Here is a 112,209-nt window from a genome sequence, read left to right as displayed (position 1 = left end):
TGCGCTCCTTCATCTCGACCTCGGTCGCCGCACCCGCCCGGATCACGGCGACGCCGCCGGAGAGCTTGGCCAGCCGCTCGGCGAGCTTCTCCCGGTCCCACTCGGAGTCCGATGCCTCGATCTCCTTGCGGATCTGGGCGACCCGGTCCGCGGCGTCGGCGGCCTTGCCGCCGCCGTCAACGACGGTGGTGTTCTCCTTGTCGACCACCACCCGCCGAGCGGTGCCGAGCACCTCCAGCCCGACCTGGTCAAGCTTGTAGCCCAGCTCGGGGGCGACCAGCTCGGCGCCGGTCAGGATCGCCATGTCCTGCAGCATCGCCTTGCGGCGGTCGCCGAAGCCGGGAGCCTTCACCGCGCAGACCTTCATGGTCTTGCGGAGCGCGTTGACCACCAACGTGGACAACGCCTGGCCCTCGACGTCCTCGGCGATGATGAGCAGCGGCTTGCTCTCCTGGAGAACCTTCTCCAGCAGCGGCAGCAGCTCCTCGATCGCCGAGATCTTCTGCGTGGTGATGAGGATGTACGGGTCCTCGAGGACCGACTCCTGCCCCTCCGCGTCAGTGACGAAGTTGGGCGAGATGAAGCCCTTGTCGAACTGGAGACCCTCGGTCACGTCCAGCTCGGTGGCGAGGGTGGAGCCCTCCTCGACGGTGATGACACCGTCGCGGCCGACCCGCTCCATCGCCTCGGCGATGAGCTCACCGATCGTGGAGTCCTGCGCGGAGACGGTCGCGACGTGCGCGATCGCCGCCTTGTCCGACACCTCGACGGCCTTGCCGAGCAGCGCCTCGGAGACCTTGGTGGCCGCCGCGTCGATGCCCCGCTTGAGGCCGGTCGGGTTGGCGCCGGCCGCCACGTTGCGCAGGCCCTCCCGGACCAGCGCCTGGGCCAGCACGGTGGCGGTGGTGGTCCCGTCGCCGGCGACGTCGTTGGTCTTGGTCGCCACCTCCTTGACCAACTGCGCGCCGAGGTTTTCGTGCGGGTCGGTGAGCTCGATCTCCTTGGCGATCGTCACGCCGTCGTTGGTGATCGTGGGTGCACCAAACTTCTTGTCCAGGACGACGTTGCGCCCGCGGGGGCCGAGGGTGACCTTGACCGCATCCGCGAGGGCGTTGACACCGTGCTCCAGCTGGTGCCGAGCGTCGTCCGAGAAGCTCAGGATCTTCGCCATGAATGTCCCTTCGAAGCGTCGTCGCCCCGGCCCGGCGAGCCGGACCGGGGCGACGACACTGCTCTCGGTTACCTACTTCTCGATGACCGCGAGGACGTCGCGGGCGGAGAGCACCAGGTACTCCTCGCCGGCGTACTTGACCTCGGTGCCGCCGTACTTCGAGTAGAGGACGGTGTCGCCGACCTTGACGTCGATCGGCACACGGTTGCCCTTGTCGTCGATCCGGCCCGGGCCGACAGCGAGGACAGTGCCCTCCTGCGGCTTCTCCTTGGCGGTGTCGGGAATCACGATGCCCGACGCCGTGGTGGTCTCAGCCTCATTCGCCTGGACCACGATGCGGTCCTCGAGCGGCTTGATCGCAACCTTGGTCGCGGTAGTCACGGGCATACCCTCCTGGGGTACTTGGTTTCGTTGCCAACCGGTAAATCGGCCAGCTCAATCTGCCACATGCCACCGGGCGGGGCCGTCGTCGCGGGTGCCGGTCCGCCTGGCGTTAACCTGCCGGGCACCAGGGCCCGGAGGTTGGCACCCTCAGGTTGAGAGTGCTAATCGCAGGTTATTCCTCGGCTAGCACTCCGTCAAGGAGAGTGCCAACGAACCGCCCAACGCGTCGCGCGGACGAGTGAGGTGGGCCGGCACACGCCCGGCGGCACCCCGACTCCGCTCCCCGCGTACCAGCCGGAAGAATGGCGGGGTGGACCTGGGACAGCTGGCGCGGCTGCGTACCCCCGCGGGGTCGGCAGCGCTCGCGGCGGCGACCGAGGTGGCCGGCGGCGACCCGCTGGCCGCGGCGGCGGCGCTTCGCTCTGCCGGGCTTCCGGCCGACCTGGCCGCGGCGGCGCTGACCCAGGCCGAGCTGCGCCGTCGTGCGGTGGGCAAGTTCGGTCCGGGAGCGGCCGACCTGTTCTTCACCCGGGCCGGCCTGGAGCAGGCAACCCGTCAGGTGGTGGCACGGCGACGCGCCGAACGGGTGCACGCCAGCGGCGTCCGCGCCCTGGCCGACCTCGGCTGCGGAATCGGCGCCGACGCACTCGCCGCCGCCCGGGCCGGGATCCGGGTGTACGGAGTGGAGGCTGACCCGCTCACCGCCGCGACCGCCACCGCGAACGCCGAGGCCGCCGGCCTCGCCGAACGCTTCACCGTCACCCAGGGGGACGCGACCACCTTCGATCTCAGCCAGGTGGACGGGGTCTTCTGTGACCCCGCCCGCCGGGCCTCCGGTCGACGGATCTTCAACCCGAACGCCTACTCCCCACCCTGGGACTTCGTGCTCTCCCTGACCGAGCGGGTGCCGCGGACGGTGGTCAAGGTGGCACCCGGCCTGGATCACGCACTGATCCCACCCGGCGCGGAGGCGGAGTGGGTCAGCGTCAACGGCGACCTGGTCGAGGCCGCCCTGTGGTGCGGCGAGTTCGCGACGGTGGCCCGCCGCGCGACCGTGCTGCGAGAGGAGCCGCCAACCGCCACCACCGGCCCGGTCGGACCCGCCACGCGGGTACACGAGCTGACCGGCTCCCGCGTCGCCGAAGCCCCGGTCGGGCCGGTTCGCCGCTACGTCTACGACCCGGACCCGGCGGTGGTCCGCGCGCACCTCGTCGCCGAGCTGGCCGGCGCCCTCGACGCCACCCTCGCCGACCCGACGATCGCCTACCTGTACGCCGACACTCCCACGCCAACCCCCTTCGCCCGCTGCCTGGAGATCACCGACGTGCTGCCGTTCTCGCTGAAGCGGCTTCGCGCCCTGCTGCGCGAGCGGCGGGTCGGCCGGGTGGAGATCCGCAAGCGGGGCTCAGCCCTCGAGCCGGAGAAGCTCCGCCGCGATCTGCGGTTGACCGGCGACCAGCCGGCGAGCCTCGTGCTGACCCGGGTGGACGGCGCTCCCACGGTGCTGATCTGCCGTCCGGCCACCAACTAGGCTGAGGGTGTGGCGCGACGACAGGTGACACCGGCGACCACGCTGCTGAACCAGCGGAAAGTCAGGTACCGCACCCATCCGTACGACGTCCCGGCGGACGCCCCGAACTACGGAGCACTTGTTGCGGCGACGCTCGGCCTGCCGGCGGACCGCGTGTTCAAGTCACTGGTAGCCGTGGCCGATGGCGCGCTCACCATCGTGGTCGTCCCGGTGACCAGCGAACTCGGCCTCAAAGCCCTGGCCGCCGCGCTAGGCGCCAAACGGGCCGGGCTGGCCGACCGGGCCACGGCCGAACGTGCCACCGGATATGTGCGCGGCGGCATCAGTCCGCTCGGACAGCGACGCAACCTGCCGACCGTGCTCGACGAAAGCGCCCTTCACCACGAGACCATCTACGTCTCGGCTGGCCGCCGGGGGCTCCAGCTGGAACTGGCCCCGCAGGACCTGGTCACCCTCACCAACGCCCGCACGGCACGGGTCGCCTCCCCCTAGACCGGGACCCGCCAACGCCTACTGGGGCCCGCGGCGGTGCCGGCCGAGGTCTACACCGCCGGCACCGAGGCGATTCTGGGGCGCGCGCCCCCGAAGTGACCCCAGGCCGGTGACCGCACCGGGCAAGGACACGGCAGACCAGGCGCCGTCACAGCCCAAGACCACGACGTTGCCGAATTGTTACTGCCGACAACAAACTCATGACCTCGCCACTCTTGTGTCGTCCAGGGATCGCGGAATAGGTTGCCGGGCACAACAAACCATCCCCCAATCCCCCACCTGGAAAGGACCCTGCAGATGCGCAAGGGTTTCCTCGCCGCTGCGACCGTCGGCCTCCTGGCCACCGGCAGCATGGCGGCCTGTGGCGACAACTCCGACGAGGAGTCGGCCGGCAAGACCCCCAAGGTCGGCGTGATTCTCCCGGACAGCAAGTCCTCCGCCCGCTGGGAGGGCGCGGACCGCACGTTTCTGGAGGACGCCTTCAAGGAGGCTGGCGTCGAGGCCGACATCCAGAACGCGCAGGGTGACAAGACCCAGTTCCAGACCATCGCCGACCAGATGATCACCCAGGGAGTCACCGCCCTGATGATCGTCAACCTGGACTCCGGCACCGGCAAGGCCGTCCTCGACAAGGCCAAGTCGCAGGGGGTCGCCACCATCGACTACGACCGCCTGACCCTCGGCGGCTCGGCGGAGTACTACGTCAGCTTCGACAACGAGGCCGTCGGCAAGCTCCAGGGCGAGGGACTGGTCAAGTGCCTCTCCGACGGCGGCGTGCAGAACCCGTCGATCGTGTACCTGAACGGCGCGCCGACCGACAACAACGCCACCCTGTTCAAGAACGGGTACGACTCGGTCCTGAAGCCGAAGTTCGACGCCGGCGAGTACCAGCAGGTCGCGGACGACTCCGTGCCGGACTGGGACAACGCGCAGGCCGCCACGATCTTCGAGCAGCAGCTCACCAAGTCCGGCGGCAAGATCGACGGGGTGCTCGCGGCGAACGACGGACTCGGGAACGCCGCCATTTCAGTGCTGAAGAAGAACAAGCTCAACGGCAAGGTCCCGGTCACCGGCCAGGACGCCACCCCGCAGGGCCTACAGAACATCCTCGCCGGAGACCAGTGCATGACCGTCTACAAGGCGATCAAGCAAGAGGCTGCTGCCGCCGCCGAACTGGCCATCTCGCTGGCCAAGGGGGAGCGGAAGGAGACCGGCCAGACCATCAAGGACCCGGAGAGCGGCCGGGATGTGCCCGCCGTGCTGCTCACCCCCCAGGCGATCTACCAGGAGAACGTCAAGGACGTCATCGCCGACGGCTTCGTGACCAAGGACGAGGTCTGCACCGAGGCGTACGCCGAGCTCTGCGCGAGCGCCGGCATCAGCTGACCGCCGGCCGGCACCGTCGCCCGGCACGGGCCACCCCCGTGCCGGGGCGACGTGTCACCACATCCGGTGGTACGACGACCTCCCCTCATGTGCGTTAAGGAGTCCCCGTGTCCGCGACCCCCCTGCTGGAACTGCGCGGGATCGACAAGAGCTTCGGTCCCGTACAGGTCCTGCGTGATGTCGCTTTCTCTGCCTTCCCCGGGCAGGTGACCGCGCTGGTCGGCGACAACGGCGCCGGCAAGTCCACCCTGGTCAAGTGCATCAGCGGCATCTTCCCGACCGACGCCGGCGAGTTCCTCTTCAACGGACGCCCGGTGAGCATCCACAACCCCCGCGACGCCGCCGCACTCGGCATCGAGATCGTCTACCAGGACCTCGCGCTCTGCGACAACCTCGACATCGTGCAGAACATGTTCCTCGGCCGGGAGAAACGGCACGGCCTCGTGCTCGACGAGCCGACCATGGAGCAGATGGCCGCGGACACGCTCGCCGGGCTCTCCGTCCGCACCGTCAAGTCGCTCCGCCAGCAGGTTTCCAGCCTCTCCGGAGGCCAGCGGCAGACCGTGGCGATCGCCAAGGCGGTGCTCTGGAACAGCAAGGTCGTCATCCTGGACGAGCCGACCGCCGCGCTCGGGGTCGCGCAGACCGCACAGGTACTCGAGTTGGTTCGCCGGCTGGCCGACAACGGCCTCGCGGTCGTGCTCATCTCCCACAACATGAACGACGTCTTCGCCGTCTCCGACCGGATCGCCGCGCTCTACCTGGGCCAGATGGTCGCCCAGGTGAAGACCACCGACATCACCCATGCCCAGATCGTTGAGCTGATCACCGCCGGCCGCTCCGGTGCGCTCGGACTCGACGCGGGCAACGGATCGAACGACACCGGCGGGGAGCCCGCCGCCGCCCCGGGAGCCGCCCGATGACCAGCACCGCCCTCCCCGACCAGGAATCCGCGGCCGCCCCCGCCGCCGCGCCCACCCTCACCAGCCACGTGCGCGGCTACCTCAGCCGGGTGCGGGGCGGGGACATCGGTGCCCTACCCGCCGTCCTCGGCCTGATCGTGCTCTGCACCGTCTTCGCGGTCATGCGGCCGTCGTTCCTCACCGCCGCCAACTTCGCCAACCTGTTCACGCAGGGGGCAGCAGTCACGCTGATCGCGATGGGGCTGGTCTTCGTCCTGCTGCTCGGTGAGATCGACCTCTCCGCCGGCTTCGCCAGCGGCGTCTGTGCCGCGGTGCTGGCCAACGTGGTCACCGTCCTCGGCTACCCGTGGTACGTCGCGGTGCTCGCCGCGGTGCTCACCGGAGTGTTGATCGGCAGCGTGCTGGGAATGCTGGTCGCGAAGATCGGCATTCCGTCCTTCGTGGTCACCCTCGCCGGCTTCCTCGCCTTCCAGGGCATCGTGCTGCTGCTGATGGAGGAGGGCAGGAACATCGCGGTCCGCGACCCGGTGTTGGTGGCGATCGCGAACCGCAACCTGCCACCGGCTCTCGGCTGGGCCCTGGCCGGGCTCGCCGTCGCCGGCTACGCCGCGATCCAGGCGATGCGGTACCGCACCCGCGCGGCCCGGGGCCTGGTCACCGACCCGCTCGCCGTGGTCCTCGCCCGGGTCGCCGGGCTGGCCACCGTGCTCGGCGCGACGGTCTACCTCCTCAACGAGGAACGCAGCTTCAACGTCTTGATCAACTCGCTCAAGGGCGTACCGATCGTGGTGCCGCTGATCGCGGTACTGCTGATCACCGGGACCTTCGTACTGCAGCGCACCAGCTACGGCCGGCACATCTACGCGGTCGGCGGCAACAAGGAGGCAGCCCGCCGCGCCGGCATCAACGTTGACCGGATCCGCATCTCCGTCTTCGTGATCTGCTCCGCGATGGCCGCGATCGGCGGCATTGTCGCCGCCAGCCGGGCCAACTCGGTCGACCCGAACACCGGTGGCAGTAACGTACTGCTCTATGCCGTCGGCGCGGCGGTGATCGGTGGCACCAGCCTCTTCGGTGGCAAGGGTCGGGTCCTCGACGCGGTGCTCGGCGGTGCGGTCGTCGCCGTGATCGACAATGGGATGGGTCTGATGGGCTACAGCTCAGGGGTCAAGTACGTGGTAACCGGGGTGGTCCTCCTCCTCGCCGCCAGTGTGGACGCGCTGTCCCGGCGTCGGGCCGCCGCCAGCGGCGGCCGCTGACCGGGACGGCCCGACCAGACCACCGACGCCGCCCCGCCACCGCACTGAGGAGCAGTACGCCGCGATGCGCGCAGGACCGAGCCAGGACGAGATCCGTCGGCAGAACCTCGGAGCGCTGCTGCGGTACGTCCACATGCACGGGGCGACGTCCCGGGCCGAGCTGACCACCACGCTGGGGCTGAACCGCAGCACCATCGGCGCACTCACCACCGACCTCGCCGCGGCCGGCCTGGTGAGCGAGGGGGCGCCGAAGGAGACCGGCCGGGCCGGACGACCGTCGCTGGTCGTCCGGCCCGAGTCGGCCCGGGTACACGCGTACGCGTACAGCATCGAGGTGGACCGGCTGCGGGCCGCGCGGATCGGGCTCGGCGGCGGGGTGCTCGACCGGCGGGAACTGGCGCGTCCGCGGGGCATCACCGCCGCCGAGGCCGCGCCGTTGCTGGCCCGGGCGGCACGGGAGATGCAACAGTCCCTGCCGGCCGACGCGATCTGCATCGGCGCGGGCGTCGCCGTCTGCGGCCTGGTCCGCCGGGACGACGGACTGGTCCGGCTCGGCCCCACGATGGGCTGGGTGGACGAGCCGATCGGTGCGGCGATCGGCGCCGAGCTGGGGCCGGACGTTCCGGTCGTCGTCGGCAACGTCGCCGACGTGGCGGCCTTCGCCGAACACACCCGCGGCGCCGCCACCGGCTGCGACAACCTGATCTACCTGTACGGCGATGTCGGCGTCGGCGCCGGCATCATCGCCGGTGGGCGTCGGCTGACCGGCCACGGCGGCTACGGCGGCGAGGTCGGACACATGGTGGTCCGGCGGGACGGCACCCGCTGCGAGTGCGGGTCGCGGGGTTGCTGGGAGACCGAGATCGGCGAACACGGTCTGCTGCGGGCCGCCGGCCGCTCCGACACCCAGGGCCGAGACGCGCTGCTGGCTGTCTTCGAGGCCGCCGACCGGGGCGACGCCCGAGCCCAGACCGCGGTCCGCACCGCCGGCGACTGGCTCGGCTTCGGCGTGGCCAACCTCGTCAACATCTTCAACCCGGAGTTGGTCATCTTCGGCGGTGCGCTGCGGGACCTCTACCTGGCCGCCGCCGCCCAGGTGCGCAGCCGACTCAACGCCAGCGCCCTGCCCGCCTGTGTGGAGCACGTCCGGCTGCGCACCCCCGAACTCGGCGACGACGCCGCCCTGATCGGCGCGGCCGAACTCGCCTTCGAACGGCTCCTCGCCGACCCGCTCGACGTCAGCTGAGCCCCGTCCTCGGGTGGACTGATCGGCGCGGGGGTCAGCGATCGACCGGCGTGAAGTCCCAGGAGTACGGGGGACGCGCGACCAGGGTCACCGGCGCGTCGGGCAGCGGACGGGGGTTGCCCCGCCACTTCGAGATCACCACGACCCGGTGATCGGTGGAGGAGAAGACCTCGCTGGAGACGTGCAACGGGTCGTGTTCGAACTCGGGCAGGGCGGTCTCGCACACCCAGGTGATCAGGTCGGCCATCCCGTACGGCTCGGCCCGCACCTCCCACATCCGCACGATCATGTCTACTCCTCCCCGGTAACGCTGACTGTCGTCAGTGGCATCGCCGAATCGGCGGGCAGGTCCAGGCGGCTCGGCGCGACACCGGCGGCGACCAGGTGTGAGCCGAGCGCGGCGACCATCGCGCCGTTGTCCGTACACAACTTCGGGCGGGGCGTTCGCACCCGGATGTCGTACTTCGCCGCGCGCTGCTCGGCCATCGCCCGCAGCCGCGAGTTGGCCGCCACTCCGCCCCCGACCACCAGGGTCTGCACCCCGCTGGACCGGCAGGCATCCAGCGCCTTCCCGATCAGCACGTCGCAAACCGCCTCCTGGAAGGAGGCGGCGACATCGGCGACCGGGATCGGCTCGCCGGCACGCTGCCGACGCTCCACCCAACGCGCCACCGCGGTTTTCAACCCGGAGAAGGAGAAGTCGTAACGGTGCGCTGCCAGGTCCTTGGCCGCGGTCAACCCGCGGGGGAACGCGATGGCCGCCGGGTCGCCGGCATCGGCCGCTCGATCGATGTAGGGGCCACCGGGGAAGGGCAGCCCGAGGAGGCGGGCGACCTTGTCGAAGGCCTCGCCGGCCGCATCGTCGATCGTGGCGCCGAGCGGGGTGACACCGTGGGCCAGGTCGTCAACGAGCAGCAGCGACGAGTGCCCGCCCGAGACCAGCAGGGCGATCGCCGGCTCGGGTAGCGGCCCGTGTTCCAGGGTGTCCACGGCGACGTGCGCCGCCAGGTGGTTCACGCCGTACACCGGCTTGTCGGCGGCGACCGCGTACCCCTTGGCCGCAGCGACCCCGACCAGCAGCGCCCCGGCCAGACCGGGACCGGAGGTTACCGCGATGGCGTCGACGTCAGCGAGCGTCACTCCCGCCTCCGTCAACGCCCGGTCCATCGTCGGGACGATCGCCTCCAGGTGGGCCCGGCTGGCCACCTCCGGCACCACCCCGCCGAACCGGGCGTGCTCCTCGACGCTGCTGGCCAACGCGTCGGCGAGCAGGGTGTGGCCCCGGACAATACCGACCCCGGTCTCGTCGCAGGACGTCTCGATCCCCAGGACCAGGGGTTCGTCAGCCATCGGTCAACTCCTCGTCCCGGCGCATGACCAACGCGTCGGTGTTGCTCGGCTGGTAGTACCCGCGCCGCACCCCGATCGCCTCGAAGCCATGCGCCGCGTAAAGCTTCTGCGCCGGGGCGTTGTCCGCGGCCACCTCCAGGAGAATGCCGCGGACCCGCAGTCGCGCCGCCTCGGCCAACAAGGCGCGCAACAGCAGCCGCCCGACCCCCTGCCGCTGCGCGGACCGGCGGACGGCGATGTTCTGCACCCACGCCTCCTCGCCGGCGACCGCGGTGAGCCCCGCGTAGCCGAGCAGGGCTGCCCCCTCGGTCGCCACCAGGTAGTGGTGCCCGTTGGCGAGTTCGTTCCAGAACATCGCGGCCGACCACTGCTCGACACCGAAGAGGTCCGCCTCGATCGGCAGCACCTCGGCGATGTGCCACCAGCGGAACCGCTCCAGCTGAACGCCGTTCCCGCCGCCAGCCGGTTCGCCACCCCGGTCCGCTCCCCCACTCACGGCAGGACCGACTTGCGGCCCGCCGCGGCGACCGCATCCGGGCGCCGCAGGTAGAGCGGGGTGAGCGACTCACCGGGGGCACCGGCGGCGATCCGCTCCGCCGCGAGCCGCGCCAGGGCCACCGGCAGCGGGTAGCGGGGCTCGTCGGCGACCGGCAGCTCCAGCGTCGCCGCGTACCGGTGCGCGCCGTCGCCGATCGCGGCGACAACCGCCAGGTCACGGGCGCGCGCGGCCGCGACCGCCGGAGCGGAGACCTCGGGGCCGACGATCCGTTGGCCGGCCCCGTCGTACACCGCCCAGTAGATCTCCCGGCGGCGCGCGTCGGTCGCCGCCAGGACCGGCTCGCCGGCGGCGGCCGGGAAGCCGACAGCATCCAGCGAACAGACCCCGTAGGTCGGCACGCCGAGCGCCTGCCCCATCGTGGCAGCGGTGACCAGCCCCACCCGCAGCCCGGTGAACGGGCCCGGCCCGAGGCCGGCGACGATCGCACCGAGAGCGGAGGGGCGCGCACCGAGGTCGGCCAGGACCGCGTCAACCTGTGGGGCGAGCAACTCGCCATGGGCTCGGGCGTCAACGGCGCACCGCTGCGCCCGCACCTCGACGCCGGCCGCCGTGACCTCCACCAACGCGGCGATCACCGCGGGGGTCGAGCTGTCCACCACCAGTACGAGCACGGTGAACCAGCCTAGCCGCCCGGCTGCCCGACCCGGCCCCGCCCCGGCCGAGTGGTCAGGCGGCGGCGCGTTCCCAGTCGATCGTCGGCAGACCGGCGTCGGCGAGCGCCTTGTTGGCCGCGCTGAACGGGCGGCTGCCCAGGAAACCGCGCGGGTTCATCGGGCTGGGGTGCCCCGCCTCCAGCACCACGTGGCTCGGGTTTGTCACCAACGCCGCCTTCTTCCGCGCATACCCGCCCCAGAGCAGGAAGACCACCCGATGCTCCACCGCGTTCAGCGCCCGAATCGTCGCGTTGGTGAAGTCCTCCCAGCCACGGTTGGCGTGCGAGCCGGGGCTGGCCTCGCGGACCGTCAGCACCGAGTTGAGCAGCAGCACACCCTGCTCGGCCCAGCCACCCAGGTTTCCACCGGCCGGCCTCGGCACGCCCAGGTCGGCACCGAGCTCCTTGAAGACGTTGCGCAGCGAGGGCGGCGTCGGCACCCCGGGGCGGACGCTGAAGCTCAAGCCGTGCGCCTGCCCGGCCCGGTGATAGGGGTCCTGGCCGAGGATCACCACCCGGGTCTCCGTCGGCGGGCAGAGCTGGTAGGCCGAGAAGAGGTCCACCACGGGCGGAAAGACGGTCTGGGTGGCGTACTCCTGCGCGACGAAACCGGCAAGCTCCGCGGTGCGGGCCGGGTCGAGCTGCGGGGCGAGCGCGGACCGCCACTCCGGTGGCAGCAGGGCCAGCAGATCCAGGGTGGGTACGTCGTCGGGCATCAGCGGCCTTTCCGGTCGGGGCGTCCCGCGCACTCTAGTCGCCGGCTCCGACAGCAGCGGCCGCCTCCCCGCGCCACCGGACGAGGCTGTCCCGGCTGGCTTGTCGCTGCTGTCAGCTGTCGATGAATCCGGGGGCGCCGGTCAACCGCGCACTCCAGTCACCACCGACCGGTTCCAGGTCCACCAGCCGGGTGTCGTCGTCCCGCCGGTCGATCCGAATCCACAGGTGCTCCGCGACGAGCTGCTCGGCGAGCCCTTCGCCCCACTCGACCACGGTCACCGCCTCGTCCACCGACGCGTCCAGGTCCAGGTCGTCAAGCTCGGCACGGGGGTCGCTCGCATCGCCCAGGCGGTACGCGTCGGCGTGCACGAGGGCCAGCGAGCCGCCCCGAACCGGATCGGGCTGGTGTACCCGCGCGATCACGAAGGTGGGGGAGGTGACCGCCCCGGCCACTCCCAGACCGGCGCCGATGCCCTGGGTGAGGGCCGTCTTGCCGGCACCGAGGGGTCCCGTCAGCAGCAGCAGGTCCCCCGCCCGGAGAAGGCCGGCCAGCCGACGGCCGAAGGCGTGCGTGTCCGCGACGGTCGGCAGGGTGAATCGGATCGGCCTGCCGGGGTTCACAGCTCCTCCAGAAACCGGGTCAACGCCGCGTTCACCTCGTCGGCGTGCTCCAACATCACCACATGCCCACTGTCGGGGATCTTGACGAACTCAGCGTGCGGCAGCCGGCGGACGATCTCTTCCGAGTGCGCCACCGGCGTGATCATGTCTTTCTCCCCGACCAGCACCAGCACCGGCGCGCTGGCGAGCGCCGCCAACGCCGGGAACCGGGAGTGGGTGGCGAGCGTTCGCAGATAGCGGGTGACGGTGTCGGCGGAGGTCCGGGAATTCATCTCCTCGACGTAGGAGACCAGAGCCGGGCTGGGGTGCCCGGCACCGAAGCCATACCGGCGGGTGAGCAGCCAGGCCATGTTGGAGGTGGACCGACGCGCTCGGTCGATCACCGGGCTCCCGTAGCGGGCGGCGTTGCTCATCAGGTGCAGCACCGGCGAACCGACCCGCCCCAGCAGCGCCGGAGCGACCAGCTTGGTCTCGGCGAGCAGCCCGCCCGAGGTGGCCAACAGCACGGTGCCCACCACCCGGTCCCCGAACAGCTCCGGGAAGAGTTCCGCGAACGCCATGATGGTCATGCCACCCATCGAGTGGCCGACCAGCACCAGCGGGCCCTCCGGCGCGGCCCGGTCGATCACCGCGCGCAGCGTCCGGCCGAGCGCGGTCAGGTCGTACTCGCCGGTTTCCAGCTGGCCGGAGCGCCCGTGCCCCGGCTGGTCGTACGCCACGATGCGGTGCTCGCCCCGGGCGGCGAGCAGCTTGCGCTGGAAGTGGAAGGTCCCCTGGTCCAGGCAGAACCCGTGCACCAGCACGATGGTGGGGTTCCCGCTGATCGGCCGCGCCGGCTCGACCACCTCCACGTGGATGTCGGTGCCGTCCGGCATCTCCACCCGCAGCGCCTCGTCGAACCGCTGCGCGCCGAAGTCCTCGCCGGCGTACCGGTCGGTGGGGTCGGCCTTCAGCCGACGGACCAGCGCGCGTTCGGTCGCGACGCCGGCGACGAGACCGGCGGCAGCGACACCGACGGCGGCCAACGCGCCGATCGCGGCCCGGGGGTGGCTGGCTCGGGGCAGCGGAACCCGGAACCGGGACGACGTCACGGCCGCTCGCCGTCGTAGCAGCGGGGCACCCGGGTGCTGCCGAACCGGGTGACGATCTCATAGTTGATCGTGCCGACCGCCTCGGCCCAGTCGTCGGCGGTGGGCTCCCCGTTCCGGCCGGCGCCGAAGAGGGTGGCCACGTCTCCCGGCGCGACCGCATCGTCGCCGCAGTCGAGCACGAACTGGTCCATGCAGACCCGGCCGGAGATGGTCCGCCGGACACCGCCGAGCTGTACCGGGCCGCTGTTGGACGCGTCCCGGGGAACCCCGTCGGCGTACCCGAGTGGAATCACGGCGAGGTTGCTCACCCGTTCGGTGGTGTACGTGTGGCCGTAGGAGACCCCGGTCCCCGCCGAGACCTGCTTGGTGAGCATCACCCGGGCCCGGGCGGTCATGGCCGGTTGCAGGCCGAAGCGCTCCCCGGCCACCGGTGAGAGCCCGTAGACGGCCAGCCCGGGACGGACCAGGTCGAAGTGGGCGTCCGGCCGGGTCAGCGTGGCCGCCGAGTTGGCCAGGTGGCGGTAGCGCGGGCGCAGCCCCGCCCGCTCCACCATGCTCAGCCCTTCGTGGAAAACAGCGAGCTGCCGGTCGGTGGTCGGGTGTCCGGGCGCGTCGGCGTACACGAAGTGGCTCCACACCCCCACCACCTCGACCGCGCCGTCAGCCTGCGCCTTCGCCGCGGCATCGAGCAGCTCCGGCCACTGCGAGACGGTCGCGCCACCCCGGGACAGCCCAGTGTCGATCTTGAGATGCAGTCGGGCTGGACGCCCGGCCACCCGGCCCGCCTCGACCATCTCGTCGAGCTGCGCCACGCTGGCCGCACCGAGGTCAACGCCGGCCAGTACCCCTTCGTGTAACGGCAGGCCCGGCGCGAGCAGCCAGGCCAGGATCGGCACGGTGATCCCGGCCCGGCGCAGGGTGAGGGCCTCGTCGAGGGTGCAGACACCGAGCCAGTCGGCACCGCCATCCAGCGCGGCGTGGGCGGCCGGGACCATGCCGTGGCCGTACCCGTCCCCCTTGACCACCGCCATCAACTCGGCGGCGCTGCCGGAGCGTAACCAACTCACGTTCTCACGGATCGCGTCAAGGTCGACGCGTACCTCGGCCTGCCACATGCCCACAGCCTACTGAGTTGATCAGGAGTTGGGCCCGGCCCAGGTCGATCCACCGATCCACCCGAGCCCGGCCAGCACCGGGCGCAGGGCGGCGGCGACATCGGGCGAGGCCACCGGGCCGCCCCGCGCCGCCTCCCGGCCGGCGAGCCCGTGCAGGTACGCCGCCGCGGCGGCGGCCCGCTCCGGCGCCAGACCCGCGGCGAGCAACGAACCGAGCAAGCCGGCCAGCACGTCGCCCGTACCTCCGGTGGCCAGGGCCGCGGTCCCGGTCTGGTTGACATGGACCCGGCCGTCGGGCGTGCCGATCACCGTCCGGTCGCCCTTGAGTAACACCACGACGTTCATCCGGGCGGCCAGGCGCAACGCGGCAGCGACCCGGTCGTCGCCGGGACTCTCACCGCAGAGCCGGGCGAACTCCCGATCATGTGGGGTGACCACGACCGGGGCGTCCCGCCGCCGGAGCTGGTCGGCGAGGGAGCTCTCGACGAGCAGGGTCAACGCGTCCGCGTCGAGCACCACCGGCACCGGTGCCGCGAGTACCGCCCGCAGTTCACCGGCCGCCTCGTCACCGGTGCCCAGCCCGGAACCGCACACCCACGCCTGCACCCGACCGGCCTCGGTGACCCGGTCGGTGGCGATCACTGACGGGTGTTGGCGCAGCACCTCCGCCCGGGCGCTGCCGGCGTAGCGGACCAGGCCGGTCGGGCCCGCCAACGCACCGGCGACCGAGAGCACCGCGGCACCGGGGTAGACGGCCGAGCCGGTGGCGACACCGACCACCCCCCGGCTGTACTTCTCCGCCGCCGGCCCGGGCCGGGGCCACCAGTCGGTCACATCCGCCCGCTCGGTTACCTGCAGCGCCGCCGTGCCACGCAGCCAGGGCGTCAGCCCGATGTCGACCAACTCAACCTGACCGGCCAACGGCGCCGCCGCTCCCACCACCAGCGCCGGCTTCAAGGCACCGAAGGTCACCGTGACATCGGCGCGGATCGCGGCCGGCTGACCAGCCGCGGTCAGTGGAACCTGCCCGGTGTCGACCGACACCCCACTCGGCACGTCCACCGCGACCACGGTCGCCCGCGCACCGGCTCGCCCGTGACACTGCGCCAGGCCCGCCGCGAGCTGCGCTGCCGGTGCGCGGAGCCCACCGCTGCCACCGATCCCGACGATGCCGTCGAGCACCAGGTCCACCGGGGCCGGTGGGCGGTCAACCAGCCGGCCGCCGGCGGCCCGAAACGCCGCCAACGCCTCGGCGTGCGCCCGGTCCGGAGCCAGCAACAGCGCCGACACCGCCGCCCCGCGTCGGGCCAGCCGGGCGCCGGCGAAGAGCGTGTCGCCGCCGTTGTCGCCCGAGCCGACCAGCAGCAACACCGGGGCGCCGTAGACACCGCCCCGGTCGGTGAGGAGCAGCGCACAGCGGCGGGCGAGCCCGGCGGCGGCCCGCTGCATCAGCGTCCCGGGGGGGAGCGTCGCCAGCAAGCCCGCCTCGGCGGCGCGTACGTCCGCCACCCGCCACACCGGTCTCATCCCACTCCGTCCCCGTGCCCGACCCGGGGCACGCCACCGATCAGCGTTCCGCGACCACCATGGCCGACGCGATCCCGCCGTCGTGCGACAGCGACAGGTGCCACCGGTTGGCCCCCCGCTCGACCGCTGCCGCCGCGACCGTGCCGGAGACGGTCAACCACGGCCGGCCATCCGGATCCGGCACGATCTCGCAGTCGTGCCAGCTCAGCCCGCTCGGTGCACCGAGCGCCTTGGCCACTGCCTCCTTCGCCGCGAAGCGGGCGGCGAGCGACTCGGGCGAACGGGGGTTACCAGAACGGGTGTACCGCTCGGCTTCGGTGAAGAGCCGGTCGGCGAGCAGCGGCGTCCGGGTCAGCGCACGGGCGAACCGCTCCACCAGGACCACGTCGATGCCGACCCCGACGATCATGCACTCAGCCTACCGGCGCGGCGGCCCGTTCGTGCTGCCGCCGCCTCCACTCGGGACACCCCGCCGTGCCGGCACGCGTGGGCACGTCGGCCAGCGTGCCCGCAGCATTCCCGGCAACTCTCGGTGCTCACTCGACCGTAACGGACTTCGCCAGGTTGCGGGGCTGGTCAACGTCGTGGCCCCGAGCGGCGGCGATCTCCGCAGCGAAGACCTGCAACGACACGGTGGTCACCAGCGGCGCGAGCAGGGTCGGCGTACGCGGTACGAAGATCAGGTGGTCGGCGTACCGGACGACGGACTCATCCCCCTCCTCCGCGATCACGATGGTCCGGGCACCCCGGGCCCGCACCTCCTGGATGTTGGAGACGATCTTGTCGTGCAGCATGCCGCGGCCGATCGGCGACGGCACGATGCAGATCACCGGGGTGCCCTCGTCGATGAGGGAGATCGGGCCGTGCTTCAACTCGCCCGCGGCGAAGCCCTCGGCGTGCATGTACGCCAGTTCCTTGAGCTTCAGCGCGCCTTCCAGGGCGACCGGGTAGCCGACGTGCCGACCGATGAAGAGCACGGTCGACTCGGATTTCAGGTCGCGGGCCAACTCGCGTACCGGCTCGGTCCGCCCCAGCAGCTCGCGCAGCTTGCCCGGCACCTCCTGAAGCTGGGACACCACCGCGGCGACCTCGTCGGCGAACTTGATCCCACGCACCTGGGCCAGGTGCAGGCCGATCAGGTAGCAGGCGACGAGCTGGGTCAGGAACGCCTTGGTGGAGGCGACCGCGATCTCGGGCCCACCGTGGGTGTAGAGGACCGCGTCGGACTCGCGGGGAATGGTGGAGCCGTTGGTGTTACAGATCGCCAGGACGCGTGCCTTCTGCTCCTTGGCGTGCCGCAGCGCCATCAGGGTGTCCATCGTCTCCCCGGACTGCGAGATCACCACGATCAGAGTGGACCGGTCGAGAACCGGGTCGCGGTAGCGGAACTCGCTGGCCAGCTCCACCTCGCAGGGGATCCGGGTCCAGTGCTCGATCGCGTACTTCGCCACCATCCCGGCGTGGTACGAGGTACCGCAGGCGACGATGAAGATTTTGTCCACATCGCGCAGGTCCTGATCGCTGAGGCGAACCTCGTCGAGCATGATCTCGCCGGTCTCGGTGAGCCGGCCCAGCAGTGTGTCGGCGACGGCCTGCGGCTGCTCCGCGATCTCCTTGAGCATGAACCAGTCGTAGCCGCCCTTCTCCGCGGCGGAGGAGTCCCAGTCGATGTGGAAGTCCTTGCCGGTGGCGGGCTGGCCGGCGAAGTCGGTGATCTCGATGCTGTCTGCCGTGATCAGGACGATCTGATCCTGGCCCAGCTCGATTGCTTCGCGGGTGTGCTCGATGAACGCCGCGACATCGCTCGCCAGGTAGTTCTCGCCGTCTCCCCGGCCGACGACCAGGGGCGAGTTACGTCGCGCACCGACCACCGCGCCCGGGACGCCGGCATCCGCGGCGAGCAGGGTGAAGGCGCCCTCCAGGCGCTGACAGACGACCCGCATGCCGGCGGCGAGCAGCTGCGGCCCCTCCGGATGCCCAGCGGAGCGCAGGTCGGCGAGGGCCGTGGCGAGCAGGTGGGCGGTGCACTCGGTGTCGGTGTCACTGACGAACTGAACCCCGTCCGCCTCCAGCTCGGCGCGCAGCTTCGCGAAGTTCTCGATGATGCCGTTGTGGATCACCGCAACCCGTCCGTCCGGGGAGAGGTGCGGGTGGGCGTTGCGGTCGGTGGGACCGCCGTGGGTGGCCCAACGGGTGTGGCCGATCCCGGTGACCCCGTCCCCGATCCCGATCGGGGATGCGGCGCAGGCCTCCGGATCCCGCGCGGACCGCTCGGCGAGGACCTTCTCCAGGTTCGCCAACTTGCCGGCCTTCTTCTCCGCCAGCAGCTCGTCCGCGCAGATGATGGCGACCCCGGCCGAGTCGTAGCCGCGGTACTCCAGCCGTCGCAGCCCATCGAGCACAATGCCGAGCGCCGGACGCGCACCGGCGTAACCCACGATTCCACACATGGGTCGCAGCCTAACCCAGTTTCACTCATCAGTGGTGCTCGGAAGGCGGGTAAACAAGCAAGCACTTTGAGCGAATAACGCGAGCCGTTACCTAGCGTCACGAACCACGATCGACGACCGCGGCGGATTGAACCGACACGGACAGTCCGTAGGCTGGCAGACGTGACGACCACCCATGTCGATCCTCTGGTAACCCGAATGCGCCCCTTCGGGACGACAATCTTCGCCGAAATGTCCGCCCTGGCCAGCCGCACCGGGGCAGTCAATCTCGGGCAGGGCTTCCCGGACACCGACGGCCCGCCGGAGATGCTGGCTGCGGCGGCTGAGGCGCTGCGCGACGGGCAGAACCAATACCCGCCCGGGCCCGGCATCCCCCAGCTCCGCGCCGCCCTGGCCGCACACCAGCAGCGGTTCTGGGGCCTCGAGTACGACCCCGACGGCGAGATCGTGGTGACAGCGGGCGCCACCGAGGCAATCGCCGCGGCGATCCTGGGCCTCTGCGAGCCCGGCGACGAGGTGGTCTGCTTCGAGCCCTACTACGACTCGTACGCCGCCTCGATCGCGCTGGCCGGCGCCCGCCGACGCCCAGTGACACTGCGGCCCGGGGCCGCCGGCCGGTACGCGGTGGACCCGGACGAGCTGCGCGCCGCGTTCGGGCCCCGCACCCGGCTGGTGCTGCTCAACTCCCCGCACAACCCCACCGGCAAGGTCTTCACCCCCGCCGAACTGGCCCTGGTGGCCGAGCTGTGCCGCGAGTACGACGCGTACGCGGTCACCGACGAGGTCTACGAACACCTCGCCTTCACCGACGCCGCCGCTGGCCGCCACGTACCCCTCGCCACCCTGCCCGGGATGCGGGCGCGGACGCTGCGGATCTCCTCGGCCGGCAAGACCTTCTCCTGCACCGGCTGGAAGGTCGGCTGGGCGAGTGGCCCGGCGTCGCTGGTGTCGGCGGTGCTGCGGGTCAAGCAGTTCCTCACCTTCGTCAACGCCGCACCGTTGCAACCCGCGGTCGCGGTGGCCCTGGGCCTGGACGAGCGCTACTTCACCGAGTTCCGGGCCGGGTTGCAGGCCCGCCGGGACCAGCTCGTCGCCGGCCTCGCCGACGCCGGGTTCGGCGTCGGGCCACCGGAGGGCACATACTTCGTCACCGCCGACGTGACCCCGCTCGGCGCCCGGGACGGGGTGGAGTTCTGCCGCGCGCTGCCGGAGCGCTGTGGTGTGGTGGCGGTCCCGACCCAGGTCTTCTACGACGACTCGGAGGCGGGCCGGCGGCTGATCCGGTTCGCGTTCTGCAAGCGCCCGGAGGTGTTGGCCGAGGCCGTCACCCGGCTACGAACGCTGGCACGGTGAGCGCGCGTCCGGTCCGGCCGCTCCCATGAGGCCGTTGACGACCTGCGCCGGGGCCGTCACCAGCCAGCAGACCTCCCCCGCCGGCACCCGTCGCCGGCGGGGGAGGCATCGGTCAGCTGACCGGGCTGGCGGTACGGACCTGCTCGGCGATCCGCTCGGCCACCGCACGCGCCATCGTCTCGGTACCGGCCTCCACCATCACCCGGACCAGTGGCTCGGTACCCGAGGGACGCAGCAGGACCCGCCCGGCATCACCCAGTTCGGCCTCGGCCTGCGCGACCTCGGCCCGTACGGTCGGAGCCGCCGCGCCGACCGTACGGTCGGCGACCGGCACGTTGATCAGAACCTGAGGCAGCGGAGTAACCACGGCTGCCAGCTCGGCCAGGGGCTTGCCGGTCCCCGCCATCCGGGACATCAGGTGCAGGCCGGTCAGCACGCCGTCGCCGGTGGTCGCGTGGGCGGGCATCACGATGTGCCCGCTCTGCTCGCCACCGAGCGCCAGGTCGGAGGCGCGCAGCTCCTCCAACACGTAGCGATCACCGACCTTCGTCTCGACCAGCCGAATCCCCTCCCGGGACATGGCTATCCGCAGGCCGAGGTTGCTCATCACGGTCGCCACCAGGGTGTCGGCGGTGAGCGTGCCGGCCTCCCGCATCGCCAGTGCGAGGATCGCCATCACCTGGTCGCCGTCAACCTCGTCACCGTCGGCGGTGACCGCCACGCAGCGGTCGGCGTCACCATCATGGGCGATGCCCAGCTGCGCGCCGTGCTCGACGACGGCCTGCCGGAGCGCCGCCACGTGGTTGGAGCCACACTCGTCGTTGATGTTGAGGCCGTCGGGCTCCGCGTGAATCGCGACCACCTCGGCGCCGGCCTCCCGGTACGCCGCCGGGGCCACCTCGGCGGCGGCGCCGTTGGCGCAGTCCACCACCACCTTGATCCCGTCCAGCCGGTGCGGCACGGTGCCCACCAGGTGCTGCACGTAGTGGTCGGCGCCGTCGAGTAGGTCGTGGACCCGGCCGACACCCGCACCGACCGGACGCTCCCAGGCAGTCGTCGCGTTCGCCTCGACCGCCGCCTCGATCCTCATCTCGATCTCGTCCGGTAGCTTGTGCCCGCCCGCGGCGAAGAGCTTGATGCCGTTGTCCGGCATGGGGTTGTGCGAGGCGGAGAGCATCACCCCGATGTCGGCCTTGGCCTCCGCGGTGAGGAACGCCACCGCCGGGGTCGGCAGGACGCCGACCCGTACGACGTTGGCACCGGCACTGGTCAGCCCGGCCACCACCGCGGCCTCCAGCATCTCGCCGCTGGCCCGGGTGTCCCGGCCGACAACGGCCAACGGGGGGTGGCTCCGATCCGCCTCAGCGAGGGTGTGCGCGGCGGCGACCGCTACCGCGAGCCCCAACTCGGGCGTGAGATCCGCGTTCGCCCGTCCCCGTACCCCGTCCGTGCCGAACAACCGACCCATTCCCGCCAAACCTCCGATGCAACTACCAATGGTAAAAAACGGAACGGCCGGGCCGCCTCCGTTCGCAGGAGGCGGCCCGGCCGTCCGTCAGAAGTACAACGAGCAGCTGATGGTCAGCGCTTCGAGTACTGGGGAGCCTTACGGGCCTTCTTGAGGCCGTACTTCTTGCTTTCCTTGACCCGCGCGTCCCGGGTCAGGAAGCCGGCCTTCTTGAGCGCCGGGCGGTCGTCCGGCTCGCTGGCGATCAGCGCGCGGGCGATGGCCAGCCGGAGTGCACCGGCCTGACCGGTGGTGCCGCCGCCCCGCAGGTTCGCGATGACGTCGAACTCCTCCGCCTTCTCGGTGGTGACCAGCGGGTCCTTGATCAGCTGCTGGTGCACCTTGCTCGGGAAGTACGCCTCAAGGTCCCGGCCGTTGCAGGTGATCTTGCCGGTGCCCGGGACGATGCGGACCCGGACGATGGCCTCCTTGCGGCGACCCACGGTCTGGATCGGCCGGTCACCAAGGGGCGCGCGGACGACGGGCGCCAGCGCCTCGGCGGCCTCGGGGGCGACCTCGGTGGCGATGATGTCGGTCATGCTGCTTCCTTCGCCCGCGCTCACTGCGCGATCTGCTTGATCTCGAACGGCACTGGCTGCTGCGCGCCGTGCGGGTGCTCGGCACCGGCGTAGACCTTCAGCTTCTTGATGAGCTTCCGGCCCAGCTTGTTGTGCGGGAGCATGCCCTTCACGGCCAGCTCAACGGCCCGCTCGGGGCGCTTGGTCAGCAGCTCGTCGTAGCCGACCTGCTTGAGGCCGCCGGGGTAACCGGAGTGCCGGTAGGCGATCTTCTGCTGCCGCTTGTTACCGGTCAGCGCGACCTTGCCGGCGTTCACGATGACGACAAAGTCGCCCGTGTCGACGTGCGGCGCGAAAGTCGGCTTGTGCTTGCCGCGCAGCAGCGTGGCGGCATGGGTGGCCAAGCGGCCCAGCACGACATCAGAGGCGTCGATAACGTGCCACTGACGCTCGATCTCACCCGGCTTCGGGCTGTACGTACGCACAGGTTTACCTTGTCTCGTCGTCGGTCTGGGGCCTGCGCGCCGGGGTGACCATGACTTTCAGGCCGAGCCAACGCGCACGAACGACCAAGCGCACCTCAGACGGCACGCCCCTAGATGTCGCACAACAGCAGGTAACGATACCCAACGCCGGGCCAGCCGGCAAAACGGGGTCCGATCGGCCCGCCGGGCTGAGCCGAAACAGGCTGGTTCCCCACCCACGGCGCAGGTCGCCGATGGCCGAAGTCACACCCGCGCCGAGGCCAGTCGCGCCCCGGGACGCAAATAGACAGCCCACGTCAGCACGGTCAGCACCAGGAAGAAGCCGACATAGAACCCCAGCGCGGGCTGGATACTGCCGTACGCCGACTTCGCCCACGCGTAGCAGATCGGAACCAGGAAGCCGCCGAAGGCGCCGATCGCGGAGATGATCCCGAGCGCCCCGGCCGCCTGGCGCCGCATCGCGCGCATGATCTCCGGCGAACCGCCGAGCTCCTCCCCCCGCACCTGGAAGATCCGAGAGATCATCCGGTACGTCGATCCGTTGCCGACCCCGGTGGCCACGAACAACAGCATGAACGCCAGGAAGAAGAGCTCCAGCCAGCGCTCCCGCACCGACCACAGCGCCAGGTACGCACCGCCGGTCATCAACACGAAGCTGGCCACAGTGACCCGGGCGCCACCGATGGTGTCGGCGAGACGACCACCGAAGGGTCGGCAGAGCGAACCCACCGCCGCACCGAGAAACGCCCAGGACAGCGCGATGTCGGGCCGGCCGAAGACCCCGTTGAGCAGCGTCGGGAAGGCCGCCGAGTAGCCGATGAACGAGCCGAACGTGCCGACGTACAGCAACGACATGATCCAGGTGTTCCGGTCCCGCAGCGAGGACCACACCGGCCCCACGTCCGCCTTGGCCTCGACCAGGTTGTCCATGAACAGGTAGGCACAGACCGCAGCGATCACCGCGAGTGGGAGGTACATCAGGCCGGCTCGGGCCAGCGCGAGGCCCCCGCCGAGCACGATCACCTGCGGCACCAGGAACTGCACGACGGCGACGCCGATGTTGCCGCCCGCCGCATTCAGCCCCAGCGCCCACCCCTTCTCCCGCTCCGGATAGAAGAACGAGATGTTCGCCATGCTGGAGGCGAAGTTCCCGCCGCCGAACCCGGCCGTGGCAGCGATCAGCAGCAGCGGCACGAAGCCGATCTCCGGGTGCTGCACCGCCCAGGCCAACCCGGCAGCCGGGATGATCAGCAGCAGGGCGGAGACCACGGTCCAGTTCCGCCCGCCGAAGACCGGCACCGCGAAGGTGTAGGGCAGTCGCAGCAGCGCACCGACGCCGCTGGGCACGGCGGTCAGCCAGAGCGCCTGGCTGGTGGTCAGCGTCCAACCGACATCGTCCAACCGGACCACCACGATGCTCCAGAGCAACCAGACGGAGAACCCGATGTGCTCGGCGAAGATCGAAAAGATGAGATTGCGCCGGGCGACGGGCCGGCCGACGGTCCGCCAGAAGTGATCGTCCTCCGGCGCCCAGTGGCCAACCCAGCGGCCCCGGCCGCGTTGCAGGTCGATCTCCTCCGCGGTGGTCGTCGCGGGCACGCTCGTCGTCATCAGGCGCTCCTTCCGGCCAGGCGTCCTGGCCCGCCGACCGCACCGGTTGGTCGGTGTCGAGCGGGCCCGGCTGGAACCTAGGAAGCCGGCGTTACCGCAGCGTTCGTCGCCGGATTCGGGGAGGCAACGGTGCGCGCACCGAGCCGCACACCGACCCGTGAGGAGCGCTGTTGGTCAGCGGGGCGATCGGCGGGTGGCCTAGTAGTGCTTTGTTAGGTCGTTGTGGCGTGTCGCTCGTACGGCGATCGTGGCGGTGTTTGGCTGCGGTGCGTGGATGAGCGGGATCTGGTTCGGGTGCGGGCGCGGTTAGAGGACTTCGCGGCCGGGATCTTCGCGGGGTTGCGGCGCTCGGATCAGCGGGCGACGGGTCTGCGGTATCTGCGAGGGTTGATGCTGGACGGTCGACGGAAGTCGATGCAGCCGATGGCGCAGCGGCTCGGGGTCGATCATCAGCAGTTGCAGCAGTTCCTGACCTCGTCCACCTGGGACGTCGGCGGTGTGCGACGGCGGATGGCCACCGCTGCGGTCGACCTGGTGACGCCTGAGGTGTGGGTGGTCGATGACACCGGGTTTCCCAAGGACGGCAAGGCTTCTGCATGCGTGGCCCGGCAGTATTCCGGCACCCTCGGTAAGGTCGCCAACTGCCAGATCGCCGTCAGTGTTCACGCGGCGACCGACACGGCGTCGGCGGTGCTGAACTGGCGGCTATTCGTGCCGGAGTCCTGGGACGACACCTGCGTCCCGGGCCCGGACGGCAAGCCCGCGAACCCACACGCCCGCAGGCTGCGCCAGCAGCCGGTCACCCTCGATGCGGCCGGGGCGAAGAAGCCGCACACCCGGGTGCAGGTGCCGCCTGCCGAGCAGATCGCGCAGATCCGCCGGCGCCGCACCGCGTCGAAGGTCCCGGACGCCGAGCGGTACCGGCCGAAGTGGCTGATGGCCCTGGAGATGCTCGACGAGTTGGCCGAGTGGGGGCTGCGTCCGCCGCTGCTGACCGCCGACGCCGGATACGGCCAGGTCGCCGAGTTCCGTCAGGGACTGACCGAACGCGGTATCGGCTACATCGTGGCGGCCACGTCGTCCACCACCGCGCAACCCGGCCACGCCCAACCGGTCGAGGTCCCCTACGCCGGAGTCGGCAAGCACCCCACACCGCGCTACCCCTACCCGGCCCGCAGCCTGAAGGACCTCGCCCTCGCCCACGGTGCTGACGCGGCACGCCTGGTGCGCTGGCGCGCCCGGCTCCCCACAGCCAACCGCGACCCCGACCGGCCCGTCGGTGAGCTGTCCGGGCACTTCTTCGCACTGCGGGTGCGTCCCGCCGGCCGAGCCGTCCGACGCGGTCCACACCGCGGCGATGACGGTGTCCTGCCCGAACGCTGGCTGCTCGTGCAATGGCCCCCCGGCCAAGACGAACCCAGCGACTACTGGCTGTCCGACCTACCCGCCGACACACCACTTGCCGAACTGGTCCGCCTGGCCAAAAGCCGCTGGCGCGTCGAGCACGACTACCACGAACTCAAGACCGCCCTCGGCCTTGACCACTTCGAAGGACGATCCTGGATCGGCTGGCACCGCCACGTCACCCTCACCGCAGCCGCCCAACTGTTCCTCACCCAACTCGCGACCTGGCTCGGGTTCTACCCCTCTGCCACCAACCCACCCCAACCTAACAAAGCACTACTAGTAGTGCTTTGTTAGGTTCGGTAGCGTTTGTTGCGGTGTAGCGGTTTCACGGGTTGGTGGCAGGTGATGCAGGCGCCGGTCCAGGTCGCGAGGAGTCGTTGCAGCTCGCGGCTGATCGTGTAGAGGGTCAGGCCGGCGCATCCGCTTTTGGGTCCAGGCGTAGTTCGGTGATGAACAGGTGCGCGGCGGTGACCAGGGTGACGTGGCGGTGCCAGCCGGTCCAGGAGCGGCCTTCGAAGTGGTCCAGGCCGAGGCCGGTCTTCAGTTCGCGGTAGTCGTGTTCGATGCGCCAGCGGATCTTGCTGTGGCGGACCAGGTCGGTGTGGCTGGTGGTGGCGGGCAGGCTGGACAGCCAGTACTTGACCGGCTCGGCCTCGTCGTGCGGCCACTGAGCGATCAGCCACCGCTCGGGCAGGAGACCGTCCGGGTCGCGGGCGACGCGGTGCCCCGCCGGCCGGACCCGGAGGAAGACGAACTGGGATCTCATCGTGCCTTTCGAGCCGTCCCGCCAGGTGATCGTCTCCGCAGCCCGGCGGCCGGCGGCGCGGATGTGTTCGGTCAGGCTGACCGCGGTCTTGGGGTAGCGCGGGTCGGTGCGGGTGGGTGGGCGACCACGCCCGGACCACACCCGCTCGACTGGCCGCACGTCTGGCTTGTGGGCGAGGGCGTCGCCTTTGACCTGCATGATGTAGCCGATCCCGCGTTCGTCCAAGGCGCTGCGGAACTGGCTGTTGTCCCCGTAGCCAGCGTCCGCGGCCAGCAGCGGCGGCCGCAGCCCGTGGTCGGCCAGTTCGTCGAGCATCTCCACGACCAGCGCCCACTTCGGCCGGTGACGCTCGCCCTCGGGGATGCCGCAGCGGGCCCGACGAGCGGCCACCTCAGCACACTTAGCCTCGTCAATGGCATGGTGATCCCACGACATCGGCAGGAACAGCCGCCAGCCCAGAGGACACGAGGCGGTGTCGGTGACAGCGTGGACGCTCACCCCGATCTGGCAGTTCGCGACCTTGCCCAACGTGCCGGAGTACTGCCTGGCCACGCCCGGCGATCCCTTGCCGTCCTTCGGGAAGCCGGTGTCGTCGACCACCCACGCCACCGGCTCGACCACATCAAGGGCCCGGCGGGCCAGACGCATCCGCACCACCGTGGTGTCCCACGTCGAGGTCGTCACGAACTGCTGCAACCCCTGGTGATCCACCCCGAGCCGATCCGCCATCGGCTGCATCGATTTACGCCGCCCGTCAAGAAGCAGACCCCGCAGATACGTCTCACCCTTCGTCCGCTGATCCGAGCGCACCAGCGGGGTGAACACATCCGCGGCGTACGCCTCAAGCCGTTGCCGCACAATGGAAAGCTCGTCAGGAGTCACCCCAACATCGAACTACCCTGAACCACTCAGACGACTCAACGACACGCCAACCTAACAAAGCACTACTAGAGCTGTTGCAGGATGCGCAAGGCCCGACCGACCGAGCGCATGACCTCGTGGTCGGCCACGTCCACACACTCGGAGAACCACTGCTTCATCGGCGAGGAGAGCCGGTCCGGCATCACCACCCGCCCACCCATCGACACCGCGAGGGGAGAGTCCCGCAGTAGCGCCGTCTCCACCACCTCCGCCACGATCACAATCGGCACTGCGGTGGAGTTGTAGACGTCGGAGCTGACCACCAACCCCAGCCGTTCCCGGGCCCCCGAGATCCGCCAGACCTCGCCCCTACGCAGCACGCGGACGGCCGCTGCGGAGCAGGTCGTCAACGAGCCCCACCTCGTGGGCGTCCGCGAGCGCGGCGGCCTCCCAGTCGAGACCGGCCCGACTGACCGCGTCAGCGTGGGCAGAGAAGAGCGCCCGCAGCGCCTTCTCCCGGGCGGCCTGGTCCATCCAGGCAGACAGGGAGAGCCCCTCGCGTCGGGCGAACCACCGGGCCTGCTCGATCGTCTCGTCAGCGAACGACAGGGTCACCTTGGCAGTCATGCCGGCAGCCTACCCAGGGGTGGGACCATCAGTCAGCCCGCCGAGGCGGTGCGCCCGACTTGACCGGACCGAAACACGCGGGAACCGGGCCGGAAACCCCCTACCGGCACGCTTCACCGGCATGACAGACGGTACGCGCCCCGCTACCGCGGCCGGACAACCCCACATCGAGGCGGCGACGCACTGCCCGTACTGCGCTCTCCAGTGCGGCATGACCCTGCGCGAGGCGGACGGCGAGGTGGCCGTCCTCCCCCGCTGGTTCCCCACCAACCAGGGCGGGCTCTGCCAGAAGGGCTGGACCGCCGCCGAGCTACTCGACCACCCGGATCGCCTCACCACCGCACTGCTCCGCGACCCCGCCAGCGGCGAGCTGCGCCCGGCGAGCTGGGACGCGGCACTGGACCGAATCGTCACGGGCATCCGTACCGTCCAGGCCAACCACGGGCGGGACGCGGTCGCCGTCTTCGGCGGCGGTGGCCTCACCAACGAGAAGGCGTACGCGCTGGGCAAGTTCGCCCGGGTGGTGCTCCGGACCCGACACATCGACTACAACGGGCGGTTCTGCATGTCGTCGGCGGCTGCCGCCGGGATGCGCGCCTTCGGTGTCGACCGGGGTCTCCCCTTCCCCCTGGCCGACCTGGGCACCGCCGACACCCTGCTGCTGGTCGGCGCGAACCCGGCCGAGACGATGCCCCCACTGGTGCGCTGGCTGACCGAGCAACGTCGCCGAGGAGGGCGGCTGATCGTGATAGATCCGCGCGTCACCGCCACCGCCCGCCAGGCCGACCTACACCTACAGCCGCTGCCCGGCACCGACCTGGCGGTGGCCAACGCGCTGCTGCACATCGCGCTCGTCGAGGGGTTCGTGGACCACAGCTACGTCGCCGGACGCACCACCGGCTTCGACGACGTCCGCCGGGCGGTGGCGGAGTGGTGGCCCGCCCGCGCCGAGGCGCTGTCCGGGGTGTCGGTGGCCGATCTCGAGACGACCGCGCGGGCCCTGGGCGGCGCCCGCCGGGCGATCATCCTCACCGCCCGCGGCGCCGAGCAACACGCCAAGGGCGTCGACACCGTCACCGGGTACGTGAACCTGGCCCTCGCCCTCGGCCTGCCCGGCCGCCCCGGCTCCGGTTACGGCTGCCTGACCGGACAGGGCAACGGCCAGGGCGGCCGGGAACACGGTCAGAAGGCCGACCAGCTTCCCGGCTACCGCCGCATCGACAACCCCGCCGACCGCGAGCACGTCGCCGCGGTCTGGGGGGTACCGGCGGAGGACATACCGGGGCCCGGGGTGCCCGCGTACCGGCTACTGGACTCGCTCGGCACCCCGGACGGGCCGAAGGCGCTGCTGGTGTTCGGCTCCAACCCGGTGGTCTCCGCGCCACGGGCGGCCCGGATCGAGGGCCGCCTGCACGACCTCGACCTGCTGGTGGTCGTCGACTTCCTGCGCTCCGAGACGGCGGCCCTCGCCGACGTGGTGCTGCCGACCGCGCAGTGGGCCGAGGAGGACGGCACCATGACCAACCTGGAGGGACGGGTCCTGCGCCGGCGGGCGCTCCGCACACCACCGCCCGGTGTCCGCACCGACCTGGAACTCCTCGCCGCCCTCGCCACGGCGCTGGAGCAGGACCCCGGGCGCCCGGCCGGCCAGGACCGAGGGCCCGCGCTCTCGCCCGAGCCAGAGGTGGTGTTCGAGGAGCTCCGAGCGGCTTCGGCCGGCGGGCTCGCCGACTACGCCGGGATCAGCTGGGAGCGGATCGACGCGCAGGAGGGCGTGTTCTGGCCCTGCCCGGAGCTCGACCGGCCGGACACTCCTCGACTCTTCGCCGACCGGTTTCCCACCCCCGACGGGCGCGCCCGATTCCACGCCGTGCAGCACCGACCCGCCGCGGAGCAGGTGTGCGCGACCTATCCGCTGCACTTCACCACCGGACGGGTGCTCGCCCAGTACCAGTCCGGAACTCAGACCCGCCGGGTGCCCGCACTGCGCCGGGCCGCACCAGCGGCCTTCATCGAACTGCATCCGGACGTGGCCGACCGGCTGGGCGTGGCCGACGGCGAACCGGTCCGGGTGCGCTCCCGCCGAGGCGAACTGATCGCACCGGCCCGGCTCAGCCCGGCGATTCGACCGGACACCGTCTTCGCCCCGTTCCACTGGGGCGGCATCGCCCGCGCCAACACGGTCACCAACGACGCCGTCGACCCGATCTCCGGGATGCCGGAATTCAAGATCTGTGCGGTCCGAGTGGAGAAGGTGGCGGCGACGTGACCGACCGAATCGTCATCATCGGCAACGGAATGGCCGGCACCCGTCTCGCCAGTGAGCTCTCCGCACGCGGCGGGGACCGCAAGATAACCGTATTCGGGACAGAACCGCACAGGGCATACAATCGGATCATGCTCTCCACCCTGCTGGCTGGAGCGATCGGGGAGCCGGACGTACAGCTGGCCGAGGCCGCCGGACACGGAGTCGACCTGCACACCGGGGTCTGCGTTACCGCGATCGACCGCGAGGACCGTGCGGTCCGCACCGACCGGGGCGACCGGATCCACTACGACCACCTGGTCCTGGCCACCGGTAGCCGCGCCGTCGTCCCCCCACTGACCGGGCTGACCGGCAGGGAACTGCCAGAGCGGGTGGTGCCGTTTCGCACCCTGGATGACTGCCGCCGCATCCTCGCGGTTGCTGACCGGGCCCGCCGCGTGCTGGTGCTCGGCGGCGGGCTACTCGGTCTGGAGGCGGCCCGCGGGCTCGCCGGCCGCGGGCTCGAGGTGACGGTGGTGCACCCGGTGCCGTACCTGATGGAGCGGCAACTCGACCCGGCCGCGGCGGCCGTGCTCGCCCGTACCCTCGCCGACCTCGGGGTAGCCACCCAGCTAGCCGTACCGGCCACCGCCGTGCTCGCTGACTCCCACGGCGTCCGCCTCGAGCTGGCCGACGGTCGGTCGTTCGCCGCCGACCTGCTGGTGCTCGCCTGCGGCGTACGCCCGGACACCGCGCTCGCCACGGCCGCCAACCTGGCCGTAGGGCGGGGGGTCCTCGTCGACGACCAGCTACGCACCAGCGACCGGCGCATCTCGGCCATCGGCGACTGCGCCCAGCACGGCGACACCCTGACCGGCCTGGTGGCCCCGGCCTGGGCGCAGGCACGGGTGCTGGCACAGGTGCTCAGCGGCGCGGACCCGTCGGCCCGATACCGGCCGAGGCCGGTGGTGACCCGGCTCAAGACCGCCGGCATCGACCTGGCGGCGATGGGTGACCCCGGCGACGGCCCCGGTGAGGAGCTGACCTTCACCGACCCGGCCAGTGGCACGTACGCCCGGCTACGAATCAACCAACAACGGCTGACCGCCGCGATCCTGGTGGGCGACAACCCCTCCGTCGGTACGGTCATCCAGCTCTTCGACCGGGGACAGCCGGTGCCCAGCGACCGGCGGTCGCTGCTGCTCGGCCGGGCACTCGGCACGGGACCGGCGGAACCAGCCACGACACCGGCGCTGATGCCGGCTACGGCGACGGTCTGCCACTGCAACAACGTCGACAAAGGAACGTTGGTGGAGAGTTGGCGCCGCGGGGCGCGGACGGTCGACGAGGTGGTGGCGGCCACCCGTGCCGGTACGGGCTGCGGCTCCTGCCGGGACGCGGTCGCCGGCATCACCGACTGGCTTTCCACCGTGGAATCTGTGGAGGTGCAACGATGAGGAAAGGCCGACTGGTCGTCGTCGGCAACGGTATGGTCGGGCAGCGGTTCGTGGACGCGTTACGCGCCCGCGACAGCGACGGTCGATGGCGGGTGACCGTGCTCGGCGAGGAGCCCCGGCCCGCGTACGACCGGGTGCGCCTCTCCGCCCTCTTCGACGGGGTGGCCGCGGATGAGCTGAACCTGCACACCCCGGATCCGCAGGTACAGCTCCGGCTCGGTACGTCGGTCACCGCGATCGACCGGGCCCGACGCGTCGTCGCGACGACCGCCGGTGAGTACCCGTACGACGCACTGGTGTTGGCCACCGGCTCGTACCCCTTCGTGCCGCCGATCGACGGCGTCGACCTGCCGGGCGTCTTCACCTATCGCACCCTGGACGACCTGGCCGCGATCCGCGCGCACGCCCGGGGCCGCCGGCGGGGCGCGGTGATCGGCGGTGGGCTGCTCGGCCTGGAGGCGGCGAACGCGCTGCGGCTGCTCGGGCTCGCCACCAGCGTCGTGGAGTTCGCACCGCGGCTGATGCCGGTGCAGGTGGACACCGCCGGCGGGGCGCTGCTGCGTCGCTATGTCGAGGAGCTGGACGTCGCCTGCCACCTCGGGGTCGCCACCAGCGCGCTGCACCCCGGTCCGGACGGCTCGGTGGCCCAGCTGGAGCTGGCCGACGGCGGTCGCGTGGACGCCGACCTGGTCGTCGTGGCGGCCGGTATCCGCCCCCGGGACGAGCTGGCCCGCGCCGCCGGCCTGCCCCTCGGCCGCCACGGCGGGGTGCTGGTCGACCACACCTGCCGCAGTGCCGACGAGCGGATCTGGGCGGTCGGCGAGTGCGCGGCCGTGGACGGCACCTGCCACGGTCTGGTCGGCCCCGGCTACGCGATGGCGGAGACGGTGGCCGACCGACTCGTCGGTGGGGCGGCCACCGTCCCCGACGCGGACACCGCCACCAAGCTGAAGCTACTCGGCGTGGACGTCGCCTCCTTCGGCGACGCCCACGGCACCACCCCGGGTTGTCTCGACGTGACCTTCACCGATCCGGCCACCCGGGTCTACGCGAAGCTGGTCCTCTCCGACGACGCGCAGACGCTGCTCGGGGGCGTACTGGTCGGCGACGCCGACGCGTACCCGACGTTGCGGGCCAGCGTCGGTCAGGCGCTGCCCGCCGCGCCGCTCGCGCTGCTGGCCCCGGCCGGTGCGGGCGCCGGGGCAGCGGCGCTCCCCGGTTCCGCACAGGTTTGCTCCTGCAACGCGGTGACCCGCGCCGACCTGGACGCGGCGATCGCCGGCGGTGCGACCGACGTGCCGACGCTCAAGGCGTGCACCCGGGCCGGCACCAGCTGTGGCTCCTGCGTACCGATGCTCCGGCAGCTACTCGACGCCGCCGGAGTTGGGCAGCCCCGCGGGCTCTGCGAACACTTCGAGGTGAGCCGCCAGGAGCTCTTCGACCTCATCCGGGTCCGGGAGATCCGCACCTTCTCCAGCCTGATCGCCGAGCACGGCCGAGGCGATGGCTGTGACATCTGCAAGCCGGTGGTGGCGTCGATCCTGGCCTCCCTCGGCACCGGGCACCTCCTCGACGGCGAGCGGGCGTCGCTACAGGACACCAATGACCACTTCCTGGCCAACCTGCAGCGGGACGGCAGCTACTCGGTCGTGCCCCGCATCCCCGGCGGCGAGATCACCCCGGAGAAGCTGATTGTGCTCGGCGAGGTGGCCCGGGACTTCGCGCTCTACACGAAGATTACCGGCGGGCAGCGCATCGACCTGCTCGGCGCCCGGGTGGAGCAGTTACCGCAGATCTGGCGCCGGCTGGTCAACGCGGGCTTCGAGTCCGGCCACGCGTACGGCAAGGCACTGCGGACGGTGAAGTCGTGCGTCGGGTCCACCTGGTGCCGGTACGGGGTGCAGGACTCGGTCGGGTTGGCCATCGCGCTGGAGCTGCGCTACCGCGGGCTCCGCGCCCCCCACAAGATCAAAGCAGCGGTCTCCGGCTGCGCCCGGGAGTGCGCCGAGGCGCGCGGCAAGGACTTCGGCATCATCGCCACCGACGCCGGCTGGAACCTCTACGTCGGGGGCAACGGCGGCTTCCGGCCCCGACACGCCGACCTCTTCGCCACCGACCTGACGACCGAGGCGCTGATACGGCTGGTCGACCGGTTCCTGATGTACTACATCCGCACCGCGGACCGACTGCAACGTACCGCCGCCTGGATCGAGGCGATGGACGGCGGCCTGGCGCACCTCAACGCGGTCATCGTGGGCGACTCGCTCGGGCTCTGCGCCGAGCTGGACACGGCGATGGCGCGGCACGTGGGGTCGTACTCCGACGAGTGGCGCGACGTCCTCGAGGATCCGGCCCGGCTGGACCGGTTCACCTCGTTCGTCAACGCTCCCCAGGTGCCCGACCCCTCCATCCGGTTCACCGAGGAACGTGGACAACGGATACCGGTGCAGGCCGGGGAGACCGGAAACCGACAGCCGGTCGGGCTGGGCACGCCGCAGGTGCGGCGATGACCGGCCAGCCGCGGGGGTGGACGGCGGTCTGTCCACTGACCCGCCTGGACCCGGGTCGCGGGGTGGCAGCGCTCGTCGACGGCGTCCAGGTGGCGCTGTTCCGTACCGCCGCCGACCTCTTCGCCATCGACAACCGGGACCCGGTCACCGATGTGTACGTGCTCTCGCGCGGAATCGTGGGCAGCCGAGACGGGGTGCCGACAGTCGCCTCCCCACTACACAAACAGGCATACGACCTGCGGACCGGAGCCTGCCTGGACCTACCGGGCGTCGCGGTCCGGTGGCACGAGGTGCGGTGCCGGGCCGGACTGGTCGAGGTACGGCTGCGAGAGGAGGCGTAGATGCGCGACGAACTGGCCGGCTTCACCGTCGGGGTGACCGCCGACCGGCGTCGGGACGAATTGGCGGCGCTACTCCAGCGGTACGGGGCGCGGGTGGTCTTCGCGCCTGCCCTGCGGATCGTGCCACTCGCCGACGACACCGAGCTGCGGGCGGCGACGCGGGCCTGCCTCGATCGACCACCGGATGTCCTGATGGCCGACACGGGGATCGGGATGCGCGGCTGGCTGGAGGCGGCCGAGGGCTGGGGGCTGGCTGAGCCGCTGCGCGTGGCGCTGCGCGGAGCATACGTGGTGGCCCGCGGGCCGAAGGCCCGCGGCGCGATCCGGGCCGCCGGCCTGCACGATCAGTGGTCGCCCGCCTCGGAGAGCTGCACCGAGGTGGTGGAGCACCTGCGTGACCGGGGTGTGGCCGGCCAGGTGGTCGCCATGCAGCTGCACGGCGGAGCGCAACCCGAGTGCACGAGGGCGCTGGCGGCAGCCGGCGCGACCGTGATCACGATCCCGGTCTATCGCTGGGCACCGCCGACCGACCCGACACCACTGCATCGGCTGATCGACCTGGTCGCCGACCGGATGGTGGACGCGGTGACGTTCACCTCGGCACCGGCCGCCGAGGCGTTGCTCCACGCCGCCGGAGACCGGATCGACCGGGTACTCGACGCGTTTCGGGGTGCGGTGCTGGCGAGTTGCGTGGGGACGGTGACCGCGGAGCCGCTGCGGCGACGGGGGGTACCGGTCAGCGCTCCCGAGCGGGCCCGGCTGGGCGCACTGGTCCGAACGATCGTTGCGGAGTTGCCGCGGCGCGCGGTCACCTTGAACGCCGCCGGCCACCTCCTCACCCTGCGCGGGCACGCCGCCGTGGTCGATGGTGAGCTGCGACCGCTGGCCCCGGCCCCGATGGCGGTGCTGCGGACGCTGGCGGCGTCCCCGGGGCGGGTCCTGTCCCGGGCGGCGCTGCTCCGGACGTTGCCGCGTGGGGCCGACGAACACGCGGTGGAGATGGCGGTGGCGCGGTTGCGCGCCGGGCTGAAGGCTCCCCGGGCGGTGCAGACGGTGGTGAAGCGCGGCTACCGCCTCCGGGTCGACTGATGCGTAGCCGCCGTAGCCGCGGCCCGTCAGTTAGTTGGCGGGCCGCGGCCACGGGCCGATGCCGGGGGTGCCGGTCACCGGCGTCGGCTCACCCGACCGGAGTCGGGAAACCGCGATCATGCTCGGCCTGCAGGCGGCTCATGGCGTGCTCGACGACGGTCACCAGCACCTGCTTGACCGACTCCCGGCTACGCGCATCGGTCAGCACGAGCGGCACGTCCGCCGGGATGGCGAGCGCCTCGCGCACCTCGGCCAACTCGTAGTGGGGGGCCCCGTCGAACCGGTTGAGCGCGACCACGTACGGCAGTTTACGGTTCTCGAAGTAGTCCAGCGGGGCGAAGGCATCGGTGATCCGGCGGGTGTCCACCAGGACGGCCGCGCCGACCGCACCACGAATGATCTCGTCCCACATGAACCAGAAGCGGGTCTGGCCGGGCGTGCCGAACAGGTACAGGATCAGATCCTGCGCCATGGTGATCCGGCCGAAGTCCATGGCGACGGTCGTCGTCTCTTTGCCCGGCACTTTGGACGGATCGTCGATGCCGACACCGGCTGCGGTCATGATCGCCTCGGTGGTCAGCGGTGTGATCTCCGAGATCGCCCCCACCAACGTCGTCTTTCCGACGCCGAAGCCCCCCGCGACGACGATCTTCGCGGAGATGATCTCCCGGCTCGCCCTGGCGGGGTCATAGTTCGCGAAGTCCACTTAGCACCCTTCCAAGCAGGTTCATCCGCTCCACAAACCCCATCGTGGGAGCGGCAGTGTGTAGCGTCAGCAAGCCCTCGGCCACCATGTCGGCCACCAGTACCCGGGTAACGCCGAGGGGCATCCGGGTGTAGGCGGCGATCTCCGCCAACGACTGCGCCCGGCCCTCACAGATCGTCGCGATGCGGTGCTTGTCGTGCCCCGCGAAACGTGACTCGGCGGCCGCCGTGGCGCTCGCGGACAGCACCGCCTCCAGGGTGATGTCCTGCTGCGGCTCGGTCCGGCCCCGAGTGACCGCATACGGGCGCACCAGTTCCCCACGCGGTTCGGTCCGCCGGCCTTCCATCCGCTGTCACCTCCCCTCTCGCCCGATCGGTGCCCCTTCGGCGCCGGATCTACTCTCCTCGGGCGGCGCTGTCCGGAGCCTAATGATCATGAAGACACCGCGTCCCGGGGCAACGGCACCAGTGCGGCACCGACCCGTTCCACCAGGAGCGCCATCTCATAGCCGACCTGCCCGACGTCGCAGCTGCGGGCAGCGAGTACCGCCATAGACGAACCGTCACTGATCGACATCAGGAAGAGGTATCCGCTGTCCATCTCGATGACCGTCTGAAGCACCCCGCCGGCGCTGAACATGCGGGACGCACCGTCGGTCAGGCTCACCACTCCGGAGGTGATCGCCGCGAGCTGATCTGCGCGGTCCGCGGGCAGATCCCGGGACGAGGCGAGCAGTAGCCCGTCGGCGGACACCGCGACCACGTGAGCGATGCCCGCCACGCTGTCGGCGAAGTTACTGAGCAGCCAACCCATGTCCTGCATGGTCGCTGGCCTGTTCATCAGCTCGTCTCCTTGCTCGAGGTGCTGTTGGGGTCCGACCCGGCCGAACGGCCGCGCTGCACGCCACGGTGATACGCCGACAGCAGGCCGCGGACAGTGTCCGGCGTCCGGCGGGTCCGTTCCCGGGTCCGGGGCTCGATACCACCGGGAACGAGTTGGGCCTTTGGCACCCGCTTCGGCAGCCCGGAACGGGTGATACCACCGTTGGTCGGCTCGGCAGCCTGGGTGGCCCGGCTCCAACCCTCATCCGCGATCGTGCGCCACGCATTGCCACCGCCGGCCGGAGTTCCGGAGGCACTCGGCGACCCTGGCGGGTCGCTGGCCGTCGGCTCGTTGATCGGCGGCTCGTTGATCGGCGGCACGGCGGGCGGCGGCACGCTGATCGGCGACACGGCGGGCGGCGGTCCGGCGGGGGCCGAAGCAGCAGCGGGAGCAGGAGCGGCGGAATACGACGGCGCGGGGGTGGCGGCCGGCGGGGTCATCATCGTTCCGGGCACCCGGGTGGGTAGCTGCGGCTCGACTGGGGAGCTCGCCGTCGCGGACGGGTCCGGGGCTGCTTTGTCGAAGTCCGGCCGGGTGAAGATGGCGGTCGCATCGTTGCCGTGCGTCCGGAACCAGACCGCCTCCATCTCCCGGAAGATCGGCGCCTCCGCCGGCGGAGGCGCCGGCGGCACGGACGAAGGTGCGGCATCGATCGATGCGGTGGCGGCCAAATCCGCGCCGAGCCCGCCGGTCAGCGTGCTGTCAGTGCCAAGCGTGCTGGCTGGCGGCTCGACTGGTGATGGCGGGGTAGCGGCCACGGTGGGGAAGGCCGCAGTCGCCACGGACGACTCACCCGTGGGGGTCCGTTGGGGCAGTGGGTACGACGTGGTGGGCGCTGCACCCAGACCGCCGGCGGCGCTGAGGCTGGGTTCGGTCCCGGTGGCCCCGACGGTCTGGTACGGCACCACGCTGGTAACCGCCGGCGCCGGCCACGGGGTCGGCTCGGGCTGCCGCTGCTCCGGCAGGGTAGCGGCGCTCGTGGCTACGGCCACCGGGTCACCAAAGCCGACCGAGGCTGACGGGCCCGGCTCCACCGCGAGCGGCTGGCGAGGTCGGGTGAGCGGGGCTGGCCCCCGCCCGACGGGCAGCACAACCGCAGCCGTCGGCAGGGTCACCTGGGCGACGATGCCCCCCTCAACGTTGCGGCGCAGCTCGACCCGAATGCTGTGCCGCTCAGCGAGCCGGCTCACCACGGCGAGGCCCATCAGCCGGAACGTCGCGACATCGACGCTCTGCGGCTCCGTCAGCCGCCGGTTGAGCGATTCCAGCTGCTCGTCGGAGAGGCCGAGACCACGATCCTCGACCTGGATGAGCACGTAGTCGCGAATCCGCCGCCCGTCAGCGACCACGGTGGTATTCGGCGGCGAGAAGCGGGTGGCGTTGTCGAGCAGTTCGGCGACGAGCCGGACCGCGTCGTTGACCACGTGGGCGGCCACCGACACGTCGGTGTCAACGGTGCCGAACTCAATCCGGTTGTAGAGCTCGACCTCGGACTGCGCGGCCCGCAGCACGTCCACCAGGAGAGCGTCCTCCTGCCGGGGTGCGGTCGAGTCGGCTCCAGCGAGGACCAGCAGGTTCTCGTCGTTGCGGCGCATTCGGGTGGCCAGGTGGTCCAGTTCGAAGAGTCGGGCCAGCCGCTTCGGGTCCTCCTCACCACGCTCGATCGCGTCCAGTTCCCCGATCATGCGGTCAACCAGCGTCTGGCTCCGCCGGGCCAGGTTGAGGAACATCGCCGAGACACTGGTCCGCAGCGCGGCCTGCTCCGCCGCCACCCGGACCGCCTCCCGGTGCACCACGTTGAACGCGACGGCGACCTGACCGACCTCGTCCTGGTTGGCCAGCCGGATCGGATCCCGAATCTCCCGGACGATCTCGTCAACCCCGCCCTCGTCAACCGCCTCCATGCTCTGCAGGCGACGTACCGCTTCCGGCAGATCGTGGTTGGCCACGGCGAGAGCACCCTCCCGCAGCCGGTGCAGCGAGTGGTTCAGCGAACGGGCCAGCACCACGGCGAGGGTGACCGCGATGATCAGGGTCAGGAGCACCAGTAGTGACTCGATGACAGCCTGCCGGAGAACGTCCGAACGGTCCTGCTCGGTATCGGCGAGCAGGTCCGCCTGGAGCCGGGCCTCAGTCCACCGCATCAGGTCGTGGACGGCACCGACGGCGGCGCTGGCCTCCTCCGCGCTCACCAGGGACTGCTGTCCGACCGAGCGGCCGATGTCCACGGCGACGGTGTCCGACAGCGTGACCGCGTCGCCCGAGATGGTGTTCTCCACGAACGAGCGTTGCCCCGGCTCCGCCGCGAGGGCGAAGGCGAGTAGCGCCTCCTGCTGGCTGGTCAACGTCGCCACGAAGGAGGAGTACTGCTCCTCGTCGAAGCCGCCGGCGCTCAACGCGGTGTAGGCGACGGATTCTTGCTCGGCGACTGCTGTCTTGGCCCGGGCGAAGGCCGCGACCGCCCGCCGGGCCTCTGCCAACCGCTCGTCGCCAGGGAGTTGGGCGAGGCCGTCGCCGTAGGCCACCAGGTCGGCCAGGATGACGCCGTAGCGCAACGCCGACTCGGCGACCGCCATCTGGTTACGGTCCAGCACCTGCTGTCGAATCGCGTCCAGCGTCTCGAGGTGCCCGTCGATAGCCGCCACCCGGTCGCTGACAGCGGTGGGCAACTCGTCGAAGAGCTCGCGCTCCTCCCGGTAGGCCTGCACCCGCTCGTCGGTGCTGCGCACCCGCAGGTTGTAGGCGTCAGCGGCTGCTTCCGCCTCTCCCGCCGACGAGATATAGACCGCAGCCGCCATTCGTTCGGTATGCAAGTCCTGGGTAAGGGCCGAGATGTCGACGGAGAGTTCGGTGAGCGCTTTGGCCCGGGTGGCATCGTACGCACCCTCGCCGACCGTGATCAGACGAACAGTCGCCAGCGCGATGACCGCGGCGACCGGCACGACCAAGATCAGCGCCAGCTTCGAGCGGATTCGCGCATTGCGGAGCTGAGGCAGCCAGCGCCGCTTCGGCTGCTGAGTGCCGCTGCTTGCGGGCAGGGTCGTCGGTCCGGTGCTCACGACATCGCCTCCGTCATTTCATCCACGCCTGAACCGCCGACCCAGGTCTGGTCCAGCAGAAGTGAAACCATGCGCGGCACGGCCGCGATTTCATCAGACGAGACGGGATTTGGGAAGTCGAGCTGGAGCCGAAAAGGACTGGATGCGGGCCCGCCGATGCCACAGTCCACAAATGCCACCAATTCAACACCCCTCTGAACAGGCAATGTAGACACGCATTGCTCCACCAATGCGCTATGGTAGTCAGGCGCAAACTTTACGTCACCCCAGCATGTGAGATTTTCGTCCCGAAACGCCTCCACCCCGCCCGCTTGACCACGGGGGCCCGACATTGGCAAGGTCTTCCAGGCTGCGCGCACACCGTACGGGAAAAGTGATCGACCTCCCAGCGAAAAACGGACGATCTGCCGGCTCCCGTGCCGTACCTGGAGGACAACGTTGAGCCCCATCCGCTCCGCAACCGCGGCACTCACCTCGGCCGTCCTGGCCGCCACGCTCACCGCCTGCCAGCTCGGCGCGGAGGAGCAAGACACCAGCCCGATCATCATCGCCGCCGACCTAGAACTGTCCGGGCCCGGCGCGCCACTAGGCCAGACCTACCAACGGGCGCTCGAGCTCAAAGCCGAACAGCTCAACTCATCCGGCGCGCTGAACGGACGGCAGATCGAGCTCCGGGTCAAGGACAACCGCTCCGACGCGAGCGAGTCCCTCCGCAACGTCACCGACTTCAGCACCGACCCCCAGGTAAGCGCGATCGTCATGGGCGGTTGCAACGAATGCGCGATGGGCGCGGTGGAGACCGTCAACGGGCAGCAGATGCCGATGGTGGCGCTGGCCGCCGCCGAGGCCATCGCCAGCCCGGCAACGGAGCGCCGGTACGTGTTCAAGCTGGCTCCGAGCGCACCTGACAGCGCCGAAGCCCTCGCCGTCGAGCTTCACCGCAACAAGATCGGCGAGGTGGGGGTACTGCGCAGCGACGACGCCTACGGCGAAGAAGGGCTCACCGTCCTCGAGGCCGCGCTGGACAAGGCCGACATCGAGGTCCGGGGTTTGCAGACCGTCCGTGCCACCGACACCGACGTCTCCAGCCAGATCACCGCGCTGACTGAGGACGAGCCCGAAGCACTGGTGCTCTGGGCCCGCGCCGAGCAGGCTGATCTCGCCGCGGTCGCCGCCCGAAAGGCTGGCTTCCAGGGCGCGCTCTACTTCGATGCCTCGGCCGCGGGCGAGCTCTTCCTCGGTACGACGGCCCAGGCCGCGGAGAACGCCACGATGGTCTTCACCCAGACCATGGTGATCGACGACGTGATCGCCACCACCCCGGCGAAGGCGGCCCGGCGCCAGTGGTTCCAGGACTACACCGCCCGTTTCGGCGGATACCACGGCTCGTCCTCGTTCGCCGCCGACGCCCTCCAGCTCATCGCCGATGCCGCCGTGCGGTCCGGCAGCAGCGGTGACAAGCCCGACCGGAAGGGTATCCGGGACGTCCTGGAGACCACCCAGCTGGACGGTCTCTCGGGTCCGATCCGCCTGACTCCGGACAACCATTCCGGCCTCATGCCGCAGGCACTGACCACTCTGGTCGTGCGCAACGGCCGCTGGCATCTGGCCGGGTGACACCTCGGCCCGGCCCGGTGACACCGGGCCGGGCGGGCCCGGTCATGCCGGCTGGGTCACCGAGCCGACGTGGTCGCGCGAACCCAGGGCAGGGCGAGGCGTTCGACGAGGTAGAGCACGGAGTAGAGCCCGATGCTCATCGCGGCGATCAACACGATCGCCGCCCACGCCGTCGCGGTCTCCCCAATCCCGTTGTACTGCAGGATCTGGTAGCCCAGGCCCGGCTGGTCCGAGTAGAACTCCCCGATCACCGCCCCGATGGCGGCCAGCGGCATAGCCACCTTGAGGCCGACGAAGACCTGCGGTAGCGCGCCCGGGAAGCGCACCTTCCGGAACGACTGCCACCAGGAGGCGTGCAGCGACCGCGCCAGTTCGGCGAGGTCTGCCGGGGTGGTCGTCAGACCAGTCGCGGTGGAGAGCACGATCGGAAAGAAGCAGAGCAGGAACACCATCGTCAGGACCGGCTTCGCACCCCAGCCGAACGACACCACGAGGAGCGGGCCAAGCGCGATCTTCGGCACCGCGTTGACGGCGACGAGCAGCGGCGCGAACATCCGCTCGAGGTGTCGAGACGCGGCCAGCGCAATCCCGATCAGCACCCCGGCGGCCGCCGAGAGCAGAAAGCCCACCACCGTCATCAAGGTGGTGATCCCGAGTGCGGGCAGGAGCACACCGCTCTGCGCGACCATCGAGGCCCCGACGGCCTGCGGCGACGGCAGGGCGGCCGGGTGCACAAGGCCGAACCCGGTGGTGACCAGCCACCAACAGGCCAGTGCGATCAGCAGTCCGAGGAACGGAAGCCCGGCAGCCCCGACCGGGATCGCCCGCCGTCGGCGGGCGGCCGACGCGGGCGGACTCACCACCCCTGCCGACGGTCCTTCGAGGCGGGTCCGGGTCTCGGTCACAGCCTTCCCTCCTTCCTGCCGGTTGCGAGCCGGCACACGGCGGGGGTGTGGACCGGACCCCCGGTCCACACTCCCGGGCGGTGGTCGATCAGGCCTTCGGGGTGAGACTGAAGTCGATGACCTGGTCGGGCTCGAGCTCCTGCTTGAGCTGTCCCGCACCTCGCAGGATGGCGATGCTCTTCGCCACTCGGGCACTGTCCAGCGTGCCCAGCGTCGCACCACTGTTGCTGGAACGGACGTAGCCGGCCATCAACTCCAGCTCCGCCTGGGCGGACTCGACGTTCGTCGAGTCAACGTTCTTCTTCAGCAGCTCGGCCGCCTCCTGCGGGTTGTCCAACGCGTAGTCCAAGCCCTTCAACAGGGCCTCGCTGAACCGCGTGACCATCTCCGGCTTCTCTTCGGCGATCTTCGTGGAAGTGATCAGCACGTTGCCGTAGAGGTCCTGCATGTACTCGCTGTACGGCAGCATGAACGCCTTCTTCTTGGCAATCGCCTCAATGGTCGGCTGGCCCACGACGAACTGCCCAATGCCGTCGACCGTGCCGGCGGCGAGAGTGCCCATCAGGTCCTGCGGCTGACCGTTGACCCAGGTCACCTTGCTCGCGTCAACGCCGGCCAACTCCGCGTACGTGGGGAAGAGGTTTCGGACCACCGAGGTCGGGGAGTCCGCGATCTTCTTGCCCTCGAGGTCCTTCGGCGTGGCGATGTTCGTACCCTCGACGGTGGCGATGCCGGCCATGGTGCGCTGCTGGATCGCGGCGACGACGACGAAGTCCTTGGCCTCGCCGTTACCGAACTGGAGCAGGCTACCGGTGAGGTCGACCGGCCCGAAGTCCGCCTTGCCACCGGAGACCATCTGAATAGTGCTACCGGTGCCCTGCCCCGGCTTGATCTCGACATCGAAACCCGCGTCGCGGAAGAAGCCCTTCTCCTTCGCCACCCAGGCGTAGGAGTCCCGGCCGAAGTTTCCGAAGGAAGTGAGGTAGGTTACCTTCTCCATCGCGCCGTCACCCCCCTCGGGGGAGTCCGCGTCGCTGCTACACGCCCCAACCATCGCCAATGCAGCGGCCGTCGTAGCCGCGGCGACCGTACGGGTCAGCCTTCTCATCAGTGCACCTTGTCCTTTCCGACCGGGGCCGAGCGCCGCCGGAGGAGTAGTCGGGTGGCGGCGACCCGAAGGGTGAAGCCGGTGCCGCCATCGTGAGGGGACTCTTCGGTGGCACAGCGTACGAGAAATCCGCCGCCGCGCCACCAGGCATATCGGGGTTGCGGAACGGACACAACTAATCCCACCCCAGCCAGCATCATTGCCTTGCCCGACCGGTACTCTGTCCGTTGATCACTGACTGTCAACTCAGGAAGGTCCGCGGATGATCCGGCTGTCCGGGGTATCCCGGAGCTTCGATGGCCGCTCCGGCCAGGTTGAGGCCCTGCGTGGTATCGACCTCGACATCGGCGACGGCGAGTTTGTTGCCGTACTCGGCCGCTCCGGCTGCGGCAAGTCCACTCTGCTCCGACTCGTCGCGGGGCTACTCCCGGTTACGCTCGGGGACGTCACCGTCGCTGGCGCACCGGTCACCCATCCCCGACCGGACGTCGCGATGCTGTTCCAGCGACCGGCCCTACTGCCCTGGCGCACGGTGCTCGACAACGTCCTCCTCCCGGTGGAGATCTTCGGCTGGAAACGGGCCCAACACCGTGATCGGGCCCGGCAGCTGCTGGAGTTGACCGGCCTCGCCGGGTTCGAGAAGCGGCTGCCACACGAGCTCTCCGGCGGCATGCAACAGCGGGTCTCGCTCTGCCGCTCACTGATCGGCGAACCCCGGGTGATGCTGATGGACGAGCCCTTCTCCGCACTGGATGCGCTCACCCGCGAGGAACTCTCCGGCGAACTACAACGGGTGCACATGGAGACCTCGGCGACGGTCGTCTTCGTCACCCACTCCATCGAGGAAGCGGTCCTACTGGCCGACCGCGTGGTCGTGCTCAGCCCTCGCCCCGGCCGCATCCGCGACATCGTCGACGTCTCCATCCCCCGTCCGCGCACGCTTGGCCGCAACGCACATCTGGCCGATGTCGCCCGGGTCAGCGCCGACCTGCACGAACTGCTCGCGGAGAAGGAACCGGAACCCGCATCGATGGAGGCGCCCTGATGCTCGTCTCGGTATTCACCGAACCACACCGTGGCGCCAGCTACGAAGACCAGCTCCGGTTCACCCGCCAGGCGGAGCACTGCGGCTACGACGCTTTTTTCCGTGCCGACCACTACCGGGCAATGGGCGACGACCCGGCGCTGCCCGGTCCCACGGACGCCTGGCTGACGCTGGCCGCGCTGGCCCGCGAGACCAGCCGGATCCGGCTCGGCACGCTGGTCACGTCGGCTACCTTCCGGCTACCCGGCCCACTGGCCGTCATGGTGGCGCAGGTCGACCAGATGAGCGGTGGCCGGGTCGAGCTGGGGATCGGCGCCGGCTGGTACGAACGGGAGCACACCGCGTACGGGATTCCCTTCCCCAGCGTCAGCGAGCGGTTCGACCGGCTGGCCGAACAACTGGAGATCGTCACCGGCCTGTGGCGTACCCCGTCGGGGGTCGGGTTCAGCTACACGGGAGAGCATTACCAGCTCGTTGACGCGCCAGCATTGCCGAAGCCGGTCCAGCGCCCCGGACCACCGGTGATAGTGGGCGGTCGGGGCGCGAAGCGTACCCCGGACCTGGCTGCCCGCCATGCCGACGAGTTCAACATGCCGTTCACCTCCGTCGCGCAGACGGCGGCGGCGTATGAGCGGGTCCGGGAGGCGTGCGATGCCGCTGGCCGGGCCGAGTCCGGTCGGCAACCGCTGACGCTCTCGGCGGGGATTGTGGTGGCCGTCGGCCGCACCGACGCGGAGGCCCGCCACCGCGCCGCTGCGCTGCACCGACCCAGCGCCCTGCCCCCGGAGGACGCGGTCGTGGGCTCGCCCGCGCAGCTCGTCGAACGCATCGGCGAGTTCGCCGCAATTGGCGCGAGCCGCGTCCACCTGCGCCTGCTCGACCTCGCCGACCTCGACCACCTGGAGCTCATCGCCGCCGAGGTGCTCCCCCAACTGGATGGACCGCAATGACCACAACCGATCCTGAGCTGGGCCCGGTGGGCCAGGAGATCGTTTTCGAGAACGACCGGGTACGGGTCTGGCACATCAGGCTGGCACCCGGTGAGCGGCAGCCGCTGCATCGGCACGACCACCCGTATCTGGTGGTGGCGATCCAGGGCGCCAAGAACGTCGTGCAGACAATCGACGGCGACCGGATCGACGCCGATGAGCCCACCGGCGGCGTCGTCTATCGGGATCCGGGAGCGGTGCACATGCTCACCAACACGGGCGACACGACCTACCTGGCCCGGCTGGTCGAGCTCAAGTAACCCAACGCCGGTGCGGCTACTGCACCCGCCCCGGCGTGCCAGTGGCGCCCGCCCGCACCGGGACCGTAACGTGCCCGGCATGGCGTTTCGGACCTTGGGCAAGCTACTGCTCACGGCGCTTGCGGTAAGCCTGCTGACCGGGGCTGGACAGCTCGGCGTCGCATTCGGCTTCGGCATCGTGCGCTTCTCCGGCGCCTTCACCGGTGCGGGCGTCAACCAGTGGCCAGCACAGCTCGCCTGGGTCGCCTGGTTGGCGGCGAACGCCGCGGTCATCGGTGCCATCTGCGCCGAACGGCTGGCGCGCCGGGAAGCCCCACTGATCAGCGTTGGTCGGCGGGCCGCTGTGGCAGGCGCCGCCGCGCTCGGCGCCACGGTCGTCGCGCCGCTGGGAATGCAGTCCGCCCGAGCCGCCGACGTGGGTGCCGTGGAACCGGTCTGGTCCGTCGCCGCTGGTGCACTCCTCGGCGCGGTGCTCGGCGGGGGCGCGGCGCTGGCCGTCCTCATCCGACCCCCGCTGCTCGGGAACATGACGTTCGTCGCCGGCCTGCTCTGGTTCCTTGCTCTGGCCTCGGTTGCCCCGTCGCTGAACGACACCGGCCCACTTCGGGCAGTACGACTCGGGGTGTGGGAACCCTCCTGGCTCGATCCCGCCGCGGCGGACCGCCTCTGCCTGCTGGGCCTTCCGGTGGCGGCGCTGCTGGCCGGAGCCGGCGCCGGCGGCCTCGCCCGTCGGCGCGGGCAGGCCACATCCGTCGGCGTGCTGACCGGGCTCCCCGGGCCGATGCTGGTAGCCGGCGCGTATCTGGTATCGGGCCCCGGGGCGGATGCGGACCGTTACCAGGCCACGCCGTACTACGCCGCACTGCTCACGGTGGCCGCTGGCGGACTCGGCTCGGCCGCCGCCGCGATGCTGCGCTGGCCACTGATCGCACGTCCAGTCGAACGAGCCACCGCGATACTGCGCTGGCCACCGAAGACGCGCCTACCGGAATCGAAGCCCGACCCGACGGCAGTCCCCCCGATACCTCCGGCTCCGCCCGAGGTCGACTCGGTCGCGCCGACGACCGGCGCCCCCGTACCGGCGGCCCGACCGCGTCCGGTAGCGGACGAGGCCGAGGCCGACCCGGGCACCGCGGACGACCCGGTGGTGGCCGGCGCACCGCCTCCCGCCCCGCGCCGCCGAGGCCGGTTCCGGCGCAGTCGCTCCCGGGCCGACGAGGCGGCCGAGCCGACAGCGGAGGTCCGGCTACCAGCGCAGGACGAGGAGTTCGTTGACTGGGTCACCGGTCTGAGCGAGCCGGTATCGAACAACGAACCCGATCGGGAAGGCGCGCGCCGCTCGTTGCGCTCTGTCGGCCGGCATCACGCCGACTGACCGGGAACCGTTACCCGAGCCCGGCACATCCCCCGACCCGCCCCGGTCTCGGCGGGCCCGGCCTACGTGGGTGTCCCGAAAAGCACCGTGGCACCCCGCCTGCTGGTCGGGGTGCCACGGTGGAGAAGAGATCAGGCAATCGGAAGGTAGACCCGACCGCCGGACTCGACGAACTCCTCCGACTTCTCCTTCATGCCGCGTGCGGCGTACTCCTTGAGGTCCTGGGTGATTTTCATGGAGCAGAACTTCGGACCACACATCGAGCAGAAGTGGGCCGTCTTCGCTGGCTCAGCCGGCAGGGTGGCATCGTGGTAGGCCCGCGCGGTCTCCGGGTCCAACGCCAGGTTGAACTGGTCCTCCCAGCGGAACTCGAACCGTGCCTTGGAGAGCGCGTCGTCCCATTCCTGGGCGCCCGGGTGCCCCTTGGCCAGGTCTGCGGCGTGCGCGGCGATCTTGTAGGCGATCACACCGGCCTTCACATCGTCCCGGTCCGGCAACCCGAGGTGCTCCTTCGGGGTGACATAGCAGAGCATCGCGGTACCGAACCAGGAACTCATCGCCGCGCCGATAGCGGAGGTGATGTGGTCGTACGCGGGCGCGATGTCCGTGGCCAGTGGGCCCAGCGTGTAGAACGGCGCCTCGTGACACCACTCCTGCTGCAGTTCCACATTCTCCTTGATCTTGTGCATCGGCACGTGCCCGGGGCCTTCGATCATCACCTGGACGTCGTACTCCCAGGCGATTTTCGTCAGCTCACCGAGGGTACGCAGCTCGGCGAACTGCGCCTCGTCGTTGGCGTCCGCGATGGAACCGGGGCGCAGCCCGTCGCCGAGCGAGAAGGTCACGTCGTAGCGGGCCAGGATCTCGCAGAGCTCCCGGTAGTTGGTGTAGAGGAAGTTCTCCTCGTGGTGGGCCAGGCACCACGCCGCCATGATCGAACCACCACGGGAGACGATCCCGGTCACCCGCTCCACGGCGAGCGGCACGTATGCCAGCAGCACCCCGGCGTGCACGGTCATGTAGTCGACGCCCTGTTCGGCCTGCTCGATGACGGTCTCCCGGAACACCTCCCAGTTCAACTTCGCGGGATCGCCACCGACCTTCTCCAGGGCCTGGTAGACCGGTACGGTGCCGATCGGCACCGGGGAGTTCCGCACGACCGCCTCGCGGGTTTCGTGGATCCGCTTACCGGTCGACAGATCCATCACCGCGTCCGCGCCCCACCGGGTCGCCCAGGTCAGCTTCTCCACCTCGTCGGCGATCGAGGAGCTGACCGCCGAGGTGCCGATATTCGCATTGATCTTCACCAGGAAGGCCTTGCCGATGATCGCCGGCTCGCACTCCGGGTGGTTGACGTTCAGCGGCAGCACGGCTCGGCCGGTCGCGATCTCCTCCCGCACCAGCTCCGGCGCCACCCCCTCACGGATCGCCACGAACTCCATCTCCGGCGTCACCACACCGGCCCGGGCGTACGCGAGCTGGGTCGGCCGTTGGCCGTCCACCCCCGCCAACGGCGTACCCGCGCCGCGAACCGGGGCGACGTCCCCCCGCGACGCGATCCACTTGCCGCGCATCGGCGGTAGCCCCACCTCCGGGTCGGAGCCCGGTCCCGAGGTGTCGTAGAGCCGCGCCGGCGGGTTGTCTCCGGCGAGGTCAACCTCGGCGAAGGGCACCTGGATGTCCGGCCGCGACCCTTCGACGTAGACCTTGCGACGTTTCTGCATGACAGCCTCCCTTTAGGTCAAGCGGACCAGCTGAAGTGATCGAGTGGTCCGCGTCCCGCACCCAACTCCCAGCCCCGAGCGCCGATCAGCGCCCGGGTCACGTATTCCTTGGCCGCCGCGACGGCGACCGGCACCGCATCACCGAGTGCGAGCCGGACGGCGATGGCCGCCGAGAACGAGCACCCGGTCCCGTGGTTGTGCCGGGTCGACACCCGGGCAGCGCGGAACTGGGTGGTGTCGTCCTCGCCGTGGAGCACGTCCACCGCCGCTTCATCACCGCCGGTATCCCCGCCGGTGACCACGACATACTCCGGTCCGCCGGCGGCCAGTGCCTTCGCGGCGACGACCATCTCCTCGACCGTCTCGACCCGGGCGCCGGTGAGGGCCGCGGCCTCCGCCCGATTCGGCGTCGCCACCCGGGCGAACGGCAGCACCCGCTCCACCGCCGCGACCGTCCCCAGCAGACGCCCACTGGTCGCCACCAGCACCGGGTCGACGACGAGGTGCGGCAGTCGGCCCTCCCCCGCCGCGGCAGCGACCGCAGCGGCGATCGCCGGGCTGCCGAGCGTGCCGGTCTTCACCGCCCGCACCGTGAAGTCGGTGAGCACGCTCTCCAGTTGGTCGGTGACGGTCTGCGGGGGCAACGACAGCACCGCGTCAACACCGCAGGTGTTCTGGGCGGTCACGGAGGTGACGACGCTGGTGCCGTACGCTCCCAGCGCCGCGAAGACCTTCAGGTCGGCCTGGATGCCGGCACCCCCGCCGGAGTCCGAGCCGGCGATGGTGAGGACGGTACGGGGCGTCATCGCGTGCCCACACTGGAGACGGCGTCGAAGGCTCCCTGAAGGGCCGCGGCTACGGCGCCCGGATCCTCGGCCCGCATAATCGCACCCAGGACCGCTACCCCGGCGGCTCCCGCCGTCACACAGTCGCGCACCTGCCCGGACGTCTCGATCCCGCCCAACGCCACCACCGGGACCGGACTGGCCTTGATCAGCGTTGCCAGCCCCGACGGAAGCAGCGGTGGGCCGTAGCCGGGCTTCGTCGGCGTTGGATAGACGGGGGAGAGAACGGCGTAGTCCTCAACCGTGAGCCGGCCCAGCTCCGCCTCGTCGTGGCAGGAACGGCCGATCAGCCCGAGCCGCGGTGGCGGGTACGGACCCGCCGCCGGCAGGTGCACCGCGTCGCCGCCGAGCGGATCCGGGCCGGCGACGACCAACGTACCGCCGACCGGGGTGAGGACCTGACGCAGCTCATCGGCGAGGGCGGCCCGCTCGGCCCGGGGAAGGTCCCGCTCCCGCAGCACCACCCAGCGCGTACCGCCGGCCGCGGCCGCGGCGACCACCTCAACGAGCGGTCGCCGCGCAGCCCGACGCTCGGTGAGCACCACCAAGCCGGTCGGCCCGTTCACAGCTCTGGCCGCCCATCGTCTGGAGTCGAGGCGAGGGCGTGGAACCGGCGCGGTATCCGACCCGCCTGGTAGGCGAGCCGGCCGGATTCGACCGCGTACCGCATCGCTGTCGCCATCGCCACCGGATCGGCGGCCCGGGTCACCGCGCTGGCGAGCAGCACCGCGTCACAGCCCAGTTCCATGGCGAGCGCCGCATCGGAGGCGGTGCCGATCCCCGCGTCCAAGATCACCGGCACCGTCACGCTCTGCCGGATGAGCCGGATGTGGTGCGGGTTCGACACCCCGAGCCCCGACCCGATCGGGGAACCCGCCGGCATCACCGCCGCGCAGCCGACATCGGCGAGCCGACGCGCCAGAATCGGGTCGTCCGAGGTGTACGGCAGCACGGTGAACCCGTCGGCGACCAACTCCTCCGCGGCCCGCAGGAGTTCCACCCCGTCGGGCAGCAGGGTGCGCTCATCGCCGATCACCTCAAGCTTCACCCAGTCGGTCTCGAACGCGTCCCGGGCCAGCTGAGCCACCTTCACCGCCTCACCCGCCGTGTAGCAGCCGGCGGTATTCGGCAGCAACCGCACGCCGCAGCGGTCGACCAGGTCCAGGAGGCCGCCCGAGGTGCCCTGGGTGGTGTCGACCCGGCGCAGCGCCACGGTGACCAGGCCGGTGCCGGAAGCCCGGATCGCCTGTTCCAGGACGGTCAGGTTGGCCGCCCCGCCGGTACCGAGGACCAGGCGCGACGGGATCGGTACCCCACCCAGTTCGAAGGTCATCCCGCTCACCCGCCCTGCGCGGCGCTAAGCACCTCGACCCGGTCGCCGTCACACAGCAGGGTTACCGACCAGCCGCCCCGCGGCACGACCTCGCCGTTGACTGCGACCGCCAGGCCACGCTTCTGTGCGGTCACCGTCCGGACCAGGTCCGCGAGAGTGGAGCCGGTGGGCAGGCTGCGCCCAAGGCCATTCACCGTCAGTTCCACGACTCCTCCTGGGGGGTCAGCCGGGGCCCGGCAGCTCCGCACGCCGGGTCGGCGGTGGCGGGTGGATGGGGCAGCCCCGGGCCGAGGCGCTCCGGGGTGAAGGCAGTGAGTAGCGGATCCGGCGTACCGGTGGTGATCAGGTCAGCGATCAGGTCGGCGGTGACCGGGGTGAGCACCACCCCGTGCCGGTGGTGCCCGGTCGCGGCGAGCACTGCCGGCCGGCCCGGGAGCGGGCCCAGGATCGGCGCGTTGTCGGGGCTGCCCGGGCGAAGCCCGGCGACCGCCTCGATCAGCTCGTACTCAGCCACCTCGGGTACCAGGTCGGTGGCGGCCCGGAGTAACCGCAGCACCGCACCGCTGGTCACCACCGTGTCGGTGCGCTCCTCCGCGGTGGCCCCGACCACCACCTCCCCGTCCTGCCGAGGAACCAGGTAGACCGGCTCCCCGTCGGCGAAGCCCCGGATCACGTGCTGGAAGCCCGGCGCACCGGGAGCACGGAGCCGAAGCACCTGCCCCTTGACCGGGCGAACCGGCAGCCCGGTCAAGGCAGCGGTGCCGCAGCCGGCCGCGACCACCGTGATCTCCGCGGTCACCTCGGTCAACTGCTGGACCGGCGTCGGCACCAGCACTCCCCCGGCCCGCTCGGTGGCGGTGCGCAACGCCGACACCAGCCGCCGCGGGTCCACCTGGTGATCGGTGCCGGCGTAGGCGCCACCGCGCATCCGGGGGGACAGCGCCGGCTCGCGGTCTCGAAGCTCGGAGGGACGCAGTGGGGTGACCGGCAGTCCAAGACCCTGCTGGTAGGCCCAGAGCCGGCGGGCCACCGCGAGATCGTCGGCGGTGAGCCCAACCATCAGGGTGCCCTCGCTGCGATAGCCGAGATCCATGCCGGAGGCGGCGGCCAGCTCGGTGGCGAACGCCGGCCAGCGCGCCGCCGACTCGGTGAGCAGGCCAGTCAGCTCGTGCTCCCCGAAGTACGCCTCGGCGACCGGCGCGAGCATTCCCGCTGCGGCGTGCACCGCACCCGAGCCGGGGTCTGGGTCGTGTACGACGACCCGGAGCCCGCGGGCCGCGCATCGCCACGCGATGGCCAAGCCGATCGGCCCGGCCCCGACCACCGCGACGTCGGGCCTGGACGGGAGGTTCCGGTCGCCGCCCGCGGCGACGAGATCACTCACCACGTCAGTGCCGCCATCAGCTCGGTGGCGGCACGGGCGGGATCGGCGGCGTGCGAGAGCGCACCGATCACCGCCACTCCGTACGCGCCAGCTGCCCGCAGCGCGGGCACGTCCGCTGCCGTGACCGCCCCGATGGCGATCGCCGGCACGGCAACCGCGGCGGCGACCGCTCGCACCCCCGCCACACCGATCGCGGGCGGCAGACCATCCTTCGTGGTCGTGGGGTGAACCGGCCCGACCCCGATGTAACTGGCCCCGGCGGCGACCGCTTCGACGGCGGTGTCCGCGTCCCGGGCGGTGGCGCCGAGGACGGCGGCGGAGCCGAGCACCGTGCGGGCCGCCCCGACCGGCAGGTCCTCGGCGCCCACGTGGCCACCGGCAGCACCAACCGCCAGGGCCACGTGTAGCCGATCGTTCACCAGGCAGGTCGCACCGTAGGGGGCGCAGAGCGCGCTCACCTGACGGGCCAGGTCGTACGCCTGCCGGTCGGTCGCGTCATCGGTCACGCGGACCTGGACGACCAGTTCGGTTCGGGCCACCGGCAGGGCGGCCCGCACCACGGTGAGCGGGTTGTGCCCAGGTCGAGTGTCAGTAATCAGATGTAGACGCCCAAGGGACGACACGGCAACTCTCCTCCCTGCGCCGGCACTATCCGGATCAGGTTCAACGGTCGGGGGCTCTCAGCCCCCCTCTCAGCCCGGTTTACCGGGCTCCCGTGGGTTACTTACCCACCACCGTACGGCAACCCCGTGAGGGTGCCAAGATGGGCGTCCTCGGCGCAGGGTGCGGACCGGCCGCCGCCGGAGCCGGCCCGGACACGAAATCGGCCTCCCACCGTCGAGACGATGGGAGGCCCGGATTCTCCACTTTCTAGCTGTCGAGTACCGCCCGCAGGGCCGCGAGATCGTCGGCGTCGGGCTGCCAGGCGCCCGCCGCCGCGTTGGCCCGAACCTGGTCGGGCGTCGTGGCACCGGCGATCACCGAGGTCACCGCGGGCTGGGCGGCGAGCCCGCCGATGGCGACCTGAAGCAGGCTGAGCCCGCGCTCGGCCGCGTAGGCCTCGAGCGCCTCGATGGTGTCCCAGTTGGCCGCCGCCAGCCGGGCCGCGTACCGACCGCCACCGGCGAGCCGGCTGCCCGACGGCGCTGCCTCACCGCGCTTGTACTTGCCGGTGAGCAGGCCGTGGGCGAGGGGGAAGAAGGGCAGCAGGCCCAGCCCGAACCGCTCACACGCCGGGACGACCTCGGCCTCGACACCCCGTTCGAGCAACGAGTAGTGGTTCTGTGCGGAGATGAACCGGGTCGACCCGCGCGAGCTGGCGGTCCAGTCGGCGTCGGCGATCTGCCAACCGTCGAAGTTGGAGTTGCCCAGGTAACGCACCTTGCCGGCGGTGACCAGGTCGTCCAGTGCGGCGAGCGTCTCGTCGATCGGGGTGCCGGGGTCCGGTTCATGCAGCTGATACAGGTCAATGTGGTCGGTCTGCAGCCGACGCAGCGAAGCCTCCACCGCCCGCATGACGTAGCGCCGGGCACCGCGGGCACCGTAGTCCGGCCCGTTATGGCCGTCCATGTCCATCCCGAACTTGGTGGCGATCACCACATCGTCCCGGCGCCCCTTGAGCACCTGGCCGAGGAGTTCCTCGGAGCCACCCGGTGGCGCACCATAGATATCGGCGGTGTCGAAGAAGTTGATCCCGGAATCGAGGGCGGCCGCCACCACGGCCCGGGTCCCGTCCAGGTCGACCCGACGGCCAAAGTTGTTGCAGCCCACGCCGACTGCGGACACCACGAGCCCGGAATCGCCCAACCGGCGGTACGTCATCTCAGTCACGAAATCCACCCTAAGCCGCCCGTGCTCACCCCATCTCCCAGACCGGCTCGGCGGCCTCCACCACCTCGCCGTCCCCTTGGAACAGGAGGAATCGATCAAACGAGCGGGTGAACCATCGATCATGGGTCACCGCCACCACCGTCCCCGCGAACGCGGCCAGCCCCAACTCGAGCGCCTCCGCCGAGGCCAGGTCCAGGTTGTCCGTCGGCTCGTCAAGCAGCAGCAGGGTCGCCCCGGACAGTTCCAGCAGCAGCACCAGGAACCGAGCCTGCTGGCCGCCGGAGAGGGTGCCGAACCGCTGGTCCCCCTGCCCGGCCAGCTCATACCGGGAGAGCGCGGCCATCGCCGTGTGCCGATCCATGCCGGCGCGGTGCTCGTCGCCCCGCCAGAGGATGTCGGCCAGCGTCCGCTCCATCAGCTCTGGCCGGTCGTGGGTCTGGGAGAAGTGACCGGGTCGGACCCGGGCACCGAGGCGGGCCACCCCGTCATGCCCGACGGGGGCGAGCCCCGCTCCGCCGTCGACCGGCTGGTTCACCGGATCGGGATCGGTTCCGCCCCGGGCGATCAGACGGAGGAAGTGCGACTTCCCGGTCCCGTTGGCACCGAGCACGGCGACCCGGTCGCCGTACCAGAGCTCCAGGTCGAAGGGGTAGGTCAGGCCGTCGAGCTCCAACTGCTCGCAGATCAGGGCACGCTTACCGGTGCGGCCACCGGCCAGCCGCATCCGGATGTCCTGCTCCTTCGGGGGTACGGGCGGCGGTCCGGCCTCCTCGAACTTCCGCAACCGGGTCTGGGCCGCCTGGTAGCGGGAGGCCATCCCGGAGTTGTACGCGGCCTTCTGCTTGTACATCAGCACCAGTTCCCGCAGCTTCTGGTGCTCCTCGTCCCACCGCCGACGCTGCTCGTCGAGACGGTCGTGCCGGGCGACCCGGGCCTCGTGCCAGCTGGCGAAGCCACCGGGGTGCACCCACGCGCCACCGCCCTCAACAGCCACCACCCGGTCCGCGGTACGGGCCAGCAGCTCCCGGTCGTGCGAGACATACAGCACCGACTTACCAGACTCCTGTAGCCGCGCCTCCAACCAGCGCTTGCCGGGCACGTCGAGGAAGTTGTCCGGCTCGTCGAGCAGGAGCACCTCCTCGGGACCACGCAGAAGCAGTTCCAGGGCGAAGCGCTTCTGCTGACCGCCCGAGAGCGTCCGGACCGGACGGTGCCGCGCGGTGTCCCACGGCAGGTCGAGCACGATCGTGGTGACGGTGTCGAAGAGCACCTCCGCGTCGTACCCACCGGCCTCCCCCCAGACGGCGAGCGCGTCCGCGTACGCGAGCTGGGCCCTGCCGGCGGCGGTACTGTACTTGCCGCGCACCTCGGCCGCCCGCATCGCCGTCTCGGTCCCGGCGACCCGCTGACCGGCCTCACGCAGCCGGGGCGTGGCGAGGGAGAGAGCCAGGTCGACGAGGGTTGACTCGTCGCCGATCATCCCGATGAACTGACGCATCACACCCAGGCCGCCGGCGCGGGCGATCGCACCGCGCTGCACCGGCAGGTCGCCGGCGACCATGCGCAACAGGGTCGTCTTGCCCGCGCCGTTCGGCCCGACGAGGGCAATCTTGGCTCCATCAGCGACCCGGAACGACACATCGCCGAAGAGCTGTCGCCCGTCGGGCAGCCAGTGCCCGACGGCTGCCACGTCCACGTAACCCACGTTGGCATCCTGCCGGGCCAGCCCGGCCGGGCCAACCCGTTTTACCGGGTCACCCGCAGCACCCGGTAGCCCTTCTGGCTCGCCGGTCGCGCGACCTCCCAGCCCCGCTCGGAGAGCCAGCGGTGCAACGAGTCACCGCCGAGGTGCCGGGCGACGACCAGCCAGGCCACCCCGTCCGGTGCCAGCCGGGGCAGCCAGCTCAGCAGGAGCTGATGCAGCTCGTTCTTGCCGATCCGGATCGGCGGGTTCGACCAGATCTGGTCGAAGGTCACCGCCGCTGGAACCGCGTCCGGCGGGACGACCCGAACCCGGGCCGCCGCCCCGACCCGCGCGGCGTTGGCCGTGGTCAGCTCCCGAGCCCGCTCGTTGACATCGACGGCCCAGACGGCGGCCGACGGCACCGAGGTGGCGAGCACACACGTGATCGGCCCGAATCCGCAGCCGAGGTCGAGCAGGTGACCGGTGCTCTCCGGCGCCGGTAGCTCGGCCTTGCGCAGCAGCACCGCCGTCCCCGGGTCGAGCCGCCCGGCGGAGAAGACACCACCGGCCGAGGCCAGGGTGTAGTCGCGGCCGGCCGCGGAGAAGACCACCTCCCGGGGTTGGGCGGCAGCCGACGGTTCAGCAGTGAAGTAGTGGTCGCCGGTCACAGCATGGATTCTCGCACCGGCCCCGCCGGCGCCGCGCCTCAGGCCGGCGGTGGCACCCGCAACCGGCGGGTCAGGGTAGCCCGGCGGGCATACTCAGCCGGGTCGTCCGGGTAGCCCACCGACACCAGGGTCAAGCCGTGTGCCGGGGCGACGTTCACCTCGCTGGCGCGCTCCCGACGGGTCAGCAGACCGGCCGGCCAGTCGGCAGGGCGGCGGCCGTCCCCGACGGCCAGCATCGCACCGACCAGACTGCGCACCATCGCCTGACAGAAGGCGTCCGCCTGCACGGTCGCCACGAGAATTCCGTCCGGGGCACGCCGCCAGTCCAGCCGGGTCACCTCCCGCAGCGTCGTCGCGTTCTCCTTACGCCGGCAGTATGCGGCGAAGTCGTGCTCCCCCACCAGCCCATCGGCGGCCGCGGTCAGCGCGGCCAGGTCGAGCCGGCTCGGCCAGGCCAACGTGTCGTGGCGCCGCAACGGCTCGGCGCCCCAGGGCGCGTCGGTGACCCGGTACTCGTACCGCCGGAAGGTCGCCGAGAAGCGGGCGTCGAAGTCGTCCGGCGCTCCCGTCATCGCCCGTACCCGCACGTCGGCGGGGAGCAGCCGGGCCAGCCGCCGCAGCAGGGTGGTCTCATGCTGGTGCCACACCTCGGTCAGCAGGTCGACGTGGCAGACCTGCCCGATGGCGTGCACGCCGGCATCGGTCCGGCCGGCGACGGTGAGCCCGGTCGCCGCGCCGGCACCGAGTACCAGGTCAAGCGCGGCCACGAGGGCACCCGCGACCGTACGCCGCTGCGGCTGGACCGCCCAGCCGGAGAAGTCGGTGCCGTCGTACGAGACATCCAGCCGTACCCGGGTGCGCTCCTGCACTCCTGTCCCCTTCCACGCGTCGGGCCCGACACCCGGGTGGGTGTCGGGCCCGACGGGAGCCTGGCCGATCAGGCCTTGTTCTGCTCGTTGTTCTCCTCGACAGCGAGGTCGCTGTCCGCGCGGGCCGCAGCGGTGTCACCCGAGACCGAGGCGGGAGCCTCGGCGTCCTGGTCGCCGCTGGCCGGTGCCGGGGGTTCCGCAGCCGGGGCGAGCGCCTCGACCTTGTCCTGCTGCGCGGCCTTACGGCCGGCGGTCTTCTTGTTCGCCTTCGGCTCGGCGACCTCCAGCTCCTCGACCAGCTCGATGATCGCCATCGGAGCGGCGTCACCCTTGCGCGGACCGGTCTTCACGATCCGGGTGTAGCCACCGTTGCGGTTGGCGTACCGGGGCGCGATCTGGTCGAACAGGGTGTAGACCACGTCCTTGTCCTTGACGACCGCGAGCACCCGACGCCGGGCGGCCAGGTCACCGCGCTTCGCCTTGGTGATCAGCTGCTCCGCGAGCGGGCGCAGTCGCCGGGCCTTGGTCTCGGTGGTCTGAATCTTGCCGTGCTGGAACAGCGACGTGGCCAGGTTGGCCAGCATCAACCGCTCGTGCGCCGGGCTGCCGCCGAGGCGGGCACCCTTGGTGGGCGTGGGCATTCTCGGTGCTCCTCGTCAATCCTCAGCCGCGCTTACAGCTGCTCAGTCTCGCGGTAGTCCTCGGTGTCGTAGTCGGCCTCACCGAAGGCGTCCACGACGTTCGCCGGGTCGAAGTTCGGGGCCGAGTCCTTCAGCCCCAAGCCCATCCCAGCGAGCTTCATCTTGACCTCGTCGATCGACTTCTGGCCGAAGTTACGGATGTCGAGGAGGTCAGCCTCGGTACGCCCAATGAGCTCACCAACGGTGTTGATGCCCTCGCGCTTGAGGCAGTTGTAGGAGCGGACGGTGAGGTCCAGCTCCTCGATCGGCAGCGCCAGATCCGCTGCCAGCTGGGCGTCCTGCGGGGACGGCCCGATGTCGATGCCCTCCGCGGTCTCGTCCAGCTCCCGGGCCAGGCCGAAGAGCTCGACCAGCGTGGAACCGGCCGAGGCCAGAGCCGTGCGGGGTCCCATCGACGGCTTGGACTCGACATCGATGATCAGCCGATCGAAGTCGGTCCGCTGCTCGACCCGGGTCGCCTCGACCCGGTAGGTGACCCGGAGGACCGGCGAGTAGATCGAGTCGACCGGGATCCGACCGATCTCGGCACCCGCCTGCTTGTTCTGCGCCGCGGTGACGTAGCCACGGCCCCGCTCGACGGTCAGCTCCATGTCAAGCCGGCCCTTGCCGTTGAGGGTGGCGAGCTTCAGGTCCGGGTTGTGCACCGAGACGCCAGCCGGGGGCTGGATGTCACCCGCGGTCACGTCACCCGGGCCCTGCTTACGCAGGTACATGCTGACCGGCTCGTCATGCTCGGAGCTGACGCAGAGCTCCTTGATGTTCATGACGAGCTCGACCACATCCTCCTTGACCCCGGGGATCGTGGTGAACTCGTGCAGCACACCGTCGATCTTGATCGAGGTCACCGCCGCGCCGGGGATGGACGACAACAGCGTCCGGCGCAGCGAGTTACCCAGGGTGTAGCCGAAGCCGGGCTCCAGCGGCTCAATGGTGAACCGGGACCGGGTCTCGTTGATCGACTCCTCGGAGAGCGAGGGCCGCTGGGAGATGAGCATCTCTTCTCTTTTCTTCCGGGGCGCCCGCCATATGACGCCCACGACACACTGTTGCGGTGGTCCGCCCACGGAAGGGGGCGGACCACCACCCGAACTCCTACTTGGAGTAGAGCTCGACGATCAGCTGCTCCTGGACCTGGGTGTCGATCACCTGGCGGCTCGGGAGCGAGTGCACGAGCACCTTCATCTGGCTCGGAATGGCCTCCAGCCACGCCGGCACGCTCTTGGAGCCGGCCTCGGCCTGCGCCACCAGGAACGGGGTGAGCTCCTTGCTCTTGCCCCGGACCTCGATGATGTCGTGCTCCTTGACGCGGTACGACGGGATGTCGACCTTCTTGCCGTTCACCGTGAAGTGACCGTGCTTGACCAGCTGCCGGGCCATGTCCCGGGACTTGGCGTAGCCGGCCCGGTAGACCACGTTGTCCAGCCGCGACTCGAGGATCTGCAGGAGGACCTCACCGGTCTTGGCCTGCTTCGCCACGGCCTCGTCGTAGTAACCGCGGAACTGCTTCTCCAGCACGCCGTACACCCGGCGGGCCTTCTGCTTCTCGCGGTGCTGGAGCAGGTACTCCGTCTCCTTCGTGCGGCCACGGCCGTGCTGTCCGGGCGGGAACGGCCGGGACTCGAACGGGCACTTCGGGCCATCGCACTTGCTGCCCTTGAGGAACAGCTTCATCTTCTCCCGCCGGCAACGGCGGCAGTCAGCACCGGTGTAACGAGCCATCTCTTCCTACCTCTCAGACCCGGCGACGCTTCGGCGGACGGCACCCGTTGTGCGGCTGCGGGGTCACGTCGGAGATCTGACCGACCTCAAGGCCGACGGCCTGCAGCGAACGGATGGCGGTCTCCCGGCCGGAACCGGGGCCCTTGACGAACACGTCGACCTTGCGCATGCCGTGCTCCATCGCGCGACGCGCGGCGGCCTCGGCGGCCAGCTGAGCGGCGAACGGAGTCGACTTGCGCGAGCCCTTGAAGCCAACCTGGCCGGCGGAGGCCCAGGAGATGACCGCACCGGTCGGGTCCGTGACGGACACGATGGTGTTGTTGAAGGTGCTCTTGATGTGCGCCTGGCCGTGGGCGACGTTCTTGCGTTCCTTGCGCCGGACCTTCTTGACGGCGGCTCCGGCACGAGCCTTCGGTGGCATAAGTCTTCTGCGCTCCTATTACTTCCTGCCGGGCTTCTTCTTGCCGGCGACGGTCCGCTTCGGGCCCTTGCGGCTGCGGGCGTTGGTCCGCGTCCGCTGACCACGAACCGGTAGGCCCCGGCGGTGCCGGATGCCGGCGTAGCAGCCGATCTCGACCTTGCGACGGATGTCCGCGGCGACCTCGCGGCGCAGGTCACCCTCGACCTTGTAGTTGGCCTCGATGTGGTCGCGGAGCTGCACGAGCTCCTCGTCCGTGAGGTCCCGGGCGCGCTTGTCCGGCGAGATGCCGGTAGCGGCGAGCGTCTCCAGGGCGCGGGTGCGACCCACGCCGAAGATGTAGGTGAGCGCGATCTCCAACCGCTTCTCGCGGGGGAGATCCACGCCGGCTAGCCGTGCCATGTGCGGGCGTACTCCTCGTGGTTTCTGGCGGAGGTGTGGTCCCGTCCCATCCCGCTACCGACCAACTCGATCTCCGACGCCGATACCGACGCCGGCGACCGGTTCGGTCGCTGCCCGAGCGGGCCCCGGCCTCCGACCGGGGGTCAACCACGACGAGGTACGCGCTGCGCACTCCCTGCGGCTGGAACGAGCATGTGCTGTGTTGTGACGGAATCTGCGGCCGGGGCCGGTGTCGACCGGTCGCGTTGTCACGACCGGCCGGACAGTCAGCCCTGACGCTGCTTGTGGCGCGGGTCGGTGCAGATGACCATGACCCGGCCGTGCCGGCGGATCACCCGGCACTTGTTACAGATCCGCTTGACGCTCGGCTTGACCTTCACGGTTGCCTTACTTCCGATCTGGCCCGGCGACGCGACGAGCGCGACTCCAGGCGACGAAGACGGACACGGGACTCACCCGGCCGCCGTCAGGCTTACTTGTAGCGGTAGACGATGCGCCCTCGGGTCAGGTCGTACGGCGAAAGTTCGACGACGACCCGGTCCTCCGGCAGGATACGGATGTAGTGCTGCCGCATCTTGCCGCTGATGTGAGCCAGCACCTTGTGCCCGTTCGCGAGCTCCACCCGGAACATGGCGTTCGGCAGGGGCTCGATGACCCGGCCCTCGATCTCGATGGCTCCGTCTTTTTTCGGCATGTCCTCCGCTGTCCTGACGTCGGTTGCTCCGGACGGCCACAACGTCTTTCACGGGATGACTGATCGAAATCAGGTACCCCGCGCCAGCCGCGGCTCCAGCACCCGCCGAAGCGCGGGCGGGCATGCCGGAGTGGACGCTGTGCGCCGATCAGAAAGTGTACGCCGGCCCGTAGGCCGTCGCCAAACCGCCCACCCGACCCGGCGGTTGACCTCACCGAACCGGACGATCGGGTCATCATCGCCGGCCCCGTCCGGCTACTGGGGGGGCGGGCCAGAGCACCCCGTCGACAACCTACCGAAGGCCCGGGGCTGTCACCGGCCAGGGCTACCGCGGAACAGGAGCGGCCGATTCCACCAGCCGAGGCCGGCGGGAACGGAACCGCCGCACCCGCCGGAGTCACCGCCCGGAGTCGGAGGGTGCCACAGCAGCCACCAGCCGGGGGCGGAGGTGCAACGGCAGCCCCAGCCGGAGTCGGAAGAAGGCCACCAGGTCATCGCCCCATCGACCCCGGTCACCAGCGGCGCCCGCCGAGCGTCCAACCGGCCAGTGAACCGGTCGCCGGACAACTCCTCGGCCGAGCAGGCCGGTCTCGGGCCTCTGCTCAGCCGGTAACCGCCGGCTGCCGGGCGGTAACCAGGTCACCGAGGCGCTCCCGCCCTCCGTCGACCGCGGTGAGCACCCACACCCCGTCCGGCAACAGCGCCACGCTGTGCTCCACGTGCACCGCCCGGGAGCCGTCCCGCGTCACCACCGTCCAGCCATCGGCCAGCTCCGCCGTCCGGGGCGAGCCCAGCGTGATCATCGGCTCGATGGCCAGCGCCAGCCCCGGCACCAACCGGGGCCCCTTACCCGGGCGGCCGTGGTTGAGCACGTGTGGATCCTGGTGCATCTCGGTGCCGATTCCGTGACCGCCATACCCGTCAACGATGCCGTACCGTCCGCCCTTGCGGACCGCTGTCTCGACGGCGTGGGAGATGTCCGTAAGCCGTCCCCTGCCACTGGCAGCACCGCGGGCGGCGGCGGCGATGCCGGCCCACATCGCGTCCTCGGCGACTGCGGCCATCCTCAGCAAGGCCGGGTCCACGTCGCCCACCGCGACGGTGATGGCCGCATCCCCGTGCCAACCGTCCAGCACCGCACCGCAGTCGAGGGAGATGATGTCTCCATCCCGGAGCACCTGGGTGGGGGCCGGGATGCCATGCACGACCTGCTCATTGACAGAGGCGCAGATCGAGGCGGGGAAGCCATGGTAGCCCTGGAAGGACGGGGTTGCCCCCGCCGCCCGGATCGTCGACTCGGCGATCGCGTCCAACTCCGCGGTACTGACGCCGGGAGCCACCGCCTCCCGCATCCGGCGCAACGCCTCCGCGACCACCAACCCGGCGGCGCGCATCTTCTCGATCTGGTCAGGGGTCTTCAGCTGGATATCCAGCTGGGGACGACGCATCGGGGTAAACCTTTCTCACCGAAGAGCGGAGCACGCCGCCACGTACCGCTACCGGGTCTCTGTCCGCGGTGCTGAGGCTCAGCCGCTGTAGGACCGCAGAGCGTCGATTGCACGAACGGTGACATCCTCCACCGGGCCGGTGGCGTCGATGCCCACCAGCTTGCTCTGGGCGCCGTAGTAATCCACCAGGGGCGCGGTCTTGTCCGCGTACTCCCGCAACCGGGTGGCGATGGTCTCCGGCTTGTCGTCGTCGCGCTGGAACAACTCGCCGCCGCACCGGTCGCAGCGCCCCTCCTGACTGGGGGCGTCGAACTCGACGTGCCAGACCTTGCCGCAGCCCCGGCAGGTACGCCGGCCGGAGAGCCGTCGCACGACTTCGTCGTCGTCAACCACCAACTCCAGCACCAGGTCCAACGCCGCGCCCAGGTCAACGAGGAGCTTGTCCAACGCGGCCGCCTGTGGGGTGGTCCGCGGGAAGCCGTCGAGGAGGAACCCCGCACTGGCGTCCGGTTCGGCGAGCCGGTCCCGGACCATGTTGATGGTCACCTCGTCCGGCACCAACTCGCCGGCGTCCATGTACCGCTTGGCCTGGACCCCGAGGGGCGTGCCCTGCGAGACGTTGGACCGGAAGATATCCCCAGTCGAGATCTTCGGCACCGCGAGGTGCGCGGCGACGAACTCTGCCTGCGTACCCTTGCCCGCACCCGGCGGGCCAACCAGAACGAGTCTCATCTACCGCAGGAACCCTTCGTAGTTCCGCTGCATCAGCTGGCTCTCGATCTGCTTGGTGGTTTCCAGACCGACACCAACCATGATCAGCACTGCGGTACCGCCGAACGGGAAGTTCAGGTATTGCTGGCGGTCGAGCCAGATGAAGAAGAAGTTCGGCAGGATCGAGACGACGGCCAGGTAGAGCGCACCGGCCAGGGTGATCCGGCTGAGGATGAAGTCGAGGTAGTCGGCGGTCGGCTTGCCCGGACGGATACCCGGCACGAAACCGCCGTACTTCTTCATGTTGTCCGCGACCTCGGACGGGTTGAAGGTGATCGAGACGTAGAAGTACGTGAAGAAGATGATCAGCAGGAAGTAGACCACGATGTAGATCGGGCTGGTCGGATCGACCAGGTTGTCCCGGATCCACACCTGGGTCCGACCTGGGTCGGTCTGGTCGAAGAACTGCAGGGCCAGCTGCGGCAGGTAGAGCAGTGACGAACCGAAGATGACCGGGATGACACCCGCCTGGTTCACCTTCAGCGGGATGTAGGTCGACGTGCCGCCGTACATCCGCCGGCCAATCATCCGCTTGGCGTACTGCACCGGGATCCGACGCTGCGACTGCTCGATGAAGGTGACCGCGGTGATGATGACCAGCACCAGGGCAACGACGAGCAGGAACTTGGCCCAGCCCTGGCTCTCCTTGATCGTCCAGCCCTCGGCGGGGAGCCGGGCCGCGATCGAGGTGAAGATCAGCACGGACATGCCGTTGCCGACGCCCCGGTCGGTGATCAGCTCGCCGAGCCACATCACCACGCCGGTGCCCGCGGTCATCGTCATGACCAGGATGCTCAGGGTCAGCCAGTCCGGGATACCGGTCCCTTCCGGGATGATCGGGAACTGGTCGCACTGGTTGTTGAAGAGCTGTCCGGAGCGGGCCAGCGCCACGAAGGCCGATGCCTGCAGGACACCGAGCCCGAGGGTCAGGTAGCGGGTGTACTGCGTGATCTTCGCTTGGCCGGCCTGGCCCTCCTTACGGAGCTGCTCCAACCGGGGGATCACCACAGTCAACAGCTGCAGGATGATCGACGCGGTGATGTAGGGCATGATGCCCAACGCGAAGACCGAGAGCTGCAGCAACGCCCCGCCGGAGAAGAGGTTGAGCAGGTTCAGTACGCCGGTGCTGCCCTGGGTCGCATCGATGCACTTCTGCACGTTGGTGTACGACACACCGGGGCTGGGCAGTGCGGCACCCAAGCGGTAGATCGCAATGATACCGATCGTGAACAGCAGCTTCTTGCGCAGGTCAGGCGTACGGAACGCACTGAGAAAGGCAGACAGCAAGTTCTTCCTCCTGCGCGAAGGCCGCGTGGCCATTCGCCAACACGGGCACCATCAGACTGGCGACCTAGACGACGCCGAGGTCACACCTTAACAGGCTTGCCCAACACCACACCACTGGGTGCCTACATGTCTGGTTCCACCAGGCGCGGCATACGGAGCCGACAGACGAGGGGCCGAACCCCTACGGTCTCCCGGATCGGGGCCCGGAGCACCTACCCGCACATCAGACCACAAGAGAGCGACGCAACGATTTATCAAGTCTAGAATCTTCTATTGACCCGGCACCACCCGTGCGCTAGCGTGCAGAATTGTTGCCACTATAGCGAACAGCTATGAACAACTCCGGTGCGCCCCGACCCGACTCCAGCTTCGGGCTCGATCTCGGCCTCGGTCTTTGATGCCACCGCCATGCTGGTGCTCATCGCACTCCAGCCGAGCCTCACCCGCGCCGCCTCCATGATCGGTGAAGTCCGCATCAGGTATGCCCGCGCGAGCGCGAGAGCGGTATCGCTGACCATTACCGAATCGGGGCTTGGAGTGTGGCCGGGTCTTGGCACGGCAGCACCCGAAAACAAACAAGCGTCCGCTGCCCGTCGGTCAGCTCACACAAAATATACCCGCGACTAATACGACCAGTCTCTTCCCGAAGCTACCGCAGCCGCAGCGGAGGCGGACCGTAAAGCTACGGCCTCACTCTTTCGGGAAACGAATCTGAAGGTGGCCTCGATCGGCCACGACCACACGCGGTGGGCTTCTCCGGTCGTTCAATCAGCCAGCTGAACCACACCGTAGCCGATTCGGAACGCCTCACGTTTCCGGAAACCAAGCCCACGCCGCAAAACGACGGACAACGAGTTGCGGCGTGGCCAGGACCGGTTTCCCGACCTGCCCACGCCGCGGATCTCTTAAAGCTCGGTGATCGAACCACCGGCAGCAGTGATCTTCTCCTTGGCCGACGCGCTGAACGCCTGCGCCGAGACCTGGAGAGTCACGCCGCCGAGGTCACCGGTTCCGAGAACCTTGACCGGCTGGCCCTTACGGACCGCACCGGCATCGACCAGCTCGGCCGGGCCAACCTGGCCGCCGTTCGGGAACAGCTCGGCGAGCCGCTCCAGGTTGACGACCTGGAAGGTCACCTTGAACTTGTTCTTGAAGCCCTTCATCTTCGGCAACCGCATGTGGATAGGCATCTGCCCACCCTCGAACGCCGCCGAGATGTTCTTCCGGGCCTTCGACCCCTTGGTACCGCGACCGGCGGTCTTGCCCTTGGAGCCCTCACCACGACCCACCCGGGTCTTGGCCATCTTGGCGCCCGGCGCCGGACGCAGGTGGTGGACCTTGATCGTCATTACTCGACCTCCTCGACCTTCACGAGGTGGTTGACCGTGAAGATCATGCCGCGAATCTCCGGACGGTCCTCCTTGACCACCACGTCATTGATCCGCTTGAGCCCGAGCGAACGCAGCGAGTCCCGCTGGTTCTGCTTGGTCCCAATCTCGGACCGGACCTGGGTGACCTTCAGGCGAGCCATCAGGACGCCACCTCCGCCCGCGATGCCAGCATCGCCGCCGGCGCAACGTCCTCGACCGGCAGGCCCCGCCGGGAGGCGACGGCCTCGGGGGACTCAAGCCCCTTCAGCGCCGCCAGCGTGGCGTGCACGATGTTGATCGGGTTGGACGACCCGAGGCTCTTCGAGAGCACATCGTGAATGCCGGCGCACTCCAGCACGGCACGGACCGGACCGCCGGCGATGACGCCGGTACCGGCCGAAGCCGGCTTCAGCAGCACGACACCAGCGGCATCCTCGCCCTGCACCGGGTGCGGGATCGACTGACCGATCCGCGGCACCTTGAAGAAGTGCTTCTTGGCCTCCTCGACACCCTTGGCGATGGCAGCGGGCACCTCCTTGGCCTTTCCGTAGCCCACACCGACGGTGCCGTCGCCGTCGCCCACGATCACCAGGGCGGTGAAGCTGAAGCGACGACCACCCTTCACGACCTTTGCGACGCGGTTGATTGCGACGACCCGCTCGAGGTGCGGGGTCTTCTCGACGGGCGCGTTTCCGCGGCCGCCCTCACGGCGGTTGTCGCGGCGACCACCCTCGTTGCCACCGGACCCGCCGCCACGGCGCTGTTGACCTGGCATCAGCAGCCTTCCTTCTCTCTCGTGACGGGGTTTGTCAGAACTCGAGCCCGGCTTCGCGGGCGGCGTCGGCTAGCGCGGCGACCCGCCCCGCGTACCGGTTGCCACCGCGGTCGAAGACGACCTTGGCGATACCAGCGGCCTTCGCCCGCTCGGCGAGCAGGACGCCGACCTTGCCGGCCAGAACACTCTTGTCGCCCTCGGTGCCCCGCAGCGAGGCATCCAGGGTCGAGGCCGACACCAGGGTGTGCCCCTTGGTGTCGTCCACGATCTGGGCAACGATGTGCCGCAGCGAACGGGTGACCACCAGGCGGGGACGCGCGGGCGTCCCACTGACCTGCCGGCGGACCCGGAAGTGCCGGCGCGCCCGCCCGACGGCGCGCTTGGCGGCGACACCGCGGCGACGCTTGAGCAGCGTGGCGCTCACTTCTTACCTGCCTTTCCGGCCTTACGGCGGATCACTTCACCCTGGTACTTCACGCCCTTGCCCTTGTAGGGCTCCGGCGGACGGATCTTCCGGATGTTCGCGGCGACCTCGCCGACCAGCTGCTTGTTGATGCCGGCCACGTGGAACAGCGTCGGCTTCTCCACCGAGAAGGTGATGCCCTCCGGCGCCACCACGGTGACCGGGTGCGAGAACCCGAGCGCGAACTCGAGGTCCTTCCCCTTCGCGGTAACCCGGTAACCGGTGCCCGCGATCTCCAGACTCTTCCGGTACCCCTCGGTGACACCGACGATCATGTTGGCGACCAGGGTGCGGCTCAGTCCGTGCAGCTCCTTGGCCTTGCGCTCGTCGTTCGGGCGAGCCACGTTCAGCTGCCCGTCCTCCGCCCGCTCGATCGTGATCGGCTCGGCGACGGTGTGCGAGAGTTCGCCCTTGGGGCCCTTGACCGTGACGGTCTGGCCGGCGATCGTGACGTCAACGCCGGCTGGCACCGGGATCGACTTACGTCCAATACGCGACATTTCTACCTGTCTCCCGTTACCAGACGAAGGCGAGGACTTCCCCGCCAACGCTCCGCTTGCGGGCCTGCCGATCGGTAAGCAGCCCCTGGGACGTCGAAATGATCGCCACGCCAAGCCCGCCGAGCACCCGCGGGAGCTCACCCGACTTGGCGTACACCCGAAGGCCGGGCTTGGACACGCGCTTGATGCCAGCCAGGCTCCGCTCGCGGTTCTGGCCGTACTTCAGCTCGACGACCAGTCGCTTGCCGACGGCGCTCTCCTCGGGCTCCTCGACCACCCAGGTGCTGATGTACCCCTCGGACTTGAGGACCTCGGCGATATTCGCCTTGATCTTCGAGTAGGGCATCGTCACCCGGTCGTGGTACGCCTGGTTGGCGTTACGCAGACGCGTGAGCATGTCTGCGATCGGGTCGGTCATCGTCATTAAACTCGTCAACCTTTCTCGCCGGGGTTCCCGGTTGGTCCCGGGCCTACGGCGAAGAGACAGTGCAGCTGACGCGCGGAGCGCGCCGGGCTATTACCAGGAAGCCTTGGACACGCCGGGCAGCTCACCGCGGTGGGCCATCTCCCGGATGCAGACCCGGCAGAGACCGAACTTGCGGTAGACCGCCTTCGGACGCCCGCAGCGCTGGCAGCGGGTGTACGCGCGAACCGAGAACTTCGGCTTCGCGGCAGCCTTGAGGATCAGCGCCTTCTTCGCCATCTCAGTTCTCCTTGAACGGGAAGCCCAGGAACTTGAGCAGCGCCCGGCCCTCATCGTCGGTCGTGGCGGTGGTGACCACCGTGATGTCCATGCCCCGCTGGCGATCGATCTTGTCCTGGTCGATCTCGTGGAACACCGACTGCTCGGTCAGACCGAACGTGTAGTTGCCGTTCCCGTCGAGCTTGCGCCCGTCGAGACCGCGGAAGTCACGGATTCGCGGCAGCGCGATGGAGAGCAGCCGGTCCAGGAACTCCCACATCCGGTCGCCGCGCAGAGTGACCTTCGCGCCGATCGGCATCCCCTCCCGCAGCTTGAACTGCGCGATGGACTTGGTGGCCCGCCTAACCTGCGGCTTCTGGCCGGTGATGGTAGCCAGATCGCGGACCGCACCGTCGATCAACTTGGCGTCCCGAGCGGCCTCGCCGACGCCCATGTTGACGACGATCTTGACCAGGCCCGGCACCTGCATCGGGTTGCCGTACTTGTACTGCTCCCGCAGCTGGCCCACGATCTCGTTGCGGTACCGCTCCTTGAGGCGCGGCATGGTCTTGGTTTCGGTAGCCGTGGTCATGATGGCAGGTCCTTACCGGTGCTACGCGCGATGCGGACCTTCTGGCCATTGTCGTCGATCCGGTAACCGACCCGGGTCGGCTTGCCGTCGGAGTCCACGACCATCACGTTCGAGACGTGGATCGGAGCCTCCTGGGTGACGATGCCACCGGTCTTCGCGCCACGCTGGGTGGTGCTGATGCGAGTGTGCTTCTTGACCCGGTTCACGCCCTCGACCAGGACCTTGTCCTGCCGCGGGTAGGCCGCGATGACCTTACCCTTGGCGCCCTTGTCCTTGCCGGCGATGACGAGGACCGTGTCGCCCTTCCTGACCTTCACGGTCACAACACCTCCGGCGCGAGAGAAATAATCTTCATGAACCGCTTGTCCCGCAGTTCCCGGCCAACCGGGCCGAAGATACGGGTGCCACGCGGATCCCCGCCGTCCTTGATGATGACGGCGGCGTTCTCGTCGAAGCGGATGTACGAGCCGTCCGGCCGCCGCTTCTCCTTGGCGGTACGAACGACGACCGCCTTCACGACATCGCCCTTCTTGACACCGGCGCCCGGGATCGCGTCCTTAACGGTGGCCACGATGACGTCGCCGATGCTCGCGTAGCGCCGACCGGAGCCACCGAGCACCCGGATGCACAGGATCTCCCGGGCACCCGTGTTGTCGGCGACGCGCAGTCGCGACTCCTGCTGAATCACGTCTATCTCCTATGTCTGCCGGTTCTCCGGCCGCACCCCGGCGGCCGGAGCCTGGCGGAACCTGCGCCCGACCGGAACCGGCCGAGCTCGAGCCTTCGCTACTTGGCCTTCTCGAGGATCTCCACGAGCCGCCACCGCTTGGTGGCAGACAACGGCCGGGTCTCCATGATCAGGACCCGGTCGCCGAGGCCGGCCGAGTTCTGCTCGTCGTGGACCTTCAGCTTGCTGGTGCGGCGCATGATCTTGCCGTACAGCCCGTGCTTGACGCGGTCCTCGACCTCGACGACAACCGTCTTGTCCATCTTGTCGCTGACCACGAGGCCCTCACGAACCTTCCGGCGGGCCCGCGTGGTCGCGGTGGTGTTCTCGCTCATCCTGCAGTCACCTCAGTCGGCGCGGCCGAGAGCCCCAGCTCGCGTTCACGCATGATCGTGTAGATCCGGGCGATCTCCCGACGAATGACCTGCAGCCGCCGGTTGTTGTCCAGCTGCCCGGTTGCGGCCTGCACGCGGAGGTTGAACAGCTCCGCCTTAGCCTCGCGCAGCTTCGTGACCAACTCCTCCTCGGAGAGCTCACGCAGCTCGCCGGCCTTAACGCCCGCTGCCATCAGGATTCACCCACTTCGCGTGTAACAATCCGGCACTTCATCGGGAGCTTGTGGATCGCGCGACGCATCGCCTCACGCGCGATCTGCTCGTTGGGGAAGGACATCTCGAAGAGAACCCGCCCCGGCTTCACGTTCGCGACCCACCACTCGGGAGAGCCCTTACCGGAACCCATCCGGGTCTCCGCCGGCTTCTTGGTGAGCGCCTGGTCCGGGAAGATCGTGATCCAGACCTTGCCACCACGCTTGATGTGCCGGGTCATCGCGATACGCGCCGACTCGATCTGGCGGTTGGTCACGTAGGCCGGCTCGAGAGCCTGGATCCCGAACTCGCCGAACACCACCCGGTTACCGCCCTTGGACGCGCCACTGCGGTCCGGGTGGTGCGGCTTGCGGAAGCCCTTCGGGGGCTTGCGCGGCATCAGCATCTGTCAGCCCTCCTGCTGCGTTTCTGCCGGCTGGGTAGCGGCCGACGCGACCGCGCCAGCGTCCACCGACTCGCCGCTCGGCGTCTCAGCCGCCTGCGCGATGGTGGTCGCGGCGGCCCGGCCGGCCTCGGTGCCACCAGCGGTGGTGCCGGACGAACCGGACCTACCCCGACGCGGACGCTCCGAGCGGTCGCCGCGCTCCCGGCGCGGACGCGACGGAGCCTCGGCCGGGGTCTCCCGGCCCGGCACCGCGTCGCCCTTGTAGATCCACACCTTCACACCGATCCGGCCGAAGGTGGTCCGGGCCTCAAAGAAGCCGTACTCGATGTTGGCCCGCAGCGTGTGCAGCGGTACCCGGCCCTCGCGGTAGAACTCGGTCCGGCTCATCTCGGCGCCGCCGAGCCGCCCCGAGACCTGCACCCGGATGCCCTTGCAGACCGGGTTCTTCATCGCCGACTGCATAGCCTTGCGCATCGCCCGACGGAAGCTGACCCGGCTGGACAGCTGCTCGGCCACGCCCTGCGCGACGAGCTGCGCGTCCGACTCCGGGCTCTTCACCTCGATGATGTTGAGCTGAACCTGCTTGCCGGTCAGCTTCTCCAGCTTCCCGCGGATCCGGTCGGCCTCAGCACCCTTACGGCCGATCACGATGCCCGGCCGGGCGGTGTGGATGTCGACGCGGACCCGGTCCCGGGTGCGCTCGATGTCGACCTTGGAGATACCCGCCCGCTCCAGGCCCTTGGACATCATCCGCCGGATCTTGACATCCTCGCCGACGTAGTCCTTGTAGAGCTTGTCCGCGAACCAGCGCGACTTCCAGTCGGTCGAGATGCCGAGCCGGAACCCGTGCGGGTGAACCTTCTGACCCATTACTCGGCACCCTCCGTCTTGCTCTCGGTCGCAGCTGGCGTGGTCTCCTTCGCCGGGGCCGCCTTCGCCGCCGCCTTCTTCGGCGCAGCCGGCGCGACCGCCTCAACCACCACCGTGATGTGCGAGGTGCGCTTCCGGATCCGGTACGCCCGACCCTGGGCGCGCGGCTGGAACCGCTTCATCGTCGGGCCCTCGTCCACGTACGCCTCGCGGACGAGCAACGCGTCGGGGTCCAGCCGCTCGTTGTTCTCCGCGTTGGCGATCGCGCTCGCGAGTACCTTGTACACCTGCTCGCTCGCGGCCTGTGGCGCGAACTGCAGCACCGTGAGCGCCTCCTTCGCGGGCAGGCCGCGGACGAGGTTGACCACCCGGCGCGCCTTCATCGGCGAGATGCGCACGTATCGCGCAACCGCCCGCGCGCCCGGAAGCACCGGAGCGTCGCCCTTTCCTGGCATCGCTGTAACCCCTTGTTCCTCTATCCGTATGCCCGCGGCGTCAGCGCCGACGGCTCTTCCGGTCGTCCTTCTCGTGACCCTTGAACGTGCGGGTCAGCGCGAACTCGCCGAGCTTGTGCCCGACCATCGCCTCGGTCACGAACACCGGGACGTGCTTCCGTCCGTCGTGCACAGCGATCGTGTGGCCCAGCATCTCCGGGATGATCGTCGAGCGCCGCGACCAGGTCTTGATGACGTTCTTCGTGCCCTTGTCGTTCTGCGTCTCCACCTTCTTGAGCAGGTGGTCGTCGATGAACGGGCCCTTCTTCAGGCTGCGAGGCATCTCTTATCTCCCTCAGCCGCGCTTACGCGTGGCGTAGCGACGGCGGACGATCAGCCGGTCACTCGGCTGGCCCTTACGACGGGTACGGCCCTCGGGCTTACCCTGCGGGTTGACCGGGTGACGGCCACCGGAGGTCTTACCCTCACCACCACCGTGCGGGTGGTCGACCGGGTTCATGGCGACACCACGGACGGTCGGGCGCTTGCCCTTCCACCGCATCCGGCCGGCCTTGCCCCAGTTGATGTTTGACTGGTCGGCGTTGCCGATCTCACCGATGCTGGCCCGGCAGCGCACGTCAACGCGACGGATCTCACCGGAGGGCATACGCAGGGTCGCGTAGGCGCCCTCCCGGCCGAGCAGCTGGATTCCCGTCCCCGCGGAGCGGGCCAGCTTGGCACCGCCGCCCGGACGCAGCTCCACGTTGTGGATCGTCAGACCGACCGGGATGTTCCGCAGCGGCAGGTTGTTGCCCGGCTTGATGTCGGCGCCCGGACCCGACTCGACGATGTCGCCCTGCTTCAGGTCCTTCGGTGCGAGGATGTACCGCTTCTCGCCGTCCAGGAAGTGCAGCAGCGCGATCCGCGCGGTGCGGTTCGGGTCGTACTCGATGTGCGCGACCTTCGCCGGCACGCCGTCCTTGTCGACCCGCTTGAAGTCGATGATTCGGTACTGACGCTTGTGGCCGCCACCCTGGTGCCGGGCGGTGATCCGACCGTGGGCGTTACGCCCGCCCTTCTTCGGCAGCGGGGCCAGCAGCGACTTCTCCGGCGTGGACCGGGTGATCTCGGCGAAGTCGGCAACGCTCGAGCCACGCCGGCCCGGCGTCGTCGGCTTGTACTTACGGATAGCCATTGTCTACACCCCTCAGCTGACCGGGCCGCCGAAGGCCTCGATACGGTCACCGTCAGCCAGCTTCACCATCGCCCGCTTGGTGTCCTTGCGCTTACCGAACCCGGTCCGGGTCCGCTTGCGCTTACCCACGCGGTTGAGCGTGTTGACCGTAAGGACGCGGACGTTGAAGATCTGCTCAATGGCGATCTTGATCGCGGTCTTGTTCGCGTCCGGGTGCACCAGGAACGTGTACCAGTTACGGTTCAGCTCGCTGTAGCTCTTCTCCGAGACGACCGGCGCAATGATGATGTCGCGCGGGTCGGCGATCGTGCTCACTTGCCACCCTCCTCGGTGGTCTCAGCGGGAACGCCCAGGAACTCCTCCAGGGCCTCCTTGGTGAAGACCACGTCGTCGGCCAGCAGCACGTCGTACGTGTTGAGCTGGCCGGACTCGATCAGGTGCACCCGCGGCTCGTTGCGCAGCGACACCCAGTTCAGCTCGTCGGTGCTGCTAAGCACCACCAGCACCCGGCGTGCGTCGGTCAGCTTCGCCAAGGTGGCCAGGGCCGCCTTCGTCGACGGCTGCTCACCGGCGACGAACGCCTCAACGACGTGCACCTTGTCGGCGCGGGCCCGGTCCGAGAGGGCACCCCGCAGCGCGGCGGCCTTCATCTTCTTCGGGGTCCGCTGGCTGTAGTCACGCGGCACCGGGCCGTGCACCACGCCGCCTCCGGCGAACTGCGGTGCGCGGATCGAGCCCTGACGGGCCCGGCCGGTCCCCTTCTGCTTGTAGGGCTTCTTGCCGCCGCCGGCGACCTCGCCCCGCGTCTTGGTCTTGTGCGTGCCCTGTCGAGCCGCCGCGAGCTGAGCCACCACAACCTGGTGCATCAGCGCGATGTTGGCCTGCGCGTCGAAGATGTCAGCGGGCAACTCGACGGAGCCGGCCTTGGTACCTTCGACGGTGAGGACATCAACGGTGGTCACTTGGCTGCCCCACCCTTCTTCGCCTTGGCCGCAGTGCGAACCAGGACCAGCGCGCCCTTGGGACCAGGGATGGCACCCCGGACGAGCAGGAGATTGTTCTCGGTGTCAACCGCCTGGACGGTGAGGTTCTGGACGGTGTAGCGCACACCACCCATCCGGCCGGCCATCCGGGTGCCCTTGAAGACGCGCCCCGGAGTGGCGCAGCCGCCGATCGAGCCCGGCGACCGGTGCTTGCGCTCCACACCGTGGCTGGCGCGCAGACCGTGGAAACCGTGCCGCTTCATCGGGCCGGCGTAGCCCTTGCCCTTGGTCTTTCCGGTCACGTCGACCGAGATACCGGCCGGGAACTCCTCGACCGTGACCTCCTGGCCGAGCGAGTACTCGGCGGCGTCGGTCGTGCGCAGCTCGACGATGCGCCGGCGCGGCGCGACCTCGGCCTTTGCGAAGTGTCCGCTGATCGGCTTCTTGACCTTGCGTGGGTCGATGGCGCCGTACGCCAACTGGACCGCCTCGTAGCCGTCCGTCTCCTGGCTACGGACCTGACTGACGACACACGGGCCGGCCTGCACCACAGTCACCGGAACAACACGGTTGTTGTCCCAGACCTGGGTCATGCCGAGCTTCGCGCCCAGGATCCCCTTGACTTGCCTGTCCATTTGTCCGATCCCTACAGCTTGATCTCGATGTCGACGCCAGCCGGCAGGTCGAGGCGCATGAGCGAGTCGACCGTCTTCGGGGTCGGGTCGATAATGTCGATCAGCCGCTTGTGCGTGCGCATCTCGAAGTGCTCGCGCGAGTCCTTGTACTTGTGCGGCGAGCGGATAACGCAGAAACGGTTGATCTCCGTGGGCAGCGGCACCGGGCCTGCGACCTGCGCCCCGGTGCGCGTCACCGTCTCGACGATCTTCCGAGCCGAGGAGTCGACGACCTCGTGGTCATAGGCCTTGAGCCGGATGCGGATCTTCTGTCCCGCCATAGTGGCTTCTGTTCCTTCTCTCGATGCCGCTGTGTTGCGGACGCCCGCGCCGAATGGCACCGGGCCCGCTTCGCCGACCCCCGCGGTCGGGCGTGTCGCGCCCTCGGTTCAGAATCCGCCCCGGGATTCCGGAGCGATCCTGCCGCGGTGGGTCATCACGTCGATCGCACTACGGCGACCTAGACGCCGCGCGAGGGTGGTCAGCGAACACATCGCTGACCACCCTGCGCCCGACTGATTCCCCCGCCCGGAGGTTCGGCGCTGCCGAACGCGAACGAGGGAATCATCGTTACGCAACCTGACCAGTATGCCGCACGGGCGGCGGCATGCCTAATCGGGGTTACCTAGCTCACTGGATGATCTTGGTGACGCGACCCGCGCCAACCGTGCGGCCACCCTCGCGGATCGCGAACTTGAGGTTCTCCTCCATCGCGACGGGCTGGATCAGCTTCACGGTCATCGTGGTGTTGTCGCCCGGCATGACCATCTCGGTACCCTCGGGGAGGGTAACGACGCCGGTAACGTCCGTGGTCCGGAAGTAGAACTGCGGACGGTAGTTCTGGAAGAACGGCGTGTGGCGGCCGCCCTCCTCCTTGGAGAGGATGTAGACCGTCGCCTCGAACTCGGTGTGCGGGGTGGCGGTGCCCGGCTTGATGACGACCATGCCGCGCTCGACATCCTCGCGCTTCACACCACGCAGCAGCAGACCGACGTTCTCACCCGCGCGCGCCTCGTCCAGCAGCTTGCGGAACATCTCGATGCCGGTGCAGGTGGTCTTCGTCGACTTCTCGCGGATACCGACGAGCTCCACCTCCTCGTTCGGCTTCAGCACGCCACGCTCGGCGCGACCGGTGACGACCGTGCCCCGACCGGTGATCGTGAAGACATCCTCGATCGGCATGAGGAACGGCTTCTCGGTCTCGCGCTCCGGCTGCGGGATCGAGGTGTCGACCGCGGTCATCAGCTCCATGAGCTTGCCGCCCCACTCCGGGTCACCCTCAAGGGCCTTCAGCGCGGACACCCGCACGACCGGCAGGTCGTCGCCCGGGTACTCCTGCGAGGAGAGCAGCTCACGGACCTCGAGCTCGACGAGCTCAAGGAGCTCCTCGTCGTCAACCATGTCGCTCTTGTTGAGCGCCACGACGATGTACGGCACGCCAACCTGGCGGGCCAGCAGCACGTGCTCGCGGGTCTGCGGCATCGGGCCATCGGTCGCCGCGACCACGAGGATCGCGCCGTCCATCTGGGCCGCACCGGTGATCATGTTCTTGATGTAGTCGGCGTGCCCGGGGCAGTCGACGTGCGCGTAGTGCCGCGCCTCGGTCTGGTACTCGACGTGCGCGATCGAGATCGTGATGCCGCGGGCCTTCTCCTCCGGCGCCTTGTCGATCTCGTCGAACGGCATGTACGGGTTCAGGTCCGGGTACTGGTCGTGCAGGACCTTGGTGATGGCCGCCGTCAGCGTCGTCTTACCGTGGTCGATGTGACCAATGGTGCCGATGTTGACGTGCGGCTTAGTCCGCTCGAACTTCGCCTTCGCCACTGGTGTCCTCCTGTGGACTTTCTTGGTTCGTTCGCCCCGGTGCGCCGGTCGGCGCTTAGGACTCTGTCGACAGCCTTTCCGGCCTGACGGCCGGGAAGCCATTTGTGGGCTCTGCGGCGATGAAGCCTACAGTCCCGGAATCACACGGTCCGACCGAGGTGGTCGCGGGCGGAAACCCTCCCGCGACCCAGCCCCGGCTCATCGACCGGCTCAGACGAGTGTCACTCGCCGGTCGCCTTAGCGATGATCTCCTTCGCCACGGAGGCCGGAACCTCGGCGTAGGAGTCGAACTGCATGCTGTAGCTAGCCCGGCCCTGGGTCTTCGACCGCAGGTCGCCGACGTAGCCGAACATCTCCGACAACGGCACCAGGGCACGGACGACGCGGGCGCCGCCGCGATCCTCCATCGCCTGGATTATGCCGCGACGGGAGTTAATGTCGCCGACGACGTCACCCATGTTCTCCTCTGGAGTGGTGACCTCGACGGCCATCATCGGCTCGAGCAGTGCCGGATCGGCCTTGCGGGCCGCATCCTTCAGCACCATCGAGCCGGCGATCTTGAAGGCCATCTCAGACGAGTCGACCTCGTGGTACTGACCGTCCACCAGCGTCAGCTTCACCCCGACCAGCGGGAAGCCGGCCAGAATGCCGTACTGCATGGCATCCTGCGCACCCGCGTCCACCGAGGGGATGAACTCCCGGGGGATGCGACCGCCGGTGACGGCGTTGGCGAACTCGTAGGTCGGAGCATCGTTGTCCAGAGGCAACGGCTCCAGGCTGATGATCACACGAGCGTACTGGCCGGAACCACCGGTCTGCTTCTTGTGGGTGTACTCGACCTTCTCCACCTTGCGGCGGATGGTCTCGCGGTACGCCACCTGCGGCTTACCGATGTTCGCCTCGACGTTGAACTCGCGGCGCATCCGGTCTACCAGGATGTCCAGGTGCAGCTCACCCATGCCGGAGATGACCGTCTGCCCGGTCTCGTCGTCCAGCTTGACACGGAAGGTCGGGTCCTCCTCGGCCAGCCGCTGGATGGCGGTGCTGAGCTTCTCCTGGTCGGCCTTGGTCTTCGGCTCGATGGCCACCTCGATGACCGGCTCCGGGAAGGTCATCGACTCGAGGATGACCGGGTTCGCCGGGTCGCAGAGGGTGTCACCGGTGGTGGTCTGCTTCAGACCCTGAACCGCGATGATGTCGCCAGCCTTGGCGGAGCCACGCTCCTCCCGCTTGTTGGCGTGCATCTGGTAGATCTTGCCGATCCGCTCCTTGCGGTCCTTGGTGGAGTTGACCACCTGCGAACCGGTCTCGACCACACCGGAGTAGACCCGGACGTAGGTGAGCTTCCCAAGGTGCTTGTCAGTCTGAATCTTGAATGCGAGACCGGAGAAGGGCTCCGAGGTGGACGGCTTGCGCAGCATCGGGGTCTCACCGTCGGTCGCGGTGCCCTCGATCGCCGGGACGTCCAGCGGCGACGGCAGGTAGTCGACCACGGCGTCGAGCATCGGCTGGACGCCCTTGTTCTTGAAGGCGGAGCCGCAGAGGACGGGATTGGCCTTACCGGCGATGGTCGCCCGGCGGATGGCATCCTTGATCTCCTCGACGGAGAACTCCCCACCCTCCAGGTACTTCTCCATCACCGTGTCGTCGACGTCGGCCAGCGTCTCCATCAGCTTCTCGCGCCACTCGGTGGCAACGTCGGCCAACTCAGCCGGGATCTCCTCGACCGCGTAGTCCTCGCCCTTCTGGGTTTCCCCACGCCAGGTAAGGGCACGCATGCCGATCAGGTCAACGACGCCGATGTGCTCAGACTCGAGCCCAATCGGGACCTGGAGCACCAACGGGATGGCGTTGAGCCGGTCGATCATCATCTGGACGCAGCGGAAGAAGTCCGCACCGGTCCGGTCAAGCTTGTTGACAAAGCACATCCGCGGAACGTTGTACTTGTCGGCCTGACGCCAGACGTTCTCCGTCTGCGGCTCCACGCCGGCGACTCCGTCGTAGACCGCGACCGCACCATCCAGAACCCGCAGCGACCGCTCGACCTCGACCGTGAAGTCGACGTGGCCGGGCGTATCGATGATCTGAATCGTGTGGCCCTTCCACTCGCACTTCGTGGCGGCGGAAGTGATCGTGATACCGCGCTCCTGCTCCTGCGCCATCCAGTCCATGACGGCGGCGCCCTCATGAACCTCACCGATCTTGTAGGTGATACCGGTGTAGAACAGGATTCGCTCGGTGGTAGTGGTCTTACCGGCATCGATGTGCGCCATGATGCCGATGTTGCGTACGTTGGCGAGCGCGTCTGCGGCGGCCACTTCAATCCCTACTTATCGTCGTCTCGACACAACTGGTGTGGTTCCGGCGCCGAGACGACGCCGGAACCTGGGTGTTACCAGCGGTAGTGCGCGAAGGCCTTGTTGGACTCGGCCATCTTGTGGGTGTCCTCGCGCCGCTTGACGGCGGCGCCGAGGCCGTTGCTCGCGTCCAGCAGCTCGTTCATCAGCCGCTCAACCATGGTCTTCTCGCGCCGGGCGCGGGCGTAGGTGACCAACCAGCGCAGGCCCAGGGTGGTGGCACGGGCCGGACGAACCTCGACCGGCACCTGGTAGGTGGCGCCACCAACACGGCGGCTGCGCACCTCGAGCGTCGGCTTGACGTTGTCCATCGCCCGCTTGAGGGTGACCACCGGGTCGGTGCCGGACTTCTCCCGGCAACCCTCCAGCGCCGCGTAGACGAGGGTCTCGGCGAGCTGACGCTTGCCGCGCAGCAAGATCTTGTTTACCAGCTGGGTGACCAGCGGCGAGTTGTACACCGGGTCAGCGACCAGCGGCCGCCGCGGAGCGGGTCCCTTACGCGGCATGTCAGCTCTTCTCCTTCTTCGCGCCGTAGCGGCTACGCGCCTGCTTGCGGTTGCGGACACCCTGGGTGTCCAGCGAGCCACGTACGATCTTGTACCGCACACCGGGGAGGTCCTTCACCCGGCCACCGCGGACGAGCACGATCGAGTGCTCCTGGAGGTTGTGACCGACGCCCGGAATGTAGGCGGTCACCTCGATCTGGCTGCTGAGCTTGACCCGAGCGACCTTACGCAGCGCCGAGTTCGGCTTCTTCGGGGTGGTGGTGTACACACGCGTGCACACGCCCCGCCGCTGCGGGGACCCCTTCAGGGCAGGGGTTTTCGTCTTGGTCGTCTTGGCCTGACGGCCCTTTCGGACCAGCTGCTGAATGGTGGGCACCGGGTTTCTCCGCTCCCTTCGGCCGCCCGGAGGCGACCGCGCCGTCTGCTTCTAGCCGGCCGGATGGACGGCTCTCCTACACTCCAACCAGGGCCACCTGCCGGGGTCCCAGCACCCGCGGTCGGGCGTGTCGCCGACTCACGGTTTCCCGGTCGTCACTCACGGGCGAAAACCGGGTATGGTCACCGGCGCGAGGTGGCCGGATCTCTGGCTGCCGTCGTGCACCGCGAGAACACCCCACAAAGTGAGATCACAGCGCACGCACATACCGCCCAGGCACGCCTGGGCACAAGGGGAAAGAGTACCTACCACAACCGCGCAGGTCAAAACTGGGCGGCCAGCGGGTTCACCCACCGGTCGAGACCGTTCGGCCTGCGCGCCCGTGCCGGGCACCTACCGAGTCGAGTGTACCGGCTGCACCCGGCGACGATCCCACGGCCCTCGGTTCCCAATACCCGCATAATCAGGCATAAAACCGACGGTCAGGACAACCCCAAGAGCAACGCCAGCCCAAGCCCGCCCACGTTGAGCAGCAGCCCGGCACCACCGCAGCTCACTCCCGCCCAGGCTAGTCCCCGCCCGGTAAACCGGACCGCCGGCGGTGGCAGCGGCTGGCGGATCTGCTGAAGCCCGAACAGACCGACACCAACAGCGCCCGCCCCGGTGAGAGCACCCAGCGTGGTGAAGGCCCCCGCGGCCCACGCGCCCCACGCGCCGTCCGCATCCGCCCCAACCACGCCGACACAGGCCACCAGCAGCGAGACCAGTATCGAAGCAATCCCGGTGACCAAAGACCCCACCGCGAGACCGGAGGTTACCGCTGGCACGTCGAGGTGCACCACGCCGAACGGCGTGCCCGGCACGGGCTGAATGCGACTCGGCTGACCCAACGCGTCCCGCGGCGGAGGCGGAGACACCACCGGTAGAGGTCCCCAACCAGGGGTTGAGGTCGGTGGCGTGCCCGCCGGGCCAGACGGCGCTGGTGGCCGGGCCCACGGGTCCGGCGTCGGCGCCCTCAGCCCCGGCGGGCCGGACTCGCCCTCCGCGGGCCCCTGCGGCCCGCCGGGCACCGTCGGGTCGGTGCCCTGCGGGCGTGCCGGATCCGTCACAGCTCCTCCAAGTCGGCAGTCGACGCCCAAGCGCCGAACATCGGTCAGGCTACCGCTGCGCGGCCAACGGGCGATGCCCGACTTGGTCAACGCTCCCAGCGGTCAGTCCACGTTCGGGGCGAAGTCCTGGCCGTAGGGGGCCTCCGCCAGCCGGATGACACCGATCACCAGCAGGACGGTCACCACGGCCATGGTCAACGACAGGCCGGTCCACGCCAGTCGCTCGCCGCGCCGCAGCCATGCCGCACCGGTGAGAAACCCTCCAGAAAGGTACGCCTCACGACGCGCCTGCCGCGCCAACACGAGTGCCACGGTGGCCGGTACCGCTCCCCCGACGAACAGGCCGGTCAGTGCCCCGAAGAGCCCGAGCGCAAAGACCGCCCGCGCCTTGGTTGACCGAACCGGATCCGGGTCCTGTGGGTGCCGGTGCAGCCCCAGGGCGGCATGCGGGTTAGGCCCGGAAGCGGTGCTCATGCCCCCATCATGCCCGGGCCCGAATAGGAACAGACCTCGAGCCGGTTACCCAGCGGATCACGGAACCAGAACCAGGTCACCGGCTGGTCCGGGGCCTGATTGAGCTCACCGACCTCAGCCCCACGCTCGATCAGCCACCGGCGGGCGGCGACGGCGTCGGGGGCGTGGAAGTTGAAACCGGACCACTCGCCCCCCTCCGGGTTGAGCAGGGTCACCGGCGGGCCCTCCGGGGCCTGGAGCACCACGATGTGCGAGGTGCGGAAGAGCTCGGGCCACCCCAGGGTCTCCTGGTACCACCCAGCGACGGCATGCGGATCATCGACCTTGACGAAGACGGTGTCTACCCTGCGCAGCGGACTGTCGGACATGCCGGGACGGTAGCCGCCGGCACCGACACCCGCCGGACACGACGCGGCCCCCGGCATCGCCGGGGGCCGCGTCAACAATCGTGCCTAGCGGTACGACCCGAAGTCGAAGTCGTCCAGCGGGACCGCCTGGCCACTGGCCGGCCCGAAGCCGTAATCGGTCTCCGGGTAGCCGGTCATCGAGTAGACCTTGGCCTTCGCCTCCTCGGTCGGCTCGACCCGGACATTGCGGTACTTGCTGATGCCAGTACCAGCCGGGATGAGCTTACCGATGATCACGTTCTCCTTGAGGCCGATCAACGAGTCGCTGCGAGCGTGGATCGCCGCGTCCGTCAGCACCCGGGTGGTCTCCTGGAAGGAGGCCGCCGAGAGCCAGGAGTCGGTGGCCAAGGAGGCCTTGGTGATACCCATCAGCACCGGACGGCCAGCGGCGGGCTCGCCGCCCTCGGAGACGAGCCGGCGGTTCTCCGACTCGAACAGCGCCCGGTCCACGAGCACGCCCGGCAGGAACTCGGTCGAGCCGGAGTCGATGACCGTCACCCGCTTGAGCATCTGCCGGATGATGATCTCGATGTGCTTGTCGTGGATGAGCACACCCTGCGAGCGGTAGACCTCCTGGACCTCCTGGGTCAGGTGGACCTGGACCGCACGCGGACCCAGGATGCGGAGCAGCTCGTGCGGGTCGATCGTACCCACGGTGAGCTTCTCGCCGACCTCGACGTGGTCGCCGTCGTTGGCCAGCAGCCGGACCCGCTTCGAGATCTTGTCGTAGGCGATCTCGTCGCTGCCGTCGTCCGGCACCACAATGATCTTCCGGGACCGCTCGCCGTCCTCGATCCGGACCCGACCAGGGGTATCCGCGATCGGGGCCTTGCCCTTCGGGATCCGAGCCTCGAAGATCTCCTGGACCCGGGGCAGACCCTGGGTGATGTCCTCCCCAGCGACACCACCGGTGTGGAACGTACGCATCGTCAGCTGCGTACCCGGCTCACCAATCGACTGGGCGGCGATGATGCCGACCGCCTCGCCGACATCCACGGTCTTGCCGGTCGGCAGCGAACGGCCGTAGCAGGCCCCGCAGACGCCAAGCTTCGACTCGCAGGTGAGGACACTGCGGACCCGGACGGACTCCACCCCGGCGGCGACGATCTTGTCCACCAGGATCGAGTTGATGTCCGCACCCCGCTCGGCGACGACGGTGCCATCCGGCCCCTTGATGTCGTCAGCCAACGTCCGGGCGTGCACGCTGGTCTCCGCGTGCTCGTGCACGACCAGCGAACCGGCCTCCCCGGCCTGCTGGCCCACCTGCATCGGAATGGCCCGGTCGGTGCCGCAGTCCTCCTCGCGGATGATCACATCCTGCGAGACGTCCACCAGACGACGGGTCAGGTAACCCGAGTCGGCGGTACGCAGGGCGGTGTCCGCCAGACCCTTACGGGCACCGTGCGTGGAGATGAAGTACTCCAGCACGGACAGACCCTCGCGGTAGGAGGCCTTGATCGGACGCGGGATGATCTCACCCTTCGGGTTCGCCACCAAGCCACGGATCGCGGCGATCTGCCGGAGCTGAAGCAGGTTACCGCGGGCACCCGAGTTAATCATCTTCCAGAGCGGGTTCTCCTGCGGTAGCGCGGTGTCCATCTCCTTGGCGACCTCATTGGTCGCCTTGGTCCAGATCTCGATGAGCTCACCGCGACGTTCCTCGGCGGTCATCAGACCACGCTGGTACTGCTTGTCGATCCGGTCGGCCTCCTGCTCGTACCGACCAAGGATCTCCCGCTTACGCGGCGGCGCGAGGACGTCCTCCATGCCGATGGTCACCCCGGACCAGGTGGCCCAGTGGAAACCGGCCTCCTTGAGCCCATCCAGGGTGGCCGCCAGGGCGACCTTCGGGAAACGCTCGGCGAGGTCGTTGACGATCGCGGAGAGCTGACCCTTGCGGATCTCATAGTTCACGAACCGGTAGCCCGGTGGCAGGGTCTCGTTGAACAGAACCCGACCAAGCGTCGTCTCCACCGTGACCGGGTCGCCCTCGACCCAGCCCTCCGGTGCGGTCCACGGCTCGGCGCCGGGGCCACTCTCGACCCCGACAAGACCCCGCAGGCGGATCTTCACCGGCGCCTGCAGGTGCAGCTCGCCGTTGTCGAACGCCATCCGGGCCTCGGCGTCGGAGCTGAACGCCCGACCCTCACCCCGCTCACCCGCGGTGCGGTGGGTGAGGTGGTAGAGACCGATGATCATGTCCTGGGTGGGCATGGTCACCGGCTTGCCGTCAGCCGGCTTGAGGATGTTGTTGGAGGAGAGCATCAGGATCCGCGCCTCGGCCTGAGCCTCGGCCGACAGCGGCACGTGCACCGCCATCTGGTCACCGTCGAAGTCAGCGTTGAACGCGGTGCAGACCAACGGGTGGATCTGGATCGCCTTGCCCTCGACCAGCTGCGGCTCGAACGCCTGGATACCCAGTCGGTGCAGGGTCGGCGCGCGGTTGAGCAGCACCGGGTGCTCGCCGATGACCTCCTCGAGCACATCCCAGACGACCGGCCGCTGCCGCTCGACCATCCGCTTGGCGGACTTGATGTTCTGTGCGTGGTTGAGATCCACCAGCCGCTTCATCACGAACGGCTTGAACAGCTCCAGCGCCATCTGCTTGGGCAGGCCGCACTGGTGCAGCTTGAGCTTCGGACCGACCACGATGACCGATCGACCCGAGTAGTCGACCCGCTTGCCGAGCAGGTTCTGCCGGAACCGGCCCTGCTTGCCCTTGAGCATGTCGGACAACGACTTGAGCGGACGGTTACCCGGACCGGTGACCGGTCGACCACGACGACCGTTGTCGAACAACGCGTCAACGGCCTCCTGGAGCATCCGCTTCTCGTTGTTGACGATGATCTCGGGAGCGCCGAGATCGATCAGCCGCTTGAGCCGGTTGTTCCGGTTGATCACCCGACGGTAGAGGTCGTTGAGGTCGGAGGTCGCGAAGCGGCCACCGTCGAGCTGCACCATCGGGCGCAGGTCCGGCGGGATGACCGGGACGCAGTCCAGCACCATACCGAGCGGCGAGTTGCTGGTGTTCAGGAACGCGGCGACCACCTTGAGTCGCTTGAGCGCCCGGATCTTCCGCTGCCCCTTACCGGTACGAATGGTCTCGCGCAGGCTCTCCGCCTCGGCGTCGAGGTCCATGTTCTGGACCAGGGCCTTGATCGCCTCGGCCCCCATCCCACCGGTGAAGTACTCGCCGAACCGGTCGCGCAGCTCCCGGTACAGCAGCTCGTCGGTGACCAGCTGCTTCGGCTCCAGCTTGCGGAAGGTGTCCAGCACCTCGTCCAGGCGGTCGATCTCACGCTGGGCCCGGTCGCGGATCTGGCGCATCTCGCGCTCTCCGCCTTCCTTGACCTTGCGCCGGACGTCCGCCTTGGCGCCCTCGGCCTCCAGCTCGGCGAGGTCGGCTTCGAGCTTGCCCGCCCGCTTCTCGATCTCCGAGTCCCGGCTGTTCTCGGACTGCCGCTTCTCGGCGAGAATCTCGTTCTCGATCGTGGCGAGATCCCGGTGACGCGCGTCGGCGTCCACACTCGTCACCACGTACGAGGCGAAGTAGATGATCTTTTCGAGGTCCTTGGGGGCAAGATCCAGCAGGTAGCCCAGCCGGCTCGGCACGCCCTTGAAGTACCAGATGTGGGTCACCGAGGCGGCGAGCTCGATGTGCCCCATCCGCTCCCGGCGGACCTTGGAGCGAGTCACCTCAACGCCGCAGCGCTCACAGATGATGCCCTTGAAGCGGACCCGCTTGTACTTGCCGCAGTAGCACTCCCAGTCCCGCTGAGGACCGAAGATCTTCTCGCAGAAAAGCCCGTCCTTCTCCGGCTTGAGAGTGCGGTAGTTGATGGTCTCCGGCTTCTTGACCTCGCCGTGGGACCACTGCCGGATGTCGTCGGCGGTGGCGAGGCCGATGCGCAGCTCGTCGAAGAAGTTGACGTCGAGCACGTTATATCCCTCGTGTCGTGTCTGATCTCTAGCTAGCTCTCGGCGGGGTTGCGGGCCGGCCGGCGAACTTCCGGATCAGGCCGGAAGTGCCCGGCCAGGCCGGCCCACAACCCTCGCCACTCACACCTCTTCGACCGAGCTCGGCTCGCGCCGGGACAGGTCGATGCCCAGCTCCTCCGCGGCCCGGAACACCTCGTCGTCGGTCTCCCGCATCTCCAGGGCCACACCGTCGCTGGAGAGCACCTCGACATTGAGGCAGAGCGACTGAAGCTCCTTGAGTAGCACCTTGAACGACTCCGGAATGCCCGGCTCCGGGATGTTCTCGCCCTTGACGATCGCCTCGTAGACCTTCACCCGGCCGAGGACGTCATCGGACTTGATCGTCAGCAGCTCCTGCAGGGCGTACGCGGCACCGTATGCCTGCATCGCCCAGCACTCCATCTCACCGAAGCGCTGGCCACCGAACTGCGCCTTACCACCCAACGGCTGCTGCGTGATCATCGAGTACGGACCGGTCGACCGCGCGTGGATCTTGTCGTCGACCAGGTGGTTGAGCTTCAGGATGTAGATGTAGCCGACCGCGATCGGGTCCGGCAGCGGCTCACCGGAGCGACCGTCGAAGAGCTGGGCCTTGCCCGACGAACCGATCAACTGCTTGCCATCCCGGTTGGCCCGGGTGGACGCGAGCAGACCAGAGATCTCCTCTTCGCGGGCACCGTCGAAGACCGGGGTGGCCACGTTGCTGTCCGGCTCGGACTCGTCGGCGCTGATCGCCTGGAGCTGCCGCTTCCACTCGGCGTCGTCGCCCTCGACCTTCCACCCGGTCTTGGCCACCCAGCCGAGGTGTGTCTCCAACACCTGGCCGATGTTCATCCGGGATGGCACACCAAGCGGGTTCAGCACGATGTCGACCGGGGTCCCGTCCTCGAGGAACGGCATGTCCTCCACCGGAAGAATCTTGGAGATGACGCCCTTGTTGCCGTGCCGGCCGGCGAGCTTGTCGCCGTCCTGGATCTTCCGCTTCTGCGCGACGTAGACCCGGACCAACTCGTTGACGCCCGGCGGCAGTTCGTCGCCCTCCTCGCGGGAGAAGGTGCGCACCCCGATGACCGTGCCGGTCTCACCGTGCGGCACCTTCAGCGAGGTGTCCCGGACCTCACGCGCCTTCTCGCCGAAGATCGCGCGAAGCAGCCGCTCCTCGGGGGTCAGCTCGGTCTCGCCCTTGGGCGTGACCTTGCCGACCAGCACATCGCCGGGAACGACTTCGGCGCCGATCCGGATGATGCCCCGCTCATCGAGGTCAGCGAGCATCTCCTCGCTGACGTTCGGGATGTCGCGGGTGATCTCTTCCGGGCCGAGCTTGGTGTCCCGGGCGTCAACCTCGTGCTCCTCGATGTGAATCGAGGTCAACACGTCCTGCTGCACGAGACGCTGCGACAGGATGATCGCGTCCTCGTAGTTGTGCCCTTCCCAGGTCATGAACGCCACGAGCAGGTTGCGCCCGAGCGCCATCTCACCGTCGTCGGTACACGGACCGTCGGCGATCACCTGGCCGGCCTCGACCCGGTCACCCTCGAAGACGACCGGCTTCTGGTTGACGCAGGAGCCGGCGTTGGAGCGGCGGAACTTGTGCAGCAGGTAGGTGCGACGGTGGCCGTCGTCCTGGTGCACGGTGATGTAGTCGGCGCAGAGGTCCTCGACGACCCCGCCGAACTCGGCGACCACCACGTCACCGGCGTCCACCGCGGCCCGGTACTCCATACCGGTACCGACCAGCGGCGCCTCGGCCTTGACCAGCGGCACCGCCTGACGCTGCATGTTCGCGCCCATCAGCGCGCGGTTGGCGTCGTCGTGCTCGAGGAACGGGATCATCGCGGTCGCGACCGAGGTCATCTGCCGCGGCGACACGTCCATGTAGTCCACGGCCGCCGGGGCGACATCCTCGGTCTCGCCGCCCTTACGGCGGACCAGGACGCGGTCCTCGGCGAACGAGCCGTCCGCCCGCAGCGGCGCGTTGGCCTGCGCCTTGACGAAGCGGTCCTCCTCGTCCGCGGTCAGGTAGTCGATCTGGTCGGTGACCCGACCGTCAACCACCTTCCGGTACGGCGTCTCGATGAAGCCGAACGGGTTGACCCGGGCAAAGGTGGACAGCGCGCCGATCAGACCGATGTTCGGGCCTTCCGGCGTCTCGATCGGGCACATCCGGCCGTAGTGCGACGGGTGTACGTCGCGGACCTCGAATCCGGCCCGCTCCCGGGACAGACCACCGGGGCCGAGAGCACTCAGCCGACGCCGGTGGGTGAGGCCCGCCAGCGGGTTGGTCTGATCCATGAACTGGGACAGCTGCGACGTGCCGAAGAACTCCTTGATCGCCGCCACCACCGGACGGATGTTGATCAGAGTCTGCGGCGTGATCGCCTCGACGTCCTGCGTGGTCATCCGCTCCCGGACGACCCGCTCCATCCGGGACAGGCCGACCCGGACCTGATTCTGGATCAGCTCGCCCACGGTACGCAGCCGACGGTTACCGAAGTGATCGATGTCGTCGGCCTCGTAGCCCTCCTCCCCGGCGTGCAGCCGGCAGAGGTACTCGACGGTGGCGACGATGTCGTCCTGGGTAAGCACCCCGGTGTCGATCGACAGGTCCAGTTCGAGCTTCTTGTTGAACTTGTACCGGCCGACCTTGGCGACGTCATACCGCTTCGGGTTGAAGAAGAGGTTGTCGAGCAGGGTCTGCGCGTTCTCCCGGGTCGGTGGCTCACCCGGACGCAGCTTGCGGTAGATGTCCAGCAGCGCCTCGTCCTGGCTGCCGATGTGGTCTTTCTCGAGCGTCGTCATCATCAGCTCGGACCAGCCGAACCGCTCGCGAATCTGCTCCGCCGTCCAACCGATTGCCTTGAGCAGCACGGTGACGGCCTGCCGGCGCTTACGGTCGATCCGAACCCCGACAGTTTCGCGCTTGTCGATGTCGAACTCCAGCCAGGCACCCCGGCTCGGGATGACCTTCACGCTGGAGAGGTCGCGGTCGGAGGTCTTGTCCGGCTGCTTGTCGAAGTAGACACCCGGCGACCGGACGAGTTGGCTGACGACGACGCGCTCGGTACCGTTGATGATGAAGGTGCCCTTCGGCGTCATCATCGGGAAGTCACCCATGAACACCGTCTGGCTCTTGATCTCGCCAGTGGTGTTGTTGGTGAACTCCGCGGTCACGAAGAGCGGGGCGCAGTAGGTGAGATCCTTCTCCTTGCACTCCTCGATCGAGGCCTTGACCTCGTCGAAGCGTGGGGCCGAGAAGGAGAGTGACATGGTGCCAGAGAAGTCCTCAATGGGACTGATCTCGTCGAGAATCTCCGCGAGACCCGAGCGCGCGTGCGGATCGTCCGCCGACCGGCCCTGCCACGCTTCGTTGCCGACCAGCCAGTCAAAAGACTCGGTCTGAATGGCAAGGAGGTTGGGGACCTCGAGGTGTTCGGTAATCCGACCGAAAGAAACTCGGCGGGGAGCGAAAGCGCTCGACGTACGACTGGTCTTCGCAGGGCGGGAAGCTGCCAAGATGCGTCCTTCCGAGGACCGGTGCTGCAGAACGGCTGGTACGCGCGCACTCCAATAACCCCACCAGAAACATCCGCAAACGGACATTTCCGAGCAGGGGTAATTTCGGAAGGCAGCGCAAACTAGCAGTGTAGCCGAGAGGCTGGCCGCTGTCCAGCCAACCCCGCAGGTCATCGCGGAACGTGCCTCGGAACCTCAGCCGAGCCGCTCAGAACGCGACACTCCCACCGGGCCACTTGCGACCATCGGGCGATCACCTCGCCGATGCCCTCACCCGAGTGGCGGCCGTTGCAAGCGCGGAAGGTTTTGCTGGTTTCAGCGTGCCTGCCGGGCCGGGCGGCGTCAAGGGCCCGCTACCGCCCGCTGCGACTCCCCGGCGCCAGCCGGGGGCTGGAGACGCCGGCACCACCACGTGGGTAGTAGAGACGCCCCGCGCGGCAGCGGCGGCGCGGGCCACCAACACGGGCGGGCGGCGATCCGCTGATCGGATCGCCGCCCGTCGTGCCGGAGTGTGCCCCGGCTCAATGACACCAGGACACCCAGCAGGGTCAGAACAAAGTCACTTGAGGGTGACCTTGGCGCCCTCGCCCTCGAGCTTGGCCTTGGCCTTGTCGGCGGTCTCCTTGTTGGCCTTCTCCAGGATCGCCTTCGGCGCGGACTCCACCAGGTCCTTGGCCTCCTTGAGGCCCAGGCCGGTCAGCTCACGCACGACCTTGATGACCTGAATCTTCTTGCCGCCGTCGGCCTCGAGGACGACGTCGAACTCGTCCTTCTCCTCCTCGGCCGGCGCAGCAGCACCGGCGGCCGGGGCACCAGCGGCCACGGCGACCGGCGCCGCGGCGGTGACCTCGAAGGTCTCCTCGAACTGCTTCACGAACTCAGAGAGCTCGATCAGCGTCATCTCCTTGAACGCGTCGAGCAGCTCGTCGGTGCTGAGCTTCGCCATATCTGGCGTCCTTTCTCAAGTGGTGTTGCTAAGAATCGTGTACACCGGGGAAGCCTCAGGCCGCCTCGGCGCCCTCCTTCTCGCGCTTGTCCTGCAGGGCAGCCGCCAGGCGGGCCGTCTTGGCCATCGGCGCCTGGAACAGCGACGCGGCCTTGCTCAGGTTGCCCTTCATGGCACCGGCCAGCTTGGCCAGCAGCACCTCGCGGGACTCCAGGTCGGCGAGCCTCGTGACCTCGGCCGCAGAGATGGCCTTGCCCTCGAAAACACCGCCCTTGATGACCAGCTTCGGGTTGGCCTTCGCGAAATCGCGCAGGCCCTTGGCCGCCTCGACGACGTCGCCCGAAACGAAAGTCAGCGCGGTAGGACCGGTGAACAGCTCGTCGAGCCCGGAGATACCCGCGTCCGCCGCGGCACGCTTGGCCAGCGTGTTCTTGGCGATGGTGTAGGTGGTCTCCGTGCCGAGCGAGCGCCGCAGCTGGGTGAGCTGGGAGACCGTCAGACCACGGTACTCGGTCAGCACGGTCGCGCCCGCGTTGCGGAAGCTCTCGGTCAGCTCGACGACGGCCGTGGCCTTGTCGGCCCGGATCGGCTTGTCCGCCATGTCCCTCCTCTCTCGTTGCTCCAGGCTGGTCACCGTCATCGGCGGTAGCCGACGGCGGATACGGAGGAAACACGGCAACGAGAAAAGCCCCGGCGCAGGGCGCACGGGGCGAAAGTCTGGCGCTGGCACCACGGTCGGCGGACCGCGGGAGACAGCCAATTCTTCGCTTACCGCCCTGCGCGGGTCGCCCGTCTTCGCGGAACCTTCGACCGTGCCGGGGCACGGTGACCAGCGGTCTCTGGGTGGAACTTCGCCGAAAGAATACACGATGCCCTCGGGCCGCTGCCAAACCGCCCCCGCAGGACCGGTGGCCATCGCTCGGCTGGCCGGCGGGCGGGCGGGGCCAGCAGAAGGCAGAACGGGGCCCTGCCAGCTGGCAGGGCCCCGTTCACACGCAGTCGTGCTCAGCCCTCGGCGGAGTTCTCCTGCAGGTCCTTCACCACGTTCGGGTCGATGGGAACACCCGGTCCCATCGTGGTGGTGAGGGTGACCTTCCTCAGGTACTTACCCTTGGCCGCGGACGGCTTCGCCCGCAGGATCTCGTCGAGGACCGCCGCGTAGTTCTCCACCAGCTGGCTCTCGGAGAACGAGGCCTTGCCGATGATCAGGTGCAGGTTGGAGTGCTTGTCCACCCGGAAGGCGATCTTACCGCCCTTGATGTCCGCAACCGCCTTGGCAACGTTCATCGTCACCGTACCGGTCTTCGGGTTCGGCATGAGACCGCGCGGGCCCAGGATCCGCGCGATCCGACCGATCTTGGCCATCTGGTCCGGCGTGGCGATCGCCGCGTCGAAATCGAGCCATCCGCCCTGGATCCGGGCGACCAACTCGTCCGTGCCCACCTCGTCGGCGCCGGCGGCGACGGCCTCCTCGGCCTTCGCCCCGGCGGCGAACACGATCACACGCGCGGTCTTACCGGTGCCGTGCGGCAGGTTGACCGTGCCGCGAACCATCTGGTCCGCCTTACGCGGGTCGACACCGAGGCGCATCGCGACCTCGACCGTGGCGTCGAACTTGACGGAGTTGGTCTCCTTGGCCAGCTTGACGGCCTCGGCGGGGGTGTACAGCTTCGACCGGTCGATGGCCGCAGCCGCCTTGCGGTAGTTCTTGCTGTGCTGCATCTGTGGTTACTCCTGTGGTCTCTGGCGGGCTGCGGTGCTCGCGAGCCCTCCCACAAACGGGATCGGCGGGTCGGCTTGGGTCAGTCGACGACGTTCAGGCCCATCGACCGGGCAGTGCCGGCGATGATCTTCTCGGCCTGGTCCAGGTCGTTGGCGTTGAGGTCAGCCATCTTCTTCTCGGCGATCTCCCGCAGCTGGGCGCGGCTGACCTGGCCGACCTTCTCCATGTGCGGGACACCCGAGCCCTTCGCCACACCAGCGGCCTTGATCAGCAGCCGGGCGGCGGGCGGGGTCTTCAGCACGAAGGTGAACGAGCGGTCCTCGTAGACGCTGATCTCGGCGGGGACGATGTCGCCCCGCTGGGACTCGGTCTGCGCGTTGTAGGACTTGCAGAACTCCATGATGTTCACACCGTGCTGACCCAGCGCGGGGCCAACCGGCGGCGCCGGGGTGGCCTGGCCCGCCGGCAGCTGAAGCGTGAACGTCTTGACGAGCTTCTTCTTCGGAGGCATGTCACTTCCTGGGACGTGAAACGGAAATTCGCACCGCCCGCCAGGCATGCACGGTCAGCATGCCGCGTAGACGGCGACGTTCTAGGGTAGCGCACGCCGACTGCCGACCTTCCGGGGTCCAGCTACCAGCCGCCCTGAGCCAGAAACGAGTACGTCGGCGGTGGGTAGCCACCCACCGCCGACGTACTGAAGGTCAGATCTTGGTGACCTGGTTGAAGTTCAGCTCCACCGGCGTCTCTCGACCGAAGATCGACACCAGCACCTTGAGCTTCTGCTGGTCGGCGTTGATCTCGCTGATCGTCGCCGGCAGGGAAGCGAAGGCGCCGTCGGTGACGGTGACGGAGTCGCCAACCTCGAAGTCGAGGACCTTGACCTCGGGCTTCGCCTTCTTCTCCACGGCCTCGACCGCTGGCGCCAGCCACTTCAGCACCTCGTCGAGGCTCAACGGCGCCGGACGGTCGGCCCGGTCGGTGGCACCCACGAAGCCGGTCACACCCGGGGTGTTCCGGACGCAGGAGTATGACTCCGCGGTGAGTTCCATGCGGACCAGGATGTAGCCCGGGAAGACCTTGGCCTGGATCTGGGAACGCTTGCCGTTCTTGACCTCGACCTCGTCCCGGGTCGGCACCTCGACCTGGTAGATGTAGTCCTCCATGTCGAGGGAGGTGATCCGGGTCTCGAGGTTGGTCTTGACCTTGTTCTCGTAGCCGGCGTACGAGTGCACCACATACCAGTCGCCCGGCGCGTAGCGCAGCTTCTGCCGCAGCTCGGCGACCGGGTCGAACTCGTTCTCCTCGGCCGGCTCGCTGGCGCTGGCGGAGAGCTCCGGCTCGCTGGCGGCCTCAACCGACATGTCACCAGCCGCCGTCGCGACCGCGGACTGCTCGTCCACAGGCTCGGCGGTCTCGTCGTACTCAGGCACGCTTGCTCACTTCCGTCACTATCAGCACAGTCAGCCGGTCAGCTGGGGTTACCGAAGACCCACAGCACACCCTCGGCGAAGGCGAGGTCCAGGCCAGCCACGATCGCCAGCATCACGGCGACGAACACGATCACCACGGAGGCGTAGGTCAACAGCTCCTTGCGCGTCGGCCAGATGACCTTACGCAGCTCAGCCACGACCTCGCGGACGAATCGCGGGACTCGGCCGAACAGGCCAACCTTGTCACCCTGGTTACGGCTCTTCGAGCGGTCAACCGACTCGGCCCGGGAACGCGAGCTGTCGCCGCGGGAGGCTGACTCCTCGCCGGCGCCGGCATCGCCGGCAGCGTCGAGCTCGCCGTCCAGACGCTCGTCGTCGGCATCCTCGCCGCGCCGCTTGTTGTCGGCCACATCGCCCTCCGTAGCGGGATGTCGGTTCGCACGCCGTCACAGCATACGCGGCGTCTGGTCACGCCGGCCGGCCCAACCATCCGCGACGGGCCGTAGCCAGCGGTCCGAACTGGGGGCCCGAGTGCCTCGGAGCCGCCCCGCCGAAACCACCACCCACGGGCCGGACGCCGCCAGCCGGCGACGCGACCCACGAAACGGTCAGGCCTGAGGCGCAGGGGTGACAGGACTTGAACCTGCAGCCTGCGGTTTTGGAGACCGCTGCTCTGCCATTTGAGCTACACCCCTTTGCGGCGCACGTCACCTCACCCCGCCAAAACGGCTGGGTGGGGTCACGTGCCCCACGGCGGACCAGTGTACGGGTAGTGGCACGACTTTCCCAACCGGTCCACCCTCGCGCGTCGAAGATCGGTCAGCCGGGGGTCCGAATGGTCGCCCTCGCCTGCGACAACACTTTCTCTCCGCCGCAGGTCGCGGTGATGTCGATCCTGGTCAAGCCCGCATCAGTGACCTCTCGAACCGCCGCCGTCACCTCGATCTCGGTGCCCTGCTCATCGTCTGGAACAACGACCGGCCGGGTGAATCGGACGCCGTAGTCGACCACCGAATCGGCAGCGCCGGCCCACTCGGTGACGGCCCGGCCCACCAACGCCATCGTGAACATGCCGTGGGCGATCACGCCGGGCAGCCCGACCGAGGTCGCGACCCGGTCGCTCCAGTGGATCGGGTTGAAGTCTCCCGAGGCGCCCGCGTAGCGGATCAGGTCCGCCCGGGTTACCCGGAATGTCTTGGTCGGCAGCTCCATCTCAGCCCTCCCCTCGCACGACAATCTTCGACCAGACAGTGACCACCGACTCACCATCAGGCGTGGTGACCTCGGTACGAGTAGTCAGGAACCCGTGCCCGCCACGGGTGCGGACATCCTCGATGGTGTTAACGCAGACCAACTCGTCCCCCGCCACGACCGGGCGGGTGTAGGCGAAACGCTGATCGCCGTGGACCACCCGGCTGTAGTCGACACCGAGGTCCGGATCCTCCACGATCTGACGGGTGGCGGCCATGGTGATCACGACCGGAAAGGTCGGCGGGGCGACCACGTCCGAATGGCCGAGCGCGCGAGCGGCGGCCGGGTCGTGGTGGGCCGGTTCGGTAGCGCCGATCGCGGTCGCGAACTCACGAATCTTCTCTCGGCCCACCTGATAGGGGGCGGTCGGCGGGTAGGTCCGGCCGACGAAGGAGGGGTCCAGGGACATGCCGCGAACCTACACGCAGAACACGGCCGCCGACCCACCCGACCGGCGGCAAAAGCCACGCGGGTCGGCGGATCGGCGACCGTGGGTGATCAGCGGCGGACCGCCAGGATCAGCGGGTCTCGCGGTGAATCGTGTGCCGCCCGTCACGCGGGCAGAACTTCTTCAGCTCGATACGGTCCGGATCGTTACGCCGGTTCTTGCGCGTGATGTAGTTGCGCTCCTTGCACTCCACACACGCCAAAGTGATCTTCGGCCGGACATCGGTCGCCTTCGCCACGGCGGAGTGCCTTCCTCGTAAATGGGTGACAACTACGGGCGCATCAGCCTACGCGCTGAGCACGTGGACATGCAAAGCGGGCGCCGAAGGCGCCCGTCCCCTCATCCGCCGGGTGAGGCCCGATGGACGAAAGTAGCGGTGGCCGGACTTGAACCGGCGACACAGCGATTATGAGCCGCTTGCTCTGCCACCTGAGCTACACCGCCGGGTGGGTCCAGCCGGACCCTCTGAGCCCCCTTACGGAATCGAACCGTAGACCTTCTCCTTACCATGGAGACGCTCTGCCGACTGAGCTAAGGGGGCCTGCGCAACCACTCGGTGGCCGTGCAGAGGTAAGCCTACACGGCGGGATCGCGGAGCTGAAATCGGATCCCCCGGTAGCCCGTGGGCCCAGCTCACGGCACGACCCGCAGTCGCGGCGGCTCCCCCGCGGCCGCTGTCCCCGACTCCAGCTGGGCGCCGAACCACGCCTCCAGCCGCTCATAGGGCAGCGGACGGCTGAACAGGAACCCCTGCCCGTACTCACACCCGATGTCCTGGAGCAGCTCCAGGGTCAACTCGCTCTCCACCCCCTCGGCCACCACGGCGAGGCCGAACTGCTGAGAGAGTGTGACCACCGCGTTGACGATGGCCAGGTCCCCGGGGTCGGTCGCCATCCCCTGCACGAACCGGTGATCGACCTTCACCTCGTGCACGGGGAGCCGGCGCAGGTGGGCGAGCGACGAGTTACCCGTACCGAAGTCATCCACCGACAGGCGGACACCCAGATCGCGCAGGCGCCGCAGGGTCGGAATGGGGCGGTCGGTGCCGTCCAGCACCCCGGACTCCCGGATCTCCAACGTGAGGCGCTCCGGCGGCACCCCGTACTCCTCGAGCAATTCCCGCACCCGCTCCGGAAAGTGCTGGTCGGTCAGCGTACGCGGGGAGAGGTTGACCGCGACGGAGAGCGGGTGGCCCCCGGGCGCCCAGTCCCGGCTACGCCGTAGCCCCTCCCGGAGCACGAACTCGGTGAGCCGCCCCAGTTGACCGGTGTACTCCGCGACCGCCACGAAGTCCTCCGGCGAGACCGCCCCATGAGTCCGGTCCTCCCAGCGGGCGAGGCACTCGACGCCCACCAACCGTCGGTCCCGCAGGGTGACCTTGGGCTGGAAGTACACCTCCAGTCCTCCACTGGCCAGGGCCCGCCGCAGGTCGCCGGCGAGACCGAGCCGCCGCAGCGACCGGGACTCCAGCGCCGGGTGAAACAGCTGGACGCTCCCGGGCGCGAACGTGGCCGCCCGTACGGCCAGGTCGGCCCGTTGCAACAGCACGGCAGACCCGCTGCCATGATCCGGGTGCACAGCGACGCCCACCGCGGTGTCCACATCGAGGGTAAGCCCGTCAAAAATCACCACAGCCCGGATCTGCTCCCGCATCCGCGCCGCCAGGTCCAGGGCCGCAGTCGCCCCCTCCAGCCGGAGGGTCACCAAGAACGCGTCACCGCCGACCCGTCCGACCAAAGCCGAAGCCGGCGCGCAGGACCGAAGCCGCGCGGCGACCTGGACCAACACCGTGTCCCCAGCGGCACGCCCGAGCGAGTCGTTGACCTCCCGGAGCCGATCAACCGCGAAGAGCAGCAGTGCCACCACCTCACCCGGCGCCCGGATCTTCACCGCCTCGTCCAGCGCCTCGGTGACCCGCCGCCGGTTGGGCAGCTTGGTGAGCGTGTCGTGGTAGGCGTCGTGCCGCAGCCGGTCCACCAGCCGGGAGTTCTCGAGCGCGACCGCGGTGTGCGCGGCGACGGTCTCGAAGGTGGGAATGTCCTCCGGGGTGAAGTGCCCCACATCACTCAGTCGGTTGACCGCTTCCAATGTGCCGATCACCGCCTTGCCCGACCGTAACGGGACGGCGATCACGTCCTTCACCCCGTGGCCGGCCAGGTTCTCCCAAGCGTCAGCGGGGTCCGGGAGAGCCCGCCCGATGGCGAGGGTCACTCCGGACTCCCGGACCTTGACGCGCAGGTCGGCAGGGGTCGGCGCGACATCGAGCAGGCCCCGGTCGTCCACCCGAGCGCTGAGCAGCACCTCGGGATAGCGCCCCTGCGCGGGGAGCCACAGGGTCGTGTACTCGGCCTGCATCAGGGCCCGGATCCGACCCAACAGCTGGTCGGCGACGGCGCCCTCCCGACCGCCCTCGGTCATCGCCCGAGTCAACTCGTACATGCTGCTCAACGTGCGATGCTGCCGGAGGAACTGCGCGTACGAACGGTAGACCACCACCATCGCGGCGGCCAGCACGGCGATCAACAGCACTGACCACCGGGTCGACTCCAGCGCCAGCAGCAGGATCAGGCCGATCACCACATTGATGGAGTTGATCACCAGCGGCACCGGGGACCTGCGGAACAACTCCCAGCCGGTCTGCCAGCCATGGAGCAAACTCACGACACCACTGATCGCGAGCAGGGAGACCACCGAGTTCACGGTGACCGCGGCGAACAGGACCATCCACGCCCGAGGGCCGGTTCCATCAACACCGGAGAGCCCTACCAGGACAACGCCGCCAAGCGAGGCCGCCGCACCGGTACGGGCCACATTGAAGCAAACCTTCACCGCGGCAAGCCGACGCCAGAACTGCCCGACAAGGGCGGACAGCACCATGAGTGCCACAACCGTCAACGGCGGCAGGTAGTAGAAAGCCAGAACGAGTGGGATCTCAGTGAAAATCACCTCGAGCGCCTGCTGGCGCACGACGATCTGCATAACCCCGGCGCTGGCCGCGATCATCGCAATGAACAGGGCCGCGGCGATGGCAAGATTGCCGCGCGGCGACTCAGCCGCCAGTGCCAGGAAGATGCTACTGAACGCCGCGACTATCGCCAGCGGGGCGGTAATCAGCCAAACCTGCTCGGTGGGCCTGCGCGTCGAAGGTGGACCGCCTGGCATACCGCCCCCTGACCGGTGGTGCGGACGCTATCGAACTGCTGCGACGCCACCCTGCGGAGCTGGGGCACCCCAGCTGAAGTCGGCGAGCTGAACGCTCGATTCCAGCGCCAGTAGGCCACCCGTGAACGCAGACACAACCGCAAGCGCAAGGACGGCACCACGCCAACGAAGCGTCGATTTAGACATTGGGGAACTCCTGTCGAGGGACCGGAGGTGGTTGCCGGTGCCACGATGGTGCCATACGTGAATCGCCCGGCAAAGCTGCCGGGACCACTACCGCAGCCAACGGGAGGCCCGGCTGAACGGGCTCACCCGGACATCACGGGACGAAGCAGGTCTTCACCGTCACCGGCCGTCAGCAAGGCACAGCGGCGGGGTGCGGCACATTGATTGGCGGCGGGCGCCCTCGGGTGCGGTCCGGCGATTGCGGGGTATGTCAGCTGCCATGCCAGACCAGGAGCGGTCAGTGGACGCGGAACACTCCCGACCGGCAGGGGTCGATGACGCCACCGTCGAAGCACTGGGCGGGTTGAGCGAGGCGTTGGAGACAGTCCACCGGGCACGCGGTCACCTGTATTCGGCACACCAGCTCATCGGGGAGGCAGACCTCACCCTCGACCGGGTGGTACGGCTACTCCGTGACGCCGGGCACAACGACGTGGCCGACCGGGTCGAGCACGAGCTGCTGGGCCGCAACGTGCTACCCGGGAGATGGACGTTCCAGGTCGTGGAGGAGTTCGACGACGGCTACTACGCCACGTTCCAGGAGATCGAGCGGGACGCACGGGAGCGCCTGGCCGGTGGGCGGCGGCACATCTACGAGGCGGAGATGAAGCAGCGGCGCCGTAGCCACGGGTTGCCGGGGCACGAGGCCACGCCGGAGGCGGGAGCTCCGTAAACGTGGCCGGGGCAGCGCTGACGGGTGCGCGGCTCGGGCAGCACCACTCGAACGTTCATCGATTGACCGGGACTGTCGTGAGCCCGACCCGCGTGGTGCGCAGCGGCGCGGACAGAAGCGCCAGCAGCCCGGTGCCGCTGGTGGCCACCGCACAGATCACGACCGCCACCACCGCACCACGGTGGTCGACGACAGCGCCGAGCACGTTGAGCATGACCAACGAAGCCAGGCTCTGCACCAGGGTCAGCAGGGCCTGAATACGGGACAGGTGCGTCTCCGGGGTCGTCCCCAGGATCAGGGGCCCGATGTGCGCGGTGAAGAGACCACTCCCGAGTCCCAGGACCACCGCCGCGCCGACGGCGACAGGTGCGGTGGGTGAGAGCGCCAGTCCGAGGACACCAGTGCTCGCTGTCAACAGACCCCAGGCGGAGAGGAGACCGGGCCGGCCGAGCGGGCCTCGGCGCGCGACAGCCAGGGTTACGACAAGCATGCCGATGCTCTGCGCCCCAAGAATAAGACCGACAGCCGCGGCTCCCCAGTCTTCCGCCCGCGCGAGCAGCGGGACCAGCAACGACAGCACCGGGAGCAGGAACGCCGCCGCGGCCCCGGTCATCGTCAACCCGGGACGCAGGAGCGGATCACGAAAGCCAACGCGGAGGCTGTCGAGGGCGTCGCGGACAACCCCGCTGCCCGCGGGCGGTGGCGGGCCGCCGTACCGCGGCCGGATGGCGATCAGCAGTATCAGTACCGCGGCGAAGGTCACCGCGTTGACCAGGGCGGCCCCCGCCAGCCCGGCCAACCCGACGAGAACCCCGCCGAGCGGACCGCCGCCCACGGCCACCACCTGACCGCCGGCCTGACGTAGCGCCAGGGCCCGCGACAGCTGGTCCGGGTTGACCAGCCGTCGCGGCATCGAACCGGACGCTGGCAGATAGAAGGCGTCGGCGACCCCCACGGCAACCCCGGCGGTGAGCAACAGCCAGGGTGGCGCACCCAGGTGGTAGGCCGCTGCCGCCAGGGCGACCGAGAAGACGAGCATCGCCGCATCGCCGATGATGAGCACTCGACGTGCGCTCACCCGATCCCCGACCGCCCCACCGATCAGGAGTAGCAGCACCCGCGGCAGCGTGATGGCGGTGAGCACCAGACCGGCGATGGCACCGCCATGCGCACTCGCCTGCCAACCGAGGGCGAAGTAGAACAGCGAGTTGCCCAGCAGCGAGGCGAGGATCCCGACGAGCCAGAGCAGGTACGAGGTGGGCAGTTGGTGCCTCCGGCGGCGAGGATGCGGATCTGGACCATCGGACAATGCCGGATCTTGGCCGCTGCCACAAGGCCGGCCCGGAACGGCCGTACCGCGGGGCTACCGTAGGTGCGTGACGCTCTCGCTGGCGATCTCGCCCTGCCCCAACGACACGTTCGTCTTTCACGCACTGGTGCACGGGCAGGTCCCCGGCGCCCCCGCGGTCACGGTGACCTACGCCGACGTGGACGTGACCAACACGGCCGCCGAGCGGGGCGCGTTCGACCTGGTGAAGGTGAGCTACGCGGCGCTGCCGTGGCTGCTCGAGGACTACCACCTCCTACCCTGCGGTGGAGCACTCGGCCGCGGATGCGGACCCCTGGTGCTGACCCGACCCGACCCGACGCTCGCCCCTGCTCCGTCACCCGGGGCTTCGGGCAGCCGGGTGACCGGGGTCCCGGATCGGGCCGACCTCTCCGGAGCCACGGTTGCCGTACCCGGTGACCGGACCACGGCCTACCTGCTCTTCCGGCTCTGGTCAGCCGGCCGGCCACCCGCCCGGATCGAGGTGGTGCCGTTCCACGAGATCATGCCGGGAGTCGCCGCCGGCCGGTACGACGCCGGCCTGGTGATCCACGAAGCCCGGTTCACCTACCCCCGGCACGGGCTGACCGCCCTGGTCGACCTGGGCGAGTGGTGGGAGGCCGACACCGGCCTCCCGATCCCACTCGGCGCGATTCTCGCCCGCCGCGGCAGCGTGGACCCCGAGGCCGCCACCGGGTGGATCCGGGAGTCGGTCCACCGCGCCTGGGCGGTCCCGACGGCCAGCCGCGAGTACGTGCTGAGGCACGCGCAGGAGATGGAGCCCGACGTGGTCAAGCAGCACATTGACCTCTATGTGAACGAGTTCACCGCCGACCTGGGTGAAGCCGGTTACGCCGCCGTCCACGCGCTGCTGGGCCGGGCTGCCGACGCCGGCCTGGTGCCTCAGACCTCCAACTCGCGGGCGACCGCGTGGACCAGCTGAGCGATCTTCTGCGCGGTCTTCCGGTCGGGGAACCGGCCTCGGCGTAGGTTCGGCTGCACCTTCGCCTCCAGCACCTTGATCATGTCTTCGACGAGGCCATGCAGCTCCTCCGCCGGGCGACGACGTAGCTCCGCCACCGACGGTGGAGCCTCCAACAGCTTGACCCCCATCGCCTGGGCACCGCGACGGCTGTCGACCACACTGAAATCGACCCGCTGCCCACCCTTGAGGTCGGTGACACCCGCTGGAAGCGCAGCCTTGGGCAGGAACACGTCGCCGCCCTCGTCACTGGTGACGAACCCGTATCCCTTGGTCGCGTCGTACCACTTCACTCGACCCGTCGGCACTTGAAAACCTCTGCTTCACTCACGACGTCTACTGCTCTAAGGCTAGCCGGACCGCGGCGTCGGGCGCCGCGGGGAATCCAGTGAGATCATCGCGCACCGGTGCCACCCCGGCCACGGCTGCCACGGGTCCGGCGGTCACCGGTGCGGCGGGGGCGACTGGCCGACCGAGGGGCGGAGCGGGCATCCGTCGGGCTAGCGTGGAAAGACGATGACCAACTCACTCGCCGACCACCTGCGTGCGCTTCCCGACCAGGCGCTCGCGGCCCTGCTCCAGCAGCGGCCGGACCTCGTCGTACCGGTCCCCACCGACCTCGCCGCGCTCGCCATCCGAGCCCAGTCCCGGGTATCGGTGGCCCGCGTGCTCGACAGCCTGGACCGATTCACGCTGCAGGTCCTCGACGCCGCCCGGCTCACCCGCGACGCAGGGGCCGACACGACCGGCCTCGACGTGATCCTCGCCATGGCCGCCGCCAACGCGCGCCCCCCCGACCCGGCCGCGGTCCGCGAAGCGGTGCGACTGCTCCGATCCCGCCTGCTGCTGTACGGACCCGACGAACGCCTCCACGTGATCGGCGGCATCGACGACATCTCCCCGTACCCCGCCGGCCTGGGCCGGCCGGCAGCGGAGCTGGACTCGCGGGCGGCGGCCCTCTGCGCGGACCCGGCGAAGCTGCGGCGCACCCTGCTCTCGGCGCCGCCGTCGGCGCGGGCCATCCTGGATCGGCTCGCCGCCGGCCCGCCGGTCGGCAGCGTGCCACCGGGGGCGTTGCAGGCCCCGCCCCTGGGCGCCGAGGATGCCCTGCCACCGGACCCCACGAACGGCGGCGCACCGACCGGCTCACCGGTGCGCTGGCTGGTTGACCACCGGCTCCTGGTTTCGGTCACCACCGGTGGGGGCGGCCGGCCTGGGACTGTCGAGCTGCCCCGGGAGATGGGGCTTCTGCTCCGCCGGGACACCGGCGCGCTCGGTCCCATGCCCACCGACCCGCCGCTGGTCGCGGCCCCACCCCGGGAACCAAAGGCGGTCGACTCGGCCGGGGCGGGGCAGACCATGGAGGTGGTCCGCCAGGCCGAGGCGCTGCTGGAACAGCTCGCCGCAGAGCCGGCCTCGGTGCTTCGCTCCGGGGGCCTGGGCGTCCGCGACCTGCGCCGGCTGGCCCGCGCCCTCGGCCTGGACGAACCGACCGCCGCACTGCTGCTGGAGACGGCGCACGCCGCCGGGCTGACCGGGGAGCTGGAGGCCCCTGGGGTTGCCGCGCCCCGTTCCGGCGCGGAACACCAGGTGCTGCCGAGCGCCGGATACGAGGCCTGGCGAGCCGGTTCGCTGGCGCAACGGTGGGAGCAGCTGGCCCGGGCCTGGCTGACGATGACCCGGCAACCCGGGCTGGTCGGCCACCGCGACGACCGGGACCGCCCGATCACGGTGCTCTCCCCCGAGGCGGAACGTGCTGGAGCGCCGATCGCCCGGCAGGCGGCGCTCAGTGTCCTCGCCGACCTGGAGCCGGCGACGGCACCCACCCCGGACGAGGTGTTGGAGCTGCTGGACTGGCGGGCGCCCCGGCGCAGTCGGGGACGGGAGGCGGCGCACCGGGAGGTGCTGACCGAGGCGGCCACGCTGGGCGTGACCGGGCTGGGGGCGCTCACCTCGTACGGGCGGCTGCTGCTCGCCGACACCACCGCCAGCGAGCAGCGGGGCGCTGACGACCCGCTGGGCCTGCAGGCCGACGGCGAACCGTCAACGGCGGTACGGGCACTGGACGGGCTGTTACCCGCCCCGGTTGATCACTTCCTGGTGCAGGCCGATCTGACCGTTGTCGTACCGGGACCGGCTGACCCGACGCTCGCCGCCGAGCTGGACGTGGTGGCCGAGCACGAGTCGGCCGGCGGAGCCAGCGTGCACCGGGTGAACCCGGCAAGTATCCGGCGGGCGCTGGACGCCGGCTACTCGGCGGACGACCTACACGGGTTGTTCGCCCGACGCTCGCGGACCCCGGTGCCGCAGGGGCTCACCTACCTGGTGGACGATGTCGCCCGCCGGCACGGCGGGCTGCGGGTCGGCGCCACCGGGGCGTACCTACGCAGCGACGATGAGGCGCTGCTCGGCGAGGTACTCGCCGACCGTCGGCTGGAGGTGCTGGCCCTCCGCCGACTCGCGCCGACCGTGCTCGTCACTCCGGGCCCGGTCAACCGCCTGCTCGCCATGCTGCGCGAGGCCGGCTACGCGCCGGTGCCCGAGGACGCCACCGGCGCGGCGGTGCTCACCCGACCCAGGACCCGCCGGGCACCGGCGCGCTCGCCGGGCACCGCCCGGATCGTCGACCCGCTCGCCGCCCCGAGGCTCCCGATGCCCCGGCTCCTCGGCATGGTCGAGCAGATCCGGCGGGGCGACGCCGCCACCCGGGCCGCACAGCGGGCACCGGCGTTGCTCCGCGGCCAGGAAGGCGCCGGAGCCGCGCACCGCCACACCGACGCGCTGGCCGTACTCCAGCAAGCGGTTCGGGACAAGGCGCTGGTCTGGGTGGGGTATGTCGACGCGCACGGGGCGACCGCCTCCCGGCTGGTCCGGCCGGTCTCGATCGGGGCGGGCTACCTCCGGGCGGAAGACGAGCGGACCGACATGCTGCACACCTTCGCCCTACACCGGGTGGCGGCAGCGGTGCTGGCGGACTGACCGCCGGACTGCACAGCCCCGGTCGCGGTGGGAGGGTCGTGGCGGGTGAGCGCCGGTCGCGGCGGGGTGGATCCCGACGGATCAGCGCCGGTCGCGGCGGAACGTGCCGACCACGGCCACCACCAGCAGCAGACCAAACGCCGTACCGGCGGTCTCACCGACCGAGTCCACGAGACCCTGCTGCTGCACCAGCAGACCAAACAGGAACCAACCGAACAGGAGCACTCCGCCGGCCACGTAGGCGACCATCATGCCGGCGGAGACGGGCGGAGCAGGTCTCCGCGGCGTCTCGGCCATCACATCCTGGTCGAGGGTCATTCCGTCCTCCCCGCCGTCGGCACAGCTCGAAGGTCCAGGGTGACACCCACAACGGCCGTGGGCCAGCACCTCGACCGGCCGGTCCGGCCCGGGCGTTGCGCCCGCCCCCGTTGGCGAATCCGCCGCCCCGACCGACGCGGGCCCTCCGCCCCCGCCGTCCTCGGCTGCGGATCGAACGCGTACGCACCGGCGCCGACCAGCGTGACGACCGTGCGGGCAAGGTCCGGAACGCGACCCGGAAGCAGGAACATGAAACTCGCCCGTGTTAGTCGTCACCCTGCAAGACGTACCAGTGCCCCGCCAGGTTGCATGGCGCGCGCAAATTCCTGCATCCGGTGCGGGGCGTGCAACACTGGTTGGTCGTCTCGCGGCACCACTGCCCGGTTCGACAGCCGGCATCCGAAGATCAAGAGAGGCGCTCACGTGAGTGGTGGACCCCTGATCGTGCAGTCGGACAAGACCCTGCTGTTGGAGATCGAGCACCCCGATGCGCAGGCATGCCGGTTGGCGATCGCACCGTTCGCCGAGTTGGAGCGCTCACCGGAGCACGTGCACACCTACCGGCTGACCCCGCTGGGGTTGTGGAATGCCCGGGCCGCCGGTCACGACGCCGAGGGTGTGGTCAACGCGCTGATCACGTACAGCCGCTATCCGGTGCCGCACGCCCTGCTGGTTGACGTGGCCGAGACGATGGACCGGTACGGCCGGCTGCAACTGATCAACGACCCGGCGCACGGCCTGGTGCTGCGGGCCGTGGACCGGGTGGTACTGGTCGAGGTCGCCAAGAGCAAGAAGCTCGCCGGGATGCTCGGCGCGAAGCTCGACGACGACACCGTCGCGGTGCATCCGTCCGAACGCGGGCGGCTCAAGCAGGCGCTGCTCAAGCTCGGCTGGCCGGCCGAGGACCTGGCCGGGTACGTCAACGGTGAGGCCCACTCGATCGAGCTGGCCGAGGCCGGCGCGGACGGCGGGAAGCCGTGGACGTTGCGCTCCTACCAGCGGGAGGCGGTGGAGGCGTTCTGGGCCGGCGGGTCCGGCGTGGTGGTGCTGCCCTGCGGCGCGGGGAAGACCCTGGTCGGGGCGGCGGCGATGGCCGAGGCGAAGGCGACCACGCTGATCCTGGTGACCAACACGGTGGCGGGACGGCAGTGGAAGCGGGAGTTGGTGGCCCGCACGTCGCTGACCGAGGCGGAGATCGGTGAGTACTCGGGCGAGCGCAAGGAGATCCGTCCGGTCACCATCGCGACATACCAGGTGTTGACATCCCGGCGCGGCGGCGCCTTCACCCACCTGGACCTGTTCGGGGCGCGGGACTGGGGTCTGGTCGTCTACGACGAGGTCCACCTGCTGCCCGCACCGATCTTCCGGTTCACCGCCGACCTGCAGGCCCGTCGCCGGCTGGGGCTGACCGCCACCCTGGTTCGCGAGGACGGCCGGGAGGGGGACGTGTTCAGCCTGATCGGTCCGAAGCGGTACGACGCGCCGTGGAAGGACATCGAACAGCAGGGCTGGATCGCCCCAGCCCGGTGCACCGAGGTACGGGTGACGCTCACCGAGGCCGAGCGGATGGCGTACGCGACGGCGGAGGCCGAGGAGCGCTACCGGATGGCGGCGACCACCCGGACCAAACTGCCGGTGGTGAAGGCCCTGCTCGACCGACACCCGGGCGAGCAGACCCTGGTGATCGGCGGGTACATCGACCAGCTGCACCAGCTGGGGGAGTATCTGGACGCACCGATCGTCCAGGGGTCCACCACGAACCGGGAGCGGGAGCGGCTCTTCGACGCGTTCCGCTCCGGTGAGCTACGAACTCTGGTGATCTCGAAGGTGGGTAACTTCTCGATCGATCTGCCGGAGGCGGCGGTGGCGGTCCAGGTGTCGGGCACGTTCGGCTCCCGGCAGGAGGAGGCGCAGCGGCTCGGCCGGGTGCTCCGGCCCAAGGCCGACGGCCGGCAGGCGCACTTCTACACCGTGGTGTCCCGGGACACGATCGACACCGAGTACGCCGCTCACCGGCAACGCTTCCTCGCCGAGCAGGGGTACGCGTACACGATCGTGGACGCCGACGATGTCCTCGGCCCGTCGCTACCCTCGGTCGACTGATCCGCGCGGGCGAGGGGTGACTCCGCGTTCGACCACCCGCGGCACCCGAGCGGGGTCGCCACGGCCCCGCCCGGCCGGGCGGATCACGACGATCAGGTAGGGCTTTCCGGGTCATTGCCACCAGCAGCTCTTCCCGCTCCTTCAGGAATTCCTCAAGTTCCTTGTCGGAAAGCCCTTGGCGGAAGGGTCCGAAGCGAAACCGGCGGAGAAGGAACTCCTCGTCAACCCCGGATGTCGCGCATCAAGGCATAGATCAACCAGAGGGTCCAACCTGTCCTTCTGATGCGGAGCGGCTCTGGCTATCGACCATCCGCGATCACGCTACTGGTTGACGAACCAGGCAATCGCCCCCGCCGCGGCTCTACCACCCATTGCCGACGCAACCGACACACCTCTACACTTCACCCGCTATCGATATCCGTCGACAGTCAGGACCATGAATATGCGGAAGCGAAGTCTCGCCCTGGTCTCCGTCATGACGGCAATCGGCCTGACTCTACCCAGTACGACCGCAGTCGACAGCGCGGTTGGGCGTAACCTCCCCATCCCCCTCGATCCCCGCGACGTCGGACTACAGCCGTTCACGGGTCAGCCGGCCACAGCCCACCCGATCGACAACCGGGAGGTGCCGCACCATCCCTTCATGGCCGCCAACGGCACCAGCAACATGCATGGCGACGCCTACCAGACCGATGCCTACCAGATTCCCGGCCCTTCCGGGCACGATCTGACGGTAAGCAGCAGATTGCAGGGCGGGGTGTGTCTTTCGGTCACCTTCGACTCCAAGGGCCGGATCATCACGGTCTGCATCACCCCGGGCCAGGCACCTCGGCTACTTCTCCTGGATCCGGACACCCTCGACGTGATCACCGCCCTGAGCCTGCCCGGCGCCGCCAGCGCCAGCCCCACCGACGCCGTCGGCGGCGCGTACTTCTACCTCGACAACCACGACCAGGCGATCATCCCCACCAACACCGGCGAGATCCTGGTCGTCGCCGTCCAGGGCGACCACCTCGCGCCCCAACGCCGCTACGACCTCACCCCCGCCATCGGCACCAGCGGCATCGTGTCGGCGCTGCCGGACTGGTCGGGACTGCTCTGGTTCGCCGCCGAGGACGGAACCGTCGGCACCCTTGACATGACCAATGGCCGCATCAAAACGCACAAACTCGACGGCGAGCAGATCGCCAACAGCATCGCCGTGGACGAGTCCGGCGGAGTGTTTGTCGTCAGCGACCGCGCGCTCTACCGGTTCGACGCCACCCCCAGGGGCCGGCCCGAGGTCACCTGGCGCGCCCCCTACGACCGAGGGAGCCGACAGAAACCGGGCCAGTTCAGCCACGGTAGCGGCACCACCCCCACCCTGATCGGCCCGGCGTCCGGCCCGGACGGGGGCTACGTGGCCATCACCGACAACGCCGATCCGGCCATGCGGGTACTCGTGTTCGCCCGCGGCAAGAACGGACCGACCGACATCTGCGCCCAGCCGGTCTTTCCCGCCGGCACCAGCGCCACCGAGAACAGCCTCGTCGCCGTCGGCGGTGACATCATCGTCGAGAACAACTACGGATACCAGTTCGACGGACGGGCGCTACTCAAAGGGCTGACCGGGGCCAGGCAGCCCGACACGGTGCCGGGTCTGACCCGGATACACGTCGACTACCCCGGCCGAAACTGTTCCGTCGACTGGTCCAACACGGTCGAGCGGATCCCGAGTGTGGTCAGCAAGGTCTCGCTGGCCAACGGGCTGCTGTACACCTACACCCACCCCGCTGCCGACGAACTGGCGTTCCGCCCCGGCGGCCAGTTGCTTGGACGTCCGGACGCGTGGTACCTCACCGCGATCGACGTACGGTCCGGTGAACGGGTATGGAGCAGGCTGGCCGGAGCCGGACCGCTCGTCAACAACCACTACGCCCCGATCTCCATCGGACCCGACGGTGCCGCGTACATCGGTGCCGTCGGTGGCCTCATCCGCATCGCGGACAACGAACCCGGCTGATTCGTGGTGCGCGCCCGATACTGCCGGCCCGGCCGGCAGTATCGGGCGATCGTGTCACCGCCACACTCGGCGACCAGCGGACCAGGCTGCGGAACTGGGCGGGCTGCAGTCCGATTAACGACAAGGTCTGCTCCGGGCGGGGTTGCCGACATGCCACTGGAATGGTTGCTGCTGTCAGTCGCTGCGGAACGTTATCTTGCCGTCAGCCACTGCGGCCCGACCGGTGACGTAGAAGGAGGTGTCGAAATCGTCCTTCGTCCCGTCGAAACTGCTGTACGTCACGGTGACGCGTCCCGACCAGCCGGCAACAGCGAGCGCACTGCCACGCATCTTGAATTCGATCTCCGGATACGTCTCGATCGTCCACTGAACGGTCTGCGAAGGCCCAAACACCACCCATGAGAAGGGGCAACCTTCCGGTGACGGGTCGGTGCTCGCAGCGCACTGGTCAAGGTACGCCTTCACCTGACTTTCGACCTCGCCGCGCGCCGACTCACTGACGGTCGGCCGCAGTCGTGCCTCGCGCGGCTCCAGCAGGCCAACCTCCAGGACCACCGGCTCCGCCTCGAAGAGCAGGTCATCAGCCAGTCGCACCTCATGGACGCCGGGGAAGACGCGGGCCCTCGCGTACCTGTCGCGGGCCGGCACCGCCTGCCCGTTGATCAGCACCCGCGCGTCGTCGTGCCAGACCGGCACGGTCAGCTCATTGACTCCGCCATAGATCTGCCAGCCATGGAGAACACCCAGCTCCTTCCGTTCCTGCCGGTGCAGATACAGCATCTCCCGATAGGTACGGTCACCGACCCGGTACGTAACGCTGGCCAACCGCCAGTCGGCACGGTCGGCTCCAGCCGGAGCGCCCGCCAGCTCGATCTCGTTCAGCTCCTGGATCGAGGTCACCTCCGCCGCCGACGGCGGCTGGTACGACGCGTCCAGGGGAATCAACGGCAGCTCCCCGGGGTCGTTCGGGCCCTCCCTCGACGGCTCCTCCAGGAGGGAACGCGCGGCGGCGAAGTCCCGCTCGGAGAGGGCGGAGAAATACTCCTCGACCACGCGCTCGGGGGTGTAAAAGACGCTGTGGACCACGTAGAGCCCGGTAATACCGGTCAACAGCACCGCCAGACCGAGGCCGGTGAGCCGATACACCCAGCGATTAGGGTTACGCACCGTGGTGAACGCGGTAGGCGACGGCAGCGGGGCTGCCGGGTCGGTGCCGAGTTCCGGTTCCGTAGCCGGGTCACTGGCGGGCATCGGCGACCGCTGCCCCAGCCGCTGTCCGCAAGCGGGGCAGTAGCGCGCGTCCACCGCGGTAAAGCGGTGGCAGGTGGAGCACTGCTGCGACTGTTCAGCGGCCGGAAGGCCACACCGCACGCACCCCTGCTGGCCCGGAAGGAGCACGGTCCGGCACTTCGCACAGGCGTGAATCGTCGTCATCGCTGCCTCTCCGCGGTCGGCTCAGTCACGGGAGGAGTGAGCTGGAAACGACCACCGGAAGCGGACGGGCCGGTGAGTCGCGGTCGGGCAGCGGATAGTCAACACCGGGCGCCTCGGCGCGCTCCAAACGCAGCTCGTTCGGGGGGTGGCTGGCGCAGACAGCGAGTTCCCACCCGTTGCGGGCCCCGTCGAAACCTCCCCGGAACCGGCTCAACACCTGCCGCAGCCCGACGTGGTGCCCCGCCCAGATCGCGCCCTGGTCGGCGAGGTATTCGGCGGCTCGGTTCCCCGCTGCCTGCATCGGCACGACGAAGTACCGGACGGTCAGCAACAGCGGCCAGGTGCTGAGCGCCAGGACGAGGGAGAAGATCGGGTGCCGGAAGCTCTGCCGCAGCCACGTGACCAACGCGTAGGCAAGGTAGAGCGGCAGGCCGAGCCCGCGCACGAAGAGGCCGGACACCGGGTCGGCGTTGCGCCAGTGCGTCAGCTCGTGACACAGCACCGCAGCGATCGGCTCGGGCGCGTAGTCACACTCGTCGAGCAGTCCGCGGCTGATCACCACGTGTCGAGTCCCGCTGACCGCGAGCGGATCGGGACTGTCGTCAATGAGCAGCTTCGGGTACGCGTCAAGCTGCAGCCGCGTCGCGCAGTCCGCAAGGATCGGCTGGAGTAGTTCCCCTTCTCGACGGCTTGGTTCGCGGTAGCCGGCAGCCCGGAACCGCCATCCTTCGGTAGCGATTCCATAGCTGGTGTAGAGCATGCTGAGGAGAATCGCGACGATGGTCTGGGCCACGAAGTAGCCGACGGCGTAGCCCGGCTCGGTGGTGACCAGAGACCACGGCACGAACAAGCCGCCGAAGAACCCGGCCAGGCAGCCGAGCAGCACGCCGACCAGAAGGCCGAGCACACCGCCCACCTGAAGCGTGGCACCGCTGAGCAGCGAGCCGAGCAGGGGAACCTCGGCGAGGAAATCGGGGCCGAATTCATTGCCACTGGTGAACCCACCGAGGTAGCCAGCTATCCCGCCGTACACGATTCCCAAACCGCCGACGAACACGGCGAGCGGCAGGTTGAACCAGGCGGCGATGAACGCGCCGAGCGCACCACGCCGGTTCCGGAACGCGCCGGTCACCAGCCAGGAGACGAAAGTCGGATAGCCAGGAGGACGGGCGAAGAGACGTTGCCCCCGGGCCGGCTGGACAACGTGCGGCGGGACAGAGATCGGCTGCGCCGGTCGCGGGCCGGGCACCTCCGCTCCGATTGGCTGCGGTAACGAAGCGCCGCAGCGGCACTCGCCCTTTGCCGAATCAATGTGATTGCCGCAGTTCGCGCACTGCACGGTCGACTCCCATGATCCTCGCCCTTGAAAACGAACGGATTGTTGCACGGACGCCTGCCGGGCGATGCCCCGCCCGTCCGGGAATGGC

General features: G+C 69.4%; 116 protein-coding genes, 3 tRNA genes and 1 riboswitch (1 of these 120 cut by a window edge). Of the genes, 23 read left to right on the top strand and 96 right to left on the bottom strand.

From position 1 onward, the window contains the following. Positions 1–1,171, bottom strand: the 5' portion of a protein-coding gene (gene groL / locus AC1UKG_RS22630) for a chaperonin GroEL (protein WP_018744604.1). It extends 461 nt beyond the left edge of the window; only the first 1,171 of its 1,632 coding nucleotides appear in the window; the start codon lies at positions 1,169–1,171; its stop codon lies off the left edge, out of view. A 72-nt stretch (positions 1,172–1,243) separates the two neighbouring features. Continuing rightward, positions 1,244–1,558 (bottom strand): co-chaperone GroES, encoded by a 315-nt coding sequence (groES, locus tag AC1UKG_RS22625; RefSeq protein WP_018222648.1) that lies wholly within the window; start codon positions 1,556–1,558, stop codon positions 1,244–1,246. 307 nt (positions 1,559–1,865) lie between these two features. Here groES and AC1UKG_RS22620 point away from each other — a divergent pair, with 307 nt between their 5' ends. The 6 genes from AC1UKG_RS22620 (at position 1,866) to AC1UKG_RS22595 (ending at position 8,392) form a co-directional block, all read left to right on the top strand. Then, on the top strand, positions 1,866–3,086 hold the full coding sequence (locus tag AC1UKG_RS22620; protein WP_018744605.1) for a class I SAM-dependent methyltransferase: 1,221 nt from the start codon (positions 1,866–1,868) through the stop codon (positions 3,084–3,086). A 9-nt stretch (positions 3,087–3,095) separates the two neighbouring features. Continuing rightward, on the top strand, positions 3,096–3,578 hold the full coding sequence (ybaK, locus tag AC1UKG_RS22615) for a Cys-tRNA(Pro) deacylase (RefSeq protein WP_018744606.1): 483 nt from the start codon (positions 3,096–3,098) through the stop codon (positions 3,576–3,578). 297 nt (positions 3,579–3,875) lie between these two features. Beyond that, the gene (locus AC1UKG_RS22610) at positions 3,876–4,964 is read left to right on the top strand and encodes a substrate-binding domain-containing protein (RefSeq protein WP_018744607.1); all 1,089 of its coding nucleotides are present in this window, start codon (positions 3,876–3,878) and stop codon (positions 4,962–4,964) included. Between the two features lie 107 nt (positions 4,965–5,071). Then, positions 5,072–5,887: an ATP-binding cassette domain-containing protein gene (locus tag AC1UKG_RS22605; protein WP_018744608.1), complete on the top strand. Its 816-nt coding sequence runs from the start codon at positions 5,072–5,074 to the stop codon at positions 5,885–5,887. Continuing rightward, positions 5,884–7,146, top strand: coding sequence for a sugar ABC transporter permease (locus tag AC1UKG_RS22600; RefSeq protein WP_482643048.1), 1,263 nt, complete (start codon positions 5,884–5,886; stop codon positions 7,144–7,146). Before AC1UKG_RS22605 ends, AC1UKG_RS22600 begins: the two co-directional genes overlap by 4 nt. Positions 7,147–7,210: 64 nt before the next feature. Next, positions 7,211–8,392, top strand: a complete 1,182-nt coding sequence (locus tag AC1UKG_RS22595; RefSeq protein WP_026271778.1) for an ROK family protein — start codon at positions 7,211–7,213, stop codon at positions 8,390–8,392. A gap of 34 nt (positions 8,393–8,426) precedes the next feature. On the opposite strand, the gene AC1UKG_RS22590 is transcribed toward AC1UKG_RS22595, so the two are convergent. The 11 genes from AC1UKG_RS22590 to glmS form a co-directional block, all read right to left on the bottom strand. Beyond that, the gene (locus tag AC1UKG_RS22590; RefSeq protein WP_018729162.1) at positions 8,427–8,681 is read right to left on the bottom strand and encodes a hypothetical protein; all 255 of its coding nucleotides are present in this window, start codon (positions 8,679–8,681) and stop codon (positions 8,427–8,429) included. A 2-nt stretch (positions 8,682–8,683) separates the two neighbouring features. Next, entirely contained in the window at positions 8,684–9,742 is a 1,059-nt protein-coding gene (gene tsaD, locus AC1UKG_RS22585) for a tRNA (adenosine(37)-N6)-threonylcarbamoyltransferase complex transferase subunit TsaD (protein WP_018744611.1), read from the bottom strand. Beyond that, positions 9,735–10,238 (bottom strand): ribosomal protein S18-alanine N-acetyltransferase, encoded by a 504-nt coding sequence (rimI, locus tag AC1UKG_RS22580; protein ID WP_018744612.1) that lies wholly within the window; start codon positions 10,236–10,238, stop codon positions 9,735–9,737. Before rimI ends, tsaD begins: the two co-directional genes overlap by 8 nt. Further along, positions 10,235–10,912, bottom strand: a complete 678-nt coding sequence (tsaB, locus tag AC1UKG_RS22575; protein ID WP_018815522.1) for a tRNA (adenosine(37)-N6)-threonylcarbamoyltransferase complex dimerization subunit type 1 TsaB — start codon at positions 10,910–10,912, stop codon at positions 10,235–10,237. Before tsaB ends, rimI begins: the two co-directional genes overlap by 4 nt. A 55-nt stretch (positions 10,913–10,967) precedes the next feature. Continuing rightward, entirely contained in the window at positions 10,968–11,669 is a 702-nt protein-coding gene (locus tag AC1UKG_RS22570; RefSeq protein WP_482643049.1) for a uracil-DNA glycosylase, read from the bottom strand. Between the two features lie 112 nt (positions 11,670–11,781). Then, positions 11,782–12,291: a tRNA (adenosine(37)-N6)-threonylcarbamoyltransferase complex ATPase subunit type 1 TsaE gene (gene tsaE / locus AC1UKG_RS22565; protein WP_482643050.1), complete on the bottom strand. Its 510-nt coding sequence runs from the start codon at positions 12,289–12,291 to the stop codon at positions 11,782–11,784. After that, the gene (locus AC1UKG_RS22560; RefSeq protein WP_018744616.1) at positions 12,288–13,382 is read right to left on the bottom strand and encodes an alpha/beta fold hydrolase; all 1,095 of its coding nucleotides are present in this window, start codon (positions 13,380–13,382) and stop codon (positions 12,288–12,290) included. Before AC1UKG_RS22560 ends, tsaE begins: the two co-directional genes overlap by 4 nt. Further along, on the bottom strand, positions 13,379–14,497 hold the full coding sequence (gene alr / locus AC1UKG_RS22555) for an alanine racemase (RefSeq protein ID WP_018744617.1): 1,119 nt from the start codon (positions 14,495–14,497) through the stop codon (positions 13,379–13,381). The genes AC1UKG_RS22560 and alr overlap by 4 nt, the downstream gene beginning before the upstream one ends. A gap of 21 nt (positions 14,498–14,518) precedes the next feature. Beyond that, complete coding sequence (locus AC1UKG_RS22550) at positions 14,519–16,024, bottom strand: NAD(P)H-hydrate dehydratase (RefSeq protein ID WP_482643051.1); 1,506 nt, start codon at positions 16,022–16,024, stop codon at positions 14,519–14,521. 40 nt (positions 16,025–16,064) lie between these two features. Continuing rightward, the gene (locus AC1UKG_RS22545) at positions 16,065–16,433 is read right to left on the bottom strand and encodes a holo-ACP synthase (protein WP_018252420.1); all 369 of its coding nucleotides are present in this window, start codon (positions 16,431–16,433) and stop codon (positions 16,065–16,067) included. Positions 16,434–16,560: 127 nt separating this feature from the next. Continuing rightward, a complete protein-coding gene (glmS, locus tag AC1UKG_RS22540; protein ID WP_018815518.1) occupies positions 16,561–18,474 on the bottom strand; it encodes a glutamine--fructose-6-phosphate transaminase (isomerizing) in 1,914 nt (637 codons plus the stop codon). A gap of 162 nt (positions 18,475–18,636) precedes the next feature. Between glmS and AC1UKG_RS22535 the strand changes: the two genes are divergently transcribed. Further along, on the top strand, positions 18,637–19,827 hold the full coding sequence (locus AC1UKG_RS22535; RefSeq protein ID WP_026271776.1) for a pyridoxal phosphate-dependent aminotransferase: 1,191 nt from the start codon (positions 18,637–18,639) through the stop codon (positions 19,825–19,827). A 112-nt stretch (positions 19,828–19,939) separates the two neighbouring features. Here AC1UKG_RS22535 and glmM read toward each other — a convergent pair whose 3' ends face one another. The 4 genes from glmM to AC1UKG_RS22515 all read right to left on the bottom strand — a co-directional run bounded on the left by glmM (position 19,940) and on the right by AC1UKG_RS22515 (position 23,948). Further along, positions 19,940–21,295 carry a phosphoglucosamine mutase gene (gene glmM / locus AC1UKG_RS22530; RefSeq protein ID WP_018744621.1) on the bottom strand — a complete coding sequence of 452 codons (1,356 nt, stop codon included), beginning with the start codon at positions 21,293–21,295 and terminating at the stop codon, positions 19,940–19,942. A gap of 113 nt (positions 21,296–21,408) precedes the next feature. Next, positions 21,409–21,873: a 30S ribosomal protein S9 gene (gene rpsI / locus AC1UKG_RS22525; RefSeq protein ID WP_018222625.1), complete on the bottom strand. Its 465-nt coding sequence runs from the start codon at positions 21,871–21,873 to the stop codon at positions 21,409–21,411. 20 nt (positions 21,874–21,893) lie between these two features. Beyond that, positions 21,894–22,337: a 50S ribosomal protein L13 gene (rplM, locus tag AC1UKG_RS22520; RefSeq protein WP_018217015.1), complete on the bottom strand. Its 444-nt coding sequence runs from the start codon at positions 22,335–22,337 to the stop codon at positions 21,894–21,896. 243 nt (positions 22,338–22,580) lie between these two features. After that, a complete protein-coding gene (locus tag AC1UKG_RS22515; RefSeq protein WP_018744622.1) occupies positions 22,581–23,948 on the bottom strand; it encodes an MFS transporter in 1,368 nt (455 codons plus the stop codon). A gap of 270 nt (positions 23,949–24,218) precedes the next feature. Between AC1UKG_RS22515 and AC1UKG_RS22510 the strand changes: the two genes are divergently transcribed. Next, complete coding sequence (locus AC1UKG_RS22510; RefSeq protein ID WP_482643052.1) at positions 24,219–25,649, top strand: IS701 family transposase; 1,431 nt, start codon at positions 24,219–24,221, stop codon at positions 25,647–25,649. 112 nt (positions 25,650–25,761) lie between these two features. On the opposite strand, the gene AC1UKG_RS22505 is transcribed toward AC1UKG_RS22510, so the two are convergent. The 3 genes from AC1UKG_RS22505 to AC1UKG_RS22495 all read right to left on the bottom strand — a co-directional run bounded on the left by AC1UKG_RS22505 (position 25,762) and on the right by AC1UKG_RS22495 (position 27,609). After that, complete coding sequence (locus AC1UKG_RS22505; protein ID WP_482643053.1) at positions 25,762–27,003, bottom strand: IS701 family transposase; 1,242 nt, start codon at positions 27,001–27,003, stop codon at positions 25,762–25,764. A 65-nt stretch (positions 27,004–27,068) separates the two neighbouring features. Continuing rightward, on the bottom strand, positions 27,069–27,362 hold the full coding sequence (locus AC1UKG_RS22500) for a type II toxin-antitoxin system PemK/MazF family toxin (protein ID WP_018744623.1): 294 nt from the start codon (positions 27,360–27,362) through the stop codon (positions 27,069–27,071). Then, a complete protein-coding gene (locus AC1UKG_RS22495; RefSeq protein WP_018744624.1) occupies positions 27,352–27,609 on the bottom strand; it encodes a hypothetical protein in 258 nt (85 codons plus the stop codon). The genes AC1UKG_RS22500 and AC1UKG_RS22495 overlap by 11 nt, the downstream gene beginning before the upstream one ends. Positions 27,610–27,730: 121 nt before the next feature. Between AC1UKG_RS22495 and AC1UKG_RS22490 the strand changes: the two genes are divergently transcribed. From AC1UKG_RS22490 to AC1UKG_RS22470, 5 genes are read left to right on the top strand one after another with little or no spacing between them, the layout of a single operon-like run. After that, positions 27,731–29,878 carry a molybdopterin oxidoreductase family protein gene (locus AC1UKG_RS22490; protein ID WP_482643054.1) on the top strand — a complete coding sequence of 716 codons (2,148 nt, stop codon included), beginning with the start codon at positions 27,731–27,733 and terminating at the stop codon, positions 29,876–29,878. Further along, positions 29,875–31,311 (top strand): FAD-dependent oxidoreductase, encoded by a 1,437-nt coding sequence (locus AC1UKG_RS22485; RefSeq protein ID WP_482643055.1) that lies wholly within the window; start codon positions 29,875–29,877, stop codon positions 31,309–31,311. Before AC1UKG_RS22490 ends, AC1UKG_RS22485 begins: the two co-directional genes overlap by 4 nt. Next, positions 31,308–33,821: a nitrite reductase large subunit NirB gene (gene nirB / locus AC1UKG_RS22480; protein ID WP_026325373.1), complete on the top strand. Its 2,514-nt coding sequence runs from the start codon at positions 31,308–31,310 to the stop codon at positions 33,819–33,821. Before AC1UKG_RS22485 ends, nirB begins: the two co-directional genes overlap by 4 nt. Next, positions 33,818–34,162 carry a nitrite reductase small subunit NirD gene (gene nirD, locus AC1UKG_RS22475; RefSeq protein WP_018744628.1) on the top strand — a complete coding sequence of 115 codons (345 nt, stop codon included), beginning with the start codon at positions 33,818–33,820 and terminating at the stop codon, positions 34,160–34,162. The genes nirB and nirD overlap by 4 nt, the downstream gene beginning before the upstream one ends. Continuing rightward, complete coding sequence (locus AC1UKG_RS22470; RefSeq protein ID WP_018744629.1) at positions 34,163–35,251, top strand: uroporphyrinogen-III synthase; 1,089 nt, start codon at positions 34,163–34,165, stop codon at positions 35,249–35,251. Between the two features lie 88 nt (positions 35,252–35,339). Here the strand turns inward: AC1UKG_RS22470 and AC1UKG_RS22465 are convergent, their stop codons facing one another. The 5 genes from AC1UKG_RS22465 to AC1UKG_RS22445 all read right to left on the bottom strand — a co-directional run bounded on the left by AC1UKG_RS22465 (position 35,340) and on the right by AC1UKG_RS22445 (position 40,113). Further along, complete coding sequence (locus tag AC1UKG_RS22465) at positions 35,340–35,957, bottom strand: ATP/GTP-binding protein (protein WP_018744630.1); 618 nt, start codon at positions 35,955–35,957, stop codon at positions 35,340–35,342. Beyond that, on the bottom strand, positions 35,938–36,303 hold the full coding sequence (locus tag AC1UKG_RS22460; protein ID WP_018744631.1) for a DUF742 domain-containing protein: 366 nt from the start codon (positions 36,301–36,303) through the stop codon (positions 35,938–35,940). Before AC1UKG_RS22460 ends, AC1UKG_RS22465 begins: the two co-directional genes overlap by 20 nt. A gap of 86 nt (positions 36,304–36,389) precedes the next feature. Beyond that, on the bottom strand, positions 36,390–36,797 hold the full coding sequence (locus AC1UKG_RS22455; protein WP_012015079.1) for a roadblock/LC7 domain-containing protein: 408 nt from the start codon (positions 36,795–36,797) through the stop codon (positions 36,390–36,392). Then, positions 36,797–39,898 carry a sensor histidine kinase gene (locus tag AC1UKG_RS22450; protein ID WP_482643230.1) on the bottom strand — a complete coding sequence of 1,034 codons (3,102 nt, stop codon included), beginning with the start codon at positions 39,896–39,898 and terminating at the stop codon, positions 36,797–36,799. The genes AC1UKG_RS22455 and AC1UKG_RS22450 overlap by 1 nt, the downstream gene beginning before the upstream one ends. After that, positions 39,895–40,113 (bottom strand): hypothetical protein, encoded by a 219-nt coding sequence (locus AC1UKG_RS22445; protein ID WP_155244510.1) that lies wholly within the window; start codon positions 40,111–40,113, stop codon positions 39,895–39,897. The genes AC1UKG_RS22450 and AC1UKG_RS22445 overlap by 4 nt, the downstream gene beginning before the upstream one ends. Positions 40,114–40,336: 223 nt before the next feature. On the opposite strand from AC1UKG_RS22445, the gene AC1UKG_RS22440 reads away from it, so the two are divergent. After that, positions 40,337–41,515: an ABC transporter substrate-binding protein gene (locus AC1UKG_RS22440; RefSeq protein ID WP_482643057.1), complete on the top strand. Its 1,179-nt coding sequence runs from the start codon at positions 40,337–40,339 to the stop codon at positions 41,513–41,515. Positions 41,516–41,571: 56 nt separating this feature from the next. Here AC1UKG_RS22440 and AC1UKG_RS22435 read toward each other — a convergent pair whose 3' ends face one another. Together AC1UKG_RS22435 and AC1UKG_RS22430 are read right to left on the bottom strand one after the other, a co-directional pair. Beyond that, positions 41,572–42,420, bottom strand: coding sequence for an ABC transporter permease (locus tag AC1UKG_RS22435; RefSeq protein ID WP_482643058.1), 849 nt, complete (start codon positions 42,418–42,420; stop codon positions 41,572–41,574). 88 nt (positions 42,421–42,508) lie between these two features. Continuing rightward, positions 42,509–43,528 carry an ABC transporter substrate-binding protein gene (locus tag AC1UKG_RS22430; protein ID WP_026271576.1) on the bottom strand — a complete coding sequence of 340 codons (1,020 nt, stop codon included), beginning with the start codon at positions 43,526–43,528 and terminating at the stop codon, positions 42,509–42,511. A 262-nt stretch (positions 43,529–43,790) separates the two neighbouring features. Here AC1UKG_RS22430 and AC1UKG_RS22425 point away from each other — a divergent pair, with 262 nt between their 5' ends. The 4 genes from AC1UKG_RS22425 (at position 43,791) to AC1UKG_RS22410 (ending at position 47,197) form a co-directional block, all read left to right on the top strand. Continuing rightward, positions 43,791–44,573, top strand: coding sequence for an ABC transporter ATP-binding protein (locus tag AC1UKG_RS22425; RefSeq protein WP_018744636.1), 783 nt, complete (start codon positions 43,791–43,793; stop codon positions 44,571–44,573). Further along, entirely contained in the window at positions 44,573–45,523 is a 951-nt protein-coding gene (locus AC1UKG_RS22420) for an LLM class F420-dependent oxidoreductase (protein WP_018744637.1), read from the top strand. The genes AC1UKG_RS22425 and AC1UKG_RS22420 overlap by 1 nt, the downstream gene beginning before the upstream one ends. Further along, a complete protein-coding gene (locus tag AC1UKG_RS22415) occupies positions 45,520–45,822 on the top strand; it encodes a cupin (RefSeq protein WP_018814768.1) in 303 nt (100 codons plus the stop codon). The genes AC1UKG_RS22420 and AC1UKG_RS22415 overlap by 4 nt, the downstream gene beginning before the upstream one ends. A 79-nt stretch (positions 45,823–45,901) precedes the next feature. Then, complete coding sequence (locus AC1UKG_RS22410) at positions 45,902–47,197, top strand: hypothetical protein (protein ID WP_482643059.1); 1,296 nt, start codon at positions 45,902–45,904, stop codon at positions 47,195–47,197. A 131-nt stretch (positions 47,198–47,328) separates the two neighbouring features. Here the strand turns inward: AC1UKG_RS22410 and thiC are convergent, their stop codons facing one another. The 64 genes from thiC to AC1UKG_RS22090 all read right to left on the bottom strand — a co-directional run bounded on the left by thiC (position 47,329) and on the right by AC1UKG_RS22090 (position 98,739). Then, positions 47,329–48,921: a phosphomethylpyrimidine synthase ThiC gene (gene thiC / locus AC1UKG_RS22405; RefSeq protein ID WP_018814769.1), complete on the bottom strand. Its 1,593-nt coding sequence runs from the start codon at positions 48,919–48,921 to the stop codon at positions 47,329–47,331. 17 nt (positions 48,922–48,938) lie between these two features. After that, entirely contained in the window at positions 48,939–49,727 is a 789-nt protein-coding gene (thiD, locus tag AC1UKG_RS22400; RefSeq protein ID WP_018744639.1) for a bifunctional hydroxymethylpyrimidine kinase/phosphomethylpyrimidine kinase, read from the bottom strand. Beyond that, positions 49,724–50,332 (bottom strand): thiamine phosphate synthase, encoded by a 609-nt coding sequence (locus tag AC1UKG_RS22395; protein WP_018744640.1) that lies wholly within the window; start codon positions 50,330–50,332, stop codon positions 49,724–49,726. The genes thiD and AC1UKG_RS22395 overlap by 4 nt, the downstream gene beginning before the upstream one ends. Continuing rightward, positions 50,329–51,108, bottom strand: coding sequence for a thiazole synthase (locus AC1UKG_RS22390; RefSeq protein ID WP_026271578.1), 780 nt, complete (start codon positions 51,106–51,108; stop codon positions 50,329–50,331). The genes AC1UKG_RS22395 and AC1UKG_RS22390 overlap by 4 nt, the downstream gene beginning before the upstream one ends. Further along, positions 51,105–51,305: a sulfur carrier protein ThiS gene (gene thiS, locus AC1UKG_RS22385; RefSeq protein WP_018744642.1), complete on the bottom strand. Its 201-nt coding sequence runs from the start codon at positions 51,303–51,305 to the stop codon at positions 51,105–51,107. Before thiS ends, AC1UKG_RS22390 begins: the two co-directional genes overlap by 4 nt. Continuing rightward, entirely contained in the window at positions 51,296–52,486 is a 1,191-nt protein-coding gene (gene thiO, locus AC1UKG_RS22380) for a glycine oxidase ThiO (RefSeq protein WP_018744643.1), read from the bottom strand. The genes thiS and thiO overlap by 10 nt, the downstream gene beginning before the upstream one ends. Further along, positions 52,480–53,106, bottom strand: coding sequence for a thiamine phosphate synthase (thiE, locus tag AC1UKG_RS22375; protein ID WP_482643060.1), 627 nt, complete (start codon positions 53,104–53,106; stop codon positions 52,480–52,482). The genes thiO and thiE overlap by 7 nt, the downstream gene beginning before the upstream one ends. Next, positions 53,101–53,210: riboswitch (TPP riboswitch) on the bottom strand. (Overlaps the previous gene by 6 nt.) A 143-nt stretch (positions 53,211–53,353) precedes the next feature. Continuing rightward, positions 53,354–54,322, bottom strand: a complete 969-nt coding sequence (locus AC1UKG_RS22370; RefSeq protein ID WP_482643061.1) for an aldo/keto reductase — start codon at positions 54,320–54,322, stop codon at positions 53,354–53,356. Between the two features lie 16 nt (positions 54,323–54,338). Then, positions 54,339–56,018, bottom strand: a complete 1,680-nt coding sequence (locus AC1UKG_RS22365; protein WP_482643062.1) for an ABC-F family ATP-binding cassette domain-containing protein — start codon at positions 56,016–56,018, stop codon at positions 54,339–54,341. A 41-nt stretch (positions 56,019–56,059) separates the two neighbouring features. After that, positions 56,060–56,665 (bottom strand): methyltransferase, encoded by a 606-nt coding sequence (locus tag AC1UKG_RS22360; RefSeq protein ID WP_018744647.1) that lies wholly within the window; start codon positions 56,663–56,665, stop codon positions 56,060–56,062. A 38-nt stretch (positions 56,666–56,703) separates the two neighbouring features. Beyond that, positions 56,704–57,534, bottom strand: coding sequence for a tRNA pseudouridine(38-40) synthase TruA (truA, locus tag AC1UKG_RS22355; RefSeq protein ID WP_018744648.1), 831 nt, complete (start codon positions 57,532–57,534; stop codon positions 56,704–56,706). Positions 57,535–57,602: 68 nt separating this feature from the next. Next, complete coding sequence (rplQ, locus tag AC1UKG_RS22350) at positions 57,603–58,175, bottom strand: 50S ribosomal protein L17 (protein ID WP_018744649.1); 573 nt, start codon at positions 58,173–58,175, stop codon at positions 57,603–57,605. 32 nt (positions 58,176–58,207) lie between these two features. Beyond that, positions 58,208–59,230, bottom strand: coding sequence for a DNA-directed RNA polymerase subunit alpha (locus tag AC1UKG_RS22345; RefSeq protein ID WP_018217041.1), 1,023 nt, complete (start codon positions 59,228–59,230; stop codon positions 58,208–58,210). Between the two features lie 97 nt (positions 59,231–59,327). Next, the gene (rpsD, locus tag AC1UKG_RS22340; RefSeq protein WP_018222594.1) at positions 59,328–59,954 is read right to left on the bottom strand and encodes a 30S ribosomal protein S4; all 627 of its coding nucleotides are present in this window, start codon (positions 59,952–59,954) and stop codon (positions 59,328–59,330) included. 13 nt (positions 59,955–59,967) lie between these two features. After that, positions 59,968–60,375 carry a 30S ribosomal protein S11 gene (gene rpsK / locus AC1UKG_RS22335; protein WP_012015102.1) on the bottom strand — a complete coding sequence of 136 codons (408 nt, stop codon included), beginning with the start codon at positions 60,373–60,375 and terminating at the stop codon, positions 59,968–59,970. Between the two features lie 18 nt (positions 60,376–60,393). Further along, positions 60,394–60,774, bottom strand: coding sequence for a 30S ribosomal protein S13 (rpsM, locus tag AC1UKG_RS22330; RefSeq protein WP_018744650.1), 381 nt, complete (start codon positions 60,772–60,774; stop codon positions 60,394–60,396). Positions 60,775–61,040: 266 nt separating this feature from the next. Continuing rightward, positions 61,041–61,154, bottom strand: a complete 114-nt coding sequence (rpmJ, locus tag AC1UKG_RS22325; protein WP_012184307.1) for a 50S ribosomal protein L36 — start codon at positions 61,152–61,154, stop codon at positions 61,041–61,043. Between the two features lie 92 nt (positions 61,155–61,246). Further along, positions 61,247–61,468, bottom strand: coding sequence for a translation initiation factor IF-1 (gene infA, locus AC1UKG_RS22320; protein WP_007073013.1), 222 nt, complete (start codon positions 61,466–61,468; stop codon positions 61,247–61,249). A gap of 602 nt (positions 61,469–62,070) precedes the next feature. Beyond that, positions 62,071–62,916, bottom strand: coding sequence for a type I methionyl aminopeptidase (gene map / locus AC1UKG_RS22315; protein ID WP_482643063.1), 846 nt, complete (start codon positions 62,914–62,916; stop codon positions 62,071–62,073). 78 nt (positions 62,917–62,994) lie between these two features. Continuing rightward, positions 62,995–63,648: an adenylate kinase gene (locus AC1UKG_RS22310; RefSeq protein WP_018744652.1), complete on the bottom strand. Its 654-nt coding sequence runs from the start codon at positions 63,646–63,648 to the stop codon at positions 62,995–62,997. Further along, on the bottom strand, positions 63,649–64,974 hold the full coding sequence (gene secY, locus AC1UKG_RS22305; RefSeq protein WP_018744653.1) for a preprotein translocase subunit SecY: 1,326 nt from the start codon (positions 64,972–64,974) through the stop codon (positions 63,649–63,651). A 905-nt stretch (positions 64,975–65,879) separates the two neighbouring features. Next, positions 65,880–66,323, bottom strand: coding sequence for a 50S ribosomal protein L15 (gene rplO, locus AC1UKG_RS22300; protein WP_018744655.1), 444 nt, complete (start codon positions 66,321–66,323; stop codon positions 65,880–65,882). Further along, positions 66,323–66,505, bottom strand: coding sequence for a 50S ribosomal protein L30 (gene rpmD, locus AC1UKG_RS22295; protein WP_012015110.1), 183 nt, complete (start codon positions 66,503–66,505; stop codon positions 66,323–66,325). The genes rplO and rpmD overlap by 1 nt, the downstream gene beginning before the upstream one ends. Continuing rightward, positions 66,505–67,119 (bottom strand): 30S ribosomal protein S5, encoded by a 615-nt coding sequence (gene rpsE, locus AC1UKG_RS22290; RefSeq protein ID WP_018217050.1) that lies wholly within the window; start codon positions 67,117–67,119, stop codon positions 66,505–66,507. The genes rpmD and rpsE overlap by 1 nt, the downstream gene beginning before the upstream one ends. A 34-nt stretch (positions 67,120–67,153) precedes the next feature. Next, the gene (gene rplR / locus AC1UKG_RS22285) at positions 67,154–67,543 is read right to left on the bottom strand and encodes a 50S ribosomal protein L18 (protein ID WP_018217051.1); all 390 of its coding nucleotides are present in this window, start codon (positions 67,541–67,543) and stop codon (positions 67,154–67,156) included. Beyond that, on the bottom strand, positions 67,540–68,082 hold the full coding sequence (rplF, locus tag AC1UKG_RS22280; protein ID WP_018720668.1) for a 50S ribosomal protein L6: 543 nt from the start codon (positions 68,080–68,082) through the stop codon (positions 67,540–67,542). Before rplF ends, rplR begins: the two co-directional genes overlap by 4 nt. 16 nt (positions 68,083–68,098) lie before the next feature. Further along, entirely contained in the window at positions 68,099–68,506 is a 408-nt protein-coding gene (rpsH, locus tag AC1UKG_RS22275; protein WP_018729115.1) for a 30S ribosomal protein S8, read from the bottom strand. Positions 68,507–68,599: 93 nt separating this feature from the next. Then, positions 68,600–68,785 carry a type Z 30S ribosomal protein S14 gene (locus tag AC1UKG_RS22270; protein ID WP_007073023.1) on the bottom strand — a complete coding sequence of 62 codons (186 nt, stop codon included), beginning with the start codon at positions 68,783–68,785 and terminating at the stop codon, positions 68,600–68,602. A gap of 1 nt (position 68,786) precedes the next feature. Continuing rightward, complete coding sequence (rplE, locus tag AC1UKG_RS22265; protein WP_012184318.1) at positions 68,787–69,356, bottom strand: 50S ribosomal protein L5; 570 nt, start codon at positions 69,354–69,356, stop codon at positions 68,787–68,789. Then, positions 69,353–69,679 carry a 50S ribosomal protein L24 gene (gene rplX, locus AC1UKG_RS22260; RefSeq protein ID WP_018744656.1) on the bottom strand — a complete coding sequence of 109 codons (327 nt, stop codon included), beginning with the start codon at positions 69,677–69,679 and terminating at the stop codon, positions 69,353–69,355. Before rplX ends, rplE begins: the two co-directional genes overlap by 4 nt. Next, complete coding sequence (gene rplN, locus AC1UKG_RS22255; protein WP_007073026.1) at positions 69,676–70,044, bottom strand: 50S ribosomal protein L14; 369 nt, start codon at positions 70,042–70,044, stop codon at positions 69,676–69,678. The genes rplX and rplN overlap by 4 nt, the downstream gene beginning before the upstream one ends. 98 nt (positions 70,045–70,142) lie before the next feature. Beyond that, a complete protein-coding gene (rpsQ, locus tag AC1UKG_RS22250) occupies positions 70,143–70,418 on the bottom strand; it encodes a 30S ribosomal protein S17 (protein ID WP_018744657.1) in 276 nt (91 codons plus the stop codon). After that, the gene (gene rpmC / locus AC1UKG_RS22245; protein ID WP_016813717.1) at positions 70,415–70,651 is read right to left on the bottom strand and encodes a 50S ribosomal protein L29; all 237 of its coding nucleotides are present in this window, start codon (positions 70,649–70,651) and stop codon (positions 70,415–70,417) included. Before rpmC ends, rpsQ begins: the two co-directional genes overlap by 4 nt. Continuing rightward, complete coding sequence (gene rplP, locus AC1UKG_RS22240; protein WP_007465292.1) at positions 70,651–71,076, bottom strand: 50S ribosomal protein L16; 426 nt, start codon at positions 71,074–71,076, stop codon at positions 70,651–70,653. The genes rpmC and rplP overlap by 1 nt, the downstream gene beginning before the upstream one ends. A gap of 3 nt (positions 71,077–71,079) precedes the next feature. Beyond that, positions 71,080–71,946 carry a 30S ribosomal protein S3 gene (gene rpsC / locus AC1UKG_RS22235; protein ID WP_012015119.1) on the bottom strand — a complete coding sequence of 289 codons (867 nt, stop codon included), beginning with the start codon at positions 71,944–71,946 and terminating at the stop codon, positions 71,080–71,082. Then, a complete protein-coding gene (gene rplV, locus AC1UKG_RS22230) occupies positions 71,946–72,401 on the bottom strand; it encodes a 50S ribosomal protein L22 (protein ID WP_018744658.1) in 456 nt (151 codons plus the stop codon). Before rplV ends, rpsC begins: the two co-directional genes overlap by 1 nt. Before the next feature lie 40 nt (positions 72,402–72,441). Next, on the bottom strand, positions 72,442–72,723 hold the full coding sequence (gene rpsS / locus AC1UKG_RS22225) for a 30S ribosomal protein S19 (RefSeq protein ID WP_012015121.1): 282 nt from the start codon (positions 72,721–72,723) through the stop codon (positions 72,442–72,444). 12 nt (positions 72,724–72,735) lie between these two features. Next, positions 72,736–73,575 (bottom strand): 50S ribosomal protein L2, encoded by an 840-nt coding sequence (gene rplB, locus AC1UKG_RS22220; protein ID WP_018222583.1) that lies wholly within the window; start codon positions 73,573–73,575, stop codon positions 72,736–72,738. A gap of 12 nt (positions 73,576–73,587) precedes the next feature. Next, positions 73,588–73,890, bottom strand: coding sequence for a 50S ribosomal protein L23 (rplW, locus tag AC1UKG_RS22215; RefSeq protein WP_012015123.1), 303 nt, complete (start codon positions 73,888–73,890; stop codon positions 73,588–73,590). Then, entirely contained in the window at positions 73,887–74,537 is a 651-nt protein-coding gene (gene rplD, locus AC1UKG_RS22210) for a 50S ribosomal protein L4 (RefSeq protein WP_018744659.1), read from the bottom strand. Before rplD ends, rplW begins: the two co-directional genes overlap by 4 nt. Then, on the bottom strand, positions 74,534–75,193 hold the full coding sequence (gene rplC / locus AC1UKG_RS22205; protein WP_018744660.1) for a 50S ribosomal protein L3: 660 nt from the start codon (positions 75,191–75,193) through the stop codon (positions 74,534–74,536). Before rplC ends, rplD begins: the two co-directional genes overlap by 4 nt. Before the next feature lie 11 nt (positions 75,194–75,204). Next, positions 75,205–75,513 carry a 30S ribosomal protein S10 gene (gene rpsJ / locus AC1UKG_RS22200; protein ID WP_007073037.1) on the bottom strand — a complete coding sequence of 103 codons (309 nt, stop codon included), beginning with the start codon at positions 75,511–75,513 and terminating at the stop codon, positions 75,205–75,207. A gap of 349 nt (positions 75,514–75,862) precedes the next feature. After that, positions 75,863–77,056: an elongation factor Tu gene (tuf, locus tag AC1UKG_RS22195; protein ID WP_018735912.1), complete on the bottom strand. Its 1,194-nt coding sequence runs from the start codon at positions 77,054–77,056 to the stop codon at positions 75,863–75,865. A gap of 221 nt (positions 77,057–77,277) precedes the next feature. Further along, positions 77,278–79,374: an elongation factor G gene (fusA, locus tag AC1UKG_RS22190; protein WP_018744661.1), complete on the bottom strand. Its 2,097-nt coding sequence runs from the start codon at positions 79,372–79,374 to the stop codon at positions 77,278–77,280. 74 nt (positions 79,375–79,448) lie between these two features. Next, the gene (gene rpsG, locus AC1UKG_RS22185) at positions 79,449–79,919 is read right to left on the bottom strand and encodes a 30S ribosomal protein S7 (protein ID WP_012015128.1); all 471 of its coding nucleotides are present in this window, start codon (positions 79,917–79,919) and stop codon (positions 79,449–79,451) included. A gap of 1 nt (position 79,920) precedes the next feature. Further along, on the bottom strand, positions 79,921–80,295 hold the full coding sequence (gene rpsL, locus AC1UKG_RS22180; protein ID WP_007465318.1) for a 30S ribosomal protein S12: 375 nt from the start codon (positions 80,293–80,295) through the stop codon (positions 79,921–79,923). A 482-nt stretch (positions 80,296–80,777) separates the two neighbouring features. After that, positions 80,778–81,158, bottom strand: coding sequence for a hypothetical protein (locus AC1UKG_RS22175; RefSeq protein ID WP_018744662.1), 381 nt, complete (start codon positions 81,156–81,158; stop codon positions 80,778–80,780). 348 nt (positions 81,159–81,506) lie between these two features. Beyond that, positions 81,507–81,878 carry a hypothetical protein gene (locus tag AC1UKG_RS22170; RefSeq protein WP_475889519.1) on the bottom strand — a complete coding sequence of 124 codons (372 nt, stop codon included), beginning with the start codon at positions 81,876–81,878 and terminating at the stop codon, positions 81,507–81,509. Beyond that, positions 81,875–82,303 carry a VOC family protein gene (locus AC1UKG_RS22165; protein WP_018744664.1) on the bottom strand — a complete coding sequence of 143 codons (429 nt, stop codon included), beginning with the start codon at positions 82,301–82,303 and terminating at the stop codon, positions 81,875–81,877. Before AC1UKG_RS22165 ends, AC1UKG_RS22170 begins: the two co-directional genes overlap by 4 nt. Positions 82,304–82,330: 27 nt before the next feature. After that, positions 82,331–86,224 (bottom strand): DNA-directed RNA polymerase subunit beta', encoded by a 3,894-nt coding sequence (locus AC1UKG_RS22160; protein WP_018744665.1) that lies wholly within the window; start codon positions 86,222–86,224, stop codon positions 82,331–82,333. A gap of 120 nt (positions 86,225–86,344) precedes the next feature. Then, entirely contained in the window at positions 86,345–89,776 is a 3,432-nt protein-coding gene (gene rpoB / locus AC1UKG_RS22155) for a DNA-directed RNA polymerase subunit beta (RefSeq protein WP_018744666.1), read from the bottom strand. A 559-nt stretch (positions 89,777–90,335) separates the two neighbouring features. Beyond that, entirely contained in the window at positions 90,336–90,722 is a 387-nt protein-coding gene (gene rplL / locus AC1UKG_RS22150) for a 50S ribosomal protein L7/L12 (RefSeq protein ID WP_018744667.1), read from the bottom strand. Positions 90,723–90,777: 55 nt separating this feature from the next. Beyond that, positions 90,778–91,323: a 50S ribosomal protein L10 gene (gene rplJ / locus AC1UKG_RS22145; protein ID WP_018744668.1), complete on the bottom strand. Its 546-nt coding sequence runs from the start codon at positions 91,321–91,323 to the stop codon at positions 90,778–90,780. Positions 91,324–91,727: 404 nt separating this feature from the next. Next, a complete protein-coding gene (gene rplA, locus AC1UKG_RS22140; RefSeq protein WP_018744669.1) occupies positions 91,728–92,444 on the bottom strand; it encodes a 50S ribosomal protein L1 in 717 nt (238 codons plus the stop codon). An 80-nt stretch (positions 92,445–92,524) separates the two neighbouring features. Then, positions 92,525–92,956: a 50S ribosomal protein L11 gene (gene rplK, locus AC1UKG_RS22135; RefSeq protein WP_018726252.1), complete on the bottom strand. Its 432-nt coding sequence runs from the start codon at positions 92,954–92,956 to the stop codon at positions 92,525–92,527. 193 nt (positions 92,957–93,149) lie between these two features. Further along, positions 93,150–93,878, bottom strand: coding sequence for a transcription termination/antitermination protein NusG (gene nusG, locus AC1UKG_RS22130; protein WP_018744670.1), 729 nt, complete (start codon positions 93,876–93,878; stop codon positions 93,150–93,152). A gap of 38 nt (positions 93,879–93,916) precedes the next feature. Beyond that, positions 93,917–94,288, bottom strand: a complete 372-nt coding sequence (secE, locus tag AC1UKG_RS22125) for a preprotein translocase subunit SecE (RefSeq protein ID WP_018744671.1) — start codon at positions 94,286–94,288, stop codon at positions 93,917–93,919. 212 nt (positions 94,289–94,500) lie between these two features. Beyond that, positions 94,501–94,573 (bottom strand) — tRNA-Trp (locus AC1UKG_RS22120). 124 nt (positions 94,574–94,697) lie between these two features. After that, entirely contained in the window at positions 94,698–95,090 is a 393-nt protein-coding gene (locus AC1UKG_RS22115; protein WP_018744672.1) for a MaoC family dehydratase, read from the bottom strand. Between the two features lies 1 nt (position 95,091). Further along, positions 95,092–95,538: a MaoC family dehydratase N-terminal domain-containing protein gene (locus tag AC1UKG_RS22110; RefSeq protein WP_018744673.1), complete on the bottom strand. Its 447-nt coding sequence runs from the start codon at positions 95,536–95,538 to the stop codon at positions 95,092–95,094. Positions 95,539–95,647: 109 nt separating this feature from the next. Next, positions 95,648–95,815, bottom strand: a complete 168-nt coding sequence (gene rpmG, locus AC1UKG_RS22105; RefSeq protein ID WP_012184342.1) for a 50S ribosomal protein L33 — start codon at positions 95,813–95,815, stop codon at positions 95,648–95,650. Positions 95,816–95,948: 133 nt separating this feature from the next. Then, a tRNA-Met gene (locus tag AC1UKG_RS22100) sits at positions 95,949–96,021 on the bottom strand. A 24-nt stretch (positions 96,022–96,045) separates the two neighbouring features. Next, positions 96,046–96,118: transfer RNA gene (locus AC1UKG_RS22095), tRNA-Thr, on the bottom strand. Positions 96,119–96,210: 92 nt separating this feature from the next. Beyond that, positions 96,211–98,739: an EAL domain-containing protein gene (locus AC1UKG_RS22090; protein ID WP_018814778.1), complete on the bottom strand. Its 2,529-nt coding sequence runs from the start codon at positions 98,737–98,739 to the stop codon at positions 96,211–96,213. A 433-nt stretch (positions 98,740–99,172) separates the two neighbouring features. Between AC1UKG_RS22090 and AC1UKG_RS22085 the strand changes: the two genes are divergently transcribed. Then, complete coding sequence (locus AC1UKG_RS22085) at positions 99,173–99,637, top strand: hypothetical protein (protein ID WP_026271580.1); 465 nt, start codon at positions 99,173–99,175, stop codon at positions 99,635–99,637. Between the two features lie 55 nt (positions 99,638–99,692). On the opposite strand, the gene AC1UKG_RS22080 is transcribed toward AC1UKG_RS22085, so the two are convergent. Then, the gene (locus AC1UKG_RS22080) at positions 99,693–100,946 is read right to left on the bottom strand and encodes an MFS transporter (protein WP_018744676.1); all 1,254 of its coding nucleotides are present in this window, start codon (positions 100,944–100,946) and stop codon (positions 99,693–99,695) included. 67 nt (positions 100,947–101,013) lie between these two features. Here AC1UKG_RS22080 and AC1UKG_RS22075 point away from each other — a divergent pair, with 67 nt between their 5' ends. Further along, positions 101,014–101,907 carry a 1,4-dihydroxy-6-naphtoate synthase gene (locus tag AC1UKG_RS22075; RefSeq protein ID WP_482643064.1) on the top strand — a complete coding sequence of 298 codons (894 nt, stop codon included), beginning with the start codon at positions 101,014–101,016 and terminating at the stop codon, positions 101,905–101,907. On the opposite strand, the gene AC1UKG_RS22070 is transcribed toward AC1UKG_RS22075, so the two are convergent. Then, on the bottom strand, positions 101,868–102,254 hold the full coding sequence (locus AC1UKG_RS22070) for a cold-shock protein (RefSeq protein ID WP_012184346.1): 387 nt from the start codon (positions 102,252–102,254) through the stop codon (positions 101,868–101,870). The two genes, AC1UKG_RS22075 and AC1UKG_RS22070, sit on opposite strands and share 40 nt — an antisense overlap. Positions 102,255–102,462: 208 nt before the next feature. Here AC1UKG_RS22070 and AC1UKG_RS22065 point away from each other — a divergent pair, with 208 nt between their 5' ends. Further along, on the top strand, positions 102,463–104,925 hold the full coding sequence (locus AC1UKG_RS22065) for a helicase-associated domain-containing protein (RefSeq protein ID WP_482643065.1): 2,463 nt from the start codon (positions 102,463–102,465) through the stop codon (positions 104,923–104,925). 81 nt (positions 104,926–105,006) lie between these two features. On the opposite strand, the gene AC1UKG_RS22060 is transcribed toward AC1UKG_RS22065, so the two are convergent. Continuing rightward, complete coding sequence (locus AC1UKG_RS22060; RefSeq protein ID WP_018729089.1) at positions 105,007–105,243, bottom strand: hypothetical protein; 237 nt, start codon at positions 105,241–105,243, stop codon at positions 105,007–105,009. A 423-nt stretch (positions 105,244–105,666) separates the two neighbouring features. Between AC1UKG_RS22060 and AC1UKG_RS22055 the strand changes: the two genes are divergently transcribed. Next, entirely contained in the window at positions 105,667–107,346 is a 1,680-nt protein-coding gene (locus AC1UKG_RS22055) for a DNA repair helicase XPB (RefSeq protein WP_482643066.1), read from the top strand. Positions 107,347–107,788: 442 nt separating this feature from the next. Beyond that, complete coding sequence (locus AC1UKG_RS22050; RefSeq protein ID WP_482643067.1) at positions 107,789–109,348, top strand: hypothetical protein; 1,560 nt, start codon at positions 107,789–107,791, stop codon at positions 109,346–109,348. A 174-nt stretch (positions 109,349–109,522) separates the two neighbouring features. Here AC1UKG_RS22050 and AC1UKG_RS22045 read toward each other — a convergent pair whose 3' ends face one another. Together AC1UKG_RS22045 and AC1UKG_RS22040 are read right to left on the bottom strand one after the other, a co-directional pair. Then, positions 109,523–110,782: a zinc ribbon domain-containing protein gene (locus tag AC1UKG_RS22045; protein WP_026271581.1), complete on the bottom strand. Its 1,260-nt coding sequence runs from the start codon at positions 110,780–110,782 to the stop codon at positions 109,523–109,525. A 25-nt stretch (positions 110,783–110,807) separates the two neighbouring features. Next, positions 110,808–112,121, bottom strand: a complete 1,314-nt coding sequence (locus AC1UKG_RS22040) for a M48 family metalloprotease (protein ID WP_482643068.1) — start codon at positions 112,119–112,121, stop codon at positions 110,808–110,810. Positions 112,122–112,209 lie beyond the last annotated feature (88 nt).

This window comes from Salinispora sp. CH2A1_6 (genome assembly GCF_056820975.1).
This window is presented reverse-complemented; position numbering and strand designations above follow the sequence as displayed.

What these genes read in the sequence shown, in the direction of transcription:
- groES (WP_018222648.1), bottom strand. Translation starts at nt 1,558, where the DNA reads ATGCCCGTGACTACCGCGACCAAGGTTGCGATCAAGCCGCTCGAGGAC.
- AC1UKG_RS22610 (WP_018744607.1), top strand. Translation starts at nt 3,876, where the DNA reads ATGCGCAAGGGTTTCCTCGCCGCTGCGACCGTCGGCCTCCTGGCCACC.
- AC1UKG_RS22600 (WP_482643048.1), top strand. Translation starts at nt 5,884, where the DNA reads ATGACCAGCACCGCCCTCCCCGACCAGGAATCCGCGGCCGCCCCCGCC.
- AC1UKG_RS22595 (WP_026271778.1), top strand. Translation starts at nt 7,211, where the DNA reads ATGCGCGCAGGACCGAGCCAGGACGAGATCCGTCGGCAGAACCTCGGA.
- AC1UKG_RS22590 (WP_018729162.1), bottom strand. Translation starts at nt 8,681, where the DNA reads ATGATCGTGCGGATGTGGGAGGTGCGGGCCGAGCCGTACGGGATGGCC.
- tsaD (WP_018744611.1), bottom strand. Translation starts at nt 9,742, where the DNA reads ATGGCTGACGAACCCCTGGTCCTGGGGATCGAGACGTCCTGCGACGAG.
- AC1UKG_RS22570 (WP_482643049.1), bottom strand. Translation starts at nt 11,669, where the DNA reads ATGCCCGACGACGTACCCACCCTGGATCTGCTGGCCCTGCTGCCACCG.
- alr (WP_018744617.1), bottom strand. Translation starts at nt 14,497, where the DNA reads ATGTGGCAGGCCGAGGTACGCGTCGACCTTGACGCGATCCGTGAGAAC.
- AC1UKG_RS22550 (WP_482643051.1), bottom strand. Translation starts at nt 16,024, where the DNA reads ATGAGACCGGTGTGGCGGGTGGCGGACGTACGCGCCGCCGAGGCGGGC.
- AC1UKG_RS22545 (WP_018252420.1), bottom strand. Translation starts at nt 16,433, where the DNA reads ATGATCGTCGGGGTCGGCATCGACGTGGTCCTGGTGGAGCGGTTCGCC.
- glmS (WP_018815518.1), bottom strand. Translation starts at nt 18,474, where the DNA reads ATGTGTGGAATCGTGGGTTACGCCGGTGCGCGTCCGGCGCTCGGCATT.
- glmM (WP_018744621.1), bottom strand. Translation starts at nt 21,295, where the DNA reads ATGGGTCGGTTGTTCGGCACGGACGGGGTACGGGGACGGGCGAACGCG.
- rpsI (WP_018222625.1), bottom strand. Translation starts at nt 21,873, where the DNA reads ATGACCGACATCATCGCCACCGAGGTCGCCCCCGAGGCCGCCGAGGCG.
- AC1UKG_RS22515 (WP_018744622.1), bottom strand. Translation starts at nt 23,948, where the DNA reads ATGACGACGAGCGTGCCCGCGACGACCACCGCGGAGGAGATCGACCTG.
- AC1UKG_RS22495 (WP_018744624.1), bottom strand. Translation starts at nt 27,609, where the DNA reads ATGACTGCCAAGGTGACCCTGTCGTTCGCTGACGAGACGATCGAGCAG.
- AC1UKG_RS22490 (WP_482643054.1), top strand. Translation starts at nt 27,731, where the DNA reads ATGACAGACGGTACGCGCCCCGCTACCGCGGCCGGACAACCCCACATC.
- nirB (WP_026325373.1), top strand. Translation starts at nt 31,308, where the DNA reads ATGAGGAAAGGCCGACTGGTCGTCGTCGGCAACGGTATGGTCGGGCAG.
- nirD (WP_018744628.1), top strand. Translation starts at nt 33,818, where the DNA reads ATGACCGGCCAGCCGCGGGGGTGGACGGCGGTCTGTCCACTGACCCGC.
- AC1UKG_RS22470 (WP_018744629.1), top strand. Translation starts at nt 34,163, where the DNA reads ATGCGCGACGAACTGGCCGGCTTCACCGTCGGGGTGACCGCCGACCGG.
- AC1UKG_RS22460 (WP_018744631.1), bottom strand. Translation starts at nt 36,303, where the DNA reads ATGGAAGGCCGGCGGACCGAACCGCGTGGGGAACTGGTGCGCCCGTAT.
- AC1UKG_RS22455 (WP_012015079.1), bottom strand. Translation starts at nt 36,797, where the DNA reads ATGAACAGGCCAGCGACCATGCAGGACATGGGTTGGCTGCTCAGTAAC.
- AC1UKG_RS22430 (WP_026271576.1), bottom strand. Translation starts at nt 43,528, where the DNA reads ATGAGAAGGCTGACCCGTACGGTCGCCGCGGCTACGACGGCCGCTGCA.
- AC1UKG_RS22425 (WP_018744636.1), top strand. Translation starts at nt 43,791, where the DNA reads ATGATCCGGCTGTCCGGGGTATCCCGGAGCTTCGATGGCCGCTCCGGC.
- AC1UKG_RS22420 (WP_018744637.1), top strand. Translation starts at nt 44,573, where the DNA reads ATGCTCGTCTCGGTATTCACCGAACCACACCGTGGCGCCAGCTACGAA.
- AC1UKG_RS22415 (WP_018814768.1), top strand. Translation starts at nt 45,520, where the DNA reads ATGACCACAACCGATCCTGAGCTGGGCCCGGTGGGCCAGGAGATCGTT.
- AC1UKG_RS22410 (WP_482643059.1), top strand. Translation starts at nt 45,902, where the DNA reads ATGGCGTTTCGGACCTTGGGCAAGCTACTGCTCACGGCGCTTGCGGTA.
- thiC (WP_018814769.1), bottom strand. Translation starts at nt 48,921, where the DNA reads ATGCAGAAACGTCGCAAGGTCTACGTCGAAGGGTCGCGGCCGGACATC.
- thiD (WP_018744639.1), bottom strand. Translation starts at nt 49,727, where the DNA reads ATGACGCCCCGTACCGTCCTCACCATCGCCGGCTCGGACTCCGGCGGG.
- rplQ (WP_018744649.1), bottom strand. Translation starts at nt 58,175, where the DNA reads ATGCCCACGCCCACCAAGGGTGCCCGCCTCGGCGGCAGCCCGGCGCAC.
- AC1UKG_RS22345 (WP_018217041.1), bottom strand. Translation starts at nt 59,230, where the DNA reads ATGCTCATCTCCCAGCGGCCCTCGCTCTCCGAGGAGTCGATCAACGAG.
- rpsD (WP_018222594.1), bottom strand. Translation starts at nt 59,954, where the DNA reads ATGGCTCGTTACACCGGTGCTGACTGCCGCCGTTGCCGGCGGGAGAAG.
- rpsK (WP_012015102.1), bottom strand. Translation starts at nt 60,375, where the DNA reads ATGCCACCGAAGGCTCGTGCCGGAGCCGCCGTCAAGAAGGTCCGGCGC.
- rpsM (WP_018744650.1), bottom strand. Translation starts at nt 60,774, where the DNA reads ATGGCACGGCTAGCCGGCGTGGATCTCCCCCGCGAGAAGCGGTTGGAG.
- infA (WP_007073013.1), bottom strand. Translation starts at nt 61,468, where the DNA reads ATGCCGAAAAAAGACGGAGCCATCGAGATCGAGGGCCGGGTCATCGAG.
- map (WP_482643063.1), bottom strand. Translation starts at nt 62,916, where the DNA reads ATGCGTCGTCCCCAGCTGGATATCCAGCTGAAGACCCCTGACCAGATC.
- AC1UKG_RS22310 (WP_018744652.1), bottom strand. Translation starts at nt 63,648, where the DNA reads ATGAGACTCGTTCTGGTTGGCCCGCCGGGTGCGGGCAAGGGTACGCAG.
- rplO (WP_018744655.1), bottom strand. Translation starts at nt 66,323, where the DNA reads ATGACGATCAAGGTCCACCACCTGCGTCCGGCGCCGGGCGCCAAGATG.
- rpmD (WP_012015110.1), bottom strand. Translation starts at nt 66,505, where the DNA reads ATGGCTCGCCTGAAGGTCACCCAGGTCCGGTCCGAGATTGGGACCAAG.
- rpsE (WP_018217050.1), bottom strand. Translation starts at nt 67,119, where the DNA reads ATGCCAGGTCAACAGCGCCGTGGCGGCGGGTCCGGTGGCAACGAGGGT.
- rplF (WP_018720668.1), bottom strand. Translation starts at nt 68,082, where the DNA reads ATGTCGCGTATTGGACGTAAGTCGATCCCGGTGCCAGCCGGCGTTGAC.
- rpsH (WP_018729115.1), bottom strand. Translation starts at nt 68,506, where the DNA reads ATGACGATGACCGACCCGATCGCAGACATGCTCACGCGTCTGCGTAAC.
- AC1UKG_RS22270 (WP_007073023.1), bottom strand. Translation starts at nt 68,785, where the DNA reads ATGGCGAAGAAGGCGCTGATCCTCAAGGCTGCCGCGAAGCCGAAGTTC.
- rplE (WP_012184318.1), bottom strand. Translation starts at nt 69,356, where the DNA reads ATGACCACGGCTACCGAAACCAAGACCATGCCGCGCCTCAAGGAGCGG.
- rpsQ (WP_018744657.1), bottom strand. Translation starts at nt 70,418, where the DNA reads ATGAGCGAGAACACCACCGCGACCACGCGGGCCCGCCGGAAGGTTCGT.
- rpmC (WP_016813717.1), bottom strand. Translation starts at nt 70,651, where the DNA reads ATGGCAGCGGGCGTTAAGGCCGGCGAGCTGCGTGAGCTCTCCGAGGAG.
- rplP (WP_007465292.1), bottom strand. Translation starts at nt 71,076, where the DNA reads ATGCTGATGCCGCGCAAGCCCCCGAAGGGCTTCCGCAAGCCGCACCAC.
- rpsC (WP_012015119.1), bottom strand. Translation starts at nt 71,946, where the DNA reads ATGGGTCAGAAGGTTCACCCGCACGGGTTCCGGCTCGGCATCTCGACC.
- rplV (WP_018744658.1), bottom strand. Translation starts at nt 72,401, where the DNA reads ATGCCAGGAAAGGGCGACGCTCCGGTGCTTCCGGGCGCGCGGGCGGTT.
- rpsS (WP_012015121.1), bottom strand. Translation starts at nt 72,723, where the DNA reads ATGCCTCGCAGCCTGAAGAAGGGCCCGTTCATCGACGACCACCTGCTC.
- rplB (WP_018222583.1), bottom strand. Translation starts at nt 73,575, where the DNA reads ATGGCTATCCGTAAGTACAAGCCGACGACGCCGGGCCGGCGTGGCTCG.
- rplC (WP_018744660.1), bottom strand. Translation starts at nt 75,193, where the DNA reads ATGGACAGGCAAGTCAAGGGGATCCTGGGCGCGAAGCTCGGCATGACC.
- rpsJ (WP_007073037.1), bottom strand. Translation starts at nt 75,513, where the DNA reads ATGGCGGGACAGAAGATCCGCATCCGGCTCAAGGCCTATGACCACGAG.
- rpsG (WP_012015128.1), bottom strand. Translation starts at nt 79,919, where the DNA reads ATGCCGCGTAAGGGACCCGCTCCGCGGCGGCCGCTGGTCGCTGACCCG.
- AC1UKG_RS22170 (WP_475889519.1), bottom strand. Translation starts at nt 81,878, where the DNA reads ATGAGCACCGCTTCCGGGCCTAACCCGCATGCCGCCCTGGGGCTGCAC.
- AC1UKG_RS22165 (WP_018744664.1), bottom strand. Translation starts at nt 82,303, where the DNA reads ATGCCGGGGGCCGCGTCGTGTCCGGCGGGTGTCGGTGCCGGCGGCTAC.
- rplL (WP_018744667.1), bottom strand. Translation starts at nt 90,722, where the DNA reads ATGGCGAAGCTCAGCACCGACGAGCTGCTCGACGCGTTCAAGGAGATG.
- rplJ (WP_018744668.1), bottom strand. Translation starts at nt 91,323, where the DNA reads ATGGCGGACAAGCCGATCCGGGCCGACAAGGCCACGGCCGTCGTCGAG.
- rplA (WP_018744669.1), bottom strand. Translation starts at nt 92,444, where the DNA reads ATGCAGCACAGCAAGAACTACCGCAAGGCGGCTGCGGCCATCGACCGG.
- rplK (WP_018726252.1), bottom strand. Translation starts at nt 92,956, where the DNA reads ATGCCTCCGAAGAAGAAGCTCGTCAAGACGTTCACGCTTCAGCTGCCG.
- AC1UKG_RS22115 (WP_018744672.1), bottom strand. Translation starts at nt 95,090, where the DNA reads ATGGAGCTGCCGACCAAGACATTCCGGGTAACCCGGGCGGACCTGATC.
- AC1UKG_RS22110 (WP_018744673.1), bottom strand. Translation starts at nt 95,538, where the DNA reads ATGTCCCTGGACCCCTCCTTCGTCGGCCGGACCTACCCGCCGACCGCC.
- AC1UKG_RS22090 (WP_018814778.1), bottom strand. Translation starts at nt 98,739, where the DNA reads ATGCCAGGCGGTCCACCTTCGACGCGCAGGCCCACCGAGCAGGTTTGG.
- AC1UKG_RS22085 (WP_026271580.1), top strand. Translation starts at nt 99,173, where the DNA reads ATGTCAGCTGCCATGCCAGACCAGGAGCGGTCAGTGGACGCGGAACAC.
- AC1UKG_RS22065 (WP_482643065.1), top strand. Translation starts at nt 102,463, where the DNA reads ATGACCAACTCACTCGCCGACCACCTGCGTGCGCTTCCCGACCAGGCG.
- AC1UKG_RS22060 (WP_018729089.1), bottom strand. Translation starts at nt 105,243, where the DNA reads ATGACCCTCGACCAGGATGTGATGGCCGAGACGCCGCGGAGACCTGCT.
- AC1UKG_RS22050 (WP_482643067.1), top strand. Translation starts at nt 107,789, where the DNA reads ATGCGGAAGCGAAGTCTCGCCCTGGTCTCCGTCATGACGGCAATCGGC.
- AC1UKG_RS22045 (WP_026271581.1), bottom strand. Translation starts at nt 110,782, where the DNA reads ATGACGACGATTCACGCCTGTGCGAAGTGCCGGACCGTGCTCCTTCCG.